The 111163-nt window shown below is 63.2% G+C and carries 102 protein-coding genes, 2 tRNA genes and 2 pseudogenes; 40 read left to right on the top strand and 66 right to left on the bottom strand.

Going from position 1 to position 111163, the window contains the following annotated elements:
- Positions 1 to 11 precede the first annotated feature (11 nt).
- Positions 12 to 1295: a tRNA epoxyqueuosine(34) reductase QueG gene (queG, locus tag IVA95_RS31660; RefSeq protein WP_247514060.1), complete on the bottom strand. Its 1284-nt coding sequence runs from the start codon at positions 1293 to 1295 to the stop codon at positions 12 to 14.
- Entirely contained in the window at positions 1244 to 1936 is a 693-nt protein-coding gene (locus IVA95_RS31655; RefSeq protein WP_213252530.1) for a glutathione S-transferase family protein, read from the bottom strand. Before IVA95_RS31655 ends, queG begins: the two co-directional genes overlap by 52 nt.
- Before the next feature lie 289 nt (positions 1937 to 2225).
- On the opposite strand from IVA95_RS31655, the gene IVA95_RS31650 reads away from it, so the two are divergent.
- A complete protein-coding gene (locus IVA95_RS31650) occupies positions 2226 to 3032 on the top strand; it encodes an undecaprenyl-diphosphate phosphatase (RefSeq protein ID WP_247514059.1) in 807 nt (268 codons plus the stop codon).
- 143 nt (positions 3033 to 3175) lie between these two features.
- Here the strand turns inward: IVA95_RS31650 and IVA95_RS31645 are convergent, their stop codons facing one another.
- Positions 3176 to 4153 carry a complex I NDUFA9 subunit family protein gene (locus IVA95_RS31645; protein WP_247514058.1) on the bottom strand — a complete coding sequence of 326 codons (978 nt, stop codon included), beginning with the start codon at positions 4151 to 4153 and terminating at the stop codon, positions 3176 to 3178.
- A gap of 148 nt (positions 4154 to 4301) precedes the next feature.
- Between IVA95_RS31645 and IVA95_RS31640 the strand changes: the two genes are divergently transcribed.
- From IVA95_RS31640 to IVA95_RS31630, 3 genes are all read left to right on the top strand, one after another.
- Positions 4302 to 4388, top strand: a tRNA-Leu gene (locus IVA95_RS31640).
- Between the two features lie 177 nt (positions 4389 to 4565).
- Entirely contained in the window at positions 4566 to 5066 is a 501-nt protein-coding gene (locus IVA95_RS31635; protein WP_247514057.1) for a type II toxin-antitoxin system antitoxin SocA domain-containing protein, read from the top strand.
- Positions 5067 to 5078: 12 nt separating this feature from the next.
- Positions 5079 to 5840: a hypothetical protein gene (locus tag IVA95_RS31630; protein ID WP_247514056.1), complete on the top strand. Its 762-nt coding sequence runs from the start codon at positions 5079 to 5081 to the stop codon at positions 5838 to 5840.
- A gap of 118 nt (positions 5841 to 5958) precedes the next feature.
- Here IVA95_RS31630 and dgt read toward each other — a convergent pair whose 3' ends face one another.
- The 3 genes from dgt to IVA95_RS31615 form a co-directional block, all read right to left on the bottom strand.
- Entirely contained in the window at positions 5959 to 7254 is a 1296-nt protein-coding gene (gene dgt, locus IVA95_RS31625) for a dGTP triphosphohydrolase (RefSeq protein WP_247514055.1), read from the bottom strand.
- Between the two features lie 13 nt (positions 7255 to 7267).
- Complete coding sequence (locus IVA95_RS31620; RefSeq protein WP_247514054.1) at positions 7268 to 7495, bottom strand: hypothetical protein; 228 nt, start codon at positions 7493 to 7495, stop codon at positions 7268 to 7270.
- A gap of 348 nt (positions 7496 to 7843) precedes the next feature.
- Positions 7844 to 8110 carry a hypothetical protein gene (locus tag IVA95_RS31615; protein WP_247514053.1) on the bottom strand — a complete coding sequence of 89 codons (267 nt, stop codon included), beginning with the start codon at positions 8108 to 8110 and terminating at the stop codon, positions 7844 to 7846.
- Positions 8111 to 8301: 191 nt separating this feature from the next.
- Here IVA95_RS31615 and IVA95_RS31610 point away from each other — a divergent pair, with 191 nt between their 5' ends.
- The 9 genes from IVA95_RS31610 (at position 8302) to IVA95_RS31570 (ending at position 17113) form a co-directional block, all read left to right on the top strand.
- Positions 8302 to 8460 (top strand): hypothetical protein, encoded by a 159-nt coding sequence (locus IVA95_RS31610; RefSeq protein WP_247514052.1) that lies wholly within the window; start codon positions 8302 to 8304, stop codon positions 8458 to 8460.
- Between the two features lie 199 nt (positions 8461 to 8659).
- Complete coding sequence (locus tag IVA95_RS31605) at positions 8660 to 9274, top strand: ribonuclease D (RefSeq protein WP_247514051.1); 615 nt, start codon at positions 8660 to 8662, stop codon at positions 9272 to 9274.
- A gap of 166 nt (positions 9275 to 9440) precedes the next feature.
- Positions 9441 to 10136, top strand: coding sequence for an LPS export ABC transporter periplasmic protein LptC (lptC, locus tag IVA95_RS31600; RefSeq protein WP_247514064.1), 696 nt, complete (start codon positions 9441 to 9443; stop codon positions 10134 to 10136).
- Positions 10137 to 10141: 5 nt separating this feature from the next.
- The gene (locus IVA95_RS31595) at positions 10142 to 10819 is read left to right on the top strand and encodes an LptA/OstA family protein (protein WP_247514050.1); all 678 of its coding nucleotides are present in this window, start codon (positions 10142 to 10144) and stop codon (positions 10817 to 10819) included.
- A gap of 195 nt (positions 10820 to 11014) precedes the next feature.
- Positions 11015 to 12025: an LPS export ABC transporter ATP-binding protein gene (gene lptB / locus IVA95_RS31590; RefSeq protein WP_247514049.1), complete on the top strand. Its 1011-nt coding sequence runs from the start codon at positions 11015 to 11017 to the stop codon at positions 12023 to 12025.
- Positions 12026 to 12232: 207 nt separating this feature from the next.
- Positions 12233 to 13882 carry an RNA polymerase factor sigma-54 gene (gene rpoN, locus IVA95_RS31585; protein ID WP_247514048.1) on the top strand — a complete coding sequence of 550 codons (1650 nt, stop codon included), beginning with the start codon at positions 12233 to 12235 and terminating at the stop codon, positions 13880 to 13882.
- Positions 13883 to 14011: 129 nt separating this feature from the next.
- Positions 14012 to 14614, top strand: a complete 603-nt coding sequence (gene raiA / locus IVA95_RS31580; protein WP_247514047.1) for a ribosome-associated translation inhibitor RaiA — start codon at positions 14012 to 14014, stop codon at positions 14612 to 14614.
- 232 nt (positions 14615 to 14846) lie between these two features.
- The gene (gene ptsN, locus IVA95_RS31575) at positions 14847 to 15308 is read left to right on the top strand and encodes a PTS IIA-like nitrogen regulatory protein PtsN (RefSeq protein WP_028347914.1); all 462 of its coding nucleotides are present in this window, start codon (positions 14847 to 14849) and stop codon (positions 15306 to 15308) included.
- A 116-nt stretch (positions 15309 to 15424) separates the two neighbouring features.
- On the top strand, positions 15425 to 17113 hold the full coding sequence (locus IVA95_RS31570; RefSeq protein WP_247514046.1) for a HAMP domain-containing methyl-accepting chemotaxis protein: 1689 nt from the start codon (positions 15425 to 15427) through the stop codon (positions 17111 to 17113).
- A gap of 128 nt (positions 17114 to 17241) precedes the next feature.
- Here the strand turns inward: IVA95_RS31570 and IVA95_RS31565 are convergent, their stop codons facing one another.
- From IVA95_RS31565 to IVA95_RS31530, 8 genes are all read right to left on the bottom strand, one after another.
- Positions 17242 to 17508 carry a DUF1150 domain-containing protein gene (locus IVA95_RS31565; RefSeq protein ID WP_057850486.1) on the bottom strand — a complete coding sequence of 89 codons (267 nt, stop codon included), beginning with the start codon at positions 17506 to 17508 and terminating at the stop codon, positions 17242 to 17244.
- Positions 17509 to 17560: 52 nt separating this feature from the next.
- Positions 17561 to 17986, bottom strand: coding sequence for an Hsp20 family protein (locus tag IVA95_RS31560; protein WP_028347911.1), 426 nt, complete (start codon positions 17984 to 17986; stop codon positions 17561 to 17563).
- Positions 17987 to 18225: 239 nt separating this feature from the next.
- Positions 18226 to 19314 carry a sn-glycerol-3-phosphate import ATP-binding protein UgpC gene (locus IVA95_RS31555; RefSeq protein WP_247514045.1) on the bottom strand — a complete coding sequence of 363 codons (1089 nt, stop codon included), beginning with the start codon at positions 19312 to 19314 and terminating at the stop codon, positions 18226 to 18228.
- A 111-nt stretch (positions 19315 to 19425) separates the two neighbouring features.
- The gene (ugpE, locus tag IVA95_RS31550) at positions 19426 to 20274 is read right to left on the bottom strand and encodes a sn-glycerol-3-phosphate ABC transporter permease UgpE (RefSeq protein ID WP_247514044.1); all 849 of its coding nucleotides are present in this window, start codon (positions 20272 to 20274) and stop codon (positions 19426 to 19428) included.
- Positions 20274 to 21155 (bottom strand): sn-glycerol-3-phosphate ABC transporter permease UgpA, encoded by an 882-nt coding sequence (ugpA, locus tag IVA95_RS31545; RefSeq protein WP_247514043.1) that lies wholly within the window; start codon positions 21153 to 21155, stop codon positions 20274 to 20276. The genes ugpE and ugpA overlap by 1 nt, the downstream gene beginning before the upstream one ends.
- Positions 21156 to 21265: 110 nt before the next feature.
- Positions 21266 to 22579: a sn-glycerol-3-phosphate ABC transporter substrate-binding protein UgpB gene (gene ugpB, locus IVA95_RS31540; RefSeq protein ID WP_213252516.1), complete on the bottom strand. Its 1314-nt coding sequence runs from the start codon at positions 22577 to 22579 to the stop codon at positions 21266 to 21268.
- Positions 22580 to 22868: 289 nt separating this feature from the next.
- Positions 22869 to 24065 (bottom strand): CaiB/BaiF CoA-transferase family protein, encoded by a 1197-nt coding sequence (locus tag IVA95_RS31535; protein ID WP_247514042.1) that lies wholly within the window; start codon positions 24063 to 24065, stop codon positions 22869 to 22871.
- Between the two features lie 174 nt (positions 24066 to 24239).
- Entirely contained in the window at positions 24240 to 24665 is a 426-nt protein-coding gene (locus tag IVA95_RS31530) for an organic hydroperoxide resistance protein (protein WP_247514041.1), read from the bottom strand.
- Between the two features lie 166 nt (positions 24666 to 24831).
- On the opposite strand from IVA95_RS31530, the gene IVA95_RS31525 reads away from it, so the two are divergent.
- The gene (locus IVA95_RS31525) at positions 24832 to 25290 is read left to right on the top strand and encodes a MarR family transcriptional regulator (protein WP_247514040.1); all 459 of its coding nucleotides are present in this window, start codon (positions 24832 to 24834) and stop codon (positions 25288 to 25290) included.
- Between the two features lie 11 nt (positions 25291 to 25301).
- Here IVA95_RS31525 and IVA95_RS31520 read toward each other — a convergent pair whose 3' ends face one another.
- From IVA95_RS31520 to IVA95_RS31510, 3 genes are all read right to left on the bottom strand, one after another.
- Complete coding sequence (locus IVA95_RS31520; RefSeq protein ID WP_247514039.1) at positions 25302 to 25541, bottom strand: GIY-YIG nuclease family protein; 240 nt, start codon at positions 25539 to 25541, stop codon at positions 25302 to 25304.
- A gap of 140 nt (positions 25542 to 25681) precedes the next feature.
- A tRNA-Ala gene (locus tag IVA95_RS31515) sits at positions 25682 to 25757 on the bottom strand.
- 90 nt (positions 25758 to 25847) lie between these two features.
- Positions 25848 to 26273 carry a TIGR02300 family protein gene (locus IVA95_RS31510; RefSeq protein ID WP_065726216.1) on the bottom strand — a complete coding sequence of 142 codons (426 nt, stop codon included), beginning with the start codon at positions 26271 to 26273 and terminating at the stop codon, positions 25848 to 25850.
- 143 nt (positions 26274 to 26416) lie between these two features.
- On the opposite strand from IVA95_RS31510, the gene aroA reads away from it, so the two are divergent.
- From aroA to IVA95_RS31445, 13 genes are all read left to right on the top strand, one after another.
- Positions 26417 to 27754 (top strand): 3-phosphoshikimate 1-carboxyvinyltransferase, encoded by a 1338-nt coding sequence (gene aroA / locus IVA95_RS31505; protein ID WP_247514038.1) that lies wholly within the window; start codon positions 26417 to 26419, stop codon positions 27752 to 27754.
- Positions 27751 to 28383 (top strand): (d)CMP kinase, encoded by a 633-nt coding sequence (gene cmk / locus IVA95_RS31500; protein ID WP_247514037.1) that lies wholly within the window; start codon positions 27751 to 27753, stop codon positions 28381 to 28383. Before aroA ends, cmk begins: the two co-directional genes overlap by 4 nt.
- A gap of 373 nt (positions 28384 to 28756) precedes the next feature.
- Complete coding sequence (gene rpsA / locus IVA95_RS31495; RefSeq protein ID WP_028347899.1) at positions 28757 to 30460, top strand: 30S ribosomal protein S1; 1704 nt, start codon at positions 28757 to 28759, stop codon at positions 30458 to 30460.
- Positions 30461 to 30760: 300 nt separating this feature from the next.
- Entirely contained in the window at positions 30761 to 31741 is a 981-nt protein-coding gene (gene sppA, locus IVA95_RS31490) for a signal peptide peptidase SppA (protein ID WP_247514036.1), read from the top strand.
- A 171-nt stretch (positions 31742 to 31912) separates the two neighbouring features.
- Positions 31913 to 32218, top strand: a complete 306-nt coding sequence (locus tag IVA95_RS31485) for an integration host factor subunit beta (protein WP_057844774.1) — start codon at positions 31913 to 31915, stop codon at positions 32216 to 32218.
- A gap of 81 nt (positions 32219 to 32299) precedes the next feature.
- A complete protein-coding gene (locus IVA95_RS31480; RefSeq protein ID WP_247514035.1) occupies positions 32300 to 32692 on the top strand; it encodes a DUF1049 domain-containing protein in 393 nt (130 codons plus the stop codon).
- 63 nt (positions 32693 to 32755) lie between these two features.
- A complete protein-coding gene (locus IVA95_RS31475; protein ID WP_247514034.1) occupies positions 32756 to 33415 on the top strand; it encodes a phosphoribosylanthranilate isomerase in 660 nt (219 codons plus the stop codon).
- Complete coding sequence (gene trpB / locus IVA95_RS31470; RefSeq protein ID WP_247514033.1) at positions 33412 to 34629, top strand: tryptophan synthase subunit beta; 1218 nt, start codon at positions 33412 to 33414, stop codon at positions 34627 to 34629. Before IVA95_RS31475 ends, trpB begins: the two co-directional genes overlap by 4 nt.
- The gene (gene trpA / locus IVA95_RS31465) at positions 34626 to 35462 is read left to right on the top strand and encodes a tryptophan synthase subunit alpha (protein ID WP_247514032.1); all 837 of its coding nucleotides are present in this window, start codon (positions 34626 to 34628) and stop codon (positions 35460 to 35462) included. The genes trpB and trpA overlap by 4 nt, the downstream gene beginning before the upstream one ends.
- A gap of 157 nt (positions 35463 to 35619) precedes the next feature.
- Positions 35620 to 36561 (top strand): acetyl-CoA carboxylase, carboxyltransferase subunit beta, encoded by a 942-nt coding sequence (gene accD, locus IVA95_RS31460; protein ID WP_247514031.1) that lies wholly within the window; start codon positions 35620 to 35622, stop codon positions 36559 to 36561.
- Positions 36558 to 37898, top strand: a complete 1341-nt coding sequence (locus tag IVA95_RS31455) for a folylpolyglutamate synthase/dihydrofolate synthase family protein (protein ID WP_247514030.1) — start codon at positions 36558 to 36560, stop codon at positions 37896 to 37898. The genes accD and IVA95_RS31455 overlap by 4 nt, the downstream gene beginning before the upstream one ends.
- 251 nt (positions 37899 to 38149) lie before the next feature.
- Positions 38150 to 38923, top strand: coding sequence for a metallophosphoesterase family protein (locus IVA95_RS31450; protein WP_247514029.1), 774 nt, complete (start codon positions 38150 to 38152; stop codon positions 38921 to 38923).
- Positions 38924 to 39005: 82 nt separating this feature from the next.
- Positions 39006 to 39464, top strand: coding sequence for a class I SAM-dependent methyltransferase (locus IVA95_RS31445; protein ID WP_247514028.1), 459 nt, complete (start codon positions 39006 to 39008; stop codon positions 39462 to 39464).
- A gap of 209 nt (positions 39465 to 39673) precedes the next feature.
- Here IVA95_RS31445 and IVA95_RS31440 read toward each other — a convergent pair whose 3' ends face one another.
- The 13 genes and pseudogenes from IVA95_RS31440 to ubiE all read right to left on the bottom strand — a co-directional run bounded on the left by IVA95_RS31440 (position 39674) and on the right by ubiE (position 58645).
- Entirely contained in the window at positions 39674 to 40135 is a 462-nt protein-coding gene (locus tag IVA95_RS31440; RefSeq protein ID WP_247514027.1) for a DUF2231 domain-containing protein, read from the bottom strand.
- 210 nt (positions 40136 to 40345) lie between these two features.
- Positions 40346 to 41428: an ATP-dependent DNA ligase gene (locus IVA95_RS31435; protein WP_256470324.1), complete on the bottom strand. Its 1083-nt coding sequence runs from the start codon at positions 41426 to 41428 to the stop codon at positions 40346 to 40348.
- Between the two features lie 64 nt (positions 41429 to 41492).
- On the bottom strand, positions 41493 to 41813 hold the full coding sequence (gene trxA / locus IVA95_RS31430; RefSeq protein ID WP_016847387.1) for a thioredoxin: 321 nt from the start codon (positions 41811 to 41813) through the stop codon (positions 41493 to 41495).
- A gap of 72 nt (positions 41814 to 41885) precedes the next feature.
- Positions 41886 to 45412 (bottom strand): annotated as a pseudogene (gene addA, locus IVA95_RS31425) (double-strand break repair helicase AddA).
- Positions 45406 to 48552 carry a double-strand break repair protein AddB gene (gene addB, locus IVA95_RS31420; protein ID WP_247514026.1) on the bottom strand — a complete coding sequence of 1049 codons (3147 nt, stop codon included), beginning with the start codon at positions 48550 to 48552 and terminating at the stop codon, positions 45406 to 45408. Before addB ends, addA begins: the two are co-directional and overlap by 7 nt.
- Positions 48553 to 48786: 234 nt before the next feature.
- Positions 48787 to 49509, bottom strand: coding sequence for a nucleotidyltransferase family protein (locus tag IVA95_RS31415; protein ID WP_247514025.1), 723 nt, complete (start codon positions 49507 to 49509; stop codon positions 48787 to 48789).
- A gap of 129 nt (positions 49510 to 49638) precedes the next feature.
- A complete protein-coding gene (locus IVA95_RS31410; protein WP_247514024.1) occupies positions 49639 to 49959 on the bottom strand; it encodes a PilZ domain-containing protein in 321 nt (106 codons plus the stop codon).
- Between the two features lie 88 nt (positions 49960 to 50047).
- A complete protein-coding gene (tsaE, locus tag IVA95_RS31405; protein ID WP_247514023.1) occupies positions 50048 to 51568 on the bottom strand; it encodes a tRNA (adenosine(37)-N6)-threonylcarbamoyltransferase complex ATPase subunit type 1 TsaE in 1521 nt (506 codons plus the stop codon).
- Positions 51565 to 54084: a PAS domain-containing sensor histidine kinase gene (locus tag IVA95_RS31400; protein ID WP_247514022.1), complete on the bottom strand. Its 2520-nt coding sequence runs from the start codon at positions 54082 to 54084 to the stop codon at positions 51565 to 51567. The genes tsaE and IVA95_RS31400 overlap by 4 nt, the downstream gene beginning before the upstream one ends.
- 272 nt (positions 54085 to 54356) lie before the next feature.
- Positions 54357 to 54815, bottom strand: coding sequence for a dUTP diphosphatase (dut, locus tag IVA95_RS31395; protein WP_247514021.1), 459 nt, complete (start codon positions 54813 to 54815; stop codon positions 54357 to 54359).
- A complete protein-coding gene (gene coaBC, locus IVA95_RS31390; RefSeq protein WP_247514020.1) occupies positions 54812 to 56254 on the bottom strand; it encodes a bifunctional phosphopantothenoylcysteine decarboxylase/phosphopantothenate--cysteine ligase CoaBC in 1443 nt (480 codons plus the stop codon). The genes dut and coaBC overlap by 4 nt, the downstream gene beginning before the upstream one ends.
- A 58-nt stretch (positions 56255 to 56312) precedes the next feature.
- Entirely contained in the window at positions 56313 to 57887 is a 1575-nt protein-coding gene (gene ubiB / locus IVA95_RS31385) for a 2-polyprenylphenol 6-hydroxylase (protein WP_247514062.1), read from the bottom strand.
- Positions 57884 to 58645 carry a bifunctional demethylmenaquinone methyltransferase/2-methoxy-6-polyprenyl-1,4-benzoquinol methylase UbiE gene (ubiE, locus tag IVA95_RS31380; RefSeq protein ID WP_247514019.1) on the bottom strand — a complete coding sequence of 254 codons (762 nt, stop codon included), beginning with the start codon at positions 58643 to 58645 and terminating at the stop codon, positions 57884 to 57886. Before ubiE ends, ubiB begins: the two co-directional genes overlap by 4 nt.
- A 78-nt stretch (positions 58646 to 58723) precedes the next feature.
- Between ubiE and mutM the strand changes: the two genes are divergently transcribed.
- Both mutM and IVA95_RS31370 read left to right on the top strand, forming a co-directional pair.
- Entirely contained in the window at positions 58724 to 59605 is an 882-nt protein-coding gene (gene mutM, locus IVA95_RS31375) for a bifunctional DNA-formamidopyrimidine glycosylase/DNA-(apurinic or apyrimidinic site) lyase (protein WP_247514018.1), read from the top strand.
- 35 nt (positions 59606 to 59640) lie between these two features.
- Positions 59641 to 60159, top strand: coding sequence for a GNAT family N-acetyltransferase (locus tag IVA95_RS31370; RefSeq protein WP_247514017.1), 519 nt, complete (start codon positions 59641 to 59643; stop codon positions 60157 to 60159).
- Between the two features lie 144 nt (positions 60160 to 60303).
- On the opposite strand, the gene IVA95_RS31365 is transcribed toward IVA95_RS31370, so the two are convergent.
- Both IVA95_RS31365 and IVA95_RS31360 read right to left on the bottom strand, forming a co-directional pair.
- Positions 60304 to 61068, bottom strand: coding sequence for a ParA family protein (locus IVA95_RS31365; RefSeq protein ID WP_247514016.1), 765 nt, complete (start codon positions 61066 to 61068; stop codon positions 60304 to 60306).
- 428 nt (positions 61069 to 61496) lie between these two features.
- Positions 61497 to 62798: a serine protease gene (locus IVA95_RS31360; RefSeq protein ID WP_247514015.1), complete on the bottom strand. Its 1302-nt coding sequence runs from the start codon at positions 62796 to 62798 to the stop codon at positions 61497 to 61499.
- 331 nt (positions 62799 to 63129) lie between these two features.
- On the opposite strand from IVA95_RS31360, the gene moeB reads away from it, so the two are divergent.
- Positions 63130 to 63933 (top strand): molybdopterin-synthase adenylyltransferase MoeB, encoded by an 804-nt coding sequence (gene moeB, locus IVA95_RS31355; protein WP_247514014.1) that lies wholly within the window; start codon positions 63130 to 63132, stop codon positions 63931 to 63933.
- A gap of 273 nt (positions 63934 to 64206) precedes the next feature.
- Here the strand turns inward: moeB and IVA95_RS31350 are convergent, their stop codons facing one another.
- Positions 64207 to 65208, bottom strand: coding sequence for an aldo/keto reductase (locus IVA95_RS31350; protein ID WP_247514013.1), 1002 nt, complete (start codon positions 65206 to 65208; stop codon positions 64207 to 64209).
- A 107-nt stretch (positions 65209 to 65315) separates the two neighbouring features.
- Here IVA95_RS31350 and IVA95_RS31345 point away from each other — a divergent pair.
- A pseudogene (locus IVA95_RS31345) lies at positions 65316 to 66229 on the top strand (LysR family transcriptional regulator).
- A 142-nt stretch (positions 66230 to 66371) separates the two neighbouring features.
- Here the strand turns inward: IVA95_RS31345 and IVA95_RS31340 are convergent.
- Positions 66372 to 67373, bottom strand: a complete 1002-nt coding sequence (locus tag IVA95_RS31340; protein ID WP_247514012.1) for a D-glycerate dehydrogenase — start codon at positions 67371 to 67373, stop codon at positions 66372 to 66374.
- A 341-nt stretch (positions 67374 to 67714) separates the two neighbouring features.
- Between IVA95_RS31340 and IVA95_RS31335 the strand changes: the two genes are divergently transcribed.
- Positions 67715 to 68242, top strand: a complete 528-nt coding sequence (locus IVA95_RS31335; protein ID WP_213252756.1) for an SH3 domain-containing protein — start codon at positions 67715 to 67717, stop codon at positions 68240 to 68242.
- A 127-nt stretch (positions 68243 to 68369) separates the two neighbouring features.
- On the opposite strand, the gene irrA is transcribed toward IVA95_RS31335, so the two are convergent.
- Positions 68370 to 68861 (bottom strand): iron response transcriptional regulator IrrA, encoded by a 492-nt coding sequence (gene irrA / locus IVA95_RS31330; RefSeq protein WP_057844747.1) that lies wholly within the window; start codon positions 68859 to 68861, stop codon positions 68370 to 68372.
- Between the two features lie 336 nt (positions 68862 to 69197).
- On the opposite strand from irrA, the gene fabA reads away from it, so the two are divergent.
- From fabA to fabI, 3 genes are all read left to right on the top strand, one after another.
- On the top strand, positions 69198 to 69722 hold the full coding sequence (fabA, locus tag IVA95_RS31325; protein ID WP_171578877.1) for a 3-hydroxyacyl-[acyl-carrier-protein] dehydratase FabA: 525 nt from the start codon (positions 69198 to 69200) through the stop codon (positions 69720 to 69722).
- A gap of 61 nt (positions 69723 to 69783) precedes the next feature.
- The gene (fabB, locus tag IVA95_RS31320) at positions 69784 to 71007 is read left to right on the top strand and encodes a beta-ketoacyl-ACP synthase I (protein WP_247514011.1); all 1224 of its coding nucleotides are present in this window, start codon (positions 69784 to 69786) and stop codon (positions 71005 to 71007) included.
- Positions 71008 to 71219: 212 nt separating this feature from the next.
- Positions 71220 to 72020, top strand: coding sequence for an enoyl-ACP reductase FabI (fabI, locus tag IVA95_RS31315; RefSeq protein ID WP_247514010.1), 801 nt, complete (start codon positions 71220 to 71222; stop codon positions 72018 to 72020).
- A 143-nt stretch (positions 72021 to 72163) separates the two neighbouring features.
- On the opposite strand, the gene IVA95_RS31310 is transcribed toward fabI, so the two are convergent.
- From IVA95_RS31310 to IVA95_RS31300, 3 genes are all read right to left on the bottom strand, one after another.
- On the bottom strand, positions 72164 to 72760 hold the full coding sequence (locus IVA95_RS31310) for a glutathione S-transferase family protein (protein WP_247514009.1): 597 nt from the start codon (positions 72758 to 72760) through the stop codon (positions 72164 to 72166).
- Positions 72761 to 72948: 188 nt separating this feature from the next.
- Entirely contained in the window at positions 72949 to 73785 is an 837-nt protein-coding gene (locus tag IVA95_RS31305; RefSeq protein WP_247514008.1) for a hypothetical protein, read from the bottom strand.
- 111 nt (positions 73786 to 73896) lie between these two features.
- Complete coding sequence (locus IVA95_RS31300) at positions 73897 to 74835, bottom strand: LysR substrate-binding domain-containing protein (protein ID WP_247514007.1); 939 nt, start codon at positions 74833 to 74835, stop codon at positions 73897 to 73899.
- Between the two features lie 104 nt (positions 74836 to 74939).
- Between IVA95_RS31300 and katG the strand changes: the two genes are divergently transcribed.
- Positions 74940 to 77093, top strand: a complete 2154-nt coding sequence (katG, locus tag IVA95_RS31295; protein ID WP_247514006.1) for a catalase/peroxidase HPI — start codon at positions 74940 to 74942, stop codon at positions 77091 to 77093.
- A gap of 69 nt (positions 77094 to 77162) precedes the next feature.
- Here katG and IVA95_RS31290 read toward each other — a convergent pair whose 3' ends face one another.
- The 9 genes from IVA95_RS31290 to rimP form a co-directional block, all read right to left on the bottom strand.
- Positions 77163 to 77909: a superoxide dismutase gene (locus tag IVA95_RS31290; RefSeq protein WP_247514005.1), complete on the bottom strand. Its 747-nt coding sequence runs from the start codon at positions 77907 to 77909 to the stop codon at positions 77163 to 77165.
- A 219-nt stretch (positions 77910 to 78128) separates the two neighbouring features.
- Positions 78129 to 80285: a polyribonucleotide nucleotidyltransferase gene (gene pnp / locus IVA95_RS31285; protein WP_213252765.1), complete on the bottom strand. Its 2157-nt coding sequence runs from the start codon at positions 80283 to 80285 to the stop codon at positions 78129 to 78131.
- A 320-nt stretch (positions 80286 to 80605) separates the two neighbouring features.
- Complete coding sequence (gene rpsO, locus IVA95_RS31280) at positions 80606 to 80875, bottom strand: 30S ribosomal protein S15 (RefSeq protein WP_028347859.1); 270 nt, start codon at positions 80873 to 80875, stop codon at positions 80606 to 80608.
- A 2-nt stretch (positions 80876 to 80877) separates the two neighbouring features.
- Positions 80878 to 82011, bottom strand: a complete 1134-nt coding sequence (gene truB / locus IVA95_RS31275) for a tRNA pseudouridine(55) synthase TruB (protein ID WP_247514004.1) — start codon at positions 82009 to 82011, stop codon at positions 80878 to 80880.
- Positions 82011 to 82424, bottom strand: a complete 414-nt coding sequence (gene rbfA, locus IVA95_RS31270; protein WP_028347857.1) for a 30S ribosome-binding factor RbfA — start codon at positions 82422 to 82424, stop codon at positions 82011 to 82013. Before rbfA ends, truB begins: the two co-directional genes overlap by 1 nt.
- Before the next feature lie 182 nt (positions 82425 to 82606).
- Positions 82607 to 85258 (bottom strand): translation initiation factor IF-2, encoded by a 2652-nt coding sequence (gene infB / locus IVA95_RS31265; protein WP_247514003.1) that lies wholly within the window; start codon positions 85256 to 85258, stop codon positions 82607 to 82609.
- A gap of 75 nt (positions 85259 to 85333) precedes the next feature.
- Positions 85334 to 86017 carry an RNA-binding protein gene (locus tag IVA95_RS31260; RefSeq protein WP_247514002.1) on the bottom strand — a complete coding sequence of 228 codons (684 nt, stop codon included), beginning with the start codon at positions 86015 to 86017 and terminating at the stop codon, positions 85334 to 85336.
- A 75-nt stretch (positions 86018 to 86092) separates the two neighbouring features.
- Positions 86093 to 87703, bottom strand: coding sequence for a transcription termination factor NusA (nusA, locus tag IVA95_RS31255; protein WP_247514001.1), 1611 nt, complete (start codon positions 87701 to 87703; stop codon positions 86093 to 86095).
- Positions 87704 to 87706: 3 nt separating this feature from the next.
- The gene (gene rimP / locus IVA95_RS31250; protein WP_247514000.1) at positions 87707 to 88480 is read right to left on the bottom strand and encodes a ribosome maturation factor RimP; all 774 of its coding nucleotides are present in this window, start codon (positions 88478 to 88480) and stop codon (positions 87707 to 87709) included.
- A gap of 338 nt (positions 88481 to 88818) precedes the next feature.
- Here rimP and IVA95_RS31245 point away from each other — a divergent pair, with 338 nt between their 5' ends.
- The gene (locus IVA95_RS31245) at positions 88819 to 89889 is read left to right on the top strand and encodes a DUF2336 domain-containing protein (RefSeq protein ID WP_247513999.1); all 1071 of its coding nucleotides are present in this window, start codon (positions 88819 to 88821) and stop codon (positions 89887 to 89889) included.
- Between the two features lie 250 nt (positions 89890 to 90139).
- On the opposite strand, the gene trmB is transcribed toward IVA95_RS31245, so the two are convergent.
- From trmB to murJ, 19 genes are all read right to left on the bottom strand, one after another.
- Complete coding sequence (gene trmB / locus IVA95_RS31240) at positions 90140 to 90883, bottom strand: tRNA (guanosine(46)-N7)-methyltransferase TrmB (RefSeq protein ID WP_247513998.1); 744 nt, start codon at positions 90881 to 90883, stop codon at positions 90140 to 90142.
- The gene (locus IVA95_RS31235) at positions 90880 to 92007 is read right to left on the bottom strand and encodes a M20 family metallopeptidase (RefSeq protein ID WP_247513997.1); all 1128 of its coding nucleotides are present in this window, start codon (positions 92005 to 92007) and stop codon (positions 90880 to 90882) included. Before IVA95_RS31235 ends, trmB begins: the two co-directional genes overlap by 4 nt.
- 125 nt (positions 92008 to 92132) lie before the next feature.
- Positions 92133 to 92549: a helix-turn-helix domain-containing protein gene (locus IVA95_RS31230; protein WP_213252774.1), complete on the bottom strand. Its 417-nt coding sequence runs from the start codon at positions 92547 to 92549 to the stop codon at positions 92133 to 92135.
- 246 nt (positions 92550 to 92795) lie between these two features.
- Positions 92796 to 94406: an apolipoprotein N-acyltransferase gene (gene lnt, locus IVA95_RS31225; RefSeq protein ID WP_247513996.1), complete on the bottom strand. Its 1611-nt coding sequence runs from the start codon at positions 94404 to 94406 to the stop codon at positions 92796 to 92798.
- The gene (locus IVA95_RS31220) at positions 94403 to 95551 is read right to left on the bottom strand and encodes a hemolysin family protein (RefSeq protein ID WP_247513995.1); all 1149 of its coding nucleotides are present in this window, start codon (positions 95549 to 95551) and stop codon (positions 94403 to 94405) included. The genes lnt and IVA95_RS31220 overlap by 4 nt, the downstream gene beginning before the upstream one ends.
- Complete coding sequence (gene ybeY, locus IVA95_RS31215) at positions 95526 to 96047, bottom strand: rRNA maturation RNase YbeY (RefSeq protein ID WP_247514061.1); 522 nt, start codon at positions 96045 to 96047, stop codon at positions 95526 to 95528. The genes IVA95_RS31220 and ybeY overlap by 26 nt, the downstream gene beginning before the upstream one ends.
- Before the next feature lie 62 nt (positions 96048 to 96109).
- Positions 96110 to 97165 (bottom strand): PhoH family protein, encoded by a 1056-nt coding sequence (locus IVA95_RS31210; RefSeq protein WP_247513994.1) that lies wholly within the window; start codon positions 97163 to 97165, stop codon positions 96110 to 96112.
- Positions 97166 to 97169: 4 nt separating this feature from the next.
- A complete protein-coding gene (miaB, locus tag IVA95_RS31205) occupies positions 97170 to 98606 on the bottom strand; it encodes a tRNA (N6-isopentenyl adenosine(37)-C2)-methylthiotransferase MiaB (protein WP_247513993.1) in 1437 nt (478 codons plus the stop codon).
- Between the two features lie 184 nt (positions 98607 to 98790).
- Positions 98791 to 100713 carry a glycosyltransferase family 39 protein gene (locus IVA95_RS31200; RefSeq protein ID WP_247513992.1) on the bottom strand — a complete coding sequence of 641 codons (1923 nt, stop codon included), beginning with the start codon at positions 100711 to 100713 and terminating at the stop codon, positions 98791 to 98793.
- A 266-nt stretch (positions 100714 to 100979) separates the two neighbouring features.
- Positions 100980 to 101174, bottom strand: a complete 195-nt coding sequence (locus tag IVA95_RS31195; protein ID WP_247513991.1) for a hypothetical protein — start codon at positions 101172 to 101174, stop codon at positions 100980 to 100982.
- Complete coding sequence (locus tag IVA95_RS31190) at positions 101171 to 101569, bottom strand: hypothetical protein (protein ID WP_247513990.1); 399 nt, start codon at positions 101567 to 101569, stop codon at positions 101171 to 101173. Before IVA95_RS31190 ends, IVA95_RS31195 begins: the two co-directional genes overlap by 4 nt.
- 204 nt (positions 101570 to 101773) lie before the next feature.
- Complete coding sequence (locus IVA95_RS31185) at positions 101774 to 102472, bottom strand: HAD family hydrolase (RefSeq protein WP_247513989.1); 699 nt, start codon at positions 102470 to 102472, stop codon at positions 101774 to 101776.
- A gap of 12 nt (positions 102473 to 102484) precedes the next feature.
- Positions 102485 to 102934 carry a Fur family transcriptional regulator gene (locus IVA95_RS31180; protein WP_028347833.1) on the bottom strand — a complete coding sequence of 150 codons (450 nt, stop codon included), beginning with the start codon at positions 102932 to 102934 and terminating at the stop codon, positions 102485 to 102487.
- A 52-nt stretch (positions 102935 to 102986) separates the two neighbouring features.
- Positions 102987 to 103472: a ribosomal protein S18-alanine N-acetyltransferase gene (gene rimI, locus IVA95_RS31175; protein ID WP_247513988.1), complete on the bottom strand. Its 486-nt coding sequence runs from the start codon at positions 103470 to 103472 to the stop codon at positions 102987 to 102989.
- A complete protein-coding gene (gene tsaB / locus IVA95_RS31170; protein WP_247513987.1) occupies positions 103469 to 104167 on the bottom strand; it encodes a tRNA (adenosine(37)-N6)-threonylcarbamoyltransferase complex dimerization subunit type 1 TsaB in 699 nt (232 codons plus the stop codon). The genes rimI and tsaB overlap by 4 nt, the downstream gene beginning before the upstream one ends.
- 142 nt (positions 104168 to 104309) lie before the next feature.
- Positions 104310 to 104879, bottom strand: a complete 570-nt coding sequence (locus IVA95_RS31165; protein WP_247513986.1) for a NifU family protein — start codon at positions 104877 to 104879, stop codon at positions 104310 to 104312.
- A 115-nt stretch (positions 104880 to 104994) separates the two neighbouring features.
- Entirely contained in the window at positions 104995 to 105489 is a 495-nt protein-coding gene (locus IVA95_RS31160) for a universal stress protein (protein ID WP_247513985.1), read from the bottom strand.
- A 92-nt stretch (positions 105490 to 105581) separates the two neighbouring features.
- Positions 105582 to 106634: a tryptophan--tRNA ligase gene (gene trpS, locus IVA95_RS31155; protein WP_247513984.1), complete on the bottom strand. Its 1053-nt coding sequence runs from the start codon at positions 106632 to 106634 to the stop codon at positions 105582 to 105584.
- A gap of 216 nt (positions 106635 to 106850) precedes the next feature.
- On the bottom strand, positions 106851 to 108395 hold the full coding sequence (gene murJ, locus IVA95_RS31150; RefSeq protein WP_247513983.1) for a murein biosynthesis integral membrane protein MurJ: 1545 nt from the start codon (positions 108393 to 108395) through the stop codon (positions 106851 to 106853).
- A 263-nt stretch (positions 108396 to 108658) separates the two neighbouring features.
- Here murJ and IVA95_RS31145 point away from each other — a divergent pair, with 263 nt between their 5' ends.
- The 3 genes from IVA95_RS31145 (at position 108659) to IVA95_RS31135 (ending at position 110448) form a co-directional block, all read left to right on the top strand.
- The gene (locus tag IVA95_RS31145) at positions 108659 to 109660 is read left to right on the top strand and encodes an adenosine kinase (RefSeq protein ID WP_247513982.1); all 1002 of its coding nucleotides are present in this window, start codon (positions 108659 to 108661) and stop codon (positions 109658 to 109660) included.
- 241 nt (positions 109661 to 109901) lie between these two features.
- Complete coding sequence (locus IVA95_RS31140; RefSeq protein ID WP_247513981.1) at positions 109902 to 110186, top strand: hypothetical protein; 285 nt, start codon at positions 109902 to 109904, stop codon at positions 110184 to 110186.
- A gap of 31 nt (positions 110187 to 110217) precedes the next feature.
- Positions 110218 to 110448 (top strand): AbrB/MazE/SpoVT family DNA-binding domain-containing protein, encoded by a 231-nt coding sequence (locus IVA95_RS31135; RefSeq protein WP_247513980.1) that lies wholly within the window; start codon positions 110218 to 110220, stop codon positions 110446 to 110448.
- The last annotated feature ends 715 nt before the right edge of the window (positions 110449 to 111163 follow it).

The following is a 111163-nucleotide window of genomic DNA, read 5'->3' as shown; positions in this document are numbered from 1 at the left end:
CCCTTGCACGATCATTCCACCGACACCTCTCCTGCAATTCCTGGAGACAGCCCTTCATCATGTCCCGCCTCTTGACACGGGACATAAGAGGATGAGGGTCTGGCAGCGGTGCTGCTGAGTCTCCACTCCTTGAGCACTTCTTCATCCGTCTCGGCGTCGATCACCTTGGCAGCCAGCGCATCAAACCTCTTCCGATCCACCAACTGCGCCAGCGCCCATACCGCCGCACCGCGAACCAGCGGGCTTGCATCATCGAGCAAGCGTTCGGCCTCTGCTGCCAGCGACGAATCCTCCGCGTTGCCGATCGCGATCAGCACGTTGCGGACAAAGCGGTCGCGGCCGATGCGCTTGACCGGCGATTTCGAAAACAGGGCGCGAAATGCGGCGTCGTCGAGCCGCGCCAACTCTCCCAGCGACGGCGCGCGCAATTCCGCGCGCGCGGCGAGTTTGGTTTCTCGACTTTTTTGCGCGAATTTGTTCCACGGGCACACGGCGAGGCAATCGTCGCATCCATAGATGCGGTTGCCGATGCTTTTGCGAAATTCACGCGGAATCGGACCCTTGTTCTCGATCGTCAGGTAGGAAATGCAGCGTCTTGCATCGAGCTTGTAGGGCGCGGGGAACGCCGCAGTCGGGCAGATCTCCTGGCAGGCGTTGCAGGAGCCGCAATGGTCGGTGTCGGCGGTGTCGCGCGGCAGCTCGGCGGCGGTGAAGATCGCGCCGAGAAACAGCCATGAGCCGAACTCGCGCGAGACCAGATTGGTGTGCTTGCCTTGCCAGCCTAGTCCTGCCGCCTGCGCCAGCGGCTTTTCCATCACCGCTGCAGTATCGATGAACACTTTTACTTCCTCGCCCGATGCCGCGACCAGCCATCGCGCCAGCGTCTTCAGGCGCTTCTTGATCACGTCGTGATAGTCGTCGCCCTGGGCATAGGCCGAGATTGCGCCGCGTGTACGCTTTTCGAGAAGCGCGAGCGGATTATCATCGGGGCCGTAATTGAAGCCGAGCATAATGATCGATCGCACGCCCGGCCACAGCACGCGCGGATCCATCCGCCGCTCGGGCTGAGCGGCGAGCCAGTCCATGTCGCCATGCGCACCGGCATCGAGGAACTCGCGAAAATATTTTCCGGCATTGCCGAGCTCGCCGGGATCGGTGACGCCGATGCAATCGAAACCGAGCGTCGCGGCTTCGCGCACGAGCGCGGACTTCAGATCGCTGGCGGAGAGCTTGACGCCCTGGCTCAGAAGTCGAGGTCCACGTAGGTCCGCGACGCCGGCACGCCCGCCAGCCATTCGCTCAAGAGCGGGCGGAACGACGGGCGGGATTTCACCCGCGCGTACCACATCTTTGCTGCTTCGTCCTCGCTCCATGGCACATCGCCCAGATAATCGATCGCCGAAAGGTGCGCCGCGGCGGCGAGATCCGCGTAGGTCAGCCGGTCGCCGGCGAGGAAGTTCCGCGTTTGCGCCAGCCAGCCAATATAGGCCAGATGATAGCGCACGTTGGCCTTGGCTGCGCGGATTACGTCGGCCGCCGGCGCGCCGCCGCCATTCTCCTCGCTCATGAAACGCTTATAGATGCGCTCGGTCACCAGCGGGTTCGATGCCTCCTCGAAGAATTTTTCGTTGAACCAGGCCATCAGCCGGCGCACCTCCACACGCTCGGCCATCGAGGCCGGTAACAGCCGCCGCTCGCCCGCTTCCAGGCCGTGCGTCTCATCGAGATATTCGGCGATGACGCCCGCGCCGGGGATCGGCGGAAAGCCGTCGGCCATCAACACCGGCGTGGTGCCTGCGGGATTGAGCACAAGAAACCCTTCACGCCGCTCCCAGGCTCGCTCTTCCACCAGGCGCAGGTCGAGGCCGTGTTCGCCCAGCACCAGGCGAATGAAGCGCGAATGCGGACAGAACGGATGATGATAGAGCGTGTACATGAAATCCTTGAACAATTCGCGGCGACGCTCAAGGAACCCGAGCGGCCAAGCCGCGTCATGCGAATCGCGACACTGCAGCCTATTCGGTTCTGCCTTAAATCAGTACCGCATAGGCTCTAGCCTTCGTTTTGACGTGTTTTGTTCGCGCGAACCGGGATTCAGTTCGCTCGAAAACGCTATAGCCAAGCCGGCGCAAGAGGCAACCTGTCTTTGGCGTTTTTTTGCGATTGCGGCATCGGGATGAATAAGCGAGAAGGGCGCGATTTTCCAGCCAAAACGGACCCACATCATGATGTCGGATGTAGTGAAGGCGGTGATTCTCGGCATCATCGAGGGCGTCACGGAATTCCTGCCGGTTTCGTCGACCGGCCATATGCTGGTCGCGCAACGATTCTTCGGCCTTGGCGAGGGCGCATTCTGGCAGAGCTTTGTCGTGCTGATTCAGCTCGGCGCGATCCTCGCCATCGTCATGCTCTATTTCGTCAAGTTGTGGCGCGTCGCGCTCGGCATGTTCACCAACCCCGATGACCAGCGTTTCGTGATCGGCGTATTGCTGGCGTTTCTGCCTGCGGTGGTCATCGGCCTGGTTGCCGGCAAGTACATCAAGGAGTTTCTCTTCAATCCCTGGGTGGTGTGCTTCACCTTGATCGTCGGCGGCGCAATTCTGTTGTGGGTCGATCAGCTCTATCTCAAGCCGACACAGCATGACGCCACGCGCTATCCGCTAATGATGTATCTGTGGATCGGCATCGCGCAATGCGTGGCGATGATCCCGGGCGTGTCGCGCTCTGGCGCCAGCATCGTGGCGGCAATGCTGCTCGGCGGTGACAAGCGATCGGCCGCGGAGTTTTCGTTCTTTCTCGCGATCCCGACCATGGTCGGCGCGTTCGGCTATGATTTCTACAAGAACCGCGCCGAGATGACGACCGATCATATCGGCATCATCGCGATCGGCTTCGTGGTCTCGTTCATCACCGCGGCGATCGTGGTGAAGACGTTCCTCACCTATGTCACGCGTCACGGATTCACGTTCTTTGCGTGGTGGCGCGTCGCTATCGGCACGCTCGGCCTGATCGCGCTGGCGCTGGGGAAGTAGTCCCCGCAATTTTGTAGGGTGGGCAAAGCCACCGGGTCGCGCGAACGCGCACCCGATGACAGGCTCCGCGTGCCCACCATCACGAGCGCGGTGCTGGATGGTGGGCACGGCGCAAGTGCGCCTTTGCCCACCCTACGAAACCTCTAAGCGTTCTTGCGCTGAAACTGCCCGGCGGCGCGGAAGCGCCAGAGATATTGCGGGGCGATCGCTTCCATCGCTTCCGGCGTAATGCCGAGGCCTTGCAGCGTCAGACCGGCTGCCTTCGCTTCGTCCGACACGACATTGTCGACTTGCAGCATCGCCACCTGGTCCGGCGTCAGCTTGAACGGACCCGGCGCGAATTGCAGGAAGTGCGCCTTTAGCTTCGCCAATCCCCACGGCAGCGACACCAGCATGCGCTTGCGCTCGGTGATCTTGAGAATGATTTCCATGATCTCGCGCATGGTCAGCACATCAGGCCCGCCGAGCTCATACGTCGCGCCCGGCTTGGTCTTGTCATCGACGGCGTCGGCGACCGCGGTGGCGACGTCGGCGACATAGGCCGGCTGCACCCGCGTCACGCCGCCGATCAGCGGCAGGAAGGGCGATATCCGGGCGAGTGCGGCAAAGCGGTTGGTGAATTGATCCTCGGGCCCGAACAGCAGCGACGGCCGCAGGATCGTGGCCGATGGCGCTGCCGCCAGCACGGCCTTCTCGCCAGCCGCCTTGGAGCGGAAGTAGGCCGACGGCGAATTCTCGTCGGCGCCGATCGCCGATACATGCACCATCTGCGCGCCGATGGCGGCGGCGGCTTTGGCGATGGTTTCGGCGCCTTTGGTCTGCACCGCGTCGAACGTCTGCGCGCCGCTCTCGGCCAGGGTTCCGACCAGGTTGACCACGGTTTCGGAACCGCGCATCACCGCCTCGACCGAGGCCGGGTAGCGCAGATTGGCCTGCACGGGGTGGATCTGGCCAACGCGGCCGAGCGGTTGCAGGTGCCCCGCCAGTTCGGGCCGCCGCACCGCCACCCGAATCCGATAGCCGCGCTTGGCCAGCGCCCGGACCACGTTTCGCCCCAGAAAGCCCGATCCGCCAAACACCGTGATGAGCGTTTCCAGATTCGATGCCGCGTGCAATGCCATCGGGGTCAATTCCTGCCGGTCAAATTCGAAGATATCGGTGGGATTTAGCGGATTCGCGATACGCCAACACGCCACCGCTGTACAGCGTATTTGGTTGGCATTGAAGCGATTTGACAAGCGCGTGACCGTTCCTTACTAACCCGCCCGGGCCCAGGTGGCGGAATTGGTAGACGCGCTGGCTTCAGGTGCCAGTGGCTTCACGGCCGTGAAGGTTCGAGTCCTTTCCTGGGCACCATTGCCCTTGCCCAACCAATCGAGATGTCGGCGTGGTGCGCAAGGCGGCGCAGCCGGCGCGCGGCAGGCGAAATTTTCTCAAGTTTCGGGCAAGGCTTACTTGTCGGGGCGAATTGAGCCGCCTTGTCGGATCCATCTAGGTAGAATAGAACGAAATAGGAACGGCGGGAAGGTTTGGATGCCTTACGATGGCCGAGCGGTAGCAAATTTCGTGCTCGACAAGTGTGCCGAGCGCGGAGTGGAGGTCTCGAACCTGTCGCTGCAGAAGATCGTATACTTCTGTCACGTGTGGTCATTGATTGAGCTGAAATCGCCACTCGTCGGCCAGCGATTTGAGGCTTGGGAATACGGACCTGTTCTTCCGTATCTGTATCGCGAATTTAAGAGCTTTGATCGGTCTCCCATCCGTGGGCGCGCAACGCGAATCGATCCTCTGACTGGTCGCAGCGAAGTTGTGCAATACAATTTTGATGGTGCCACAGCAGATATGCTCACAAAAATAGTAGCATTCTATTCCCGTCTTCGGCCGGGGGATCTAGTTGAACTTACACATGCTGCAGGGGGTCCGTGGTACACTGTGTGGAATCACCCAGGGGCGATAAACCCCGGCATGAAGATCGAAGATGAGCAAATAGTAAGTTTCTATTCCAAGCGCGTACCACCATTCATGTTGCAATGAAGCGAGGCCGGCGTGTCGAAACTCAAAGTGCCATCAGTACAGCATCTGGCTCGCAATTGGCGCAACACGCCCGAGCGAACTTGCCGGAAGCTCGTCTCGCTAGTCGAAAACCCTCCGATCTTTAACTACAATCCATTGTTTGCCGCGGTTCGGGACATGCTGGTCTTCAATCAGCCCTATGATGAAATCGTGGAAGGTATTCGCCGCGGCATTAAGCGGGCCAACGTGCGTGAAAATCTGCTAGGCGTTCTTCCGCTCATCCGGGACCACTTTGCCAGTGTGGCCCCCGACTTCGTGCAGGCTATCGACCGGCGTTACTATTCGATCGGCCGTGGGTTGATGGTGCCCTTTGATCCCCCGCTGTTGTACGGGACGGGCGGTAAGCTGACCTTTCCGTGGTTTAGTTTCTGGCGATCCAATCCATTGGCCGACGCGCGACTGTCGCTCTTCGTAACGCTGGTAGACGAATTGCTGGCAGACGACCCTGATCTGGCTGCGGCAGATTTCCAAATTCTGGATTTCAGCGTGCCGAAGGTGAAGAAGGCGGGCCGGTCGAAACCGCCGCGCCAACTTCGTATCATTGACGCGCGTGATATTCCTCGTGTCAGTGAGTCAACAAAGCTGGAGATGCTGACCGTCTTTGCGGAGGGCTATTTCATGGCAATTGCAGAACTGTCCACTAGTGCAAAAGCGCGGCCATCCGATGGCCAGACCCAAGCGCGCGATCCGAGGCAGGCGGATTTCTTTGAAGATGACCCCGTGGTCCCGTCCTAACCAAAGACACTTGTTCAGCTCTTTTGGCGGCTTCGATGCGCTATGGATTCGACCGCTCTATCTCGGCAATAGAGGCAGCGAAGACTGCTTGAATTACTGTGCAAGATATTGGCTGGGTTTAACGAACGATTGGATCCAACACCGAGCCACTTGCATATCCATGCAGACGTCCGTGTAGGCCTAGGGCTTCGGCTTCGGTCAGGCTCGCGATACAGTCTGCAACGAAGCGAGCGGGACTCTCGGCACCGTCCAGCCAAAGGTAGCGCAAGCGCATTGGAAGATATTTCGGAATGCCCTTTTTCGAATCTTCGAAAAGATAGTCGAAGAGCGTCCGCAGGACCCGTTCTTGACCTTTCTGTTGGGCCGCGAGCGATGGGTTGTTAATGACGTAGTCGCGTGTGATTTGTTTTAGGATGAGAACTTCGTCGGCCTCCCCGCTATCAATAGCCACTGTTTTCCCAGAAGCGTCAGGTTCATGCAAACGGGCAGCTCGAATGTACCGGCCAATCAGCTTTGAGGTCATGGTGCGGAGCTGTTGCCTTTGGTGGCGAACTCCTTCGTAGGGCTCATTAATCAATTCCGCGAAGGACCCAGCCAAAAACGAATGCAAGTCGCGAAGAGCTTCGCGGAGCCGCCCTTCGGCATTCAATGGTGCGTTGTACCAATTCGCAACGGCGCGAGAAACGATCTGCTCGCTCTGATCGCCATTCAAAATCCGGTGCCATGGCAATACGCCACAGCGGTGGAAATCCTCGAGATCGTGAACGGAATATGCTATGTCGTCCGCCCAATCCATCAAATCGGCCTCGGCAGTCTTGGCGTCGTTGGAGAAAAACTCGCGAGCAAAACCAAAGTCGTCAGCCTCGGTCTTGTACGCTCCCCATTTCTTCGCGCGTCCTGCAACCCGGGAATCCCGAAGCCAAGGGTATTTGAGGCAGGCTGCGAGTGTTGCTCTCGTCAGATCAAGACCTGGACATTCGTCAAACCGAACAGCCAGCTTCGTGAGAATGCGAAAGGATTGCGCGTTCCCTTCAAATCCGTCGTTGTCATAGCGTTCGACAAGCTCATGCAGGACATGTTCCCCCACGTGACCGAATGGAGGATGACCTAAGTCGTGCGCCAAGCACGCGGCCTCGACCACTTCGGGGTGAACGCCGAGTTCGGTGGCGAGCTTCGGCGATTGTTTGACGCAGTTTTCAGCGAGGCGGCGCCCCACCTGGGCTACCTTGATCGTATGCTGCTGGCGCGTGTGGAAGACGTCGGACTCACCGGCGCGTACGATCTGAGTAACGCCTGAAAGTCGGCGGAACGCTGACGAGTACAGGATACGGTCTCGGTCTCGTTCGAACCGGCTCCTCTGATCCTCCTGGATGGCACTGTGACGCCGCTGAACGCGGTTTGCTTCGCTCCACATAGAAGCTGCTTAGCTAGGCAGCCTCGCGGATAACACACAGCCGCAGTTTTGGTCCGAGGACCAGAACGCCCTTGTCCAGAGCGCGCTGCATAGTCCGCTGTATGTCGTATGGCAGGTAGCCTTTTTGGGAGAAAAGCTGGACCAGACTCAGAGCGTCGATCCCGGCTTCGTGACGAGCTACCTCATCAAGAAGTTCCCGCTCGTCCGGACGTCCTTTGCTGGCCTTAGTGTCGGACGTCATAGCAAACCCTCCAAGGTCATCATCAGCGCTTCATTTATCGCTTATTCGTCGATCTCTGGCAATTGCCCAACTTGCCTCATAGAGCCGAAAAGCTACAGCATTAAGGTCGTCAGCCGGTTAATAATTCCAGCTTGGTCGGCGCTTGCTCCGGATACAAAGCCGGCACAGTCGCTTGTCGGCAGCATCGAAAGCCCAGCAAAATCAGGCGTTCGGGAATGCAATGGTCCAGTCCTTTCCTGGGCACCATTGCCCATGCCCGAACACGTAACGACAGAGCTTAGGCGATGCGCCGAGTGTCGTCGTGGCGCTAAGCTTTCCGGCCATCATGCGCCGTCACGCCACGGGCCACTAGCCCGCGCCGTCCGGATCAACATTGCTGCGGGATTGTCCGTTGTGGCCGGACGTGTGCCCGTCCGGGCCGCGGCGGAACACGCCATAATTGCTGGACTTCATCCCGCCGCCGTCAGCCGTCGCAACCGTCAACCCGAGCTTCAACAGCTCGCGCACGGCCGCGGCCCGGGTCGGCATCCGGTGCTTGAAGCGGAAATCGTCGATTGCCGTCAGCTCCTCGGGCGACAGCATCACCTGTAGTCGTTCATCGCGCATCTCGGACATCGGAATGATCCAGATTGTCGGAACAACCCGAACTGAGGTGGTTGAGCAATTTACTCAACATTCGTTCTTGGTGCTGGTTCCCTCAAACGCGACTCTGACGCCAAGTTAGCTAAATACATCAGTAAAAACAGCGTGTTAACGGTTGATTTAGGATGTGCGCGAGCGCATAATCTTGGACATGGAGTACAGCCATGACCGAGAACATCAAGCTGCCACGCAAGCTGTCCGAAGAGCGCGAACAGCCACCGCCGCGCCGGCCGAGCCATGCGGACGTCATTGAAAATCTCGACCGCTGGGCCAACAGCCCGGAGCTTCAGCCGCCGAAATCACCCGACGAGAAGACGGCCTGATCGGGGCCCCGCCTTCCGGCAGCAACTGCAGGGACGGCAAGACTTCGCCTCGTGCGAAGCGGGCGATGGCGTGATTAGCGGACAAAATCAGGGCGAACTCCGCAATTCCCGCCCTAAAGCCATGGTCGGCCGCTCGCCTCCGGCGGCTCCGGGCGCTAGTGTTTCGGTCGAATCGACCTGAGACACGAGGCTTTCCTTCATGACCATCCGCCTGCATCGCGGCGACCTGCCCGATCTGTCCCGCTACAAGGATTCGGTGGCGATCGATACTGAGACCATGGGGCTCAATCCGCATCGCGACCGGCTCTGCGTAGTGCAGATGTCGAATGGCGACGGCACGGCCGATGTCATCCAGATCCCGAAGGGCCACACCGACGCGCCGAACCTGAAGGCGCTGCTCGCCAATCCGGCCATCACGAAGATCTTCCACTTCGCCCGCTTCGATGTCGCCGTGCTCTACAACACGTTCGGCGTGATGCCGCAGCCGGTCTATTGCACCAAGATCGCCTCGCGGCTGAGTCGCACCTATACCGACCGCCACGGCCTGAAGGACCTGGTGCGCGAGGTGCTCAACATCGATCTGTCGAAGCAGCAGCAGTCGAGCGACTGGGGATCAGAGAGTCTGAGCGAGGCGCAGCTCGCCTATGCCGCCTCCGACGTGCTGCATCTGCATGGTCTTCGCGAGCGGCTCGATGCCATGCTGGCGCGCGAGGGGCGGATGGCGATGGCGCAGGCCTGTTTCGAATTCCTGCCGACCCGGGCCAAGCTCGATCTTGGCGGCTGGGAGGCCGAGGATATCTTCGCGCATTCGTGACCGGGACTAATTGAAGCGCCGGGTTGCCGGCTTCCGCCCCGTTTCGGTCACACTCATCGCGAGTGTCCGGGCTGCATAATCCCGCGATTGCGGGTAGGATGACGCTCTCTTTGGCGTCTTTGGAGCCGCGGTGAACTCGATACAGAACCCAGCCTTTGCCACCGGCATGGAGGCCCGCTTCGCTGCGGCCGCCCGTCACAGCCGGATGGTGCGGGTGCTGCGGGTCGCGGTCCCGGCGGCGGTGCTGCTGGCCATGGCCGGTATCGTCGCGATCTCGATCTTCAACCCGTTCCGCATCACAGGGCTCTCAAAGCTGCCGGTCGACATCGGCAATCTCGTAGTGTCAGGCACCAAGATCACCATGGAAACGCCGCACCTTGCCGGCTTCTCCACCGACCAGCGCCCATACGATTTGTGGGCCAAGGCGGCGATCCAGGATCTGACCAATCCCGATCACGTCGAACTGCAGACGCTGCGGGCCAAGGTCGTGATGGAGGACAAGAGCACCGTGACAATGGATGCCCGCACGGGGTTTTTCGACAGCAAGCAGCAGATGCTCGACCTGCGCAAGGATATCTTCCTGCAATCCTCCACCGGCTATGAGGCGAAACTGTCGCAGGCCTATGTCGACATCAACAAGGGAACAGTGACGTCGGACGAGCATGTCGACGTCAAATTGCTGAACGGTACACTCACCGCCGACCGGCTCAGGATCATCAACAGCGGCGAGATCGTGCGCTTCGAAGGCAATGTCGTGATGAACCTGGTCATGGAAAGCCCTCCGGCGCCTGCTCCTGAGCCTGAGCCGCAGCCAGCGCCGAAGACGCGGTCCATCAGCGGCAAGTCCGCCAACACGAAATGATCGCTATGATGCAGTTGTTCTCGCGCAGGTTTGCGGCCGCAGCGCTTGTCCTCGCGTTGAGCGCCGCCTCCGATGGTGCCTTCGCGCAAGGCGCCATGTCGGGCGTGCCGAATGCGATGCAGGGCTTTTCGCAAAACCGCGATCAGCCGATTCAAATCGAGGCGGCGTCGCTCGAAATGCGCGACAAGAAGAAGGAAGCGACCTTCGCCGGAAACGTGAAGGTCGTGCAGGGCGACACCACCATGACCTCGAAGTCGCTGGTGGTGTTTTACGACTCCGGTCCGGCATCGGACGCGCCGCCCGCCGCACCCAAGGGATCGAAATCCGGATCGATGCAGTCCGCGACCCCCGGGCCCGGCGGCAGCTCGTCGATCCGACGGCTGGAAGCCAAGGGCTCCGTCGTTGTCACGCAAAAGGACCAGGTCGTGACCGGCGAGACCGCGATTTTCGACACGCGGGCCAACCTCATCACCATGGTGGGCGGGGTCGTGCTGACCCAGTGCAAGAACGTGCTCAAGGGCGATCGCCTCAAGGTCGACATGACGACCGGCGTGTCCCGTGTCGAATCCGACAGCGGCAAGGTGCAGGGCATGTTCATCCAGGGAGAGAATTGCGGGTCGGGATCGGGCGGGGCGAAGCCCGCTCCGGTCCAGATACCCTCGCTAATCCCCGGAAAAAAATAAGCCAGATCAGCGCCTTAAAGATTATTTGGGGCGGTCACGGTTGAAGCCGGTAGCGCTAGCCTGTATCTACTGGGCAGGTCGCACGGCGGGTGTTTCGCTGGGCAGGGGACATCCATTCATTCATGGTTCGCCAGCGAAGCGATTCGCCGGCGGGCGCATCGCGGAAATCACCGTGAAAGGCTTAAGCGAAGCGGGATGGTGGATTTACTCGGCATGTTCCGTCGACGCCCCGCGAAACGCGGCCCTGTGGGCTTTGCGCGTTCGCGCGAGGACATCACCGCGCTCGGCGATTCCTTCGGCGACATGCTGGCGAGCCCGGTGCGCGATGCGCCGCCAATGGCGCGTTCGGCTTCGCTGCCCGGGCTGGAATTGCCGCAGCCCGAGCCCCACGTCGAACCGCCGCGCCAGGACAGAGCGCGTTCACGGGCCCAGGCGCCTCGCGCCAAGTCCAATGGCGGCGAAGCGCCGCGCCTGATCAAGCGGCCCGGCTTTCTCGCTGTGCACAGCGTGGAAAAAAGTTTTGGCACGCGGCAAGTGGTGCGCGGCGTCAGCATCTATGTTCGCCGCGGCGAGGCGGTCGGCCTGCTCGGTCCGAACGGCGCCGGCAAGACCACCGTGTTCTACATGATCACCGGGCTGATCAAGGCGGATCGCGGCGCCATCGAACTCGACGGTCACGACGTGACGAAACTGCCGATGTATCAGCGCGCGCGGCTCGGTATCGGTTATCTGCCGCAGGAAGCCTCGATCTTTCGTGGCCTCACTGTCGAGCAGAACATTCGCGCCGTGCTTGAGGTCGTCGAGCCCAACCGCAAGAAGCGCGAAGCCGAGCTCAATTCGCTGCTCGATGAATTCAACATCACGCGCTTGCGCAAATCGCCTTCGATCGCGCTCTCCGGCGGCGAGCGCCGCCGCGTCGAAATTGCGCGCGCGCTGGCGACGCGTCCGAACTACATGCTGCTCGACGAGCCCTTTGCCGGCATCGATCCGATCGCGGTTGGCGACATTCAGGACCTGGTCCGCCATCTCACCAATCGCGGTATCGGCGTCCTGATCACCGACCACAATGTGCGGGAAACGCTCGGCCTCACCGACCGCGCCTACATCGTCTATGCCGGGCAGATCCTGACTGAGGGCAGTCCGGAAGAGATCGTCAACGATCCGGATGTACGCCGTCTTTACCTTGGCGAGGAATTCCGATTGTAGCGCGCGAGGCGCCCAAAGTGCGGGCGGTTTGGCGATAAGATCTTGCGCTCATTTAAGAATTTATGGCGCGCCCGGACGCAAAACCGGCTCCCAGTTTTGCGGATCGCGCTATAGCCCAATTTTTGCATACGTCAAGCCGTGTACAAGGGCTTTGGACTAATATAAGCAAGAATCGGACCAACTTTTAGTGGATCGGTTCTTGGCCTCATGGCGCTGACGCAGAGATTAGAGTTCCGGCAGTCGCAGTCGCTGGTGATGACGCCGCAATTGATGCAGGCGATCAAGCTGCTGCAATTGTCGAATCTCGACCTGTCGGCCTTCGTCGAGGAGGAATTAGAGCGCAATCCGCTGTTGGAGCGGGCCAGCGACGGCCCCGAACCCCCGGTTGCAGGCGAACCGGTATCCGAGCGCGCCGAATTCTCCGATTCCGGCAGCTATGGCGAGGATGGCGGCGGCGATGCCTTCGATATGAGCACCGGCCCCGGGAGCGAGACCTTCGAGCCCGGCCAGGAGGACTGGCTGAACCGCGACCTCGGTAGCCGGACCGAGATCGAGCAGACGCTCGACACCCCGCTCGACAATGTCTTTTCCGAAGAGCCCGCCGAAGCCGCCGCGCGCGCCGCACAGGACGCGGCGCCGACCGCCTACACCGAGTGGGGCGGGGGCGCCTCCAATGACGACGAATATAATCTGGAAGCCTTCGTCGCCGCCGAGGTGACGCTATCCAGCCACCTCGCCGAACAGCTCGCGGTCGCCCTCAGCGCGCCGGCGCAGCGCATGATCGGGCAGTACCTGATCGATCTGGTCGACGATGCCGGCTATCTGCCGCCGGATCTGGGACAGGCTGCCGAGCGCCTGGGCGCCTCGCAGGCAGACGTCGATGCCGTGCTCGCGGTGCTGCAGACGTTCGATCCGCCCGGCATCTGCGCGCGGAACCTGAGCGAATGCCTCGCGATCCAGCTCCGCGAACTGAACCGCTACGACCCCGCCATGCAGGCGCTGGTGGAAAATCTCGATCTGCTGGCGCGGCGCGACATTGCGTCTTTACGCAAGCTGTGTAGCGTGGACGACGAAGACATCACCGACATGATCGGCGAGATCCGGCGTCTCGACCCGAAGCCCGGCCTCAAGTTCGGCTCGGCGCGTACGCAGACCATGGTACCTGACGTCTATGTACGGCCCGGCCCGGACGGCGGATGGCATGTCGAACTCAACAGCGACACCTTGCCGCGCGTGCTGGTCAATCAGGTCTATTACACCGAGCTGTCGAAGACGATCCGCAAGGACGGCGACAAATCCTATTTCAGCGACTGCCTGCAGAACGCGACCTGGCTGGTGCGCGCACTCGATCAGCGCGCCCGCACCATCCTGAAGGTCGCCACCGAAATCGTCCGCCAGCAGGACGGATTCTTCACCCATGGCGTCGCGCATCTGCGACCCCTGAATTTGAAGGCGGTGGCGGACGCGATCCAGATGCACGAATCCACGGTGTCGCGGGTCACCGCAAACAAATACATGGCGACCAATCGCGGCAGTTTCGAGCTGAAATATTTCTTTACCGCATCGATTGCTTCGGCCGACGGCGGCGAGGCGCATTCGGCGGAAGCGGTCCGCCACCACATCAAGCAATTGATCGATGCGGAAGCGCCGAGTGCAATCCTCTCCGACGATACCATCGTGGAACGATTGCGCGAATCGGGCATTGATATTGCCCGCCGCACGGTCGCGAAGTACCGCGAAGCCATGCGCATTCCTTCCTCGGTCCAGCGCCGCCGCGATAAACAGAGCATGCTCGGTAACGCCCTTTCCGCTCCCGCCACTTCCTCCGACCGGTCCCGCGATACGGCGCCCGCCTGATTGCGTTCGCGTCAGATCGCGATAGTGTCAGGTCCCCGACAGAGCGCGGCCCGGAAAGCGACACCGGCATTCCGAATGGGCCTTGCTCCGGCACCACCAGAGTAGTCGAGGCATCAAGCGAGGCATCCAATGACCCTTCGAATCTCCGGGAAGAGCATCAGTGTCGGTGAGGCGCTTCGTTCGCGGGTCAGCGAGCGCACCGATGAGGTCTTGAGAAAATATTTCGATGGCAATTATTCCGGTCACATCACGCTGAGCAAGGACGGCTTCGGCTTCCGCACCGATTGCGCGCTGCATCTGGACTCCGGAATTACGCTGGAGGCCGATTCCAACGCTCCCGACGCCTATGCCAGCGCCGACCAGGCGCTATTGATGATCGAGAAGCGCTTGCGGCGCTACAAGAGCCGGCTGAAGGATCGCTCGGCCCGCAAGGCCTATGCGGCCTCCGCGGCGCTGGCCGAGATCGATGCTCCGGTGCTCGACGCGCCGAGCTATGTGATCGAGGCCCCGGCGGGAGGTGACGAGGAGGTCTCGTCTTATAGCCCTGTCATCATCGCGGAGGCGACCACGTCGCTGAAGCGGCTTTCGGTCAGCGAGGCGGTCATGGAACTCGATCTGACCGGGGCCGCCTGCATCGTGTTTCAGCACGGGTCCAGCGGCCGGGTGAACATCATTTACCGCCGGGCGGACGGCAATGTCGGCTGGATCGATCCTCCCTCGGTTACCCCCTGAGATCTATGCCCAATGGCATTGACGCCCCCATTGGCCCTCCCTATGGTCCGCCGCTCCTTAAGCATAGGGTGCAGGAACTGGCTCTTCGGGAGTTGGCACCGCGCGTGCGTTGGAGTAGAAGCCGTGCAAATCGGGACCCGGGCTTAACCCCGCCTCCCGTCTCATCTTCTTGACGCCCCGGTTCTAGAACCTATCTCGCAACCTCACGGTTTAATTCACCTCGGAACGCCCCATGACGATTACCGATCTGGTCGCACCCGAGGCGATTCTCCCCGCTTTGAAGGTCATCAGCAAGAAGCAGGCGCTGCAGGAGCTGGCGGCGCGCGCCTCCGCCCTGACCGGCCAGAACGAACGCTCGGTATTCGAGGTGCTGTTGCAGCGGGAGAAACTGGGCACCACCGCCGTGGGCTATGGCGTCGCCATTCCGCATGGCAAACTGCCGAAGCTGGAAAAGCTGTTCGGGCTGTTCGCCCGGCTGGAACGCCCGATCGATTTCGAGGCGATGGACGGCCAGCCGGTCGATCTGATCTTCCTGCTGCTGGCCCCCGAAGGCGCCGGCGCCGACCATCTGAAGGCACTGGCGCGGATCGCGCGCCTGTTGCGCGACCAGGATGTCGCCAAGAAGCTCCGCGCCTCCCGCGACGCCCAGGCGATCTATTCGGTGCTGGCGCTGCCGCCGGCCAGCGCCGCCTAGTTCCTCGCGAGGAACGGCCATTTCTCGCCCAGTGGTAGAGCGGCTAAACGCAATTTTAAGCTAAATGGCCGTTATTTGGTTCGCTGGGATTTTTCCTCTGCCCGGAGAACATTGCCATGACGCTGCGGCTGACGATTTCGCGCGCGATATTGATTTTTGGATTGGTCACTGCATTGGGCCTCGGTGCCGTGATTGCCACCAGTGTTTACGGGCTGTCGCAGCTCAAGGTCGGCGGCCCGCTCTATAACCAGATCAAGCTCGGCAACGACCTCATTGCCGACATCCTGCCTCCGCCCGAATATGTCATCGAGGCCTATCTCGAGGCCACCCTCGTGCTGCACGATCCGGCGCAGCTTTCGTCGCATCGCGACCGGATTGCACAGCTCAAGAAGGAATATGACGAGCGGCACGATTTCTGGACCAAATCCGATCTCGATCCGGTGCTGAAGACGAAGCTGGTCGAGAAGTCCGATAGCGAGGTGCGCCGCTTCTGGACCGCGATCCAGGGCGGCCTGTTGCCTGCGCTCGCCAAGGGTGACAGCGCGGCTGCGGCGAAATCCTATACCGAGATCACCGCACGCTATACCGCGCACCGCGCCATCATCGACGACATTGTCAAGCAGACCAACGACCGGAACGCGGCGACGGAAGTCGCGGCAACGGGCCGCGTCAGCATGTTCACATGGGTGCTGTGGGGCGTTTCGGCCGCGGTGTTTCTGGTCATCGGCGCCGGCATTTTCGGCGTGGCATTCGGTGTCATACGCCCCATCGCCGAAATGACCGACGTGATGAAGGGCCTTGCCGGCGGCGATCTCTCTGTCTCGGTCCCGGCCCTCAGCCGCGGCGATGAAGTCGGCGCTATGGCGCGCGCGGTTCAGGTGTTCAAGGACAATGCGCTGCGCGTGCAATCGATGGAGTCGGAGCAGGCCAGCCTTAAGCTGAAAGCGGAAGGCGACCGCAAGGCCGCGATGCAGCAGATGGCCGACGGGTTCGATGCCGCGATTGGAAAGATCATTCAGACCGTGTCGACCGCCTCATCCGAACTCGAATCATCGGCCGGGAAGCTGACCAAGACCGCCGAAGTGACCCAGATGCTCTCGGCAACCGTTGCCTCCGCATCGGAGCAATCCTCGGCCAACGCGCAGTCCGCTGCGGCGGCCGCGGAAGAGATGGCCTCGTCGGTGTCTGAGATCAGCCGGCAGGTCCAGGATTCGCACAAGATATCGCGCGAGGCGGTGAGCCAGGTCGAGCAGACCAATGCGCGAATCGCCGATCTCGCGCAGTCCGCCAGCCGGATCGGCGAAGTCGTCAAGATGATCAGCGCGGTCGCCGAGCAGACCAATTTGCTGGCGCTGAACGCCACGATCGAAGCGGCGCGCGCCGGCGAGGCGGGACGCGGATTTGCGGTCGTCGCCTCCGAGGTCAAAGCGCTCGCCGCGCAGACCGCGAAAGCGACCGAGGAGATCAGTGAGCAGATCGGCCAGATGCAATCGGCGACCAATCAGTCGGTGTCGGCGATCCAGGAAATCGGCGGCACGATCGGCCGCATCGCGGAAATCTCGCAGGCAATCGCGGCGGCCGTGGAAGAGCAGGGCGCCACAACTCAGGAGATTTCGCGGAACGTGCAGCAGGCGGCGCAGGGCGCCACGCAGGTCGCGGGCAGCATCACCGACGTCAACCGCGGCGCGACCGACACCGGCGCGGCATCGACGCACGTGCACGGTCTGGCGCGCTCGCTATTGGGACAGAGCAATCATCTCAAAGGCGAGGTGGAGAAATTCCTCTCGACCGTGCGCGCTGCTTAGGCGGATTGGATTTGCATTAACGAAGATACGCGGGCAATGCCCGCGTATCCGAAACCCTCTTCTCGCACCTCGGCATCAGATCAGCCGATGCCGGCGAAGCTTCGTCAGTGACAGCAGCAAGCGCTGCGTCAGTGCACGCTGACGGCCTGAAGCTCGTTGCTCCATGCGTTGGCGATCGCCGCTTCGCGGCTATCGGTCAGCATGATCGGGGTGCCGTCGGCGGCATGCAGCGCGAACAGTTTCAGCCCCGGCGCGATTTTCGGCGCCTGCGGAAACAGTCCCGGCACGTCCTCGGAACGGACTTGTTTCACGTAGGCGATGTGGCCTTCACCAAGATGGGCCAGTGCCTCAACGGAAACTTTTTCGGGTTCGAAGGTCACACTCACGTCACTCATGGTCTCGACTCCTCTGGAGACTAAGCGGTCGAGTCCGCTCCTTGTTCCACTATTATTCGTGCTCATTGATAGCGATTGTCTTAACGACCCTTTCAGGTTCCGGCCTGGCAAGGTCGATCGACAACAGCCCGTTTTTCAAATCCGCGCCCAGCACCTGCATCCCCTCCGCCAGCACGAAGGTGCGCTGGAAGTGGCGGGCGGCGATGCCGCGATGGATGTATTGCCGGGCCTTGTCGTCCTGCTGGCGGCCCCGGATCACGAGCTGGTTTTCCTCAATGGTCACATCGAGTTGGTCACGGGTAAAACCCGCCACCGCCAGCGTGATGCGCAACCGTTCGGGTTGGCCGTTGGCGCGGTCACACCGCTCGATGTTGTAGGGAGGATAGCCGTCGGCGCCTTTGACGACGCGATCGAGCGCACGCTCGATTTCGTCGAACCCAAGCAGGAACGGACTTGATAACGAAGGAACACGAGACATCACAAAGTCCTCTCGAAGCGACTTTGAGGGGCCCTTGCGGCGCCCCATTCAACCGGCCGGCCGACTTGCCGTCCGGTCAGGGGAGAATATGGGGGTGATTTGGGGAGGGTTCAAGCACCTCTGAAACCTGTGTAAATCGCTGCGGCAGTGGTTTATCGCCTGTCATTCCGGGGCGCGAAGCGAACCCGGAATCTCGAGATTCCGGGTTCGATGCTCCGCATCGCCCCAGAATGACACGGCTATGCTTCGATGCGCTTCTTTCCATCGGCGGTAAACAGATGCAGCTTGTCGGGCGCGGCGACGGCCCTGATTCGCTCGCCGATGGCGGGGCCGACAGCGCCGGGAATGCGCACGATGATTTCCCCCGGCGGCAGTTCGCCCGGGGTGGCGGCGACCCCCTGCATCTCCTGCTGCCGCGTCCCGTAGACGAAGGTCTCGGCGCCAACGCGCTCGATCGCTTCCACGGTGAGGCCGAGCGCCACGCCGCCGGACACCGTTTGGTTCGAGATGACAAAATCCTCAGGCCGGATGCCGATGATGCCGGCTTCGGCGGCGCGGGCATCGTCGGCCAGTTGCGATTTCAATTCGGAGCGCAGCGGCATCAGATTCATCGGCGGAGCGCCAATGAAGGAGGCGACGAAGGTGGTGGCGGGCTTCTGGTAAATTTCCAGCGGGTTGCCGATCTGCTCAACCTGGCCGCCGTTCATCACGACGAGAATGTCGGCGAGCGTCATCGCCTCGAGCTGGTCATGAGTGACGTAGATCGATGTCGTGGACAGCCGGCGCTGCAATTTGCGGATTTCGACGCGCATGGCGATGCGCAGCTTGGCGTCTAGGTTCGACAGTGGTTCGTCGAACAGAAAGACTTTTGGCTGCCGCACGATGGCGCGGCCCATCGCCACGCGCTGGCGCTGGCCGCCCGACAATTGCCGCGGCTTGCGGTCGAGCATTGCGCCGAGCTCGAGAATGCGCGCGGCTTCCTCGACGCGCGTCTTGATCTCGCCCTCGGCCATGCGGCGATTGCGCAGACCGTAGGCCATGTTGTTGTAGACGCTCATGTGCGGGTAGAGCGCGTAATTCTGGAACACCATCGCAATGTCGCGCTCGGCCGGCTCGATCTGGTTGACGACGCGCCCGCCGATATCGATCTCGCCGCCGGTGATGGTCTCCAGCCCCGCGACCATGCGCAGCAGGGTGGACTTGCCGCAGCCGGACGGGCCGACCAGCACGCAGAACTGGCCGTCGCTGACCTCAAAGTCGATGCCCTTGATGGCCTCGAAGCCGCCAAGATACGTTTTGCGAACGTTGCGGAGGGTTACATTAGCCATGGAGTTTTCCCAGCGAACGGCGAATGGGGAGTAGTAGCGAATAGGGAAGCGCACGCGAGCGAGAAGGCGCAAACACTCTATTCGCCACTCGCCATTGGCTATTCGCCATACTCACTTTTCCGTCTGGACCAGGCCGCGCACGAACAGCCGCTGCATGAATATGACGACGGCGACCGGCGGCAGCATGGCGAGGACCGCGGTCGCCATCGCGAGCTGCCATTCGGCGAGCTCGTCTGTCGTCACTAGCATCTTCTTGATGCCAATCACGATGGTCTGCATCGAATCCTGTGTCGTGATCAAAAGCGGCCAGAGATATTGATTCCAGCCATAGATGAACTGGATCACGAATAGCGCCGCCATGGTCGTCACCGACAGTGGCAAGAGCGTATCCCAAAAAAAGCGGAAAGGTCCGGCGCCGTCTATGCGCGAGGCTTCCAGCAGTTCATCCGGCACCGTCATGAAGAATTGGCGGAAAAGGAGCGTACCGGTGGCGGATGCAATCAGCGGCAGGATAAGCCCGGCATAGGTGTCGAGCATGCGCAGGTCGGCAACGACCTTGTAGGTCGGATAGATGCGCACTTCGACCGGCAGCATCAGCGTGATGAAGATGATCCAGAACGCGGTCTTGCGGAAGGGAAAGCGGAAATAGACCACCGCATAGGCCGACAGGATCGAGATGAAGATCTTGCCCACTGCAATGCCTATCGCCGAGACGAAGGAGTTGATCAGCATGTTGGCCACAGGCTCGCGGCTGGTGCGCGTGCCGCCGACGAAGATGGCGCGATAATAATTCTCCAGCGTGCGGCTGCCGGGTGTCGCCGGCATATGGCCGCCGACCACGGTCGCCGCGTCATGCGTCGAGGCGATCAGCGCAAGATAAACCGGGAAAGCGACAATGAACACGCCAAGCGTCAGGATGGCGTAGGCAATGAAATCGGTGAGCGGGCGGTGCTCGACCATCAGTACTGCACCTTGCGTTCGACATAGCGGAACTGGATCGCGGTCAGCGCGATCACGATAACCATCAGCACTACCGACTGCGCAGCCGAGCCGCCGAGATCGCCGCCGAGACGGCCGTCGGCATAGACCTTGTAGACCATGGTGGTGGTGGCGCCGGCGGGTCCGCCGCCGGTAACGGCGTCGATAATGCCAAACGTGTCGAAGAAGACGTAGACGACGTTGACCACCAGCAGGAAGAACGTCGTCGGCGATAGCAGCGGAAAGATGATGGTCCAGAAGCGGCGCATCGGCCCGGCGCCGTCGATGGCGCCGGCCTCGATCACGCTCCTCGGGATCGATTGCAAGCCGGCGAGAAAGAACAGGAAATTGTAGGAAATCTGCTTCCAGACGGATGCCATCACCACCAGCATCATGGCGTGGTTCTCGTTAAGCAGCGGATTCCAGTCGAGACCCATGCCGCGCAGCGGACGCGCCAGCATGCCGAGCGAAGGCTGGAACATGAAGAACCAGAGCACGCCGGCCACCGCGGGCGCCACCGCATAGGGCCAGATCATCAGCGTCTTGTAAGCGGGCGCGGCCTTCAGGTTCTTGTCGGCCTGGGTTGCGAACAACAGCGCGATCGAGAGCGACAGCGCCGCAACCAGCGTCGAGAAGACCACCGTCGTCAGCATCGAGCGGTAATATTCCGGCTGAGCGAACAGCGCCTGATAATTTTCCAGCCCGACATATTCGGAGACGAGACCGAACGCGTCCTCGCGCAGGAAGGACTGCCAGATCGCCTGGCTTGCCGGCCAATAGAAGAAGACAACCGTGATGACGAGCTGCGGCAGCAGCAGTAGATAAGGCAGCAGTCGGTTGTTGAAGACAGTGGACTTTTCCATTCAGCACTTTCGTCATTGCGAGGAGCGTAAGCGACGAAGCAATCCATTAGTCCGTTATGCGGTACTATGGATTGCTTCGCTTCGCTCGCAATGACGCCCCCTCGGCCGTCTTACTTTGCAGTCTTCTCGAAGGCGCGCAACATCGCATTGCCGCGGGCGACGGCGGCATCGAGGGCTTCCTTCGCGGACTTCTTGCCGGCCAGCGCCGCCTCGATCTCCTCAGACCAGAGGTCGCGCATCTGCACCATGTTGCCGAAGCGGAGGCCGCGCGAATTCTCGGTAGGCTCCTTGTTGGTGAGTTCCTTCAAGGGAGTCTGCAAGGTCGGGTTCTTCTCGTAGAAGCCGTCCTTGATCGACTTCTCGTAGGCCGCCTTGGTGATCGGCAGATAGCCGGACTCCTGGTGCAGCTTGGCCTGGCGGTTGGTATCCGACAGGAAGGTGAAGAACTTTGCGACACCCTTGTATTCTTCCGGCTTCTTGCCGCCCATCACCCAGAGCGACGCGCCGCCGATGATTGAGTTCTGCGGGGCGCCGGGCACATCAGGGTAGTAGGGCATCGGCGCCGAGGTGAAGTCGAACTTGGCCGTGCCCTTGGCGGTGGCGTAATAGCCCGATGAGGTCAGGAAGATCGCGCATTCGCCGGAGCCGAAGCGGGCTTCGTTGGTGCTGGTGCGCCCGCCATAGTCGTAGGTCTTGTCCTTCTGCAGATCGACCAGGTTCTGCAGATGTCTTACGTGCAGCGGCGAGTTGAACTTCAGCTCGGTATCAAAGCCGTCGAGGCCGTTGGCCTTGGTGCCGATTGGCACGTTGTGCCAGGCTGAAAACTGCTCGATATGCGCCCAGCTTGCCCAGGCGTTGGAGAAGCCGCAGGTCGCATGCCCCGCCGCCTTCAGCTTCTTGGCAGCGTCGAACACTTCCGGCCAGGTCTTCGGGATTTCGGTGACGCCGGCCTTCTTCAATTCGTCCTTGTTGATCCACATCACCATGGAGGACGAGTTGAAGGGGAACGACAGCATCTCGCCCTTCGAGGTCGAGTAGTAGCCGGTGATGGTCGGCAGATACGCCTTGGGGTCGAACGGCTCGCCGGCATCCTTCATCAGCTGGTAGACCGGTTTGATGGCGCCGGTGGCGCTCATCATGGTCGCGGTGCCGACCTCGAACACCTGCATGATGTGCGGCGCGTTGCCGGCGCGGAAGGCGGCGATGCCGGCGTTCATGGTGTCGGGATAGCTGCCCTTGTAGGACGGCACGACCTTGTAGTCGGACTGGCTGGCGTTGAATTCCTCGGCAAGCTTGTTGACGATGTCGTTGTTGCCGCCGGTCATGGCGTGCCACCACTGGATCTCCGTCACAGCGTGGGCAGGTGTTGCGAACGCCAGCGCGACAGTAACTGCCGCGGCTGGGCCAAATTGTCGAAATGCCATGTAATTCCTCCAGGTTGGGGTCGTCACCTTCGTTTCGCGCGATAGCAGCGCCGGATGACGTGCAAATGACCCTATAAGCGAAAGGATGCTAGTGGGAAAGCTCACGGCTGGGGAAGCCGGAAAATAGGCGAAGGCATGCGGTGACGGCGTGCCCCGGACGCGGCGCAGCACGAAGTGATGCGCCGCAGAGCCGGGGCCCAGCGAGCGCCATTCAGATTACATATCGGCGGTAGGTCCCGGCGCTGCGGAGCAGCGTTGCACGCTGCACCGCGTCCGCGACACGAGAGCCTCAGCGCTTGCGTTCGGAGCCGCAGACCGCGCCCTTGGCGACCAGCGCCTCGATCTCGCCCGTCGAGTAGCCGAACTCGCCCAGCACCTCCGATGTGTGCTGGCTGAATTTCGGCGGCGTGCGACGCAGGCTGGGCTTGGTCCGCTCCAGCCGGATCGGAGAGGCGACGCCCTTGTACCAGTCCTTTTCGATGATATCGCCACGATGCAGCGTATGCGGATTGGTCAGCGCCTGGTCGATCTTCTGCACCGGACCCGCCGGCAGGCCGGCCGCCAGCAGCCGATTGCACAGCGGTTCGGCCTCATGCTGGCTGAACACGGCGGCAAGCTCGACGCGCAGCGCGTCGCGGTTGGTGATACGGTCCTTGTTGCGGGCAAAGCGCGGATCGGTGCCGAGTTCGGGCTTGCCGATTTCCTTGGCGAGCTTGCGGAAGGTGCCGTCGTTGCCGACACCGATGAAGATGTTGTCGGTCTTGGTCGGAAAGATCGCGTAAGGAACGAGGTTCGGGTGCTCGTTTCCGGTGAGCGACGGCGGCTTGCCATGCATGAAATAGTTCGCGGTGTGCGGATGCATGATCGCAAGCCCGGTTTCATACAGCGTGGTTTCAAGAAACTGGCCGAGACCCGAACGCTGCCGCTCCGACAGCGCCATCAGGATACCGATCGCCGCGTAAAGCCCGGTGGTGATGTCGACCAGGGGAACGCCGATCCGCATCGGGCCGCTTTCGGGCGAGCCGGTCGCCGCGATCATGCCGGTCATGGCCTGGATGATCGCGTCATAGCCGGGATTGCCGCCGCGCGGGCCATCGGCGCCGAAGCCGGAAATCCGGCAGTGCACCAGCTTTGGAAACTTCGCGCGCAAGACGTCGTTGCCGATGCCCCATTTGTCGAGCGTGCCCGGCTTGAAATTCTCGATCAGGACGTCGGCCGTCTCCAATAGCTTCATCAGCACCGCGCGCCCGTCTTCGGACGCGAGGTCGAGGCCGATCGAGCGCTTGTTGCGGTTGATCCCGACGAAATAGGCCGCGTCCTCTTCGTGGAACGGAGGGCCCCAGTCGCGCACTTCATCGCCGGCCGGCGGCTCGACCTTGATCACGTCGGCGCCGTGGTCGGCGAGGATTTGCGTGCAATAGGGGCCGCCGAGCACGCGCGTCAGATCGATCACGCGCAGGCCGGTCATTGCGCCGGGAGAACTCATGGAGAAGACCTTCGCTCAGGATAAGAAATGGAGGCTTTGAGCTAGCGGTCTTCGGGCGCGGCGGCAATGACGTCTCGCGCACAGGCGCATGACGCGACCGCCGTAGCACGAGGTGAAAATTCCGCGGGACGAATGGCCCGCCTATATCGGCGGCGGGCCAATCGTGCATCGTCGTCAGACGACGGTCAGGCGCACGTCGACATTGCCGCGGGTGGCGTTGGAATACGGGCACACCTGGTGGGCCTTCGCGACCAGGGCTTCCGCTTCCGCTTTGGGAACGCCGGGCAGGGAGACGGCGAGTTCGACGTCGAGGCCAAAGCCGCCGGCCGAGCGCGGGCCGATCCCGACGGTGGAGGTCACCGAGGCGTCCGCCGGCACCTTCGGGCCGCCCTGGGAAGCTACGAATTTCATCGCGCCGATGAAGCAGGCGGCATAGCCGGCCGCGAACAACTGTTCGGGATTGTTGCCGGCGCCACCGCCGCCGCCGAGCTCTTTCGGGGTGGCGAGCTTGACGTCGAGTGCGCCGTCGAGGGTGGCGGCGTGGCCATCGCGGCCGCCGGTGGCCTTGGCGCTGGTCTTGTAGAGCACGTTCACGGACATGTCGGTCTCCCCTTGGGTTTGCCGTTTCGATGAACGGTGTATTGCACACAATTAGATCGTGCGCAATATAAATTATTGCAGAGGTCGCAATTTAATTGTATGCAATTGAAATCAAGCGCTTGCGGCTCCGAATCGGGGAAGGGCGCCACCCATTGACGAGGTTGTGATGGCCAGAAAACACGCGGCCGACCTGCCGCTGAAACTCGACAATCAGCTCTGCTTTGCGGTGTATTCCACCGCGCACGCGTTCAACCGCGTCTACAAGCCGCTGCTCGACCGGCTCGGCCTGACCTACCCGCAATACCTGGTCATGCTGGTGCTGTGGGAGCGCGACGGCGTACCGGTGAAAGACGTCGGCGAGCGGCTGCACCTGGATTCCGGCACGCTGACGCCGCTGCTCAAGCGGTTGGAGGCGGCCGAACTGATCAAGCGGACACGCAGCACCGAGGACGAGCGGCAGGTGCTGATCGCCTTGGCGCCAAAGGGCGAAGCGCTGCGGGAGAAAGCGAGAGCTGTGCCGCAGGCGATCCTGGCGGCATCAGCCTGCTCGGTCGGCGAATTGGTGGCGATGAAGAACGAGATCGTTGCGCTACGCGATCGATTGAATGCGGTGGTGGGGGAGTGAGGGACGTGCGGCTAGAGGCGCTTCTTGGCGAAGGCGCGGCCGGAGTGGGATTTGAGATACTTCTCAAACTCGAGAGCTTTGTACTTGTCGGGAAAGGCGCAGTACCAGACCAATTCCCAAGGCTTGAACTTCGCAGTATGCGTGGACCTGCCGGCATTATGCTCGGGCAATCGTCGCCTCAGATCTGCAGTAGCACCGATGTATTCCTGTTCAGGGAAGCTGAGGCTGCGGATGATGTAGACGTACCACATGATAATCCGCGAGATCGCGATCTAAAGGCTATCACGCAACGTCTACCAGCCCGTCTTCGCCCTTTGGGCTACGCCGGGCACCACGCTTCGCCCTTCGGCCATCACGTGGCTGCGCCACGCGAAGCCCGAAGGGCGAAGCGTGGTGGAGCCAGGCGGGATCGAACCGCCGACCTCTTGCATGCCATGCAAGCGCTCTCCCAGCTGAGCTATGGCCCCGTCACAGTCAAGGCACGGTCTTTCCGACCATGCTCCCGCGAGCCTTGGGCGACTCGCGGGGGAGACCCAGAACATAGTTCTGGGCCGATCTCAAGTCTCTTCGTCGCCTCCGACGTCACCGATGATGTCGGTGACGTCCTCATCGCCTTCTTCCTCGTCCGGAATGAAGGTGGAATCGTCGTCGTCATCGTCCTCGATGGTCTCGTCGATCTCGATATCGTCTTCCGATTCGGGAACCACCGCCTTCACCTTGCCGGTGTTCTCCTCGGCGTCAGCCTCCTCGAGCGAGACCAATTCTTCGGCCTCGGCGGCCTCCGGCATGTCGGCAGCGGCAGTGGCCGAAGCGGCAGCAGCAGCGCGCGCGGCATCGCCACGGGCAGCCCGCGGCGGCGCGATCGGGGCAATCGGAACGACCTCGCCGGTGTAGGGCGAAATCACCGGGCTCTTGTTCAGGTCATAGAACTTCTTACCCGTCGTCGGGCAAATACGCTTGGTTCCGAGATCGGATTTGGCCACGTGTAGATCCTGGGAAATTCTGAAAAACGGTGCTTCACTTGGCTAGTTGAGGGGCCGGTGTCAATAGCGCTTTGAAGCTTTTGAGGGCCGCGTGACGCCGTGTGGTCCATGTGATACTGCCGCCCCCGCAGAGGACCACCATCTTGACCCATTCAACCACCCAGACCCCGCTGGAATCCCGCGCCAGCGGTCCCTTGGCCGGGAAAGTCCGCGTTCCCGGCGACAAGTCGATTTCGCACCGCGCACTCATCCTGGGGGCACTTTCGGTCGGCGAAACCAGGATCTCGGGCCTGCTCGAGGGCGAGGACGTCCTCAACACCGCCAAATCGATGCAGGCGCTGGGCGCCCAGGTCGAGCGAACCGGGCCGTTTGCCTGGCAGGTCAGGGGCGTGGGCGTGGCAGGCTTCGCCCAGCCGGCTTCTCCGCTCGATTTCGGCAATTCCGGTACCGGGTGCCGGCTGGTGATGGGGGCTGTGGCCGGCTGCCCGATCACGGCCGTGTTCGACGGCGATGCCTCGCTGCGCTCTCGCCCGATGCGCCGGATCCTCGATCCCCTGGAACTGATGGGAGCCAAAGCCGGGGAGATCAAGGAAGGCGGCCGCCTCCCGCTGACGCTGCATGGCGCCCGCGATCCCGTGCCGATCGTGTATCGCACACCGGTGGCCTCGGCTCAGATCAAATCGGCGGTGCTGCTGGCGGGACTTGCCGCGCCCGGCGTTACGACCGTCATCGAGCAGGAAGCCAGCCGCGATCACACCGAGCTGATGCTGAAACATTTCGGCGCAGATATCGTCTCAGTCACGGAAGGAAGCCACGGCCGCAAGATCGCGCTCACCGGCCAGCCCGAACTGCACGGCGCTGACGTGGTGGTGCCTGCCGATCCATCCTCGGCGGCATTCCCGATCGTCGCGGCGCTGATTGTCGACGGCTCCGACGTGACCTTCTCCGACGTGATGACCAACCCGTTGCGCACCGGCTTGCTCACGACGCTGCGCGAGATGGGCGCCGCCATCGAGGAAAGCGAGGTCCGCGGCGACGCTGGCGAGCCGATGGCCCGCTTGCGCGTGCGCGCCTCAAAACTGCGCGGCGTCGAGGTGCCGCCGGAGCGCGCGCCGTCGATGATCGACGAATATCTGGTGCTCGCGGTCGCAGCCTCGTTCGCCGAAGGCACCACCATCATGCGCGGCCTGCAGGAGCTACGCGTCAAGGAGTCCGACCGGCTGGAGGCGACCGCCGACATGCTGCGCGTCAACGGCGTCAGGGTCGAGATCGCGGGCGATGATTTGATCGTCGAGGGCCGCGGCCACGTGCCCGGCGGCGGTCTCGTCGCCACCCACATGGACCACCGGATCGCCATGTCGGCGCTGGTGATGGGGCTTGCCGCCGACAAGCCGGTCAAGGTCGACGACACCGCCTTCATCGCCACCAGCTTTCCGGATTTCATTCCGATGATGCGATCGCTGGGAGCTGAGTTTTCATGATCATCGCCATCGACGGACCGGCGGCATCCGGCAAGGGTACGCTCGGCAAACGCCTCGCGCATCATTACGGCTATCGCCACCTTGACACCGGCGTGATCTATCGCGCGGTGGCGAAGGCGTTGCTGGACGAGGGTTTCGATCTGACGGACGAGGCGCGGGCCGTCGCCCTCGCGATGGAGCTTGATCCCGAGAAGTTCGGACATCCCGAGCTCAAGACGCAACGGATCGGCGACGCCGCCTCGGTGGTGTCGGCTATCCCCAGTGTGCGCGAGGCGCTGGTCAATTTTCAGCGCCAGTTCGCGGCCGGTCCGCCGGGCGCCGTACTCGACGGCCGCGACATTGGAACCGTGATCTGCCCGAATGCCGACGTGAAGATTTTCGTGGTCGCCGATCCGCAGGTGCGGGCCCGCCGACGGACGCTCGAAGCCCGCGCGCGGGGCGAGGAGGCCGATGAGGCGCTGGTGTTGGCCGATATCCTCAAGCGCGACGAGCGGGACCGCAATCGGGCTGCCGCCCCGCTCAAAGCGGCCGACGACGCCCACGTCCTGGATAATTCCAATCTCGACATCGAGGCCGGCGTTCGCGCCGCAATTGCCATCGTCGAGGCCGTCCGCGCCAAACGGAAATAGCCAGGATTTGACCCGTCGCGGCGACCCGAACCGCCTGTAAATCGGGCATTTCCGGCTTGCCGAAAATGGCCCGTGGGGCTATATCCACGCCCATCCGGGCCGCCATCGATGAGATCAGGGCTGTCCGAGCGGGCCGGCCGGAGGTTTGAACCTCCCGCCGTCATTGGAGGAAAGCCCGCTCCAGGCTCCTGAGGTCGATACGCTCGTTTCAGGCTCCGGATAGACAATCAACGTATCGAACGTGCAGGCATGCTGCCGGCCCGCTTTTGCGCCCTCCGCAAATGCGGTCGTCAGGGTTTGCGGACCCCTGACACTTCACGCGCGATGCGCCCTTTAACCCGAACGGCCGGCAATATCCCGCATTGGAGAAAAAATGGCTTCGACTACTGCTGCTTCTTATAATCCGACCCGCGACGATTTCGCTGCGATGCTGGACGAGTCCTTTGCCGGCGGCAATCTGCAGGAAAGCTCCGTCATCAAGGGCAAGGTGGTTGCAATTGAAAAGGATATGGCCGTCATCGACGTCGGCCTGAAGACCGAGGGCCGCGTGGCGCTGCGCGAATTCGCCGGCCCCGGCCGTGAAAGCGATCTCAAGGTCGGCGACGAGGTCGAGGTCTTCCTCGACAGAATCGAGAATGCGCTCGGCGAAGCCGTGCTGTCGCGCGACAAGGCGCGCCGCGAGGAAAGCTGGGGCAAGCTCGAGAAGGCCTTCAACAACAACGAGAAGGTTCACGGCGTCATCTTCAACCAGGTCAAGGGCGGCTTCACCGTCGACCTCGACGGCGCTGTCGCCTTCCTGCCGCGCTCGCAGGTCGATATTCGCCCGATCCGCGACGTCGCTCCCTTGATGAACAACTCGCAGCCGTTCCAGATCCTCAAGATGGATCGCCGCCGCGGCAACATCGTGGTGTCGCGCCGCACGGTTCTCGAAGAGACCCGCGCCGAGCAGCGCCAGGAACTGGTGCAGAACCTCGAAGAAGGTCAGGTGATCGATGGCGTGGTCAAGAACATCACCGATTACGGTGCTTTCGTTGATCTCGGCGGCATCGACGGCCTGCTCCACGTCACCGATATCGCCTGGCGCCGGGTCAATCACCCGACGGAAGTGCTGACCATCGGCCAGACCGTGAAGGTCAAGATCATCAAGATCAACCACGAGACCCACCGCATTTCGCTCGGCATGAAGCAGTTGCTGGACGATCCGTGGCAGGGCATCGAGGCGAAGTACCCGCTGAACGCGCGCTTCACCGGCCGCGTCACCAACATCACCGACTACGGCGCGTTCGTCGAACTGGAGCCGGGCATCGAAGGCCTGATCCACGTCTCGGAAATGTCGTGGACCAAGAAGAACATGCACCCCGGCAAGATCGTTTCGACCTCGCAGGAAGTCGAAGTGCAGGTGCTTGAAGTCGATTCCGTCAAGCGCCGCATCTCGCTCGGCCTCAAGCAGACCATGCGCAACCCCTGGGAAGTCTTCGTCGAGAAGTTCCCGGTCGGTTCGGTGGTCGAAGGCGAGGTCAAGAACAAGACCGAGTTCGGTCTGTTCCTCGGCCTCGACGGCGACGTCGACGGCATGGTCCATCTGTCGGACCTCGACTGGAAGCTGCCGGGCGAGCAGGTCATCGACAACTTCAAGAAGGGCGACATGGTCAAGGCCGTGGTGCTCGACGTCGATGTCGAGAAGGAACGCATCTCGCTGGGCGTGAAGCAGCTCGAAGGCGACCCCTTCGCAGAACCCGGCGACGTCAAGAAGGGCGCGGTCGTGACCTGCGAAGTGCTCGAAGTGAAGGAAGCCGGCATCGAGGTGAAGATCTCGGGCACCGACTTCACCACCTTCATCAAGCGCTCCGAACTGGCCCGCGACCGCAACGATCAGCGCGCCGAACGCTTTGCCGTTGGCGAGAAGGTCGATGCCCGCGTGATCCAGTTCGACAAGAAGGCCCGCAAGGTGCAGGTCTCGATCAAGGCGCTGGAAGTCGCCGAGGAGAAGGAAGCCATCGCGCAGTACGGCTCCTCCGATTCGGGAGCGACGCTGGGCGATATTCTCGGCACCGCGCTTAAGAACCGCGAGAAGTAAGCGTTCGCTCGTTGTCTGCGACATCAGGCCCCGGTTTCGACCGGGGCCTTTTCGTTCTTCCTTCTCCCCTTGTGGAGAAGGTGCTTTGCCGAAGGCAAGGCGGATGAGGGGTCCTCTCCGCGGAGGCAGACCCCTCATCCGTCGCGGACTTCGTCCGCGCCACCTTCTCCCACAAGGGGAGAAGGGAAACAGGAAACGGGGTCCTTGCTTTCTTCATATTGCATCGCAATTGATGTAATCAGGTAAAGCTTAGCTCACGCTGCGAGTGCAAAACGCGCTGATTGTTTCAGGAGAGTTTCGATGTCGCTCGATTCGGACGTGATCGTCGATCGCCGCAGGATCCGCCGGAAGCTGACGTTCTGGCGTATCATGGCTGGCCTTGTCACGATCGCGGCGATCGTCACCTTTGGCGCAATCGCGACAACGCGCGGGCCGGCCGCCCTGACGCCATCGGGATCGATCGCGCGCGTCAATATCGAAGGGCTGATCCGCAGCGACCAACAGCGCGTCGAGGCGCTGGAGCGGCTGGAGAAATCGAGCCATGCTGCGGTTATCGTGCACATCAACTCGCCGGGCGGCACCACGGCCGGCTCCGAGCAACTGCATGAGGCGCTGGTTCGGCTTAAGGCCAAAAAGCCGCTGGTGGTGGTGGTCGAGGGGCTGGCTGCTTCAGGCGGTTACATCGCGGCGATGGCCGCCGATCACATCGTCGCCCGGCAGAGCTCGCTGGTCGGTTCCATCGGCGTGCTGTTTCAATTTCCGAATTTCACCGAGCTGATGAAGACCGTGGGCGTCAAGGTCGAGGAGGTGAAATCCTCGCCGTTGAAGGCTGCGCCCAATGGCTTCGAGCCGACCAGCCCGGAAGCGCGCGCTGCGCTGGATGCGCTGGTGAAGGATTCCTATGCCTGGTTCCGCGGCTTGGTGAAGGAGCGGCGCGGCATGGATGACGCGCTACTCGAAAAAGTTGCGGATGGTCGCGTCTTCACCGGCCGTCAGGCGGTCGAACTGAAACTGGTCGATCAGCTCGGCGATGAAAAAGCAGCCGTCGCGTGGCTGGTCGCCGAGAAGAAGATCAAGAGCGACCTGCCGGTGCGCGATTACAAGCTGAATCCGCAGTTTGGTGACCTGACATTTCTGCGCACGGCGGCTTCCATCGCGTTCGATGCGCTCGGGTTGAGTTCCATCGCGCGTCAGATCGAGCAGGCCGGGGTCGCACAGGCGATCGATCAGCTCTCGCTCGACGGCATGCTGGCATTGTGGCGCCCCGCAGCCTCCAATTGAGCCGCTGCGGCTGCCCTTCGCTGCGTTCTCCCGCATTGCGGGTATTGTCACAAACCGCTTCCGGGCGGTTTGTCGCGCCATTTCTCGCTGCCCAAAAGTGATTTAGCGTCTTGACAGTGCAAGGCATTTTCACGGAAATGGATATCCGCACGATCCCGGATCCCAACTTCGATGATCAAATCCGAACTTGTTCAGCGCATCGCCGAGCACAACCCGCACCTCTATCAGCGGGATGTGGAGAACATTGTGAACGCGATCCTCGATGAAATTGTCGCAGCGCTAGCGCGCGGCGACCGTGTCGAGCTGCGCGGCTTTGGCGCCTTCTCGGTCAAGCATCGCCCGGCGCGGGCGGGGCGCAATCCGCGCACTGGCGCCCATGTGCCGGTCGACCAGAAGAGCGTCCCGTTCTTCAAGACGGGCAAGGAAATGCGTGAGCGGCTGAACCGCGACAACGGCTCCCCCGAGGCCGGCGCATAAGCATTTTTTCGGGCTTTTGATTAGATGTAGCCGTGTTGCGGGGCTCGTGCCCGCCTTTCTCCATCACGACGAGAGATGGTCATGCGAAAGTTCTTCACGGCGCTGGTCGTCATTCCCTTAGGGCTGATCTTCATCGTCTTTGCAGTCGCCAACCGTCATTTCGTGACGGTGTCGTTCGATCCCTTCAATTCGACCGATCCGGCGATTGCGGTCAGCATGCCGCTGTTCGCCGTGATCATCACGGTGGCGATTCTGGGGGTGGCGGCAGGCGGCATGGCGACCTGGTTCCGCCAGCGCCACTGGCGCCGGGCGGCGCGCCACCACGAGGCCGATGCTCGCCGGGCCAGGGCGGAAGCTTCCGATTTACGGGCCGCGGCGGCGGTTTCCCGGGCCGATCAGCAGCGGCTTCCGGCGCCGTCCCAGTACGGCTTCTACGGGGCCGCCGGGCGAGACAAGCAGGGCGCGACGTTGTAGAACCCGCCCCGTCAACTTGTTCCAATCGGCCATGGCGGCCGTAGACCCGCCTCCTGAGAGACCATGTCCCTGCTCGTCAAAATTTGCGGCCTGTCCACGCGCGAGACGCTCGATGTAGCGCTCGAGGCGGGTGCCGACATGGTGGGGTTCGTATTCTTTCCGCCGTCGCCGCGTCATCTCAGCCTCGAGACCGCGCGCGAGCTCGGCCGGGAGGTCAAGGGCCGCGCCGCCAAGGTGGCATTGACTGTCGATGCCGACGACGCGACGCTTGAAAATATCGTCGAGACACTGCGGCCGGACCTGCTGCAGTTGCACGGCAAGGAAACCATCGCGCGCGTGCGCGACATCAAGGCGAAGTTCGCGCTACCAGTCATGAAGGTGATCGCGGTCGAGACCTCAGCCGATCTCGTCGCGCTGCCGGGCTATGCGAGCGTAGCTGACCGCATGCTGTTCGACGCCCGTGCGCCCAAGGGCGCCACTCGTCCCGGCGGATTAGGAGCCGTGTTCGACTGGCACGTTCTGGAAAAGCTCGATCTCAAGCTGCCCTTCATGGTCTCGGGCGGGCTCAGCGCCGGCAATGTTGCTGAGGCGATCCGTGTCAGCCGTGCCGGCGGCGTCGATGTGTCTTCCGGCCTCGAGAGTTCGCCCGGCATCAAAGATCCCGAGCTGATCCGCAATTTCATTCGCGCCGCGCGCGCCACCGAAGAATTGATGGTCCGATGAATTCAAGCCTTCCGAACTCTTACCGTACCGGTCCCGACGAGCGCGGGCATTTTGGCAATTTCGGCGGCCGCTTCGTCGCGGAAACGCTGATGCCGCTGATCCTCGACCTGGAAAAAGCCTATGCGGCGGCCAAGGCCGATCCGTTGTTCCAGGCCGAGATGACCGGCTATCTCAAGGATTATGTCGGCCGGCCATCACCGCTCTATTTCGCCGAGCGGCTCACCGAGCATCTCGGCGGCGCCAAGATTTATCTGAAGCGCGAGGAGCTGAACCATACCGGCTCGCACAAGGTGAACAACGTGCTCGGCCAGATCATGGTCGCGCGGCGCATGGGCAAGAAGCGTATCATCGCGGAGACCGGTGCCGGCCAGCACGGCGTCGCCACCGCGACGCTGTGCGCGCGTTTTGGTCTCGAATGCGTGGTCTATATGGGCGCGGTGGACGTCGCCCGCCAGGCGCCGAACGTGTTCCGCATGGAGATGTTGGGTGCCAAGGTCGTGCCGGTGCAGTCGGGCACGCGCACGCTGAAGGACGCGATGAACGAGGCGCTGCGCGACTGGGTCACCAACGTGCACAACACCTTCTACTGCATCGGCACGGTGGCGGGGCCGCATCCCTATCCGATGATGGTGCGCGACTTCCAGTCGGTGATCGGCGAGGAAACGCGCAAGCAGATGCAGGAGGCCGAAGGCCGGCTGCCGGACTCACTGATCGCCTGCATCGGCGGCGGCTCCAACGCGATGGGCCTGTTTCATCCCTTCCTCGACGACCGCTCGGTCGAAATTTTCGGTGTCGAAGCGGCCGGCCATGGACTGACGCAACTGCATGCCGCCTCGATCGCCGGCGGCCGGCCCGGCGTTCTCCATGGCAACCGCACCTATCTCTTGATGGACGATGACGGCCAGATCCAGGATGCGCATTCGATCTCGGCGGGTCTCGACTATCCCGGTATCGGCCCGGAGCATTCCTGGCTGCATGAGACCGGCCGCGTCACTTACCTTTCCGCGACCGACGACGAAGCGCTCGCCGCCTTCATGCTGCTGTCGCGACTGGAAGGCATTCCACCCGCGCTGGAATCTGCGCACGCGATCGCCAAGGTCACGGAGCTCGCGCCGAAGCGGCCGAAGGAGCATCTGATGGTGGTCAATCTTTCCGGCCGTGGCGACAAGGACATTCCGCAGATCACGGAGATCTTGAAAGGCAGGAAGCAGTGACCACCCGCATCGACGCACGCTTTGCCGAACTCGCAAAAGAAGGCCGCTCGGCGCTGGTGACCTTCCTGATGGCCGGCGATCCCGATCCCTTAACTTCGCTCAACATCATCAGGGCGCTGCCCACGGCGGGCGCCGATATTATCGAGATCGGCATGCCCTTTACCGATCCGATGGCGGACGGGCCGTCGATCCAGGCCGCGGGTCTGCGCGCGCTCAAGGGCGGCATGACGCTGAGGAAGACGCTCGAGATGGTGCGCGGCTTCCGCAAGGAGGACGACACCACGCCGCTGGTGCTGATGGGCTATTACAATCCGATCTATATTTACGGGGTCGACAAGTTCCTCGCCGACGCCAGGACCGCCGGCGTCGATGGCCTGATCATCGTCGACCTGCCGCCGGAGGAGGACGAGGAGCTCTGCATTCCCGCCCTGAAGGCCGGGCTCAACTTCATCCGCCTGGCGACACCTACGACCGACGACAAACGCCTGCCCGCGGTGCTCGCGAACACCTCCGGCTTCGTCTACTACGTCTCGATCACCGGCATCACCGGTGCTGCGGCGGCCGATTCGAAAGTCGTCGGCGATGCGGTGGCCCGTATCAAGCGCCACACCAAGCTTCCGGTGTGCGTCGGCTTCGGCATCCGCACCCCGCAGGCGGCGCGCGCAATTGCCGAGAAGGCCAATGGCGCCGTGGTCGGCACCGTCTTAGTCGATGTGCTGCGCGACAGCCTCGACGCCCAGGGGCAGGCGACCACCAAGACGGTGGCCGCGGTGGCCGATGTCGTGGCGTCGCTGGCGCAGGGCGTCCGGGGCGCGAAGCAGGCCGCGGAATAAGCCACAATTTGCGTGGAAATAGGCGTGGCATGATCCGGAAAAGTGGAGAGCGGTTTTCCGAAAAGATCATGCCTATTAAGAGGTGGCGGCTTGCCGCTCCCGGGGCGGGCGGCCATATATCTCATCTGATGCGTTCAACCGCATTTCGGAGCAAACCATGAATTGGCTCACCAATGTCGTCCGGCCGAAAATCCGCAACATCCTGCGCCGCGAGACGCCGGAGAATTTGTGGATCAAGTGCCCGGATTCCGGGCAGCTCGTGTTTTACAAGGACGTCGAGGCCAACCAGTTCGTCATTCCCGGCTCGAACTACCACATGCGCATGGGCGCGGTGGCGCGGCTGAAATCGATCTTCGACAACGAGACCTGGTACGACATCGCGCTACCCGAAGTGACGGCCGATCCGCTGAAATTCCGCGACGAGCGCAAATACGCCGACCGCATCAAGGACGCGCGTGCCAAGACCGGGCTGAATGACGCCATCAAGGTCGGCTACGGCAAGCTGGAGGGCGCCGGCGTTGTCATCGCAGTGCAGGATTTCGATTTCATGGGCGGCTCGCTCGGCATGGCCGCGGGTGAGGCGATCGTGCGCGGGCTCGAGCTTGCGGTTGAAAAGAAGTCGCCCTTCATCGTGTTCGCGGCCTCCGGCGGCGCGCGGATGCAGGAGGGCATCCTGTCGCTGATGCAGATGCCGCGCACCACCGTCGGTGTGCAGATGCTGCGGGAGGCGAAGCTGCCCTACATCGTGGTGCTGACCAATCCGACCACCGGCGGCGTCACCGCGTCCTACGCCATGCTGGGCGACGTGCAGATCGCCGAGCCCGGCGCGCTGATCGGCTTTGCCGGCGCGCGTGTGATCGAGCAGACTATCCGCGAGAAATTGCCGGAAGGATTCCAGCGCGCCGAATATCTGCTCGACCACGGCATGATCGACATGGTGGTGCATCGCCACGAGATGCGTTCGACGCTGGCGCGGCTGTGCCGGCTCTTAACCAAATCGCCGCCGCTCGACGTCGCCTCAAAGCCTTTGCCGCAGGTCACAGACCCGGCCCAGATCGTCTCGGCCCCGGAAGTGGTGCCGGCCGCGCCGCACGCGTGAGCCTGCCTGCCGCCAGATCCCAGCCGCTCGGTGAGTTGATCGCGCGGCTGGCTGCCTTGCATCCGAAGCGCATCGATCTTAGCCTCGATCGAATGCACCGCCTGCTGGCGCGGCTCGATCATCCGGAGCGGCTGTTGCCGCCGGTGATCCACGTCGCCGGCACCAATGGCAAGGGCTCCACCATCGCTTACCTGCGCGCGATCCTGGAGGCCGCAGGCCTGCGCGTGCACGTCTACACCTCGCCCTATCTGGTCAGGATCAATGAATGCTTCCGCCTGGGCGAGAAGGGCGGCGGACGGCTGGCTGATGATGCCGAGTTGCGGCGGGTGCTGGAGCATTGCGAGCAGGTCAACGCGGGCGATCCGATCACGATTTTCGAGATGGAGACCGCGGCGGCGTTTTGCCTGTTCGCGGAGCATGACGCCGATGTGGTGCTGCTGGAAACCGGCCTCGGCGGGCGATTAGATGCCACCAACGTCATCGATCGGCCGATCGCGACCGTGCTCACGCCGGTCAGCATGGACCACACTGAGTTTCTCGGCAGCTCGCTCACCGCGATCGCAGGCGAGAAGGCCGCCATCATCAAGCGCGGTGCGCCGGTGATCTGCGCGGAGCAGGCACCGGAGGCGATGTCGGTTATCGAGGCGCAGGCCAACCGCATGCGCGCGGCGTTGCATGCGGCCGGACAACAGTGGCATGTCGGCGTCGAGCGCGGCCGGCTGGTCTATCAGGACGAGCGCGGCCTGATGGATCTTGCAGCGCCAAAGCTGTTCGGCCGGCATCAATTTGATAATTCCGGCCTTGCCATCGCGACGCTGCGCGCGATCGAGGCGTTCAGGATCGGAATGCCGGCGTTCGAGGCCGGCATCATTGGCGCCGAATGGCCGGCTCGGATGCAGCGGCTGGTTGCGGGGGTTTTGGTCGATCAGGGGCCGAAGGGGTGCGAGATCTGGCTCGATGGCGGACACAATGCGGAAGGCGGGCGTGTTGCGGCGGCCGCGCTTGGCGATCTCGAAGAGCGAGTGTCGCGGCCCTTGGTGGTGATCGCGGGCATGATGGCGAACAAGGACGCGGACGCGTTTCTCGCCAATTTCGCAGGACTGACGCGGCACATCGTGGCGGTGCCGATTCCCGGGCGCAACAATACGATGCCGCCGGATCGGCTGGCAGATGCGGCGCGCGCGCTCGGCATGCGCGTGGAAAATGCTGCAAGCGTCGAAGCCGCGCTCCACGCGCTCTCGCGCCTCGCCTACGAAGTGCCGCCGCGGATTCTGGTCACCGGCTCGCTCTATCTCGCCGGCCATGTGCTTGATATCAACGGCACGCCGCCGGCATAGTATTCCCTAAAATTAAATGACCGCTGGAATCGCTTCCAGCGGCCGCCCGGGAAAAAATATCGATTGCTTATGAATTCGCCAGCCCCGGTATTTGTAAACTCTAGCCAAGACGCCTCAAAGCTGCGAGTCGGAACCTTCGTTCCGCAATAGGAAGTAAGGATAATGTTGCAGGCTGGCTTCACCCAAATGAGGTAGATGGCGCAGCATCGTTCTTGCAGGGCCGTACCACAATCATCAAAGCTGGAACCTCCATGCGTTTTGCCGCCATTGCCGACGTGCACGGAAATTATCTCGCGCTGGAAGCCGTGCTGGCCGACATCCGCGCGCGTGGCATTGGCGAAATCGTCAACCTCGGCGACATGGCGAGCGGCCCGCTCGACGCGCGACGCACGATGGATGCGCTGATGGCGCTCAACGCCGTTCACATCCTCGGCAATCACGATCGCTATCTGATCGACCGGCCGCCGGAGCAGATGGGATCGTGGGATCGGCCGGCGCACGCGCAGCTCGAAAAGCATCATCTCGATTGGCTGCGCGCGGTGCCGAAGACGGCGGTGTTTCGCGATCAGGTCTTTCTGTGTCACGCCACGCCTGAATACGACGAACTCTATTGGCTGGAGACGGTGTTGCCCGACGGCACCGTGCGAATGTCATCGCTCGATGCGATCGAGGAGCACGCGCGAGGCATCGCGCAATCCCTGATCCTCTGCGCCCACACCCATCTCGCCCGCGCGGTAAGGCTTCGCGATGGCCGCCTGATCGTCAATCCCGGCAGCGTCGGCTCGCCCGGCTATCGCGACGTGCATCCCTTTCCGCATGTCGTCGAAGCCGGCACGCCGGATGCGCGTTACGCGATCCTCGAACTTGCTGATGGCGCCTGGCGCGTCACGTTTCGGCATGTGCCGTATGATCACGGCGCGATGGCCGCGCTCGCGCGACAGAACGGTCAGGCAGAACTGGCGAGCGCGCTGGCGACAGGATGGATCGGTAGCTCCGAAACCGGCATCGGTGCAGCGGATGTATGACTACGACGCGGAATACCGCCGCCTGAAGATAACCGGTCATCGGGGCTGGTCAGGAAGTTCGCAGGAGCGGAATCTTGCGCGCATGACCGATACGCTCGATCGGCTCGAGCGGGAATTCCTGCCCTCGCCGCCGGCGAGAATTCTTGAGCTCGGCTGCGGCAACGGCATGTCGTGGTCACTGCTGATGGCCGGAAAGGGCTACGAGGTGCACGGCGTCGATATTTCGGAAGCCGCGATCGTCTGGGCAAAAGAGCAATTCGCCGAACGCGGACTTTCCGGCGCTTTCCGGGAAGGAAATGTTTGCGAGATGCCGTTCATTCCCGACGCGTCGTTCGACATTGTGATGGACGGCAGTTGCCTGCATTGTCTGATCGGCGGCGATCGAACCCAGTGCCTTCAGGAAGTCTATCGAATCCTTCGACCCGATGGCGTCTTCGTCGTCAGCACCATGTGCGGCTTGCCGAAATCCGACGAGGCCAAGGCGCGCTTGACCCGATCAACGAGCAGCTATTGCAGAACGGCTGTCCGTACCGCACGCTGAAGCCGTTGACGGATATTGTCCGCGAGCTGATGGACGCGGGCTTTGAGGTGCGCGACAGCGCGGTCAGTGTCATGCGACGATGGTGTGTCGCATCGCGGAGACCAAGAGGGCGCGCCTGTAGCCCGGATGGAGCGAAGCGAAATCCGGGTTCGCGCCGCAAACACAGACCCGGGTTACGCTTCGCTCCACCCGGGCTACGATCGTGTTACTCAGCGCGCCTGATCGGCGACGTCGGATACGCCAACGTGGTCGCGATAAACCATCTCCCAGCCCTTCCAGCCAGTGAAGAGCAGGATCAGCACGACGATGAGCGACAGGACCAGTCCGGTCGGGACAATGGCCGACGTTCCGTCGGTATAGCGCGAGTACCAGTTGTAGAGCTCGATCAAGACCGCAACGACATTGCCGCCGGCATGCAGCCAAGCGTCATTGAGATTGCGGATGCGATCGTCTCCCATCAGGTCGATCACGCCCGCGACCGCCGCGAGTGCGGCCATGATCAGGCCTATTCCCAGCAGCCAGAGCGACGCGCTGGCCCAGAAATCGTTCGAGGTTCTCCAGAACGCCACGTCTGAGGCGAATGCGAGGACGAAGCAGGCGACCGGAAATGGAATGAGCATGGGATGGATCGGGTGTCCGGCAATTTGCGCGGTCGATCTGGGGTTTGTCATGCGTCCCTCCTCAAGTGGCAGTTTCGCGGTCAACTGCCTGTTGCCGGGCCAGTTCCTGGCAATTTGCGGATTAGATGCTCGTTTGCGCCGCAATAATTTCGGTAATTTAGGTGTAGCCCGGATGGAGCGCAGCGCAATCCGGGATAAGTTTGAATAATTGTACGAGCGCTCCCGGGTTACGCTTTCGCTTCACCCGGGCTACGGCCACCCCTACTTCAGCAGCTTCATCGGGTCGGCGGCTTTCTGCTTGAGTTGATCGAAGGTGCACTGCCGCGGCGCCTTGTCGGGCCGCCAGCGCAGGATGGAGGTGCCGTGGCGGAAGCGCTCGCCGCTGAAATGATCGTAGCAAACCTCGATCACGAGCTTTGGCTTCAGCGGACACCACTTTGCCGATCGCTCGGTCGACCACCGGCTTGGCCCGCCCGGCGCGTTGCCGGTGAAGCCGGGCGGCGCGATCAGCGGCTCGAGCCGATAAGTCAGCGCCGGCTTATCCGCCTGCTTGATCGCGGAGGTGAAGCCGACATGATGCAGGAGACCTTTATCGTCATAGAGGCCGAGCAGCAGCGAGCCGACGACGTTCCGGTTTGCAATTTTGTTCGTCGCATAACGGAAGCCGCCGACGACGCAATCGGCGCTGCGGAATTTTTTGATCTTCTGCATGCCGTCGCGGTTGCCGGCCTGATAGGGCAGGTCGACGCGCTTGGCGATCACGCCATCCGAACCGCCGCCGGCCTGCTTCAGCCATTTCTGGGCGGTGGTGTAGCTCGTGGTGACCGGAGACAAGCGAAACGTCGGATTGGATTTGAACTGCGCTTTCGCAAAGGCTTCAAGCGCGGGGCGGCGCTCGCGCAGGGGCGATGCGGCGAGCTTCTTGTCCGCGGCGGTCTTCAGCAGGTCGAACGCGAGAAACAGCGCCGGCGTCTCCTGCGACAGCTTCTTGACCCGGCTTGCGGCGGGATGAATCCGCTGCAGCAGATCGTCGAACGAAAACGCTTTGCCATGCGGCACGACGATTTCGCCGTCGAGCACGAATTCGCTTGCTTTCAAAGCCAGCGCGGCGCGGACCAGTTCGGGAAAATAGCGGGCGAGATCCTCGCCGGACTTGGAGCGGAGATCGACGGTCTCGCCGTGGCGGGACAGCAGGCAGCGGAAGCCGTCCCATTTGGGCTCGTACTGCCATTCCGCACCGCGCGGGATGACGTCGACCGAGCGCGCCTCCATGGCCGCAAGCGGGGCAGGGCGACGCCGCGCCTTTCCAGATGGCAAGCCGAGGTGCTCTTCAACGCGAGACATACCGTCTCAACGCAAACGGCCGGCTATTCGCCGGCCGTTGTTGAAAATTTATTGCCTCAAGCGATCAGACCGCAGCGGTGATCCACTGCTGCAGCTTCGCCTTCGGCGCGGCGCCGACCTGACGGGAGGCCATCTCGCCGCCCTTGAAGATCATCAGGGTCGGGATCGACATCACGCCGTATTTTGAGGCCGTCTTCGGGCTCTCGTCGACGTTCAGCTTCACGATCTTGACCTTGTCGCCCATGGCGCCGGAAATCTCGTCGAGCGCAGGCGCGATCATGCGGCAGGGCCCGCACCATTCGGCCCAGAAATCGACGACCACCGGCCCGGTCGCCTTGAGCACTTCGGCTTCGAAATCGGCGTCAGAAACCTTGCCAACGGCCATCGGAATTACCTCGTTCGGTTAGAAATTATGGGGCGCGGTCAAGAATCGCGCCCAACGATGATAGTGGCAAACCTATGAACGCGATCCTGCCGGGTCAAGCGCGGTCACGCCGAGATGATGGATGCCAGCTCGGCCTCCAGCGCGGGGGCGGAAATCTCCATTAATTCAGCGGATTCGGTCCAAAGCAGCGCGGCCCGGACGAGGAGCTGGGGATAAAGCTTGCCGAGCACCGCCCGGTACAGCGCAAGCTGGCGGACATAGCCTCTCGGCGCCTCCTCGGGCCGGCCCGGCGGGGCGTGGTTGGTCTTGAAATCGACGATCAGGACTTCGCGCTCGGTCACCACGAGGCGGTCGATCTGCCCGGATACCAGCGCCGGCCGGCCGCCCGGCCGCTCCAGCCGTCCGACGATCGGGACTTCGGCGCGGCTGCCGGGGGCGAAAGCGTGCGCGAACCGCGCATCGGCGATCAAGGCGAGCGTGCTTTCGGCCAGCACTTTCCGGTCCTCCTCGCTCCAGCCGTCGGCGTTGCGGGCCAGATAGGCCAGCGCGGCCTCGCGGCGGCGCTCGGCGGCGACATCGGGCAGCGACTGCAGAAGCCGGTGCACCAGCGTGCCGCGCTGCAGGGCGCGGGCACGCCGCACGAGGGATTCGGCCGTCCGTACCGGGTGCTCGCTGTCTGCCGGGTCCGAGGGCCGCAACAGACTCTCCGGGGAAATCTCGGGCTGTGCTGGCGTCAGCAGCCAGGTGGGCAGCACGATCGGCGCCGCCGGGAATGACGCAGCAGGCGGAGCGGCCGAGGGCGCTGCCTCCTCAGGCCGCGTATAGCGCTTTACCCGACCTATGGCGGTCTCGATCTCCTGAAGCTGCAAGGCGGAGCCGGCGAGCCCCTTGATGATCAGGTCGTACCAGGATAGCGGCCGGACGCTCTTCATGTTGCCGGGCATGCAGCCGCCCACGATCAGGCGGTCGGCGGCGCGCGTCATCGCGACATAGAGCAGGCGGCGGTATTCATCCTCGGTATCGTCGATCATCGCGGCGCGGGCGGTCGCGACAGCCGGAGGGTCCTCCGCCTTGCGGCCGGCCCACACCACCACACCCGGCGCATGCGGATCGGCATTGCCCAGCGGCAGGTTGATGAGCTTCAGCCGCTGCGTATCCGAAGGCGAGGTCGTGGTGTCCACCAGGAACACGACGGAAGCCTCCAGGCCCTTGGCGCCATGCACCGTCATGACGCGGACTTCGTCGCGCGATATCTCCATGTCGCGCTTCACTTCGAGGTCGGCCGTGCGCAGCCACGCCATAAAGCCCTGCAGCGAGGCCGGCGCCTTGCGTTCGTAGCTCAGCGCCAGCTCCAGAAACTCGTCGAGCGCATCGTTCGCCTCGTGCCCGAGCCGATGCAGGATACGCGCGCGGCCGCCGTCGCCGCCGAGTAGCCAGGCATAGAACGCAAAGGGCGTTTCGCTAATAAAGCGGCGCTCGCACCGCTCGAGCCGCCACAGCGCATCGCGCAACCGCCCGTCGGTTGAGGCGCGCGCGGTCAGTGCGGCGCGCAACGATCCCTTGCGCTGCCAGGCGATCTTGAACAGATCGTCGTCATCGAGCCCGAACAGCGGGCTCTTGAGCGCCACCGCCAGCGCCAGATCGTCCTGCGGCAGCAGCAGCGCGTCGGCGAGGTTCATCAGGTCGATGATCGCGATGTGCTCGGTCAGCTTGAGGCGGTCGGCGCCGGCGACTGGGATGCCGGCATGCTTCAGCGCCTGGATCACGGCGTCAAAGGCGTTGCCGCGCCGGCGCACCAAGACCAGCATGTCGCCATAGCGCAGCGGCCGGCGGTCGTTCTTGCTGCCGGTCATCGCACCACTGCCGACCAGCGCCTTGATCTCGGCCTGGATGCGCCGAGCCAGCTTCACTTCGGGGCTGGTCGCGGAGACGCCGTCGAACGGCGCGCGCCAGCCTTCGATATCTTGCCGGTCATCGGCTTCCGCCAGCTCCCAGAGGTCGATCTGGCTAGGCCCAGCATCGGCCAGCGCGTGATGGATCGGATTTCCGATATCGACCGCATGAATGCTGCGAAAAATATCCTGCTCGCGAAACACTTGATCGACCGCGTGCAGGATCGCCGGACCCGAGCGGAACGAATAGGTGAAGGACACCGGATCGAATTTTAGTCCGGCGCCCTCGAACTTCCGCTGCAATGCGCGTCGGCGCAGGTCGAATTCGCGCGGTGCCGCGCCCTGAAACGAAAAGATCGACTGCTTCTCGTCGCCGACCGCGAATACCGTACGCACCAGGCCGTCGCGCGCACCGGCGCCTGAAGTGAATTCGGAGATGATGTGCGCGACGATGTCCCATTGCCGGGGGCTGGTATCCTGCGCCTCGTCAATCAGCACATGGTCGACGCCGCGGTCGAGCTTATAATGCACCCAGCCGGAGGAGACGCGGTTGAGCATTTCCAGCGTCTTGTCGATCAGATCGTCATAGTCGAGCAGGCCGCGCTGCTGCTTCTCGCGGCGGTAGTTCACTGCCGCAGCGGTTGCGATATACAGCAGCGCCTCGGTGCGGTCGCGCGCCACCAATGCGCGCCGGCGTTCGATCAGTGGAAGGATGCGGCGGGCTTCCGATTCCATCAGCCGGCCAATGGCCGGATTGCCGTCACAAAATTTCTTCGTTACCACCGATTTGCGCGGCGTACGCTCGGTGTCGGTGAGGAACAGGGTGAGATACTGGTCGACCTGCGCAGCGTCGCTGAACACCAACGCATCGCGCAGTCGCGCCGCCTGATCCTGATCGGCTTTGCTGCCGGTTTCCAGGACCAGGGCAATCTCCAGCCATCGCGAGCGCGGCAGATTCGGCCCGTCGATGATGTCGCGCTCGACATCTTCAATGCGATCATTGGGATCAACGCCGAGGGCCGCCGAAATCTGCGCTGCGGCCGCCTGCGCGCTTCCAGCGGCGTCCGTCCAGGCCATGAAATGATCGCGGCTGAGACAGGCCTCGCGCACCACGTCCTTGAAGGTGACGTCGGCGGCGCTGGCCATCGCCGTCATCAGCGCGCGCCCGGTTGCGCTGTCAGGGTTGCGCGACGCCTCGAGGAAAACCGCGAGATTGGCCCGCTCCATCATCTCGTTCTGGTCGCGCTCGTCGAGCACGGCGAACCGCGCCGGCACATTGGCTTCGAACGGGAACTGCTGCAGCAGCCGTGTGCATAGTGCGTGGATGGTCTGCACCTTCAGCCCGCCCGGCGTCTCCAGCGCGCAGGCGAACAGTTTGCGCGCCGACTTGCGCAGGCGTGCGTTGGGATACGGAATGCCGGCCTCGCGGATCGCCGCATCCAGAGCGTCGTCGTCGAGCGTCACCCAATGGCCCAGCGTGGTGAACACCCGTTCCGCCATGTTGGCGGCGGCGGCCTTGGTGAAGGTGATGCAGAGAATCTTCTCCGGCGCCACGCCGTCGAGCAAGAGCCGGATCACCCGCTGCACCAGCACATGCGTCTTGCCCGAGCCGGCATTCGCCGAAACGAAGGCGGACGCGGCCGGATCGGACGCGCGCGCCTGCGTGGCGCGGACGGCGTCGGGGATGATGCGTCGCGCCTTCACCATTCCTCGATTCCCAGGCCACCGGCTGCCGACCATTCCTTGATCCGGGCGAGATCGTCATAGGCGCCGTAGCGGTTCGACCACATCGATAGGTTCAGGGAGGTGTAGGCCGTCTCCTCGTTCTCAAATTTGCGGATCAGCGCTTCGAGCTGTTCGCGGGCGTAGTCGGCGGCCTCGTCCGGCGGCTGCGGCGTATCATTGTTCCTGATTTTCAGTTCCAACGAGCGCTGTTCGCCGGGCGGATTGTTGCCGCTGAGCCTGACATAGATGAGCTCGCCGACGGATGAACCGGCGTGAATGTTATCAAACCCGCCCTCGCGCAGGATCGCAGCCTCCAGCGTCAGTTGCGGCGACAGGCCCATCCGCACCTGCTTGCCGGTCGGCGGCTGTCCGGTCTTGTAATCGAGAATCGCAAAGCTGCCGTCATGGCGTTGCTCGATCCGGTCGGCGCGCGCGGACAGCGTGAAGATGCGCTCGTTGCCGAGCGGAATCTTGATTTCGCCCCTGATCTCGGCAGCAATTTTTTCGATATGGTCGCGCCGCGTCTTTTCCCAATCCGCAAACCAGGCGGCGATGCGCTGAAACCGCGGCCACCACAGGGCGCGTGCCTCCGGCCGCTCCATCAGCGGAGCGAAATATTTCTCGCCGATGCCGCGCAGCGCCAGCGTGGGCTCTGGCGGAAGCGCGTCGGCGAATTTCTGCGTGAACTCGCCGAGCGCGTCATGGATCGCCGAGCCGCGGTCGGCGGCCGACAGCGGCATGTCGACGGGATCGAGCGGATCGAGCCGCAGGATATATTTCGCGTAGATCGTATAGGGATCGCGCAGCCAGTCCTCGATCGCGGTGACCGACAGTTTAAGCGGCCGCGTCGCGACGGGCGGCCTCGGCGCGGGCTGCTCGATCGGCTTGACCTCGTCGGGCTGATCCAGTTCGGCGGCGAAGCGGACGTAATTTTCTCCGGCACGTTTGGCCTCCTCCCAGCGCGCTTCGCCGGCCACCGCCTCCAAGCGGTGCAGGAAGCGCGAGGCGACCGCCGGCGCGCCGCCGACTTTTGCCGAATGGGTGAGAATCACATCCGGCGTGCCCAGCAATTGCGCGAAGTCGTGCGCGGAGAGGCCGATGCGCCGCTCCGGCAGATCGACGCCGAGCTCATGGCGCATCGGCCGGCTCAGCCACGGATCGACGCGCGGCGCCGGCGGCCACACGCCTTCAACCAGCCCGCCGAGAATGACGCGGTCGGATTCGGTCAGCCGCGCTTCGAGCTGGCCGTAGATCTGGAGCTGCGCGTTGGCGGATTCCGGCCGCCGCACCATACGATCGGCATAGGCGGTCTGGAACACATCGGGGTAATCGCCGAGCTGGACCATCAGGCCGCTGGGCCTTTGCTCGGCAAGCAGGTCGTCGAACGCTGCGGATAGTGCCGAGCCTTGCGCCTCCTCGAAGACGACCGCAACGCCGTCTTGATTCGAGGACAGCGCGATCAGCATTTCGCGATGGCGCAGCGCCAGTTCGGCGAAATCGTACGGCTTTGACGAGCCGATAATTTCCAGCGGCGACAGCGCCTTCTGCAACGCTGCGATCAGCGCCTGGGCCTCGTCGAGCTCGTGATCCCGCAATTTCGCGCGTGGCTCCGAGGCGTGGAGCGAGGAGGGTTCATTGCGCCAGAGCTTTGCGAGTTCGACGCGGAAGCGATCGAAATCGCGCGCCAAGCCGGCCGTTCCCGCCTGCGGCCGGGTGCCACGCAGCAACGCCAGTTCGAGAGTCTCGATGGCATGCTTGAACGCGCCGGACGCGCCGCCGAGCCGAAACAGCGGATGCTTCAGTAGCGCCAGCAGCGTTGGTGGCTCCAGCCCCTGGGCGGCGGCTTCTGCGGCGAGGCGGGCAAAAATGCCGTTTGGCGTGTCCATCAGCGCGTCGCCACCGGAATCGTCGAATTCGAGATTCCAGCGCCTCAGCGCCGCCATCACGCGCCGTGCCAGCGCGCGATCCGGCGTCACCAGCGCGGCTGATTTGTTCAGATGCCGCGCCTCGCGCATCGCGACCGCAATCGCCAGCGCCTCCATCTCCGAGTTGGGTGCTTCGACGACGGCGAGATTTGCCATGCCGGCAGCAATCCTTGCAGATACTTGCGGCTGCGCCAGCCGGTCGTGCCATTGCTCTGTCGCCGTGGAGGGCCGCATCGTCTCCGATACCAGCACTTCTCGGCCCAGCGGCGCCGGCGTGCCGAGAATTTCGACGTCGCTTCGCTTGATGCCAAAGCGATCCAGCAATCCCTGCATCGCAAATTGCGGGTGGTTGGAGGAGGGCTGCGTAGTGAATTTGCCCTGCGCGTCCCTGACGCCGCCAATCGTCTGCCAGGCTTCCTCGTCGAGATCGGTGTCGAGCCCCGGCAGCACCACCGCGCCCTGCTTCAGGTGGGCGACGGCATTGAGGAATTTCGCGGTCGCCGGCATCGAGCCGGTCGAACCTGCCGCGACCACCGGCCCCTCATGATGTGCGGTGAGCCGCGCGGCTTCCGCCTCGATCAGGCGGTCGCGCCGTTCGGCGGGCTCGATCCTTCCGATTTCCTTTAAGTGCTCCGGCCACGCCTTGCGCGCGATGCGCAGGAACTCCAGCGAGTGCTGCCAATATTTGTCGAACTGGTCGGGCACCAATTTGTCGAGCACTTCCCAGGCGACGCCGCGCGTCACCATGTCGTCCATCAGCCGAGCCAGGTCGCCGGCCAGCGCCAGCGTCGAGGCCGGGCCGCCGACCACGAGCGGCGCCGACACCGGGCTTTTTGCCCATGCCGCAACCAGATGCGCCAGCGTCAGGCGGCGCTCCAGTTCACCAAGTTTTGGCGGAATGTCGAGCGGCGCGATGCCGCTGAATTGTTCGGAGGCTTCCGCAAACGCCAGCTCGTCCTCGTCAATGTCGCCAAGGGCCACGATGCGCGGCAAGATCGCGGCATCGGTCTTCAGCTCATCGAGAAAGATTTCCCGCGCCAGCCGCCCGGCGCGCCGGGTCGGCAGGTAGAGCGTTGCCGTTGCGAGATTCAGCGGATCCTTGCGCGCGTCGAATCCCTCGACCAGCCGGCCGTCGACCAGCGCCGCGATGACGGTGCGCAGGAATGGTGCGGAGACGGGAACGCTGAAAACGCGCATGGGCTTCCTGATTCGAGATCAGGGGCAATATAGAGAGGTAAGGGGGGAAGGTCATGGGTCGGCGCGCGTAACTCCCGCTACTCACTGTCGTCATCCGCGAAAGCGGGTGACCCAGTATTCCAGAGACAGTCGGAATAGAAACGATGGCCGCGGCGTACTGGATGCCCCGCCGGAGCCTGTCATCGGGCGCGCATTCGCGCGACCCGTTGGCGGGGCATGACGGCTGTGGCCGGGCTACGCTACGCTTTCCAGAAACGCCTCTTCCGCGGCCTGTACCGCATCGGGGGTTCCGACATGCATCCAGATGCCGTCGAGCCTGAGGCCAAACAATCGTTCCTGCTCGTTGGCGCGGTCGAACATTTTGGTCAGCGAAAACTCGCCCTTGGGGGCGTCGGCGAAGAGCGACGGCGACATGATTGCGGCCCCGGCATAGACGAACGGCACCACCTGGTGTTCACGCCGCTTGCGCAGCGCGCCGTCCGGCAGCATGGCGTAGTCGCCGCGGCCGGCATAGCCGATGCTGTTCGTGGTCGGCGCCATCAAGAGCAGGATGTCCATGCGATTCGGATCGAAGGTTTCGGCGAGCCGCGCCAGATTGGGTTGCACGCCGTCGATCCACATCGTGTCGGCGTTGACGTGGAAGAACGGCTCCTTGCCGAGCAGCGGCAGCGCCTTCACCACCGCGCCGCCGGTGCCGAGCACCTGGTGGCGTTCGTCGGAAATGATGATGCGGGGCTGGGTACGGTTCGCGGTGTGCCGGATGATCTGGTCAGGCAGGTAATGCACGTTGACCACGGCCTCGCTGACGCCGGCGTCGGCGAGTTTGTCCAGCACGTGATCGAGCAGCGGTTGGCCGGCCACGCTCACCAGCGGCTTCGGCATGTGGTCGGTCAACGGGCGCATGCGCAAACCGAGACCGGCGGCAAGGACCATGGCTTTGGTGGGCGTAACGGACATTTTTGGAGTTTCTCGAACCATCAAATCGCGCCGCGGATCATACCACGGCGATTCGCTTGAACCCAGCAGCCATGAGGCCTTAGTGGCCGCACATGACGGCCGTACGACGGCCGCTGGCGCAACCAAACTTCAGGTGTCGGCGTCCTCGCCGCGCTTGGCCGCTTTTTTCTTCTTGTCGCCCTGTTTTAAGAAGTTGACGCCGATCTGATCGCCATTGACCCAGGCCAGCTCGCAGCGTCGATAGGCCAGTCCCGTCGACGACAGCAGCAGGAAGAATTCCTTGAGATGCAGGCCCTCGACTGAGCCTTCGACCGTTAGCTTGGCGCCGGTCTCGGAGACGTCTTCCATTACGCAATCGCGCCGCCAGGTGCCGTCGATCCCCATCATGTGCGCCGCAAAGCCGCGCTCGAATACGACTCGATCTCCCTTGCGCCGTTCCGCCGCCGCCATGGCCGTGTTTCCGTTTCAAAAATGCTGGTCCACGCCTGCGCAGCGTGCCGGTTCCAGATTAAATGCGGGGTGGCTAACAGGAGGTAAATCAGGGCAGCGGCGGCGGCACGTTGGCGGCATACCATTCGCGAAACGCTGCCAATGCCGGATGCGCCAGCGAGCGGTTCAGGTAGGTCCAGATCCGGGGCTGGTGGCGCAGATATTGCGGCTTGCCGTCGCGTCCGTTGAGCCGGGCGAAGGTACCGAGCAGGCGCGTATTACGCTGCGCCGACATGATGGCGTAGAGCTCGGCAAAGCTGGCCGGATCGAACTGGCCATCTGCCGCGCGGCGCGCCTTGATGTAGCGGGTCAAGAGCGACAACTCGAGTGGTTCGGGGACGTCGATCCGAGCGTCCTGCAGCAGCGAAACCAGATCGTAGACGGCAGGGCCCAACGCGGCGTCCTGGAAGTCGATGATGCCGACACGTAAAATCCCGGTGCGGTCGTCGAGCCAGATGATGTTGGGCGAATGAAAATCACGCAGCACCCAGGTTCGCGGCGCAGCCGCCGGCTTTTCCAGCAGGGTTCGCCACATCGCGACGAATTCGTCGCGTTGTTGCGGACTGACTTCAGCGCCGCGAACCGGCAGATACCATTCGAGCATCAGCCCGATCTCGACCAGCCATGCATCGATATCGTAGAGCGGAATTTGGTAGGAGCCCTGCGGCCCCAGCGGCACCGTTTCGGGCAAGATTTCGCGGTGTAACGCCGCGAGCATGTCGGTTGCCGCCTCATAGCGCTCGGCGATCGGCCGCGGCGGGTCGCCTTCGACGATGCCGACACTGCCGAAATCCTCGGTGATCAGGAAACCGGAATCGAGATCGGCGTGGCGGATCGCGGGCGCCGAGAAGCCGTGTGCGCGCAGGCCATTGTCGATGGCGACGAACGGTTTGACGTCCTCGGCAAGATGAACGGCTGCGCTATAGGATTTTCCGTCATAGATCGCCGGTCCATCCGGACGGCGCGGTGAATTCATCAGGATGGATGTGCCATCGTCGCCGATCAGGCGCGCATAGGAGCGCGTCGACGCGTCGCCGGGCATGCGCTCGCGCGCTGCATCCAGAAAGCCGGCCTCAGTGAGAAATTTGCGTAAGCTGCTTAGTCGCGCCACCTGTGCCGCCGCCTTGCCATAGCCGGTGATCTCGGCGGCCCGCGCGCTCGATCCGAGCGCGGGACGATGGCTGAAGGCGATATCGATGCGATCTTCGGGTAGTGCGTCGGGTGCGCGCTCCGGCCATTCGATCAGCGCCAGCGTGCCCTCGGGCAGTGGCGACAGGCCGATTTCCTCCAGCTCGCTCGAATCGTTGATGCGGTAGAGATCGGCGTGGACAATCGGAAACGGCAACTCGTAGCTCTGCGCCAGCGTGAATGTCGGGCTCGGCACTTCGAGCGTGGGATCGTCGGCGAGGTAGCGGATCATGGCGCGCGCCGCCGCGGTCTTTCCCGCGCCGAGATCGCCCGACAGCGTAATGACGTCGCCGGGGCGGACCAGCAGCGCGAGGTCGGCCATCAGATGCGCCGTTGCCGCCTCGTTCGCCAACGCCACTGTAAATGTCGCAGGCGCGGTCATTCGGCGGCGTTACGGTGGGCGTTCTGGTCGATCGGGAAATCGCAGGTGACGGTCGTGCCTCTGCCGACGACCGAGTCGACGCGCACCTTGCCGCCATGCAGTTCGACGAACGAGCGTACCAGCGACAGGCCAAGGCCGGCGCCGCGGTGGCGCGAGCCGTGGGAGTGGCTCTCAAACCAGTCGAATACCTTGTCTTTTACCTCGGCGGGAATGCCGGGGCCGGAATCGGAGACGGTGAAGATCACGCGATGCTTGGTTCGCCGCGCGCTGATCGTGACCGCGGCATCGTGCGGCGAGAACCCGACGGCGTTGGCAAGCAGGTTATAGAGCACCTGCACCACGCGCCGCTCGTCGCCGATGAAGTTGCCGATGTCAGGATCGATATCGACCTTGAGCTCGATGCGATCGGTTGCCAGCCGGTCCTGGATGCCTTCGGCGGCGGCCTGAATGGCTTTTTCAATATTGACTGAGCCGAGCTCGAGCTTCATCGCGCCGGCATCGATGGTGGCGAGATCGAGGATGTTGTTGGTAAGCGCGAGCAGCGCGTTGGTCGATTTGGTAACGTAGTCGAGATACTCGGCCTGCTTTGGCGTCAGCGGGCCGGTCGAGGGATCGCTGAGGAAATGTGCGAAGCCGATGATGGTGGTCAGCGGCGCGCGCAGCTCGTACGACACGTGGTGGACGAAATCCACCTTCATCTGGTCGGCGGCTTCCAGCGCCTCGTTGCGCTCGCGCAACGCGCGCTCGACGTTTTCGGTATCGGTGATGTCCTGGAATGTCAAAAGGGTTGCGCCGTCGGGCAGCGGCATGGTCATGCAATCCAGCACGCTGCCATCCTTGCGTTCGAGCTTCAGCGCTACCTGCGCCCGGTTCTCGATCGCGGTGATGGCCTCGCGCAGCGCCCGCCAGGTCAACGCGTCGTCGAACAGCGGCTTGCACCACGCTTCCACGGTCTCGATGTGGGGCTGTTCTTTGAGCGATTCCGCCGACAGCTTCCACATTTTCAGGAAAGCGGGATTGAACAGTTCGACGCGGCCATTGCTGCCGAACACCGCGACCGCTTCGGCCAGATTGTCGAGCGTTTCATGCTGGACCCGGGTCAGCCGGTCATAGCGGCGTGCGAGATCGAGGCTCTCGGTGACATTGTCGAACAGATAGGTGACGCCGCCTTCGAGGTTCGGCGTGGTGACGACGCTGACGGCGCGGCCGTCGGGCAGAAACCAGGTGTAGTTCTCCGGCTCGACGGCGCGGTAGGCTTCGTGGAGCTTGGCCTTCCAGGCGCGGAAATCGGGCTGTTCGGGCAGTTTGCGCGCGGCGCGCAGCCGGTCGAGCACGCTTGAATCGTCGGGGTTGGAATCGAGGAAGACTTGATCGAGGCCCCACAGCCGCCGGTAGGATTCGTTGTAGAAGGCAAGCCGCCGCTGGCCATCGAATACGGCAACCCCCGAGGATAGCTGGTCGAGAGTGCGGCGATGGGCTTCCGCCATCCGCTCCATGGCGTCGCGCAACTGGGTCGCCTCGCTGGCGTCGATAGCGATGCCGGCGCTGCCGCCGCCGAGCTTGAGCGCCTGAACATCATAGATGCGCCGCTCGCCGCCGACCACGATCGGCAGCCGCGCGGTGTAGGTGGAATTATCGTTTAGCACCCGGCCCATCTCGGAACGCTGCTCGTTCTCCAGAAGCTCGAGGTTGCGGTGGATCGTGTCCGCGAGGCTTGCGCCTTCGGTGGCCCGCACATACGCCGTGTTCGCGTAACGCAGATTACCCTCGGCGCTCTTGGCCCAGATCGGCCAGGGCGCCGCGGCGGCGAAGTCGCGCAACAACTCGGTCTCTTCCAAAAGCGTCCTGTAGCGGAGATTGGATTCGGCAAGTTCACGGCGCAAGCCGCCAAGTTCGCGAATCCGCACAATGGCTTGCCCCCCAATGGCGCGGCCCATCGCTTCGATGGCGCGGCCGTTCGAGGTGGAGAGGTTGAGCAGAAAGCCTTCGCCGGCCTCGCGCAACGCGTCGACCGCATGGTCCATCTGCAGGGCAGGCTCCGGCGGCAGCCAGGTTCCAAAGGCGAGGATGCGTTGCGGTGAATTCGACAGTGCGTCCTGCGAGATCAGAAGCGAGGTGTCGCCGCTGATCTGGGGCCGGTTATCCCCCGCGGCCCAAGCGATCAGGATCTGGGGCTCGGCGAACAACAGCGCGCGCAGCCGATCGGCTTGTACCTGCAGGTCGGCTATATCGGAGCGGAGGTCGAGTTCCAGCCGGGTGGCCCTAATCCGCGTGCGCATCAGCAGGATCGCCGCCACTACGGTAAACCCGAGCAGCGATAGCGCCGTCGTGAGCGCCGCGAATTCCTGGTGATTGAGGTCGAACAAGGCGGAAATCGCCTGCGTGATGGTCAAATCGTCGGCCAACGCGGGCTCCGGCAGCGCGGAGAGGGCGGTGGCAAGCGCAATCACGCCGTGGCGCGCCAGTGAGGTGCACGACAGCAGGGTTCGACGCATCGCAGCGGCTACGCCCGACATTATTTGCCCCAAGAACGCATGACTGCAGGCACCACCCCCAGCGCATAATCCGCCAAAATGTGGGCGGTTTGCGTTGAGATTATGCGCCGACTAAGGATTGAGCGCGCCCGGACACAAAACCGGACCCCACTTTTGCTGGTCGCGCTCTACACGAATCGGGTCGAGAGTATCCCCTTCGGAAGTCGACCGGTAAGAGTCCAGACCGTGAACGCAAAACTGCCTGTGAAAAAATCAAGGCGGCGTCGTTCCGAACCGTTCAAATTGAAAACGATTCAGCGGCCGGTCGAGCCAAAGCCCCCACTGCCACGGCCGGTTGCCGTCAACGAGTCGACGGGAACCAGTTCCGCTTGCACTACGGGCGCGATCACCATCTGCGCGATGCGCTCGCCGCGCTTGATGGGAAAGGGCGTATCGCCGTGGTTGATCAGGAGCACGTTGATCTCGCCGCGGTAATCCGCATCCACCGTGCCGGGCGAGTTCAGCACCGTGACGCCGTGTTTGGCGGCAAGCCCGGAGCGCGGCCGCACCTGCGCCTCATATCCGGAAGGCAGCGCGATCGTAAGCGCGGTCGGCACCATCGCGAATTTTCCGGGCGGGAGGATTAGCGGCGTATCCGCCGGCACCGCCGCGAGCAGGTCGAGCCCGGCGGCATCGACGCTCTGATAGGCCGGCAGGGCGAGGCCTTCGCCATGTGGTAATTGGCAGACGTCGACCTTCACAGTCATGCTCACGAATTCTTCTCCACGGCCTTCGCAATCTTCGCCACCAGTTCGGCTGCGACCTGCTCCTTGGTCATCACCGGCCAAGGCTCCACCTTAATGCTATTGACGTTGATCTCCTCGCCATCGCGCGTCAGCAGGTGAACGGTGTTGCGGTCGCCGCCCATTACGCCGGTGGCAGGCGAAACGTCATTAGCGACGATCCAGTCGCAGCCCTTGCGCGCGATCTTGGCTTTTGCGTTGTCGATCAGATGTTCGGTCTCGGCAGCAAAGCCGATCACCAGCGGCGGACGCTTCTCCTTCAGTTTCGAGATCGTCGCCAGAATGTCGGGATTTTCCACCAGTTGGAGCGGCGGCATGCCGTCGGACGTCTTTTTCAGTTTCTGCTCGCCTTCATTGGCAACGCGCCAGTCGGCGACCGCGGCGGCGAAGATCGCAATATCGGCCGGCAAGGCTGCTTCCACCCGATGCAGCATGTCACGCGCCGATTCGACCCGGATCACCGTGACCCCGGGGGGATCGCGCAATTCGACCGGGCCGGACACCAGCGTGACGTCCGCGCCTGCGGCCTGGGCGGCGGCGGCGATGGCAAAACCCTGCTTGCCGGAGGAACGGTTGGCGATATAGCGCACGGGATCGATCGCCTCATGCGTCGGGCCGGCCGTGATCAGCACGCGCTTGCCCGCGAGCGGGCGCGGTTGCGGCGGACGCAGGATATCTACGGCGGCGGCGGCGATTTCGACGGCCTCCGACATCCGCCCGATGCCGGCCTCATTGGCCTCAGCCATCTCGCCGGCGCTGGGGCCGATCATGTGAACGCCGTCGCGGCGAAGCTGCATCACGTTGCGGCGGGTGGCGGCGTTGTTCCACATCAGGGGGTTCATGGCGGGCGCCAGCAGGATCGGGCGGTTGGCCGCGAGCAGGATCGCGCTGGCGAGATCGTCGGCATGGCCATGCGCCATCTTCGCCATCAGATCGGCAGTCGCCGGCGCCACAATGATCAGGTCGCATTCGCGCGCCAGCCGGATATGGCCGGCGTCGAATTCGCTCTCGGCATCGAACAGGTCGGTATAGACGCGCTCATGCGACAGCGCGCTGGCCGAAAGCGGCGTGACGAATTGCTGGGCGGCCTTGGTCAGCACGCAGCGGACGTGAATGTGTCGCTCCTTCAGCCGCCGGATCAGCTCCAGCGACTTGAAAGCGGCAATGCCGCCGCCGATGATCAGCGTGACACTCCGTTCGCTGGAAGCGCTGACCGATGGCGCTGCCTGTGCGCCGGCCTCTGCGGAGGGTAGTGACGTGGTGGCGCTTGATAGTTCGGGGCGCCCTTGGATGAGTTCTCCCAGAATGACCCGGACTTCCTCTTCGACGGAGCGGCCGTTTCCGGCCGACCGGAGCCGCAGATAGGCTTTGACGGTTTCGTCGAGTTTTCGGATGGTCAGGCTGGCCATAGGCGGCCTCCGAGCAAGGGTACGCAATCAATGCTAGCACATGTTGCTAGCATTGCAATCACAACTGCCGGATGGCGACCAGAATTCCGATAAAGGTCGCCGCAATGATCCAGAGCGCCACCGTGCGCCAGCGGCTCTTGCGGCCTTCGGCCCGGCCGAGCGCCGCAATGGTCTCTGGCGACAGCGTCAGGCCCTCCCGCGTCATCTTTTCCATGTTCTCGATCACGGCAACCGCCCGCGAAGCGATCGCCGGCAGACCCGTCATTACGCGCCCGAGTTCGCCAGCGCCAGTCATGGCCCCCTGAACCCGCCCGAGCGGACCGAGATTGCGCTCGATCCATTCGCGCACCACGGGATCGGCCACCTTCCAGATATCGAGCTTGGGATCGAAGCCGCGCGCGACGCCTTCGACGACGACCATGGTCTTTTGCAGGAGGATCAGTTCAGGCCGGGTCTGCATGTCGAACAGGCCGGTGACCTCGAGCAGCAGGGTCAACAGCTTCGCCATCGAGATTTCTTCGGCGGTGCGATTGTGGATCGGCTCGCCGATGGCGCGGATGGCCTGCGCGAAATTTTCCACCGAATGATGCCCCGGCACGTAGCCGGCCTCGAAATGCACCTCGGCGACGCGCCGGTAGTCGCGCGTGATGAAGCCCAAAAGAATTTCAGCGAGGAAGCGCCGCTCCTTCACACCGAGCCGGCCCATGATGCCGAAATCGACCGCCACCAGCCGGCCGGCCTCGTCGAGAAACAGATTGCCGGGATGCATGTCGGCATGAAAGAAGCCGTCGCGCAGCGCGTGGCGCAGAAAGCTCTGAATCACCTTGCGGCCGAGGTCGGGCAAATCGACCTGCGATGCTTCGAGGCGCGCATGGTCGTTCAGTGCGATGCCGTCGATCCACTCCATCGTCAGCACGTTATGCGTGGTGCGGTCCCAGTCGACGGCCGGCACGCGGAAATCCGGATCGTCGCGGGTGTTCTCCGCCATCTCGGACAAGGCGGCAGCCTCAAGCCGCAGGTCCATCTCCATCGCGACCGAGCGCGACATCGTGTTAATGACCTCGATCAGCCGCAGCCGCCGCGCTTCGGCCGAATGCGCTTCCGCGTTGTGCGCGACAAAGAAGAAGTCGGAGAGGTCGCGGCGAAAGCGCGAGGCGACGTTGGGCCGGAGCACCTTTACGGCGACCGGCTGGCGCACGCCATCGCGCTCGATCTCGCCGCGATGCACCTGCGCGATGGACGCGGCGGCGACCGCCGGGCCGAGGCTGACAAAGGCCTTAGCCACAGAGCGTTCCAGCGACAGTGCGATCACCGCTTCCGCTTCACTTTGCGGAAACGGCGGCAGCCGGTCCTGCAGACTTTCCAGGTCGCGCGCCATCGCAACCCCGACCACATCGGGGCGGGTCGCCAGAAACTGACCGAGCTTGAGGTAGGCGGGTCCCAGCCGCGTCAGCGCGCGGGATAGCTGCGGGCCGGATTTGGCACCGGGCCGCTCGATCAATCGCGCCAGCCGCAGCGCGAGCTGCCCGGGCGCCGGCACCAGGCTCGGATCGACGACGCCGAACACGCCCTCGCGCGCGAACACGTAAGCGGCGCGGACAAGCCGCGCGATGTGGGTCGCCGCAGAAATCACAAGCGCCAGCCCGAATGCAGCGCCACGATCCCGCCGGAAAGGCTTTCCCACCTCACCCGCGAAAAGCCGGCGGCGCGAATCATCTCGGCAAACACATTGGGTCGGGGGAATTTCCGGATCGATTCGACCAGATACTGATAGGACTCTGCATCGCCGGTCACGGCGCGGCCGAGCGGCGGGATCAGCTTGAACGAGAACTGGTCGTACAGCCAGTCCAGTCCGGGAACGTCGACGGTGGAGAATTCCAGACACAGGAATCGGCTGCCCGGCCGCAGCACGCGATAGGCCTCGCGCAGCGCGACATCGATCCGCGGCACGTTGCGAATGCCGAAGGCGATGGTGTAGGCATCAAAGGAACGATCCGGGAAAGTCAACGCCTCGGCATTGCCTTCGACAAACAACACCTGCTGATCGAGATGGCGCGCCATGGCGCGATTGCGGCCCACCTCGAGCATGTCGGTATTAATGTCGCAGACGGTGGCGTGGAAGCCCGCGCCTGCAGTCTTGGCCGCACGGAAGGCGATATCGCCGGTGCCGCCGGCGACGTCGAGCAGCGCGAACGGCGCATCACTTTTCGGCGGGTTGAGCGCTGTGATCATGATGTCTTTCCAGACCCGGTGCAGGCCCGCTGACATCAGGTCGTTCATCAGATCGTAGCGGGAGGCCACGCTGTGAAACACGTCGTTCACCAGCGTCTGCTTGTCCCCCAGGGGCACGTCCCTGAAGCCAAAATGAGTGGTTTGATCCGGCCGATCCATTAGCTTACTCCATTACCGGACCATAGCGCGCCCGCCGCAATGGCGCTATCACGTCGCCTTCACAAGGTGAATGCCTGCATGCCTGAATTGCCTGAAGTTGAGACCGTCCGCCGCGGCCTGCAGCCCGCCATGGAGGGGTCAAAGATCCTCAAAGCGGAAGCCCGGCGCAAGGATTTGCGGTTTCCCTTTCAAAAAGACTTTATCGCCCGGCTGGAGGGTCAGACCGTGACTGGCCTCGGCCGCCGCGCCAAATACCTGATGGCGGATCTAACCTCCGGCGACGTGCTGCTGATGCATCTGGGCATGTCCGGCTCGTTCCGGGTGCTCGATGGCGGCACTAGCAATACGCCCGGGCAATTCCATCATCCGCGCAGCGAGGACCGCGCTCATGATCACGTGGTGTTTCACATGTCATCGGGCAGATCTGTCGTGTTCAATGATCCGCGCCGTTTCGGTTACATGAAGATTATTGCCCGCAACGTGCTGGAGCACGAACCGCTATTGAAGGACCTCGGGCCCGAGCCGCTCGGCAACGAATTCGACGCTGCGATGCTGGCGCGCTCCTGCTTCAACAAGAAGACCAGCCTGAAGGCAGCGCTGCTCGACCAGCGCGTAGTCGCCGGCCTCGGCAATATCTATGTCTGTGAGGCGCTGTACCGGTCGCATCTCTCGCCGCGGCGGCTGGCGGCGACACTGGCAACGAAGAAGGGTGAGCCGACCGACCATGCCGGGCGGCTGGTGGACGCAATTCACACAGTGCTCAATCAGGCCATCAAAGCCGGCGGTTCCTCGATCAGCGATCATCGGCTGACCTCGGGCGAGCTCGGCTATTTCCAGCACTCGTTCCAGGTCTATGATCGAGAGGGCGAGAAGTGCCAAACCAAAGGCTGCGGAGGTATCGTGCGGCGCTTCGTTCAGAACGGCCGTTCGACCTTCTGGTGTCCGAAATGTCAGAAATGACCATCACGCCGACGCTCGAAACGAAGCGACTGATCTTGCGGCCGCTCGCGCTATCCGACGCGCCGGCGATCCAACGCCATTTCAACAACTGGAATATCATCCAGCATCTCGCATCGGTTGTCCCCTGGCCATATCCGGAGGACGGCGCGACGACTTTCATCACGAGGGAGCTGGAGAGGGTCGCCGCGGGGGAAGAGATCTATAACTGGATGCTGGTGCTGCGCGGCGGTGATGGCGAGGCGATCGGGAATATTCGCTTCCGCCCGAGATCGGACAATGCGAAGGGCAACCGGGGCTTCTGGCTCGCGGAACGCTATTGGAATCAAGGCCTGATGAGCGAAGCCGTCGCGGAGGTGAACAGTTTCGTCTTCGGCGTACTGGGTCTCGAGGTCTTCTACGCTTGTAACGCGGTTACCAATGAGGCATCGCGCCGGGTCAAGCAAAAGACCGGCGCCGAATTGGTCGGCTACGTCGAGCTTGCCCATCACAACGGTCAGACGCTAGCCGAACGATGGCGTGTGACGCGGGAACAATGGCTGCGCCGGAACAGATAGCGGAGCGAAGCAATCCGGCGGGGCTGGTGGGCCGGATTGCTTCCGTCTTCGCCGGCCGAGCTTTGGCGGACAAGTCGTCGCGATGCTCCCTTGCGCAAACGCTTCGCGTTTGTCGCAGGCAACGGCGTTGCGGGGAGCGGGGTGTCAGCTTCGAGCCGGCGCTCTCAGGAAGAGAGCGCTGTCGTTTTCGATTGGCGCGAGCGCAGCCATTGCCGGAAGGATCTCCGGCGCTCCCACGAATGCCTCCGCGATCCGTTCGTCGGCGGCCGCCGTATCGTCCAGCCGGGCTTCGATCCATTGCCAGAGGCCGCGGATTTCCTCGGCGGATTTGCCGCTTGGTGCATATTCGCTGACCGCAAGGCCCGAGCTCAGCGCGTCCTGGTGATCGTTGCGCATCACGATGAAGGGCCTTGCGACGATGTCGGCGATATCGCGTGCGGCCTCCTCGCTGAGCGCAGCCTCGGCGTTGCTAAGGCGCGCGCCGCGGATCGGGGTCTGGTTCAGGACGTAGGCGAACGGCTTGTGCCAGGCCCTGATGACGCTCAGCGTCGCGGCAGTCGCTTCGATGTCGGCGACGCTCGGGCGCGTCGGAATCAGGCACAGATCGGCATAACGAATGGCTGAATTGGTCGATGCACTGACGCCACCGGCGGTATCGATGATCGTCATCGTCACGCCGTCACGATCGAGCGATTTTAGTCGTTGTTCGACGTCGCTGGCCGCGTAGACCGGCTCGACGATGGGCTCGGCAAAGGGGCGCCGGCGCTGCCAGTTCGAAAGGGTGCCCTGCGGGTCCGTCTCGATCAGGCGGACGGTGTGTCCGGCCTTGATGGCTGCAAGCGCGAGGCCGATGGCCAGCGTGCTTTTGCCGGAGCCGCCCTTTTGGGTGGCCAATACGATCGTCTGCATTCTAGATCCTTTGGATGGCTTCAGAGGGATTACGCCACACGAGGAGCACCGCATTCTGCGGTGCCGAGCTTTCGCTCCTCAGACGTACCCAGCCCGATCCAAAGGTCTTCTCGAATCGCGGTTGTCCGAATCAGTCAGCTTGCAATGATGCCGAATTATGGAATTGTGGCAATAACGGGTGAATACGGCTGTGCCTGCTGCAGCGGGCCGATTTGCCTCGATGAATGACGACAAGAAGCGCGTGATCGCATCGCGCGCCCCCGCTCCGCGCGCGTCTGCATAATCCACGGAGCAGGTCATCTCGTGCCCCGGACGCAGCGCAGCGCGTTAGCGTTGCGCTGCTGAGCCCATCGCTCCGCGGCACAGATAAGTCCCGGCTCTGCGGAGCAGCGTTACACGCTGCACCGCGTCCGGGACACGAGCGAGCGCTATTTCCGCACGCAGATCACGCGGACGACCGACGCCTTCGCATCGCTCGATCCGCCGGCCGCGTTGACGCCGTTGGCCTTGAGGAAACCGCGCACGGTATCGGCTGCCACCAGCACAGCCTGCGCCGCCGGTACGCCATTGGTAGGTCCCGCCACCTGAACCGGCTTCAACAGCGCGATGCCGGCGAACCTGCCGTCGCCGTCCTGCGCGGGCGCGCCGGAAAAGCCGAGTACCGGCGCGGGCGTCAGCGCGATGTCGCTGCCGCCGCCGAGCTGGGCCACCGTTGCCTTGGCGCTTGTCACCGCCGCGCCGCCGCCCTGGTTCTGCGGATCCGCAATGCCGGTGAGGTCGAGCGCCGGTTTGGTGGCAGCATTGGCGAGATTGAGCGCCTTCAGCCCGCGCGCGCCATAGATGCGCAAGAGCGCCAGGTCGTGCTCCTTGTCCTCGGCGACGCGATCGGCATTGCCGAAGCCTGCGATCGCGACCGTGAGGCAACCATCGGTGATCTGGCGGTCGGCCAGAATCCCGCCGTCGTCGCCGACGACGAGACCGGTGCCATATTCCACGCTCTTGCGCGGGGGAGGCCCTGCCGTTTGCGCCGCAGCCGGAAACGCATTGAACGCGCTCGACATTGCGATCACGACCGGCTCGACGGTGTTCTCGGTTGCCTGGTCGTACATGATGGTGAGGATGCGAACCTCGTCGCCGTTGAAGGTGCCGCGCATATAAAACTTCTTCAGGCCCTGCAGGCCGGACAGCACGAAGAAATCCGGCTTGACCACGGTGTAATCGATGGTGCGGCCCGGCTCTTTCTTCTCGCGTTCGGCGAGTTTTGCCGTGGTCGGATTGGCTTCCTTGCGCCGCGAAAGCTGGATCTGGATCGTGCCGGTCGGCGAGGTCCATTTAGTGCCGGTGGCATCGCTGGCCTGCTGCGGCACCAGCTTGGTGGGAATACCAAGCCGCACGCCGGTGCCGGGATCGGTAGCGACCTTCCAGCCGACGTTCTCCTGCTTCTTTCTGGCAGTATCGGCGAGCGCGCCGCGCTCCTGCGGATTGAGCACGCCGGTTGGCTTAGCCCCGCGCGACTTCTGGAATTCCTTGATCGCATTGACCATGCGCTCGGTGACGTCACCGGTGATGGCGCCGTTATATTGCCCGACCCAGGCGAGGTCCGACTGCAGCGCCAGCCGCTCGGCTTGGCCTAAGGCCTTCGCCGTGTCCTCCGGCTTCTGCAGCGCGGGACGGATCGGCACCGTCGTGACTTGTTTCGGCTTGGCGCCCGCCGTCGAAGGTGGCGTCATTTGCGCCTGCGCAGCGGCCCCGGAGATCACAAAAACCGACGCTGCGATCATCAATGTTGCTGAAGCACCAATCTCATGACAAATCCCGGCAGAATAAGGAGAGTGCAATCATTGACGTCCGGCCAATTAAGCACATCTGCTTAGTCGGCAACAACCGCACCCCGGTTCAGTTTTCCCCTCATCCTGAGGAGCCGCGAAGCGACGTCTCGAAGGACGAGGCCACCAGCCGGGCCTCATGGTGTCCAGGCGATGCGAAGCATCGTCCGGTGAACGCGCGTTCCGCGCTCCTCACCATGAGGGTTTGCCAGCGAAGGAAGGACAGCACACGACCATGCTGAGCGCCGACGAACTCGAACGCTACGCCCGCCATATCGTGCTGCGCGAAGTCGGCGGTCCCGGGCAGGCCGCCTTGAAAGCGGCATCCGCGCTGGTGATCGGCGCCGGCGGCCTAGGCGCGCCCGTCCTGATGTATCTGGCGGCGGCCGGTGTCGGCAGGCTCGGTGCTGTTGATGACGACGTTGTCTCGCTGTCCAATCTGCAGCGGCAGATCATCCACACCACGCCCGACATCGGGCGGCGCAAGGTCGACAGCGCCGCGGATACGGTTCGCGCGCTCAACCCCCATGTCCAGTTCGAGGCGCATGCGGTGCGCCTCGATGCGGGGAACGTGATGTCGCTGATCGACGGCTACGACCTCGTGCTCGACGGCTCCGACAATTTCGAAACCCGCTACCTGGTTTCCGATGCCTGCTTCTTCGCCGGCAAGCCGCTGATCACGGCGGCGCTGGGGATGTTCGACGGATCGCTGACCACGATCCGGGCGCATGAACGGGACGGTGACGGCCACTTCAATCCGACCTATCGCTGCCTGTTTCCCGAACCGCCGCCGCCTGGCACCATACCGGCCTGCGCCGAGGCCGGGGTCATGGGCGCGCTGGCGGGCATGCTGGGCTCGATGATGGCGCTGGAGGCGATCCGCGAGATCGTCGGCTTCGGCGAGAGCCTGGTAGGGCGGCTGGTGATGGTGGACGCGCGGGCGATGCGGTTCGAAACCCTGCGCTACACGCGCGACCCGGCCAACCCGCTCAATGGCGATACGCCCACGATCACTGATTTGAGCGGCTACGCGGCCTAGAATCCCCGAGTGGCTGCCCCCACCCCGGCCCTCCCCCGCAAGAGCGGGAGAGGGCGACGAGCGCGCCGCTTCGTGAGATGCGCGCTCAACAAACCCCATCTGTATGATCAAGAACTGGCGGCCCCACGACGTCCGCTATCCGCTCCCTCTCCCGCTTGCGGGGGAGGCATAGGCGGCCTCCGGCCGCCGTCCTTAACAAACACGCCGATGCGGAGCATCGGCTATGGGCGGGGGTGCCGCCGCATACACCGGCGCCGATGACGCTTGGCGTTCTCACCGCTTCGCGGCCCTCTCGCTGTCCATATGCGCGAGCTGCGACTCCGGATACCGCGCGCCGGCCGCAGCGCCTGGCGGAAACGCCTTGGCGAGCGCGGCGAGATGCTTCTCGGTCAGCTTCACGTCGAGCGCGCCGAGCGCTTCGGAGAGACGGTCACGGCGGCGGGCGCCGACCAGCGGCACGATGTCGTTGCCCTGCGCCGCGACCCACGCAATCGCGACCTGTGCGGGGGAGGCGCCGAGCTCGCTTGCAATCGCACGCAATGAGTCCACCAGCGCCAGATTGGCGTCGAGATTGCTTCCCTGGAAACGCGGGCTCATGGCGCGAAAATCCTTGGTCCCGCGATCGGCCGTCCAGTGCCCGCTGATCAGCCCGCGTGACAGCACGCCATAGGCCGTGATGCCGATGCCGAGTTCGCGGCAGGTCGGCAGGATGTTGTCCTCGATGCCGCGCGAGATCAATGAGTATTCGATCTGCAGGTCGCTGATCGGGTGCACCGCATGGGCGCGGCGGATGGTCTCCGCGCCGACTTCCGACAAGCCGATATGCCTGATCCAGCCGGCCTTCACCATGTCAGTCATCGCACCGACCGTCTCCTCGATCGGCACGTCGGGGTCGAGCCGTGCCGGCCGGTAGATATCGATTGTATCGACGCGCAGTCGCTGCAGCGAATAAGCGAGGAAATTCTTGATCGCCGCCGGGCGGCTGTCATAGCCGGACCAGTTCTTTGCAGGGTCGCGCAGCGCGCCGAACTTGACGCTGATCTGGACATTGTCGCGACCGCGCGCGGCAAGCGCTTCGCCGATCACCATTTCATTGTGACCCATGCCATAGAAATCGCCGGTATCGAGCAGGGTGATGCCCGCGTCGAGCGCGGCGTGGATGGTGGCAATGCTCTCGCTGCGGTCGGCCGGCCCGTAGAAGTCTGACATGCCCATGCAGCCGAGGCCGATGGCGGAGACGGTTGGGCCCGTCGTGCCGAGTTTGCGCTTTTCCATGATGGTCCTCCTCAAAAGATCAGTGGCGATGACGAAACCGATATGGACCGTCTCGACTGAATCGATAAGCTGGACAATTCGAAATATCTTGTTCAGTATATCGAACAATGAAGGATTTCGACCTCCGCGACCTCGATGCGTTCGTCGCCGTGGCGCGCACCCGGAATTTCCGCCGTGCCGCGACAGAGCAGGGCGTCTCCGTCTCAAGCCTCAGCCAGCGCCTGCGCGACATGGAGGAGCGGCTCGGCGTCCGCCTGATGAATCGCACCACGCGCAGCGTAGCCCTCACCGAAGCCGGCGAGTTGTTGCTGGGGCGCGTCGGCCCGGCGCTATCGGATGTCGGTGCGGCGCTCGATCAGGTGCGCGGTCTGCGGGCCGTGCCGTCGGGGCGTCTACGCATCAATGCGCCGCCGCCGGCAATCGACCTCGTGTGGCGCCGATGGTCGCGCCGTTTCTTGAGAAGCATCCCAAAATCGAGTTGGAGATCGTCGGCGAGAGTTCGTTTATCGATATCGTTGCCGGCGGATTCGACGCCGGCGTGCGCTATGGCGAACATCTGGCGCAGGACATGATCGCGGTCTCGCTCGGAGCGCCGCAGCGTTACGCCGTGGTGGCGTCCAAGGAGTATGTTGCTCGACATGGTCGACCGGAAGCGCCGAAGGATCTGCTCGACCATGCCTGTATCCGCACCCGCTTCGGCAGCGGCGCGATGCTGGATTGGGAGTTCGAGAAAGCGGGCCGTGTCGTAAAGGTTTCCCCGCCGGCCAAGCTGGTCGCGACCTATCTGGGGCTGGCATTGCGCGCCGTCCATGACGGGGTGGGCTTCTGGCTGACATTCGAAGGTTATGTACGCTACGGCATCAAGTCTGGCGCGCTGGTCAGCGTGCTCGATGACTGGTGCCCGCCGTTTCCGGGACCGTTTTTGTACTATCCGAGCCGTCGGCAGCCGCCGCCGGCGCTTGCCGCGTTCGTCTCGTTTGTCGCGGAGTGGCGGAAACGAGAGCGGCGGAAGAGCAAATGATGTGGTAGCCCGGATGGAGCCAACGGGTCGCGCGAATGCGCGCCCGATGACAGGCTCCGCGCAATCCGGGGTAGTCGGACTCGCGGATTCAGTTATCCCGGATTTCGCTTCGCTCCATCCGGGCTACACGCGGCTAATAGACTCATAGCATGCTGGGCAGCACGCGGTCCGGCGGCTTGTGGTTGTCGAGGAAGGTCCGGATATTGATAATCACCTTCTCGCCCATCTCGACGCGGCCTTCGATGGTAGCCGAGCCCATATGCGGCAGTAGCGTCACCTTGCCGGCTTTCGCCAGCCGCACCAGTTTCGGATTGACCGCGGGCTCATGCTCGTAGACGTCGAGGCCGGCGCCGCCGATGTCACCGGCTTCGAGCAGCTTGACCAGCGTGTCCTCGTCGATCACCCCGCCGCGCGCGGTGTTGACGATGTAGGCGTCTTTGCGGATCAGCTTCAGCCGCCTGGCCGACAAGAGGTGATAGGTCGCAGGCGTATGCGGACAGTTCACCGAGATGATGTCCATCCGCGCCAGCATCTGGTCGAGGCTTTCCCAATAGGTCGCGCCGAGTTCATCGGCGATAACAGGCGCCACTGGGCGGCGGTTGTGATAGTGGATCTGCAGGCCAAAGGCGCGCGCGCGGCGGGCCACCGCCTGGCCGATGCGGCCCATGCCGATGATGCCGAGGCGCTTGCCGCCAATGCGATGGCCAAGCATCCAGGTCGGCGACCAGCCAGCCCAGTTCTTGCCGTCGGTGAGAATCGAGGCACCCTCGATCAGCCGCCGTGGCACGGCGAGAATCAGCGCCATCGTCATGTCGGCGGTGTCTTCGGTCAGTACTTTCGGCGTATTGGTCACCGTGATGCCGCGCGCATGCGCCGCCGCGACGTCGATATTGTCGACGCCGTTGCCGAAATTGGCGATCATGCGCAGCTTGCAGTCGGGATCCTTGATGATTTCCTCGCGGATCATGTCGGTGACAGTCGGCACCAGCACGTCGGCGGTGCGGACCGCATCCGCGATCTGCTCCGGCGTCATCGGCGTATCGTCGAGATTCAACCTTGCGTCGAACAGCTCGCGCATCCGGGTCTCGATCGAGTCCGGCAATTTGCGAGTGACGACGACGAGAGGTTTTTTCTTAACCGACATGTCCTGCTCTCATGAGGGAGTGTGCGCTCGAGCGCGCCGTTCAGACCTCATTAACCCGGTTGTTCGACACTGCGATGGCCACGCGGTCTCGGTATCCGGCTGTGAGGTAAGTCCCTTGGGTTCCCAATACTTGCCTCGGATTCTCGACGGAAAATCCGGGCGTTCTGGTTCTAGGCGTTCCGTCCTCTCTATCAGAAGGCCGGGCCAAGACAAGAACCCCTCGGACGTTGCAAGTCGGGTGCGGCCAAAGCGGGGCACGGGGATTTGGATTTTTCGGGCGTTAGCGGGCGGTCTCAACTCGGAGAATTCGAGTTGGGGGTAGCTCGGCAGGAGACGGGTTGATGGCGTTGGGGCGTTTCTGTTCGGTGGCGGTGCTGGCGGCGTGCTGGCTTGTCGCATCGGTCAGTGCAGGGTTTTCGGCCAAGGATTCGGCCACCACCACGAGCGGCCTGCCGGTGCCACGATATGTCAGCCTCAAATCCGATCATGTGAATGTGCGGGCCGGTCCGACCAAGGACAACGACGTCGCCTGGATCTATACCCGTTCGGGCCTGCCGGTCGAAATCACCGCCGAGTTCGAGAACTGGCGGCGCGTGCGCGATTCCGAAGGCGCCGAGGGCTGGGTCTATCATTCGCTGTTGTCCGGCCGCCGCACTGCGGTCGTTACCATGAAGAGCAAGGATGAGCTTGCATCGCTCTATGATCGTCCCGATCCGACCAGTGCGGTTGCGGCCCGCCTGCAGGCCGGGGTCGTCGCGCAAGTCAAGAAATGCGCCAATGGCTGGTGCCGCGTCGTCGGCAACGGCTTTGACGGCTGGATCGAGCAGCAGCGCCTGTGGGGCGTGTATGCGGACGAAAGGGTGGATTGAGGCTCGGCGTCATTCCGGGGCGATGCATTGGCATCGAACCGGAATCTCGAGATTCTCAGGTGCGCAATTGCGCACCATAGTTCACGCTTCGCGTGCCCCGGAATGACAATCAATAGTTCGGAGAAGATCAGCGCTTCTTGCGCAGCCGCACGACCATGTCGACGCGGGCGATCTCGTAGCCCTCGGGCACGTCGGGCATCTTCGACAACACCAGGTGCGGATCGGGGATGTCGACCAGCTCGTGGTTGTTCTCGAGATAGAAGTGGTGATGCGCGGTGACGTTGGTATCGAAATAGGTCTTGGTGCCGTCGACCGAGACCTGGCGCAACAGACCGGCGTCCGTGAGCTGATTGAGCGTGTTGTAGACGGTGGCCAGCGACACCGGAACCTTGGCGAGCGTCGCCTCCTCATACAGCATTTCCGCGGTCAGATGGCGGGCGCCCTTGCCGAACAGCAGCCAGCCCAGCGCCATGCGCTGCCGGGTGGGCCTGAGGCCAGCGGCCTGCAGCATTTCATTGACGTCGTGCCACGGACAGCCAGTCAACGCCGGCTGGTGTCCAGCGGCGCGGGCAGCCGGATCGATACCGTCGTCGTTCAGGGGCGAGGCTTGGTCGTTCATGTCCACTTCGGGTACCACACGCGCTAACTTGGGCAATATTCTTGCCCAATATAAAAGGAAATCAGGTAGATGCAAGTTTTTCGCAACTAGAACTGGCCCAAGGTTAAGAGGAACAAGCGTAACGACGGGGGCGTTTTAGCACGTTCTAGTGCTTTGCCGCGCCCTAATGCCTATGTTACAGAGCGCGCGGACCACATATGCGATTTCGGCAGAGGCTAGTGCCGATAGCACCCTAAGTAGCGCCAGATTGCGGGGAAACAAGTGTTCTCCCGTGGGGAAACGGGTCCGGTTCGCTCAAAGCGCTCCATCGGGACATCTAAGGTGAGGCTGAATACGATGCTGGATCGGCGCAGCGGTTATGAATACGAGGATTTGCTCGCCTGCGGCCGCGGTGAGATGTTCGGCCCCGGAAATGCGCAGCTACCGCTGCCGCCGATGCTGATGTTCGACCGCATCACCGAGATCACCGAAAAGGGCGGTGAATTCGGCAAGGGCCTGATCCGCGCCGAACTCGATGTGAAGCCGGACCTGTGGTTTTTCGGCTGTCACTTCAAGAATGACCCGGTCATGCCGGGGTGCCTTGGCCTGGACGCGATGTGGCAGATGGTCGGATTCTACCTCGGCTGGATCGGCGGCGAGGGACGCGGCCGGGCGCTGGGGCTCGGGGAATTGAAGTTCTCCGGCCAGGTGCTGCCGAACGCCCGCAAGGTTGTGTACAACATCGACATGAAACGCGTGATGCGTTCAAAGCTGGTGCTCGGCGTTGGCGACGGCTGGCTTTCCATGGATGGCGAGATTATCTATCGCGCCAAGGATCTGAAGGTCGGGCTGTTCAAGCAGGGCTCCGCGCCGGGCGGCTGAGCAACGCGATCAGCAGCAACACACCTTCACAGAACAACGTAAACGGCGAGGCGAGGCGATCATGAGGCGGGTTGTCATCACGGGGATGGGTATCGTCTCATCCATCGGAAACAACACCCAGGAAGTGCTTGCGAGCCTTCGCGAGGCAAAATCCGGCATCACGCGCGCGGAAAAGTACGCCGAGCTCGGTTTTCGCTCGCAGGTGCAGGGCGCGCCAACGCTCAATCCCGCTGACGTCATCGATCGTCGCGCCATGCGATTCCTCGCCGAAGGCGCGGCTTGGAATCACGTCGCGATGGAACAGGCGATCCGCGATTCCGGTCTTGAAGCCAACGAAGTCTCCAATGAGCGTACCGGCATCATCATGGGGTCGGGCGGACCGTCGACGCGGACGCTGGTGGAAGCGGCAGACATCGCGCGCACCAAGGGTCCGAAGCGGGTCGGCCCGTTCGCGGTGCCGAAAGGCATGTCATCAACGGCCTCGGCGACGTTGGCGACCTGGTTCAAGATCAAGGGCGTGAACTATTCGATTTCTTCGGCCTGCGCGACCTCCAACCATTGCATCGGCAACGCCTATGAGACGATCCAGATCGGCAAGCAGGACGTGATCTTCGCCGGCGGTTGCGAGGAGCTCGACTGGACCCTGTCGGTGCTGTTCGACGCCATGGGCGCAATGTCGTCCAAATACAACGACACGCCGGCGACGGCCTCGCGTCCCTACGACATCAGCCGCGATGGTTTTGTCATTGCTGGTGGCGCCGGCGTGGTGGTGCTGGAAGAGCTCGAACGTGCCAAGGCGCGGGGCGCGCGCATTTACGGCGAACTGGTCGGCTATGGCGCGACGTCGGACGGTTACGACATGGTGGCGCCGTCGGGCGAAGGCGCCGAGCGCTGCATGCGCATGGCGATTTCGACGGTAAAGACGCCGATCGACTACATCAATCCGCACGCCACCTCGACGCCGGCCGGCGATCCGCCGGAAATCGAGGCGATCCGAAAGGTGTTCGGCACCGGCGACAAGTGCCCGCCGATCTCGGCGACCAAGGCGCTGACCGGCCATTCGCTCGGCGCTACCGGCGTGCAGGAGGCGATCTATTCGCTTCTGATGCTGAACAACGACTTCGTCTGCGAGAGCGCCCATATCACCGAGCTCGATCCGGTGTTTGCCGACATGCCGATCGTGCGCAAGCGCATCGATAACGCCAAGCTCGGCACCGTGCTGTCGAACTCCTTCGGCTTCGGCGGCACCAACGCCACGCTGGTGTTCAAGCGGCTGGATGCGTAGTTTTCAATCGGCTGTCATGCCCCGCCACCGGGTCTCGCCTTCGGCGAGCCCGATGACAGGCTCCGGCGGGGCGGGAAGTCAGCCGCGACCTCGCGGCTTATCACAAACGTCTCTGGAATACTGTATCACCCCCGGAGCCTGTCATCCGGCCGGCCGAAGGCCGGACCGGGTGGCGGGTGATGACATCAACGAAATAAGTGGAGCGTAGGCGAATGCAGGACCTGATGAAAGGCAAGCGCGGCTTGATCATGGGTGTCGCCAATGATCATTCGATCGCCTGGGGCATCGCCAAGACGCTTCACGCGCAGGGCGCCGAGCTCGCTTTCACCTATCAGGGCGACGCGCTCGGCAAGCGCGTCAAGCCCTTAGCGCAATCGCTCGGAGCCGATACGGTGCTGTCGTGCGACGTCGAAGACCTTGCCAGCGTCGATTCCGTTTTCGCGACACTGAAGGCTAAATGGGGCGGGCTCGACTTTCTCGTCCACGCGATTGCGTTCTCCGACAAGAACGAGTTGAAGGGGCGCTATGCCGATACCACGCGCGAGAACTTTTCGCGCACCATGCTGATCTCCTGCTTCTCGTTCACCGAAATCGCCAAGCGTGCCGCCGAGCTGATGCCCGAGACCGGTGGCTCCATGATCACGCTGACCTTCGGCGGATCGATGCGCGTGATGCCGAATTACAATGTAATGGGTGTGGCGAAGGCGGCGCTGGAAGCGTCGGTACGCTATCTCGCCGCCGACTTCGGGCCGCGCAAGATACGCATCAATTCGATCTCGGCGGGCCCGGTGCGCACGCTGGCAGGCTCAGGCATCGGCGATGCGCGCGCGATGTTCGCCTTCCAGCAGAAACATTCGCCGCTCGGCCGCGGCGTGACGCTGGAAGAACTCGGCGGCTCCGCGCTCTATCTGCTGTCGGACCTGTCGGGCGGCGTCACGGGAGAAATCCACTACGTCGATTCCGGCTACAACGTGATCGCGATGCCGCGGCCTGAAGAGCTGAAGGCGGAGTAAGCTTTCGTAGCCCGGATGGAGCGAAGCGAAATCGGGGGACTCTCGCAGGCGGCGCATTGCTCCCGGATTGCGCGGAGCCTGTCATCGGGCGCGCATTCGCGCGACCCGTTGGCTCCATCCGGGCTACGCTTACTACGTCTACTTCACCCCGCCGCGATCTTCTCCGCGCGCTGAAAGGCCGGACGCGCCGCGCAGCGGTCGATATAGGCGTCGAACGACGGCCGCGGCGGCACCATCTTGAACAGCCGCACCGCAAAATTCAGCCCCGAGCCGAGCATGATGTCGGCGGCCGAAAACTTCTCGCCGAGAATCCATGGACCCTTTTGCAGGGCGGCGTCGAGCACGTCGAACGTCTGGGTGGCACTGCCCCACGCCGCCGTGCTCGCCGGCACCTCCAGTTTCGTGAAGAGCTGGATCAGCGCCGGCTCGATGCAGCTCGGTGAAAAGAACAGCCACTGCAGGTATCTTGCCCGCAGCGGATCGGTGACGGCCGGCGCAAGGTTGGTTTCGGGATATCGGTCGGCGATGTAAGCGCAGATCGCCGCCGCTTCTCCGAGCGCCGCGTCGCCGTCCTTCAGCCCTGGCACCTTGCCCATCGGATTGATCGCGAGATATTCCGGCGCCTTCTGCGCGCCAGTCGTGATGTCGGTGAGCACGCGCTCATAAGGCAGCCCGGCTTCTTCCAGCAGCCAGATCGCGGAGAAGGAGCGGGACCGCGGCGACCAGTAGAGTTGGATCATGGGACGAACCTTTCTTCGGCTTGGACGAACAGCGCTTGTTCATCGCGCGTCTACCGCGAATTGGCAATGCACTACGCCTGGAACCAACAAGCCGTGCTCCAACGACATGTTGGTCAACTTCATTTCGTGCAGCAGGTCGGTTGGCGATTCCAGACTCGAACCACTGTGGCCCCGCTATACAGGAGTGCCTAATCGTTCTTGAGATAGTCAGGCAGCGTTTGATCAAGCCTTGCCGCAACCAGCGCACGGGTTCTTTCGCGAAGCATCGCACTACCCGGAACGGCTGTTGCCGGTTCGGGAAACAGCGAGTTGTCGAGTTTGGTGAGCGGATCTTCGGTCAGTCGCAAGCCGTCGGCCAGTCGCGTACCTAGACCAGCGAACGGACGGCTAATAGTCTCGTAGTTGCCGCCGTCGAGCAGAGTCACCCCAACATTAGCGAACAGGTGCGAGTGCCTGATGACTGATCCTAGTCCGCGACTGTATGCACCGATGCCGTCAAGCATCAGATTGGTGCCAGGCACCTGCCCTTTGAATCGGGTTACAACAAGGTAGCGTTCGCAGTTCGCAGCCGGCGTGATACTCCTGACGATCGCCGGCAGGCCCTCGCGGGGGTCGGGCAAGAACCGTGACGTCGGATTATAGAAGGGCTCAAACGCGCCCTTCGGATAGGTGATCCTCCGCACTGTCGGATCAGTGCCGGTCGCCGCGCGTACCCGCGCGACTACGAGATCATCGAGTCCCCATCCCTCGACCGCGACCGCGCTCTCCTCGGTCTCAAATATCGTGAGGCCAAATTTTTGTACGGCAAAGCGGTCCCCGAGCGCCGAAATGATGCCAAGTCGGCAAGGACCCGTTTCCGCAGCAACCGGTTGCTTCGCGGCCGCCTTGGCTTTGGGCGCCGCTTTCTTTGTGACGGCTTTTGCGGGCGTCTTTGCCGCCGGAGTGTTCGTTGTTGGAGGAGATTGGGCCCATCCATCTACCGCGAAGCATGACATGAGGATGGCGGCAGCGAAGCTACGGAACATGGCCTGAAGACGAGAGTTGATGACACGGAGCAGGCAAACTAGAGGGTGCAGGCGCCGTCCGCAAGCCGAGCGACGGCTTTCACGCCGATATCTCCCCGAGGTGCCGACCCGTCAGGTCCGCGATTTCCGTGATGACGATCCTATCTTGCGCTGTTCGCGCAATGCGTCGGCCGCGAGGCAAACCACTTCGGAGATCTGCTGGAGCTGTCCGGCAAGCGGGCTTGTCTTGCGCCAGACCATGCCAATGGTTCGCGACGGCTGCGGATTCCTGAAGCGGGCGACGGAGACCGGCGCCGAGCGGGTTTCCACCGCCACCGCCATTTCCGGAATCAGGGTGACGCCGATACCGGCGCCGACCATTTGCACGAGCGTCGACAGCGAGCTCGCGTCCAGGACTTCCCGCGGCGGCGAGGACTGCATGTTGCAGAACGACAGCGCTTGCTCGCGAAAACAGTGTCCCTCCTCGAGCAGCAAGAGCCGCATTTCACGCAGCGTTTCATGACTCGGCACGGGCGTGCCCTCATCCTCGCCCGGCCGCACCAGCAGGAAGTTCTCAGAAAAGCACGCGACCTCTGTCAGCGAAGGCTCCGAGACCGGCAGCGCAACGATCGCGGTATCGAGCCGGCCTTCCGTGACCTCCTTGATCAGCTTTGGCGTCAGCGTCTCGCGTATGTGAATGTCGAGCTCGGGATGCAAGCGCGCGAGCTGTTCGATCACCTTGGGCAGCAGGTAGGGCGCGATCGTCGGAATCATGCCGATGCGTAAGCGCCCCGCGAGCCGGTCGCGTGAGGCGCGCGCGAAGTCGCCGAGTTCGTCGACCGATCGCAGGATATCGCGGACGCGCTGGACGATCTCTTCGCCGAATTTCGTCAGCGTCACCTGCCGCGCGCTGCGCTCCAGCAGCACGCCGCCCAAAACTTCCTCCATTTCCTTGATCTGCATCGAGAGCGCCGGCTGCGAGATCGAACATGCCTCTGCCGCGCGTCCGAAATGGCCGTGACGTGCCAGCGCGTCGAAATAGCGAAGCTGTCGGAGCGTCATCTGGATCATCAGAATATCTTATCAGACCGATCATTAAAATCAACTTCACCTGATGGAAGGCTCTGCTTAGAGTGCTTCCAATCCGAACAGGAAGCGACCCTCAGGAGACAATCATGGACGACAAAACCAAATGCCCATTCTCGGGCGGCAATCGCGTACGCACGAACCGCGACTGGTGGCCGGACGCACTTGATGTCTCGGTCCTCCACCGCAATTCCCCGTTGTCCGACCCGATGGGCGAGGCGTTCGACTACGCCAAGGAATTCAAGACGCTCGATCTCGACGCCGTGATCAAGGACCTGCATGCCTTGATGACGGATTCGCAGGAATGGTGGCCGGCCGATTTCGGTCACTATGGCGGCCTGATGATCCGCATGGCGTGGCACAGTGCAGGCACCTACCGCATCACGGACGGCCGCGGCGGCGCCGGCGCGGGCCAGCAGCGTTTCGCGCCGCTGAATAGCTGGCCTGACAACGCCAACCTCGACAAGGCGCGCCGGCTGTTGTGGCCGATCAAGCAGAAATACGGCCAGAAACTTTCCTGGGCCGACCTGATGATTCTCGCCGGCAACGTCGCGCTGGAATCGATGGGCTTCAAGACGTTCGGCTTTGCCGGCGGCCGCGCCGACGTCTGGGAGCCCGAGGAGCTGTTCTGGGGGCCTGAGGGCACCTGGCTCGGCGACGAACGCTACAGCGGCGAACGCCAGCTCGCGGAGCCGCTCGGCGCCGTGCAGATGGGCCTCATCTACGTCAATCCGGAAGGGCCGAACGGCAATCCGGACCCGATCGCCGCGGCCAAGGACATCCGCGAAACGTTCTTCCGCATGGCGATGAACGACGAAGAAACCGTCGCGTTGATTGCCGGCGGCCACTCCTTTGGCAAGACCCACGGCGCCGGCGATCCGTCGCTGGTGGGACCGGACCCGGAGAGCGGAGCGCTCGAGGATCAGGGACTCGGCTGGAAGAGCAAGCATGGCACGGGCATCGGAGCCGACGCCATCACCGGCGGGCCGGAAGTCACCTGGGTGCAGACGCCAACGAAGTGGAGCAATCTGTTCTTCAAGAACCTGTTCGAAAACGAATGGGAGCTGACCCAGAGCCCGGCGGGGGCAAAGCAGTGGAAGGCAAAAGGGGCGGAAGCCACCATCCCGGACGCCTACGACAAGTCGAAGAAGCATGTGCCGACCATGCTGACCACCGACCTGTCGCTGCGCCTCGACCCGGCCTACGAGAAGATCTCGCGGCGCTTCTACGAGCATCCGGACCAGTTCGCCGATGCGTTCGCGCGTGCCTGGTTCAAGCTCACGCACCGCGACATGGGCCCGATCGCGCGTTACCTCGGCCCGCTGGTGCCGAAGGAAACGCTGATCTGGCAGGACCCGATTCCGGCGGTCGATCATCCGCTGATCGGCGAGCAGGACATCGCCGCGCTGAAGGCGAAGATTCTCGCCTCCGGCCTGTCGGTGTCCCAGCTTGTCTCGACCGCATGGGCCTCGGCCTCGACGTTCCGCGGCTCCGACAAGCGCGGTGGCGCGAATGGCGCGCGTATTCGTCTCAGCCCGCAGAAGGACTGGGAGGTCAACCAGCCGGCCGAGCTGAAGACCGTGCTGCAGAAGCTCGAAGCGATCCAGAAGGATTTCGGCAAGAAGGTTTCGCTTGCCGACCTGATCGTTCTCGGCGGCTGCGCGGCGGTCGAAAAAGCCGCAAAGGACGCCGGACTAGACGTCAAGGTGCCGTTCACGCCGGGCCGGATGGATGCCTCGCAGGACCAGACCGACGTCGAATCCTTCGCTCCGCTCGAACCGCGTGCCGACGGCTTCCGCAACTATATCAACAGCAAGAGGCACCAGTTCATGAAGCCTGAAGAGGCATTGGTGGACCGGGCACAATTGCTGCGGCTGACGGGGCCCGAGATGACGGTTCTGCTCGGCGGCCTGCGTGTCCTTGGCGCCAATTTCGGCGGGTCGAAGCACGGCGTGTTCACGCAGAAGCCCGGCACGCTGACCAACGACTTTTTCGTCAACCTGCTCGACATGGGCACGCAGTGGCAGCCCGCCGGCTCCGACGGCGTATACGAGAGCCGAGACCGGAAGACGAATGCCGTCAAGTGGACCGGCACCCGCGTCGACCTGATCTTCGGTTCGCACTCGCAGCTCCGCGCCTTCGCGGAAGTCTATGCGTGCACCGACTCGAAGGAGAAGTTTGCGAAGGATTTCGTGGCGGCGTGGGACAAGGTGATGAACCTCGATCGATTCGACATTGCCTGATCCTGGCAAGGGCCAACTGCAAAGGCAAAAAGGGCGGCCGAGAGGCCGCCCTTTTCACATTGAATGCGCTCAAACGCCGAGCGTGCCGGCCTTCGCCGCCGCATAACGCTCGGCGATCTTGGCCCAGTTCACCGTATTCCACCACGCCTTCAGATAATCCGCGCGGCGGTTCTGGTAGTTGAGATAATAGGCGTGCTCCCAGACGTCGTTGCCCATCAGGGCGCGCTTGCCGTCCATCATCGGGGTATCCTGGTTCGGACGGGTCTCGATCGCAAGCTTGCCGTCCTTGCTCACCGTCACGAACACCCAGCCCGAGCCGAACTGGCGTCCGCCGGCGGCATTAAAATCGTTCTGGAATTTTTCCATGCCGCCGAGATCGCGATCGATCGCAGCCAGCACCTCGCCCTCGGGCTTGCCGCCGTTCGGGCCCATGATCTCCCAGAACATGGTGTGGTTGGCATGACCGCCGAGATTGTTGCGCACCGTGAACTTGATGCTGTCGTCGAGCGCATTCAGGTTGCCGAGCACGTTCTCGATCTTCGCCGTGCCCAATTGCGGATTGGTCTTGGCGACGTTGTTGAGGTTGGCGACATAGGCGGCGTGATGCTTGCCATGATGGATTTCCATCGTCCTCGCGTCGATATGCGGCTCGAACGCATTGGTCGGATAGGTCAGCGGCGGCAGCGTGAACGGCCCGGTTGGGTCGGCGGCCGGGGCGGGAGCCGCGGCCTGCGCGAAAACGAGACGTGGGGCTGCAGCCACGGCCGCGATACCGGTTGCAGCAAACATCAGTTGGCGCCGGGATATGGATGACATCGACTTCTCCTTAACTGTAGGTGAGCTTGGTGACTGTGTGCGCCGTAGGCCGCTGCGCGCGGCAAGTTACGGGCGAGGAGCGGGATCGGGTTTCGTTTTCTTTCCTCATAACCCTGCGACGGAATCGCACAGGTGCCGCGGTCCTGGCAATGTAACTCGGCCGGCCCACAAAAAAGGGCGGCCGTTCGGCCGCCCTCTTGTTCACATTTTAGCGATGCCTTACTCGCCGGCGGCTTCACGCGGCGCTTGGCCTTCCGCCTTCTGTTTGGCCTCGAGGTCCTCGCCGGTGACCTGATCAACCACCTTCATCGACAGCCGGGTCTTGCCGCGGTCGTCGAAGCCGAGCAGCTTGACCTTGACCTTGTCGCCTTCCTTGACGACATCGGAGGTCTTCTGCACGCGGTTGGCGGCGAGCTGGCTGATGTGGACCAGGCCGTCCTTGGCGCCGAAGAAGTTCACGAAGGCGCCGAACTCCATCACCTTGACCACGGTGCCCTCATAGATCTGGCCGATCTCCGGATCGGAGGCGATCGACTTGATCCACTTGATCGCGGCCTTCATCGCCTCGCCGTCGTTGGAGGCGACCTTGACGGTGCCGTCATCCTCGATGTTGACCTTGGCGCCGGTCTTTTCGACGATCTCGCGGATCACCTTGCCGCCGGTGCCGATCACTTCACGGATCTTGTCGGTCGCGATCTTGAAGGTCTCGATGCGCGGGGCGTATTCGCCGAGCTCGGCGCGGGCGTTGGTCAGCGCCTTGGCCATTTCGCCGAGGATGTGGACACGTCCTTCCCTGGCCTGGCCGAGTGCCACCTTCATGATCTCCTCGGTGATGCCCTCGATCTTGATGTCCATCTGCAGCGAGGTGATGCCCTGGTCGGTGCCGGCCACCTTGAAGTCCATGTCGCCGAGATGATCCTCGTCGCCGAGAATGTCGGACAGGACCGCAAAGCGGGAGCCTTCCAGGATCAGGCCCATCGCGATGCCAGCGGTCGGCCGCTTCAAGGGAACGCCCGCATCCATCAGCGCCAGCGAGGCGCCGCATACCGAGGCCATCGACGAGGAGCCGTTGGATTCGGTAATCTCGGAGACCACGCGCACCGTGTAGGGGAATTCGTGGTGCGGCGGCAGTACCGGATGGATCGCGCGCCAGGCGAGCTTGCCGTGGCCGATCTCGCGGCGCTTGGTGCCGCCGAGGCGTCCGGTTTCACCGACCGAGTAGGGCGGGAAGTTGTAATGCAGCAGGAACGTCTCTTTATACGTTCCCGACAGCGCGTCGATATACTGCTCGTCCTCGCCGGTGCCCAGCGTGGTCACGACCATCGCCTGGGTCTCGCCGCGGGTGAACAGCGCCGAACCATGGGCGCGCGGCAGCACGCCGACTTCGGCGATGATGTTGCGCACGGTCTTGCTGTCGCGGCCGTCGATGCGCTTGCCGGTATCGAGGATGTTCCAGCGAACGATCTTGGCCTCGAGCTCCTTGAACACGCCGGCGATGCGCAGCTTGTCGTATTTCGGCTCCTGGCCTTCCGGGAAGTAGTGCGCGATCACCTTTTCCTTGGCCTTGCCGACCGCCGCATAGCGCTCCTGCTTGATCGGAATTGCGTAAGCCGAGCGCAGGTCCTGCTCGACTAGGCCGAGCATTTCCTTCTCGATCTCGCTGTTGTCGATGGTGGTGACTTCGCGCGGGTCCTTGGCGGCCTTCTCGGCCAGCTCGATGATCGCCTTGATCACCGGCTGGAAGTGGCGATGACCGAACATGACGGCGCCGAGCATGATCTCTTCCGAGAGCTCCTTGGCTTCGGATTCGACCATCAGCACCGCGTCCGACGTGCCGGCGACGACGAGGTCGAGCTGCGTGTCGGTCATTTCATCGAGCGTCGGGTTGAGGATGTATTCGTCATTGCTGAAGGCAACGCGCGCGGCGCCGATCGGTCCCTTGAACGGCACGCCCGACAGCGTCAGCGCTGCGGAGGCGGCGACCATCGCCACCACGTCGGGATCGTTCTCCATGTCGTGTGAGAGCACGGTGACGATGACCTGCGTCTCGTTGCGCCAGCCGTCGGCGAACAGCGGACGGATCGGGCGGTCGATCAGGCGGGAGACCAGCGTCTCCTTTTCGGTCGGGCGGCCCTCGCGCTTGAAATAGCCGCCGGGAATGCGGCCCGCGGCGTAGGTCTTTTCCTGGTAGTCGACGGTCAGCGGCAGGAAGTCGACGCCCTCGCGCGGCGCTTTCGCAGCGACGACGGTGGCGAGCACGACGGTCTCGCCATAGGTGGCGAGCACGGCGCCGTCGGCCTGACGGGCGATCTTGCCGGTTTCCAGCTTGAGGGGACGTCCACCCCAGTCGATCTCGACGGAATGCTTATTAAACATAGTGGTCTTCTTTCATTGGGTTCACGAGAGCGCGGAGCCCAAAAACACAAAGACCATGCGCAAGATGGCGGGACGCTGATCGCAACATGAGATCAGCATCCGGCGATCCTGCCATGGTCTTCATCTTTCGGATGGCGTCCATCCCCTCGGCAGTCATGGGCACCTTGCCCTGTCCAGCGGCCGGATTGCTGCTGGACGTTTGTCGAGCACGATCCTTGTCGGATGATGCTCCTTGCGCATGATCGTCTCCAAAAACTGGAGTCCGTTTCTTCGGAAAATCATGCGAAAACGCGCGCAAAGTGCGCGCGCGTACACTCAAATCAACGACGAATGTTATGCTTTTCGAGCAACGCCTTGTAACGCGCCTCGTCCTTCTTCTTGATGTAGTCGAGAAGCGAGCGGCGCGTCGACACGAGCTTCAGGAGGCCGCGGCGTGAATGATTGTCCTTCACGTGGGTCTTGAAGTGGCCCGTGAGATTGTTGATGCGTTCCGACAGGATCGCGACCTGGACCTCGGGCGAGCCGGTGTCGCCGGCTTTGGTGGCATTCGTCTTGATGACTTCCGCTTTGCGTTCGGCGGTAATCGACATCGTCAAACTCTCTCATTGCTGCGACCGGGACTGGCAGTCAGCCCGGTCAGGTTGAACACGCGCTTGGGGATGAGTTCGCCATTGCCAATTTCAGCAAGCGCCAACAGGCGGCCTGCCACCGTGACATAGACTGTGCCGCTACTATTGGGCGCATCCCGTCCGCGCAACAAAACGGCCTGGCCCCGGTGGAGCCTTGCCGCATCCGCCCGTGTGACGGCCAGTGCCGGGATGTCGTCCAGCGCGGTCTCAACGGGCAAAAGCGCGTCGGCGAGGCTTCCCTCGCCAGACGCGGCTCTATTGCATAAAGCCTCCAACTCTTCCAGCGGAATCATGTCCGTCTCGCGGAATGGGCCCACCAAAGTCCGCCGCAACGCGCAGATATGGCCGAAACAGCCCAGAATCCGGCCGATATCGCGGGCCAGCGCCCGGACATAGGTGCCCTTGCCGCACTCCGCCTCGAACACGGACTGGCCGTTATCTCCATGTTCTACAAGGGTTAATTCGTGAATCTCGACCGGCCGGGGCTTCAATTCGACGGTTTCGCCGTCCCGAGCCAAGTCGTAGGCGCGCTCGCCCTGGACCTTGATTGCTGAATATTGCGGCGGGATCTGCTCGATCAGCCCGGTGAACTGGGGCAGCAGGGCCCGGATCGCGTCCGCTGACGGGCGGAGTTCGCTGCTCCGGGTCACCCGACCCTCGGTATCGTCGGTGTCGCGTTCCTCGCCCCAGGCGACCGTGAAGCGGTAACGTTTGCGGCCGTCCATCACGAACGGAACCGTCTTGGTGGCTTCGCCGAGCGCGATCGGCAGGCCGCCGGACGCCAGCGGATCGAGCGTGCCGGCGTGGCCCGCGCGCTTGGCCTGGAACAGGCGCTTGAGAATGGCAACCGCGTGCGTCGAGGTCATGCCGATCGGCTTGTCCAGCACTACCCAGCCATGAACGTCGCGCTTGTCACGTCGCGGCTGGTTGTTCTGGCGCGGCTGTTTGGTGTGACGCGGATCGTTGTTGGTGCGGCGATCGCCGTTGTCGACGCGGCGTTCACCATCGTTGCGCGAATCGAGAAAATTATTTTTTTCAGCGTCGCGCGAATCGGCAGTTTGGTGCGCGATCACGCGGTCGGCGGTGGGCATCGTCATCACTTGTCGTCCGAATCGGGTGCGAGGTCTCTTTGCACCGCAGGTGTTCGCAGTAATTTCTCGATCCGTTCTGCTTCATCGAATCGTTCGTCGACGCGAAAGCGAAGGTCGGGAGCAAATTTTAAGTTAACGCGATGCGCGATCTCGCCGCGCAGGAACTTCTTGTTGCGTTCGAGCGCCGCAATCACGACGTCGGTGTCACGTCCACCGAGCGGCATCACGTAAATCGTCGCGAGTTTCAGGTCCGGCGACATTCGCACCTCGGGAACGGTGATGATGTGGCCTTCGAGGTCGGGGTCGTGCACGTTACCGTGCGATAGAATATCGGCGACCGCATGGCGCACGGTCTCGCCGACGCGCAATTGGCGTTGCGAGCCGCCGGGTGCGGAACCCTTGCTGTGGTGGCGGGGCATTCGTCGTCCTCGAAAACAAATCGTCATGGCCGGGCTTGTCCCGGCCATCTACGTCTTCTTTGCTGCTGAATCCTGGGACGTGGATGCCCGGCACATCGATGCGAAGACGCGCTTCGCGCTTTTGGCCGGGCATGACGCCGAACTAGTTAAATATCCTTCTAACGAAGCCGTAAGGTTCAGACTTACAGGCTGCGCTGGATCGTCTCCACGCGATAACACTCGATCACGTCGCCGACGCGCATGTCGCCGTAATTCTCGAACGCCATGCCGCATTCCTGGCCGGACTGCACTTCCTTCACTTCATCCTTGAAGCGCTTCAGCGTCGAAAGCTTGCCCTCATGCACGACGACGTTGTCGCGGATCAGGCGAACATTGGCGCCGCGCTCCACGGTGCCGTCGGTGACGCGGCAGCCGGCGACCTTGCCGACCTTGGAAATGTTGAACACTTCCAGGATCTGCGCATTGCCCAGCATGGTTTCGCGCAGCGTCGGCGCGAGCAGGCCGGACATCGCCTTTTTGATGTCGTCGACGAGATCGTAGATGATGTTGTAGTAGCGGATCTCGATGCCGTTGCGCTTGGCCGCGGCCGCGGCCTCCTTGTTGGCGCGCACCGAGAAGCCGATGATCGCGGCATTGAAGCCTTCCGCCAGCGTGACGTCGGATTCCGAGATACCGCCGACGCCAGCATGCAGGATGCGCGCGGCAACTTCCTCCGTGCCGAGTTTTTCCAGCGAACCCAAAATGGCTTCGAGCGAACCCTGAACGTCGGCTTTCACGATCAGCGGGAATTCCTTGCGGCCCGCGGTCTTGAGCTGCGACATCATCTGCTCGAGCGAGCCGCGCATGCCGGAAATCGAGGCAGCCGCGTTCTCGCGCTTCTGGTGGGCGCGATAGCTCGTCACCTGGCGGGCGCGGGCTTCGTTCTCCACCACCGCGAGGCGGTCGCCGGCTTCCGGCGGGCCGTTGAAGCCGAGCACCTCGACCGGCACCGACGGTCCGGCCTCGTCGAGGTTTTCGCCCTGATCGGAGATCAGCGCGCGGACGCGGCCCATTTCTGCGCCGGCCACGATGATGTCACCGACCCTGAGCGTGCCGCGCTGCACCAGCACGGTCGCGACTGGACCGCGGCCGCGATCGAGCTTGGCTTCGATCACGGTGCCTTCGGCAGGCCGTTCCGAATTGGTCTTGAGGTCGAGAAGCTCGGCCTGCAGCGCGATCATCTCGAGCAGCTTGTCGAGATTGGTCTTGTTCTTGGCGGAGACCTCGACGTCGACGACTTCACCGCCGAACGATTCGACCTGAACCTCGTGCTGCAGGAGTTCGGTGCGCACGCGTTCCGGCTTGGCGTCGGGCTTGTCGATCTTGTTGATCGCAACGATCATCGGCACCTTCGCCGCCTTGGCGTGGTTGATCGCCTCCACCGTCTGCGGCATGACGCCGTCATCGGCCGCCACCACTAGGATCACGATATCGGTGACCTTGGCGCCGCGCGCACGCATCGCGGTGAACGCGGCGTGGCCGGGCGTATCGATGAAGGTGATCTTCTTGCCGCTTTCCGGCGAGGTCACCTGATAGGCGCCAATATGCTGGGTGATGCCGCCGGCTTCGCCGGACACCACGTTGGCGTGGCGCAGCGCGTCGAGCAGCGAGGTCTTGCCGTGGTCGACATGGCCCATCACGGTGACCACCGGCGAGCGCGGCTCGGTATCGGTGGAATCGTCGACGACGTCGAACAGCCCTTCTTCAACGTCGGACGCGGCGACGCGCTTGACGGTGTGGCCCATTTCCTCGGTGATCAGTTGCGCGGTATCGGCATCGATCACGTCGGTGATCTTGTGCATCGCGCCCTGCTTCATCAGCAGGCGGATGACGTCGACCGCGCGCTCCGACATGCGGTTGGCGAGTTCCTGGATGGTGATCGCTTCCGGGATCGTGACCTCGCGGACCAGCTTTTCCTTCGGTTCGTTGGAGGCATGGCCCTTCAAGCGCTGGGTGCGGCGGCGGAATGAGGCAATCGAACGCTCGCGCACGTCATCATTGAGCGCGGTGACCACCGTCAGGCGGCCGCGCTCCTTTTGTGGGCCGGGCTTGTGGGTGGTCTTGGGAGCGGCCACGGGGCGAATGGCGCCGCCGGGGCCGCGCCGAACCTGACGCGGACCTTCGTCTTCGTCGGAACCGTCGGCGGCAACGCCCGGGGCGCGCGCGGGCGGCACTACCGCCGGACGGGCGCCGGCCGGGCGGGCTGCGGCGGGTCGCGCTGCGGCCGGTGCCGGCGTCGCCGCGGGCTTGGCCTCGGTCTCGCCAAATCGCTTCTTGGCCTCGACTTCGGCCTTGCGCTTGGCTTCCTCTTCCAGGCGGTGCCGTTCTTCCTCGGCCTTGCGGCGGGCTTCGGCGGCCTCGCGTTCGGCCTGTTCGATGCCTTCACGGCTGGCGCGGCGCTTGGCCTCTTCCTCGGCCAAACGGCGTTCTTCGATTTCGCGCATCTTGGCGTCGGCCAGCGCGCTGGCGCGGGCCGAACGCTCGTCTTCCGTCAGCGTTCGCAGCACCACGCCCGAACCGCTGCGCGGCGCGCCACCCGGCGTTGCCGCAGGGCGGGAGAGGGGAGCCTTTGCAGCGGGCGCCGCCTTGGTGGCGGCCGGCTCGGGCGCATGCGTCTCAGTGGCGGGCGCGTCGCCGCCGACGCGGCGCTTGCCACGCTTTTCGACCACGACCTGCTTGGTCCGGCCATGGCTGAAGCTCTGGCGTACGGTGCCCGTCTCGACCCGCGGCTTCAGCGTCAAGGTCTTGGTCGGAACACTCAAAGTCTTGTCGCCAGGCGTTTTGGTATCAACCATTCAGCAGTCCTAATCTCGTTAGCGTTGTGCGTTTTCCGCACCATCATTGAAGCAGGTCTTCGGAACCAATCTTCGTCAGTCAGAATTTCTGGCCGCCATCCCGGTCTTGTCGTCGTCGTCCGTCCGGTATCGAACCAGGATCTGGCAGCGCGACAGGAACGTTTTGCTCGCCGGGCCCGCGAGCAGCGCAGCATGTATCACATTTGACCGGCCCAGTGCCAAATCCAATTGTGCCGAGGTTAAAGCGGTAACGATCGGTAAATCCCGGGATTCACCAATATTTCGGCCCCTTTGCCCGGCGATCGCGTCCAATTTCCGGATTCCGTCGGCCGCGCCGTCGGAAGCGTGGATCAGGACTTCGGCCCTGCCCTGTTCGAGCAGGCCCTCGACCTTGGCAAAGCCGGAAATCACCTGACCGGCCTTGGCCGCCATGGCCAGTGCCTCGGTGCAGCTTCGCTCCAGCAGGGCCTCGGTATCGGCGGGAAGGGTCGCCGCGACCCGGACGTCGCGCTTGAACCCTCTGCTAAATTGGTGACGCCGCACCGCTTCCGCAACCATCCGGCGCGAGGCAGATATCCAAAGGCCGCGGCCGGGCAGCTTGCGTTTCACATCGGGGATTACCTCGCCCGAGGGGGCGACAACGAACCGGATCAGCTCGTCGATCGGACGCACTTCGCGACTGACCGCGCACATCCGCATGGTCGCGGACTTGTCGGTCCGCGGCCCATGGTCGAGATCGGGGTCAGCCAAAGCAAGCATGCCTGTTTGATCGTTCCAGTCATCTGCGCACGGTTTGCGCGCAGAAACGATATTCGGTTTTGCGGAACACCCGCATTACGCCGTCTGGTCTTCGGTGGCTTCAACCGCCTCGGATTGCTTGGCGAGTTCGGCCTCGGTGATCCAGCCGGCAATGACGCGCGCCTGCATGATCATGCGCTCGGCCTCGTCGCGCGAGATCTCGTTGGCGTCGAGAATGCCGGGATGCTTGGTCGGCTCGCTGCCTTCCTTGCGCTCGGTCCAGCCGACCAGATCGTCGGTGGCGCAGCCCGCCAGATCCTCGACGGTCTTGATGTCGTTTTCGCCGAACTTCACCAGCATTTTTGAGGTCACGCCGGGGACCTTCTTCATTGCATCTTCCACGCCGAGTTCCTTGCGCTTGTTTTCCAGCTCGGTTTCGAGCTGCTCCAGATATTCTTTCGCCCGGCTCTGCAGCTCGTTGGCGGTTTCCTCGTCGAAACCCTCGATGCCGGCCAATTCCTTGGCATCGACCAGCGCCAGTTCCTCGACCGACGTGAAGCCTTCGGATGCCAGCAACTGGCCCACCACTTCGTCGACGTTGAGCGCTTCCATGAAAACGCGGGTCGAGTTCTCGAAATCGGCCTGACGGCGCTCGGATTCTTCCTGCTCGGTGAGGATGTCGATATCCCAGCCGGTGAGCTGCGAAGCGAGGCGCACGTTCTGGCCGCGCCGGCCGATCGCCAGCGAGAGCTGGTTGTTGGTATCGGGAACCACGACCTCGATCCGCTCGCGGTCCTCGTCGATCACGACCTTGGCAACCTCGGCAGGCGCCAGCGCGTTGACGACGAAGGTCGCGATGTCGGGCGACCACGGAATGATATCGATCTTTTCGCCCTGCAGTTCGTTCACCACCGCCTGCACGCGCGAGCCGCGCATGCCGACGCAGGCTCCGACCGGATCCACCGAGGAATCCCTGGAAATCACGCCGATTTTCGCGCGCGAGCCGGGATCGCGGGCCACCGCCTTGATCTCGACGATGCCGTCGTAGATCTCAGGCACTTCCTGCGCGAACAGTTTGGCCATGAACTGCGGATGGGTGCGGGAGAGGAAAATCTGCGGTCCGCGGGTTTCGCGGCGGACATCGAAGATATAGGCGCGGACGCGGTCGCCGTTGCGGAACACCTCGCGCGGCAGCATTTCGTCGCGGCGGATGATGGCTTCACCGCGGCCGAGATCGACGATCACGCTGCCATATTCGACGCGCTTGACGACGCCGTTGACGATGTCGCCGATGCGGTCCTTGAACTCCTGGTATTGCCGGTCGCGTTCGGCCTCGCGCACCTTCTGCACGATCACCTGCTTGGCGGATTGCGCGGCGATGCGGCCGTATTCCAGCGGCGGCAGGGTGTCGGCGATGGTGTCGCCGACCTGGGCGCCCGGATTGGCGCGTTGCGCGTCCGCCAGCGAAATCTGGTTCGCCGAGTTCTCGACGTGATCGACCACCAGCATGTGGCGGGACAGCCGCAGTTCGCCCTTCTTGGCGTCGATCTCGGCGTGAACGTCGGTCTCGCTGCCGTAACGGGCGCGGGCGGCCTTGGCGATGGCATCTTCCATCGCGGCGATCACGATGCCGCGGTCGATCGACTTTTCGCGGGCGACCGCGTCTGCGATCTGCAGCAGCTCGAGTTTGTTGGCACTGACTGCCATGGTCTAGTCTCCTTCGGTAGGATCGATCTCGCCCCTGCGGAGTTTTTCTGCAGCGAGGCGGTGTTTCTTTGTATTGGTTGGCTCAGGTTTTTTGGGCTCCGGCTTTTTGCCGGTCATCGGTTTCTTGCTCTTCGCCGGATCGCTCTTTTTCGCGTGCGGCGGAGGCGGCGGCGCCAACCCGAGATTCTGCTTCAACTCGCGCTCGGCTTGCTTGCCGCGCCGCATCGATTCAGCAATCAACTCGTCGGTCAGAACCAACCGCGCATCGGAAATGTCTTCCATCACCAAGAGTACGTCGGCATCTTCGTCCGCGCGTGTGTCATCCCGATGTAGCCGCACGGTATCGCCTTCGACGCCGGCGAGCGTACCACGGAAACGCTTGCGGCCCTGATGAGCGACCGCCATTTCGATCTTCACGAGATGACCGGCGTAGCGCTCGAAATCGGAGCGGCGCACCAGCGGTCGATCGATGCCCGGCGATGATATCTCCAGCCGATAGGCGCGGTCGATCGGATCGGCGACGTCAAGCACTGGCGACAGCGCCCGCGAGATCGCCTCGCAATCCTCGATCTGCATCGAGCCGTCGGGCCGCTCGGCCATGATCTGGACGGTGCAGCCGGCCTCGCCAGATATCTTGATCCGGACCAGCCGGTAGCCCATCCCCTGCAAGACCGGCCCCGCAACGGCCGATACCCGCGCCGCCACGCCCGGCTCGACGACGAGACGGGGCTCGGCCAAGAGGTCGGCATCCTCGGGAACAGCAGTTGGATCGGTCATGTCCAGGGTCAAAAGCGTCTTACTTGCATGGGTTTAGGCCGGGCCTAACCGGAGGTCCGGCCGGTTCCCCGAACCGCCCTTGAGGCCCCGTTCTGGGCAAGGCAGGTTCAGGTAATAAAAAAGAGCGGGTCCCGGGGGGCCCACTCTCAATACGCGATCGTATGAGAACCATAAGTTGCCGCGGATATAGCGGTTTTTCCGCAATCCGACAAGGCCCGCAATCCCGTTAAGTCCGATTTTGCCAAGCTTTGAGAGCGGGGTAAAGTCTAACCCTTCATTCATGAACGCTGCCTAGATTTCCCGAAAACCAGCCAATTTCGGCCGGTTTGGGTGGGTTTATGATTGCTTCACCATCGCTGATCCCGGAACTCGACGACATCGTCAGTCGTGGCGACCCCAAGCGCCGCGCCGATGCCGCGCGCCGTATTAGCGAGCTTTTCCTGCAGGGGGCGGCGAGCTTCCGCCCCGATCACGTCGATCTGTTCGATGGTGTTCTGACCAGCCTTGTCCCGCATGCCGAGATCGAGGCGCGCGCCGAGTTGGCCGAGCGCTTGTCGACGCTGGCGAATGCGCCGCGCGGTCTGGTCGGCCAACTCGCCCATGAGGATGAGATCGCCATCGCGGGTCCGTTGCTGCGCCGCTCGCCGGTTATCGACGAAAAAATGCTGCTCGAAATTGCGTCCTTGAAGGGTCAGGGTCATCTGCTGGCGATGGCGGAGCGGCCTACGCTTTCGGCCGATCTCACCGACGTCATGATCGCCCGCGGCGACCGCGCGGTGGTCAGGCGCGCCGCCGGCAATGCGGGCGCGGCCTTTTCGTCGAACGGCTATTCGACGCTGATCAAGCGTGCCGGCCAGGACGGCGTGCTGACGATCAGGCTCGGCCAGCGCGACGATCTGTCTTCTGAGCAATTGAAGGAGTTGCTCTCCGGCTCCATCGACATTATCCGTCGCCGCCTGTTCCAGGTCGTCAAGCCCGAGCGGCAGGCTGACATCAAGCAGGCGATGAGCGCCATCACCGGCCTGTCCGAACGCGAGGAGCGACGCGACTTCGTGCCGGCGCAGCGCACGGTGCTGAAACTCCATCGCGAAGGCGCGCTGGGCGAAGGCGCATTGCTCAACTTTGCCAGGGCCTTCAAATACGAGGAGTCGATCGCCGCGCTGTCGGCGATGACCGACGTCAAGATTGAAACCCTCGACCGCCTGATCAGCGGCGAACGCTACGATCCGATCCTGATCGCCGGCAAAGCCATCGATCTCGAATGGGCGACGGTGCGCGCGCTGATCATCCTTAGGCTCGGTCCGAACCGAACGGCATCGCCTGCCGACATCGAAAGCGCGCGTGTGAACTACGTGCGCCTGATGCCCATGACCGCCCAGCGCGTCGTCGAGTTCTGGAAGACGCGGTGATTTCGGCCTCAGGCCTTTCCCCGTCATTGCGAGCGCAGCGAAGCAATCCATTTCTCCGTTTGCCGAGAGATGGATTGCTTCGTCGCTATCGCTCCTCGCAATGACTGCGTGAGCCGAAAGCATCTCCTCAACACCGAACTCGCGCAGGCGGCGAACCAGTAGCGTTCCGTCATTCCAGGGCGATGCGAAGCATCGAACCCGGAACCTCGAGATTCCGGGTTCGTGCTTCGCACGCCCCGGAACGACATATCTAGCTCACCCGCCGAAACCGCAGATACGCCGCCACTCTTCCCTCACGCTCGGCTTTGCGGCCGTAGCGCGTCATGGTGTAGCCCTCCCACGGCTTTTGCCAGTCGGCGGCGCGCTCGGCGGTCCACACAAAATCCGGCGAACGCATCAGATGCGCCAGCGTCCAGGCGCAGTAATCGTCGATGTCGCTGACGAAACGGAATTCGCCGCCGTCCTTCAGGATGCGCGCCATCGCCTTCACCGTTGCGTCCTGCACGAAGCGGCGCTTCCAATGCCGCCGCTTCGGCCAGGGATCGGGATGGATCAGGTCGATCCGCGTCAGCGAACGCGGCGGCAGCCAGGCCAGCAATTCCGCGGCGTCGCCGGCATAGAGCCTGATATTGCGGAGATTATGCGCCTCGATCTGCGTCAGGATCTTGGCCATGCCGTTTACATACGGCTCGCAGCCGATGAAACCGATGTTCGGATAGGCCTGCGCTTCCGCGATCAGATGTTCGCCGCCGCCGAACCCGATCTCCAGCCTGACATCTGTAGGTCGGCCATCGAACAGATCGGTAAGCCGCTCCGGCGCCGGCATCGCAATGTCGAGCGCGAGATGCGGCAGCAGTTTGTCGATCAGGTCGGCCTGGTGGATGCGGAGCTTGTGGCCCTTGCGGCGCCCGAAGAACGAGCCGCGCGCATGCGTAGCCACGCCGTCATCGGGCGCGGTGCCGCGGTCTTCCGTATCGTTCGGGGCGGATATCATCGCAGCGTCTGGTAGAGCCGGAACAGCAGCCGCGCTCTCGGCTCGATCGAGGAGACATACATCTGCTCGTAATGGGTATGCGCACCCCGGCCGTCAACGCCAAGGCCGTCGAGGGTCGCGGTATGCGGCGCCGTGAAATTGCCGTCGGAGCCGCCGCCGGTCGAGGTGTCGACCAGGTCGAAGCCGATCTCGGCCGCCAGCGTTTTGGCATGCTCGTAGAGTGCGGCGCCGGCATTGCTCTTTTCGTAAGGAGGGCGGTTCAACTCGCCGAGCACCTTGACCGTGACGCCTTCGGTGCGCGATTCCAGATTGAGGATTTTGGCAACGAGCTCGTCGGAATCGGCCATCGTCGGCACGCGCAAATCGACCTCGGCATAGGCCTCTTCCGCGATCACGTTCGGCTTGGTGCCGCCGCGGACGACGCCGACATTGACGGTGATGCCGCGTGCCAGGTCGTTCATCGCCTCCAACGTTTGAATGACATTGCCGAGTTCGCGGATGGCGCTGCGGCCGTCCTCAGGCCGCGTGCCGGCATGCGAGGGCACGCCCTTGATGAACACCTCAAAGCGACCGACGCCCTTGCGTCCGGTGACGATCTTGCCGCCGTCGCGCGCCGGTTCGGTGACCAGCACATATTTCGCCTTGCGGCCCTCGGCCTCGATCAGCGCGCGCGAGGTCGGACTGCCGATCTCTTCATCGGAGACATAGAGCTGGGTGATGCCGAGCGGCGGCCGCGTAGTATCGGCGCAGACTTGCCGAAACGCATGATAGGCGAGATAGGCGCCGCCCTTCATGTCGTAGATGCCCGGGCCGAATGCGCTGTCGCCTTCGATCCGGAATGGCAGCCGCTCGATGAATCCAAGCGGATGCACGGTATCGAGATGGCTCAGCACCAGGATGCCCGGTTCGCCCTGCCCCCATGCCGAGCGCGCCACCAGGTGATCGCCGCAGCCGGAGCGGCCGGCGATCCGCTCCACCGTTGCGGGCAGACCGCGATAGCCTTCAGCGACGAGATCGGCGAGCTTGTTGACCTGCTCGGGCGCTTCGGTCGGGCTCTCGATTTCGACCCAGCGGCGAATGCCCTCGAGGATCGGCGCGGAATCGAAGGGATTGGTTGTCGTCATGTCGTATCCGATACGGCGTCATGCCCCGATGCGCAATCGCACATCGTGGGGCCCGCGCCGATGCGGGCGCGAAATGACGGCATATTCCAGAATACGAAATTCTCAAAACCAGTGCGGGATGACAGTCAGCGCGGGTCCGGGCCGTCGCGCGACGCGATCTGCTCGACCAATTCGACGATGGAGCGGCGCATTTTGGAATCGGTGATGCGCGTGAACGCGCGTGTCAGCGCCAGACCCTCTGACGTCGCGAGGAAATCGGACACGTAGGCCGGAGAGCCACCGTCGCCAAACCCGTCCGCATTCGCTATGCCGCTCGGCCCGCCATCGAACAGAAACGATACCGGCACCTGCAAAATCTCGGAGATCTGCTGCAGGCGGCTGGCGCCGACCCGGTTGGTGCCTTTTTCGTATTTCTGAACCTGCTGAAACGTGAGGCCGAGCGCTTCGCCGAGCTTTTCCTGACTCATGCCCAGCATGATGCGGCGCATCCGGACGCGGCTGCCGACATATTTGTCGACCGGATTGGGCGCTTTGGTGGACATCTGCATCACTCCTAGGATTGCGCGCCGGGAATGAGGCAGTGGAAATGCTATGCCTCAGGCGCGCCGGTACCGTCATATCCTGCTCGGAGGATCGGGTAGAATTGCGGACGATCTGAGCAACGGAGGTGACTGGTTGTTGTTTTTGGCTTGCAACCGCAGAAAGCGAATCGCAGGCCGTCTGTCAACTGGTGGAACCGCGCGCGCCGCGTTTTTAGTAAACCAGTGACAGCCGGTCATGTGCAAATCTCAGGCAGCGTGCTTCGCAACACGGCGCCGGACGACGACCAGCAAGGCTGCGGCCACCATCACGGCCGCCGGGATATCTCCAATGCGAGCATAAACCGTCGGCGACAGCGCTGTCGGCAGGCTGGCATCCAGCACGCCTTCGATGCCGAGGCCGAGCTGTGCCACAATTCGTCCTGAGGGATCGATCACCGCCGAGATGCCGGTGTTGGCGGCGCGGACCATTGGCAGACCTTCCTCGATCGCTCGCAGCCGCGCCTGCTGCAGGTGCTGGTACGGACCTGTCGAATTTCCAAACCAGCCGTCATTGGTCAGGTTGACGATCCAGCCGGGGCGATCGTCACGCGCTGCAACAGCTCCGGGAAAAATCGCCTCGTAACAAATCAACGGTAGCGCGCGCGGCGCATTCGGGATCTCCATCGCGCGCTGCCGCGTGCCCGGAATGAAGCCGCCGTGAACTTTTGTAAGCTGCACGAATCCGAGCTTTTCCATCCATTCCTGAAATGGCAGGTACTCGCCGAACGGCACCAGATGCAGCTTGTCGTAAACCGACAGCACGCCGCCGTCATGGTCGATCACATAGATCGAATTGTAGGCGCGGGAGACGCGGGCGCCGGGCGGGCTGTCGGGGGCGCGCACCGAGCCGGTCATCAGCACCGTGCCCTTGGGCAGGAGCTCGGCGATCTGTGCCATCGCGTCGGCTTCGCGCGTCAGGAAAAACGGGAAAGCCGATTCCGGCCAGATCAGGATTTGCACGTCGCGCACGCCGGTGGACTGCGGGCCTGAAGCGCGGTCGGACAGAGCAAGGTATTTCTGCATCACCTCCGCTTTGGCGCCGTAGTTGAATTTGACGTCCTGCTGCAGGTTCGGCTGCATGATACGTAATTTGATTTTGGTCAGGGCTGTCGGCTGCAGCGACAGCCGCACGGCGCCGTAAATTCCCATCGCCGCGAGCAGCAAGAGCGCCGCCACCGGCGCGATCCAGGGCTTGCGGCCGCGCGATGAACCGTCGATCAGCGCCGCCGGGCTGGCAAAGATCGCAACGCTGAGGAAGGTCATGCCCCACAGCCCGATCAGCGACGCCGCCTGCGCCAGTGCCAAGGGCTCCGACAGCGCGTAGCCGAAGGCATTCCAGGGAAATCCCGACAGCATATAGCCGCGCAGCCATTCGCTGACCGTAAGTCCGATCGCGAGTGCGAGAACCCGCGACGCATCCCGCGTCCAGATCAGCCGCGCCAGTGCGAAGCCGAGCGCCGGAAACAAGGCGAGATAGGCCGGCAGGCCGAGCACCGCGAACGGCATCAGCCAGGCAAAGGTCGGCGCGTCGACCAGGAAGGCGTTGCCGATCCAATAGAGCCCGGGCACGAAATAGCCGAGCCCGAACCAGAAGCCCGCCATCGCCGCCGCCGGCACCCCGCGCCATTTTCCGGCCGCCGCGCCGTCGATCAGCCAAACCGCGATCGGAAACGTCACAAACAGCACCGGCCAGGCGTTGAACGGAGCCATCGAAAGTGCCGACATGGCGCCGGCAACGAGCGCGATCGCTGCGCGCTTCCAGCCCCAGGCCAGGATGATCGAAAGTCCCGCGGCGCGGAATTTGCTGGTTGAGATCACTGCGAGCCGGCTCCATCGCCGGAGGCCGGCGGCGTATTGTCGTTAGTCGGCGGCGCACTGGTGTCGGGCGTGGCCTCGCGGCGGCTTCGCTCGCGCGTCGCGCGCGCCGCGGGGCGTTCTTTCCGAATCCCGATCCGCAGCCGCTTGACCCGCCGCGGATCGGCATCGAGCACCTCGATCTCGAAATTGCCCGGACCGGCAATGACCTCGCCGCGCACCGGCAGCCGGCCGACCTGGGACACCAGATAGCCGCCAAGAGTGGCGACTTCCTCGCTCGCCTCGCCGGTCACGAATTCCTCGCCGATCATCTTGCGCGCATCCTCGAGGCTGGCGCGGGCATCCGCGATGAAGGCGTTATCTCCCTGACGGACGATCGACGGCGGCTCGTCGCTGTCGTGCTCGTCGTCGATTTCGCCGACGATCTGCTCGACGATGTCCTCGATCGAGACCAGCCCGTCGGTGCCGCCATATTCGTCCACCACCAGCGCCAGGTGGATGCGCGAGGCCTGCATCTGCGCCAGCAAATCGATCGCCCGCATCGACGGCGGCACGTACAGGAGCTTGCGGATGATGTTGGCCTCCGCCAGCGGCATTGCGAGGTCGACCGCGCGCAGGTCGAGCCCCGCCGGGAACGGCTTCTTGCGCTTGGGCCTGGTGGTATCGCCGACGCGCGCCTTCGCGGTCATGAACGCCAGCAGGTCACGGATGTGAACGATGCCTTCGGGGTCGTCGAGGGTTTCGTTGTAGACCACGAGCCGCGAATGCGCCGCGCTCTCGAACAGGCTCATCAGTTCGCCGAGCGGAATATCTCGCTTGACCGCGACGATGTCGGCGCGATGCACCATCACGTCGGCGATCCGCCGCTCGTTGAGACCGAGGATGTTGCGCAGCATGGTGCGCTCGATGGCGGAAAAGCCGACATCATCGGGCGTCGAAGCATCGAGCACGACCTGAAGATCAGCGCGCACCGATCCAGCCCTCCAGCCGAACAGGGTGCGGATCGCCCGCATCAGCCAGTTGTCAGCGGCGGCCGGACGCAGCACCTCGCCTTCCTGTACCACCACGGGCAAGTTGCGCGTGTCGCGCGGGTTGTCCTGTATTGGGTCGGAGTCCGGCATTTTAGTCCGTCCGCTCCCGGTCCGCATACGGATCGGGAATGCCGAGCTGCGCGAGAATCTCCCGTTCGAGACCTTCCATGGCTTCGGCATCGTCGTCATTCTCGTGGTCGTACCCGATCAAATGCAGGAACCCGTGGACCGCAAGATGGCTGAGGTGATGATCGAACGGTTTTTCTTCCTCATCGGCCTCTTGCCGGGTGGTCTCATAGGCGATGGCGATATCGCCGAGCATACGCGGCGCGTCCGCAGGCGCGCCCGCGGCCGGCTGCAGCGCCGGAAACGACAGCACGTTGGTGGCCTTGTCGATGCCGCGCCAGTTGCTGTTCAGCGTGCGGATTCCGGCATCGTCGGTCAGCATGACCGCAAGTTCCGTGTCGCCGACGTCGGCATCGGCGATTTCGGCCGCCGCATTGATGGCGCGATGGATCACCGCCTCGGCCTCCGGCTCGGTCTGCCAGCAAGCGGCGACGACGAGAACTTCGGTGAGGGGAAGGACGGACACAAGCGTTCCAGCGGTTTGCATTGCAATGTTGGGGTTGCGGCCCCGGCCTGCCGGCGGCAGGTCCGGGCGCGAAGAGTTTGCGGTCAAGATTTTCCGGTTGCCGGTTTCTGCGGCAATCCCTCATAGGCGGCGACGATCCGCGCCACCAGTTCATGGCGGATAACGTCTTCCGCGGTGAATTTCACCTGCGCAATGCCGTCGACGTTGTCGAGCAGCTTGCAGGCCTCGGCAAGTCCCGAAGTCTGTCCGTGCGGCAGGTCGACCTGCGACGGATCGCCGGTGACGATCATGCGGCTGTTCTCGCCGAGCCGGGTCAAGAACATCTTCATCTGCATCGACGTGGTGTTCTGCGCTTCGTCGAGGATGATCACGGCATTGGTCAGAGTGCGGCCGCGCATGAAGGCCAGCGGCGCGATCTCGATTTCTCCGCCCTGCAATGCACGTTCCACCACTCGCGCGTCCATCAGGTCGTACAGCGCGTCGTAGATCGGCCTCAAGTAAGGATCGACTTTTTCGCGCAAGTCGCCCGGCAGGAAGCCGAGCCGCTCGCCGGCCTCGACCGCGGGCCGCGACAGGATGATGCGATCGACTTCCTTGCGTTCGAACAATTGCGCGGCATGCGCCACCGCAAGCCAGGTCTTGCCGGTGCCTGCCGGGCCGACGCCGAACACCAGCTCGTGGCGTTTCAGCGCGCGGATGTAGGAATCCTGCGCCGCGGTGCGAGCGCGCACCGGACGCTTGCGCAGGTTGATGGTCTCGAACGAGGGTTTTGCGGTCTTGGTGTCGAACTCGAACAGCGAGCCCTGCGCGAGGACGGCGCGGATCGCGCCTTCGACCTCGCCCTGCGAGAGGTCGTGGCCTTGCACGGCCTGTGCATAGAGCGTCTCCAGCACGCGCCGCGCGGCGTCGCAGCCGTCACGCGAGCCGGCGATGGTGATGTGGTTGCCGCGGGAATCGACCACAACGCTGAGCCGCCGTTCGATCAGCGCCAGGTTCTGGCCGTAAGGGCCGACGAGGGCGGAAGCGGCGCGGTTGTCGTCGAAATCGATGACGACCTGGGTCTCCGGCGGAAGTTGCATGTCGCGGTCAAATTTGCGGCTGGGAGCAAGCGAAGATGAATCCGATGCGCTTTTTGGCAAGGGTTCAGGCTCCCATGATTTTTTGAGAAGAATTGGTCAATTGAGAAGAATCGGTCATGTGTGAAACAGGTGATCGGATGGCGCGCGCAGAGGTATCAGCGAGTTCGCCGAGCAGGCTGTAACGCTCAAGGCTCTCGATCCTGACCGGCAGCACCTGTCCGATAATATCTGGCGAGGCGAACACATGCGCAGGCTGAAGATAAGCGGTGCGGCCGACGATCTGGCCGGGATTGCGGGCCGCGCGTTCGAACAGCACATCGACGGTGTTGCCAATCATGGCCCTGTTGAAGGCCGATTGCTGACTGTCGATCAATTCCTGGAGCCGCACCAATCGCTCGTCCATTTCCGCCGCTGACACCGTCTCCTGCATGTCCGCCGCCGGCGTGCCGGGCCGCGGCGAATATTTGAACGAATAAGCCGCAGCGTATCCGATTTGCATGACAAGCGCGAGGGTGGCTTCAAATTCTCCCTCGGTTTCGCCCGGAAAACCGACGATAAGATCCGATGAAAACGCAATATCTTGGCGGGCGGTGCGGAAACGGTCGATGACGCGGCGATAATCATCGGCGGTATGCTTGCGGTTCATGGCCGCCAGAATCCGGTCTGAGCCGGACTGCACCGGAAGATGGACGAACGGCATCAGGCCTGCGAGGTCGCGATGCGCTGCAATCAGCGAGTCCTCGACGTCGCGAGGATGGCTGGTCGAATAGCGCAGCCGCGCGATGCCCTCGATTTCGGCGAGCCGGTGCAACAGCTTGCCAAGTGGCCAGATCCGTCCGTCGGGGCCCTCGCCGTGATAGGCGTTGACGTTCTGCCCGATCAGGGTGATCTCGCGCACGCCATTGTCGGCGAGCCGCTTCACGTCGTCGACGATCTTTGCGACCGGGCGCGAGACTTCCGCGCCGCGCGTATAGGGCACCACGCAGAAGGTGCAGAACTTGTCGCAGCCTTCCTGCACAGTGACGAAAGCGGAGATGCCGCGCGCTCGGATTGCATCCGGCTTGGGAGCGGGGAGGAAGCCGAACTTGTCCTCGACCGGGAATTCGGTTTCCAGCGCGCGGCCTTCGCTCTTCGCACGCGCGAGGAGTTGCGGCAGATGATGATAGCTCTGCGGCCCGACCACGACGTCAACCGTCGGCGCGCGGCGGATGATCTCTTCGCCCTCGGCCTGTGCGACGCAGCCGGCAACCGCAATGCGCATCTCGCGCCCGTTGCGTGCCGCCTCGTCCTTGGCGACGCGCAGCCGGCCGAGTTCGGAATAGACCTTTTCGGACGCCTTTTCCCGGATATGGCAGGTATTGAGGATCACCAGATCCGCATCGTCCGCGCTTTCGGTCTCGACAAAGCCCTCGCCCGCCAGCGTATCCACCATGCGTTGCGCATCGTAGACATTCATCTGGCAGCCATAGGACTTGATGTGCAGCTTGCGCGGCGGCTTCATGGAACCTTGAGTGCTGGTGGAAATGGCGCCCTGGCGGCGGCTGGGGCTCAGATATAGCCTAAATGGCCAAAAAGCCAGTGTTTGGCCCCGTCATTCTGGGGCGCGTAAGCGAACTATGATGCGCAGTTGCGCATCTGAGAATCTCGAGATTCCGGGTTCGAGGCTGATACATGATGGGGTAGGCTCAGTTCGCAGCACCCCAGAGATCGAACAGTTCGGGCGGCGGAACCTCTACCCACTCGTTGCCGAGATTGATGCGGTAGGGCGCGCTGCTCGAAGGCCCCGACAGGCGCCACAACTTTGGATCGACGGGGCGACCGTTGGCACGCACCCATCGAGCGATCGGCTCGAGCGCCGCCGCCTGCTTCGCGGGCGCCAGGGTAAATCCGCCAAGCATCACGAAGCGCAGTTTCCTGTCCGAGGCCAGCCGTTCGATATCGGAAGGTTTCAGGATCGGATCGTCGCCGAGATATCCGCCCATTGCCATGACAGGCAGGCCGGTCGAGATAATGAGCGGCGCGGCGACGTTCGCGTTGGGAACCGCGACCAGAAAGTTTGCGGCCTCGCGATTGGCGATCAGGTAGCCGGTGAGTTTCTGGCGGAAGGCTTCCAGCCGCGATGTCCGCAATGCCCCACGTTCAGTATCTGGCGGTGCGAGCAGCGCGCTCATGTTGGCAACCGGCGCCGCTATGTTCGGGCGCCGCAGAACCACGCTCGCGGCGGTCAATGCGGGCGGAACGAGCAGCGCGCCGATTGCTGTGACCGCGAAGAGTTTCGATAATGTGTTCTGCAGCGGAAATACATAGAGAACGGCCGCGCAAATCGTGGCGATCCCGATCGATGTCAGCCATGTCAGGCTGAGCCAGTCAGATCCGATTGTCTCTGACTGCGTGATGCAGAGATAAACTTGCCACGCCGCCGTGACTACGATGATCAGCGGCAGGTACATCTGCCCTGACTTGCCCGTCCGCCACCTCGACCAAAGCCCGGCGACCGCGATGCCGGAAAACACGGCGAGCGGTGGACCGAGGACGGCTACGTAGTAGGTGTGGATCAGTCCGCCCGCAAAGCTGAGCACGATCCAGTACATCACGAGCCAGCCGGTCCAGACGGCGGCGGCGATGCGGCGTGACGCCGACGTGGCCGGAGCCGATGCATCCGACCAGGCGAAAACGAGGCCTGCGAGCGCAAGCGGAAGCAGCCAGGCGAATTGTGTTGCGGCCCTCGGCCGGAACAGGCGGAGTGGACCGGTTGGCGAGTCATCCGTCATAACGGGTTGCGAGCGGACTTCCGCGCCTGCAGGTGCCGTCTCGCCCGAGACGGCGGTGGAGGGGTTTGCCGAACTCGTGGCTAGGAAGCGGGCCGCGCCATTATGCACCAACGCAAGCTCCAGCATCGAATTGTGCTTGGTGCTGCCCGCATAGGGCCGGTCCGGGGCCGGCACGAGATCAAAGAAGATCGCCCAAGACAGCGAGACGGCAACAAGGACGACGCCCGCGATGGCCTGTCGCCCGATATGCCAGGTGATAGGCGCGGCCGGCCGGGCGAGGCTGAACGTCAGGGCCACGACTGGCGCCAGCACCAGCGCCGCGCCCATCTTCACGTTGAAGCCTATGCCGATCGCGGCCATTGCGGCGCAGAGCATCGCGAGCCGGCCGGTTTCGGCGGCCCGTATTGCAAGCCATGCACTGGCCAGCAGCACCAGGATGAGACAGCTCTCGGTATTGTTGGAGCGGTCGACGGCAACATTGACCGGGCTGAGCGCGAGCGCCAGCGCGGCCACAGCTCCGGCCATCCTGCCCCAATATTTCTGCACCAGAACGTAAACGAAAAGGATCGCGGCCAAGCCCGCCATCACTTGCGCGAGCAGAATCGGAAGCGCACCAAAGCCAAACAGTTTGGCGCTAGCGACCTGCAGCCAGATCGCCACGGGCGGCTTGTCGATAGAGACAAAGCCGGCAGGGTCGAACGCGTTGAAGATGAAATTGTGCCAGCTATCCAGCATGCTGCGCACGCTTGCGGCGTAATATTGTCTTCCAAAATCGTTCTGCGAAAGCTGCCAGGTTCTCGCAAGCGCGGCCAGCGCTACGATGAGCGATAGCGGCAACGCTGCCTGCAATATCCGGCTATCGGGTAATTTCAGAATGCGCCGCTCCCCTCGCGCGAGCTGCTTCTGAGTCTATCATCCGCGGCATCGGCGCCCAGTTAACTCGCGGCAAGGTATTCTGTCCCGGACGTGGTGCGGCGCGAAGCGACGCACCGCAGAGCCGGGACCCATCGTCGCAACATGTGGACCCCGGATCAGCTGCGCACCACGCCGCAAGCGCGGCCTGGTGCGCAGCATCCGGGGAACGCTGATCGAGAGCGTTGCTTCTAGCCGACCTCTCGACCAACGCGCGCGATCAGATCGGGCAGTCTTCGCAAATCGTCAAAGATTACGGCGGCACCGGTGTCGTGCAGTTGCCTGCCATAGCCTGCCCGGCAATGGCTGCCGCCGTGAAAGCCGACGAATCGAGGGCGATAATCCAGGACATTGCCAGTTTTGCGCACCCGCAAACTGACGCTCACTTGATTCCCAGGGCGTCCTTGAGTTCTGCCGCTTTCTTCATGCACCCTTGTTCGTCGCCAGCCGCAGACATCTTGCGGGCGTCGGCCATCAATTGGTTGGCATGTTCCGCGCTCTGGGTGCTGCGTTTGCTAACGACTTGTTCCTGATGCGGTGAAGTGGGCTCCACGGCCGCTGCCGTTGATCCGGTGGTCTGAGGCTCAGCGCTTTTTTGCTTACTGGCCAGAATCTCCTCTTGGTGCTTGGTCGCCGGCATTCCCGATTCGCTGGTGGTCGCGCCCGTCCCCGCGGCAACGACATTCGGTTCGAGCGCCTTCAGTTCCTGGTTACAATCAGCAAACGCTGGCGAGGCGAGGATAAGGGCGAATGCTGCTGCGGTCACTATGCGTGTAGACATCTGAACCTCCTGCTTGAGGTTGTTTCTCGCTCGAGATCAAGGATACAGGAAAACGTCCACCGATATTCAGTGGTTCCTTCCAATCTGGCGACGATCTGATCTGCAACCCTCTATCCAACGGGTGCTGCTAATCTCCTCAGCGGACATACCGAAAGCGTCGGTGAAGATTCTGCTTTATGAAACAAAGCGGACGTTGACCGATCCTCAATACGCACTCTGGTTCGGTGCCGCCTCAACCCCCATCTTCCTGATGAGCGCGGGCAATTGCCGCATATCGTCGAAAACAGCGACGGCTCCGGCATCGTGCAGCCTGTCCCCATAGCCGGGGCGGCAATGGCTGCCGCCTTGAAAGCCAAGCACCGTCATCCCGGCGGCGCGGCCGCCGGTGACGCCGGGAACGCTATCCTCGATCACGATGCAGCGTTCCGGTGAGGTATTCATCTGCTTGGCAGCAAACAGAAATAGGTCGGGCGCAGGCTTGCCGCGGCTGACCTGCGTAGCGGAGAAAACATGCGGAGCGAGCTGGTCATAGAGGCCGGCGCAGGTGAGGCCGTGGCGAATCTTTTCCGGCGTTCCGCTCGAAGCCACGCATTTGGGCAGGGCGATCGCGCCAATCGCCTCGCCAACATGCGCGATCGCCTGCAAATCGCCCGCGTAGAATCTCAGCGTCGCCGCCTTCACCTGTTGTTCGAAATCATCGGGCAGTCTTCGGTCGATCTCGCGTTCGATGGTTTGGCGCGCCTCGCGGTCCGACACGCCGAGAAACCGTTCGAGCACCTGTTCTGCCGTGATCGGATAGCCGTGGCGCGTCAGTGTTTCCGCATGCGCGCGGCACGAAATGACCTCGCTGTCGACCAGCACGCCGTCGCAGTCGAAGATGACCAGATCGAAGTTCGGGTTCAAGTTGGCACGCGATCAGGATTTGTCGTCATCGAGCGGAACGCAATAAAGCTCCAGCCGGTGATCGACCAGTTTGTAGCCGAGCTTGCGGGCGATCTCGGCCTGCAATTTCTCGATCTCCTCGGAGGTGAACTCGATCACCTTGCCGTCGCGCAGATTGATCAGATGGTCGTGGTGACTGTCGGGCATCTGCTCGTAGCGCGCGCGGCCCTCGCGGAAATCGTGCCGCTCGATGATGCCGGCATCCTCGAACAGCTTGACGGTGCGATATACCGTCGAGATCGAGATCTTGTCGTCGACCGCGACACAGCGCCGGTAAAGCTCCTCGACATCCGGATGATCGGCCGATTCCGCCAGCACGCGCGCAATCACCCGGCGCTGCTCGGTCATGCGCATGCCGGTGGCGGCGCAGCGAGCCTCGATGCCGGTATTTTTTTGCGCAGACGGGGATTTCAGTACGGGCATGACCTTGGGGCCTTGAAGAACATTTCGGGGCTGTTGTGCCACCCTGCGCATATTACGACAAGTCACGCCGCATCAGAAGCGCATTCAATTGCTCCCCGCCGGGCTGCTGATAGTAGCGTTCCCGGCGGCCAACGACCTCGAAGCCGGCCCATTCGTATAGCCGCCGCGCCGGCTGATTATTTTCTTCAACCTCGAGGAACACCTTGCGCACGCCGCGGCCGGCGAGATGGCCGAGATGCGTCAGCAAAAGGTTGCGCGACAGGCCGCGGCCGCGCTGCGTCGCGTCGATGGCAATCGACAATAGCTCCGCTTCATCGGCCGCCATGCGCGACACCGCAAAGCCGATGATCTTGCGCCCGAGCCTGAGACGATGCACGAGCGTGTTGCGCTCGCTCAGCATCACCTCGAATTCGCCTTCGCCCCAGCCGCGATGAAACGATGCGCCGTGCAGTTGCGCCAAACGTGACGCATCGCGCGGAATGGCCGGTTCGATCGCCGAAGTGCCGCCGCCCCACCATTCGGAGAGCCATGTCATCATGATGCCGGCGGCTGCGGTGTGTCGGATAACGGACTCTTCGCCGGTTTGGCGTCGGGGGCGCGCAGATAATAGGGCCGTGCCGGTGAGCTCTCGGGATTGACCGCGGCGCCCAGCCACGCCACCCAGGCGATGTCGGGTGCGGCCTGCTGATCGATTTTGAACGGCGGCGGCGCATCGGCCGGCCAGCGCTCGGCCATCATTTTCGCCGCATTGCCGACCAGATGCGGCGCGCCGAAACGCGCCGCGTCGAGCGCTTCCGCGATCGGCGCCACCTTCGGCTTGACCAGCGAACTGCCGTCGCCGCCCAGCACCTGGAAATAGACGTGATCATGCCGCGCATCGATCGCGGCGATGACGGGATGTTCGCTGCTCTCGCTGACGATGGGGGCGGCAAACACGGTCAGTGTCGTCACGCCCACCACAGGCTTGTCGGCGGCGAGCGCAATGCCGCGGGCGGCGGAAAGGCCGACGCGCAATCCGGTAAAGCTGCCGGGGCCGGTCGTCGCAGCAACGCGATCGAGCGCGGCAAAGGCAACGCCGGACGCCTTCATGACGCGCGCGATCAGCGGCATCAGGGCCTCGGCATGACCGCGCTTCATCGCCTGCGACTCCCGGGCAATCACACCGCCCGCGCTGGTGTCGAGCACGGCCGCGGCGCAGGCATCGAGCGCGGTATCGATGGCGAGGATCAGCATGGACTATATTCTCGTCATGCCCGGGCTTGTCCCGGGCATCCACGTCTTTTGCTTATCACAAGACAAGACGTGGATGGCCGGGACAAGCCCGGCCATGACGAAATCCTTAATTTCATTACGTAGGATGCGGCCGATCAGCCGATCACACCGGCCGGACTTCGACCACGTCGGGCACGAAATGCCTCAACAGATTCTGGATGCCGTGCTGCAGCGTCGCCGTCGATGACGGGCAGCCGGCGCAAGAGCCCTTCATGTTGAGATAGACGACGCCATCCTTGAAGCCGCGGAAGGTGATGTCGCCGCCGTCATTGGCGACCGCGGGGCGTACCCGGGTCTCGATCAGGTCCTTGATGGTGGCGACCGTGTCCGCGTCGGCCTCGTTGAAGAACTCACCTTCCTCGTCCGCCGCCTCGTCATTGCCGACGGTGCCGTCCGCCAAGAGCGGTGCGCCGGACATGTAATGCTCCATGATGGCGCCGAGGATCGCGGGCTTCAGATGCTGCCAGTCGCCGTCCGCCTTGGTCACGGTGACGAAATCGTAGCCGTAGAACACGCTGGAGACGCCGGGCACGGCGAACAGTCGCTCGGCGAGCGGAGATCGGGCGGCGGCTTCGCGATTGGCGAATTCCATCGTGCCGGTGTCGAGCACGGTGCGGCCAGGTATGAATTTCAGGGTGGCGGGATTGGGCGTGGCTTCAGTCTGAATGAACATTGGTTTTCTCCGGCGTCGCCGGTTCAAGGCCGGCGCGTGGGGTGTCCCATAGCAGATGGCGACCGCCGGCGCACGGTCAAGGGGGAAATCAGAAATTCTCTAACCAGATCAAGCCCTAAGACAGCCCGTCGATCTCGGCATCGCTGAGATCGCCGGGGACGATGACGACGGGAATCGGGAACGAGCCGGCAGCCTGGGCCATTATGCTGATCAGCGGCCCCGGCCCCTCGGGACCCGGATTGGCGGCCAGCACCAGCATCGAAATGTCGACGTCCTGGTCGATCACGTCGAGAATCTGGGTGGTCGGATCGCCCTCGCGAATCACCCGCTCCGGCGTGATCGCCGCGATGCCGTTGGCGCGGCCAGAGGCGCGGTCGAGCGCCTCATTGGCGGCGTCCTCGGCCTCGGCGCGCATCAGGTCGGCGACGCCGAGCCATTGCTGGTTCTGGTCCTCGATCGCGATGATTCGCAGCATCACCACGCCGCCGCCGACGCGTACCGCCCATCGGCTGGCGTAATACACCGCGCGGTCCCATTCCGCGGTGTCGTCAACGATGACAAGGCATTTTGGCTTGTGACCCGTCTCGTAGCTTCGTCGCTGGGTGGTCATGCATGTCCCGGTGCTGCGCCAAACCGCCGCATGCTGCCACGGCGCAGCCGCTTTCGACAAGCGGCGACGCTGTTGCAACGCAGTGGCGAGAGCTAGCTCTTGCGGATGAAACCGACGATGTCCCGTGTCGCCCGCATGGTTTCATCCGCGAGGGCGCGCGCGCGGTCGGCGCCGTCGACCAGGATTTTGTCGACATGGCCGGGATCGGCCACCAGCCGCTTCATCTCGGAGGCGATCGGCGCGAGTTTCGCCACGCAAAGTTCCACCAGCGCATTTTTGAAGCTGGAGAACTGCCCGCCGCCGAATTCGCGGAGCACGTCTGATTTGCTGCGGTCGGCCAGCGCCGCATAGATGCCGACGAGGTTGTCGGCCTCGGGCCGGTTCTCCAGCCCCTTTTCCTCCGACGGCAACGGTTCCGGATCGGTCTTCGCTTTCCGGATCTTTTGCGCGATCAGATCCGCATCGTCGGTCAGGTTGATGCGCGAATTGTCCGAGGCGTCCGATTTCGACATCTTCTTGGTGCCGTCGCGAAGCGACATCACCCGCGTCGCCGGGCCGGTGATGAACGGCTCCGGCAGCGGAAAGAACTGGCCGTCGTTGAAACCATGGCCGCGAATCGAATCGCCGAAGTCGTTGTTGAACTTCTGCGCGATGTCCCGCGAGAGCTCCAGATGCTGCTTCTGGTCCTCGCCAACGGGCACATGCGTGGCGCGATAGAGCAAAATATCCGCCGCCATCAGCACCGGATAATCGTAGAGCCCGACGGACGCGTTCTCGCGATCCTTGCCGGCCTTCTCCTTGAACTGCGTCATGCGGCTGAGCCAGCCGATGCGCGCCACGCAATTGAAGATCCAGGTCAGCTCGGCGTGGCCGGCGACCTGGCTCTGGTTGAACACGATGTGCTTGTTCGGATCGATGCCGGCAGCGATGAAGGCCGCGGTGACTTCGCGGGTGTTGCGCGCCAGCTCCGCCGGGCCGCCCCAGACGTCCATGCCCATCGTGATCGCGTGCATGTCGACGACGCAATAGATGCAGTTGTGGGTTTGCTGCATCTTCACGAAGTTGACGATCGCACCGAGGTAATTGCCGAGATGCAGATTACCCGTCGGCTGGACGCCGGAAAAAACCCGTTTAACAAAAGCCATTGTCAGCTTCCCCAAGGATCCTGTTTCGGATGCCTGTTTCGCGCCGTCGTTTGCCACGCAGGGGCTGTTGGCGCAAGCCGCCAGATGCGCTCTCCGCCGTCATCCTGAGGCGCGAGCGCAGCGAGCCTCGAAGGATGGGCCACGGGCCGTACATCCTTCGAGGCGCGCAGGAGCGCGCACCTCAGGATGACGGATTTAGCCAAAAGTCGTCACGGTCTAGCGCCCGGTTTGCCTGACGGCGTTAATGGCGTCGCGCCAGCCGATGACGCCGAAAGCCCGCAGAAACAGGCCGTAAGTTGCAATTCCCGCCGCGATCACGACCAGCAGCATAACGGCCTGCACGAGGCCGTGTGCGCCAGAGGTGAGGGAAGGCAGCGACCGCGCCGCAAGCCACAGCAACGCGCCCATGGCGAGCGCGGATAGCGCGATGCGCGGCAGCCGCCGTTTTGCTTCCGTGTCGATCGAAAACCCGAAGGTTTTCGCGCCGCGGCGGATCAGGCTGAACGCTATGCCCCAGGCGCCAACGGCAATGGCCGCCGCGATGCCGTCGGCGCCGTACCAATGGCTGAGCAGGAAGGCAGAAGCGATCGCCAGCACCATGCCCTTCAGCGCGGCGGTCAGCGGCGTCATCGTATCCTCGCGTGCAAAGAACGCCGGCGACAGCGCCTTCACCAGCACATACGCCGGCAGCGCCAGCGTCAGCCACATCAGCGCGCGGGCGGTGGCTTTGGTGTCATCAGCGGTGAACGCGCCGTGCTCGAACAACAGCCGCACGATCGGCTCGCTCAGCACGATCAGGCCGAGCGTTGCGGGCAGTGCGAGGCCAACCGCGAGTTCGAGGCCGCGCGATTCCGCCTGAGCAACGGCAGCACGGTCCTCGGCCCGCACCGCGCGCGTCAGTTCCGGGATCAGCACCGTGCCCATCGCGACGCCGACAATGCCGAGCGGCAGTTCGACGAGGCGATTGGCGAAATAGAGCCACGACACCGCCGACGGCGAGGACGAGGCGATGATCGCGCCGGCCACCATCAACAGCTGCGGCGCGCTCGATGCCAACATGCCCGGCACCGCCTTGCCGAGAAAGCCGCGGATCTCCTTGTCGAACGAGACGCGTAAGGGCGTCGCGATGTTCTCGCCACGGCGCAGCACCAGCACAGAGAGTTGCAACAGCCCGGCGATGCCGACTGTTGCGGCGATAATCTGCGCTGAATGCACCGCGGATGGTTGCACCATCAACAGCACGGCCATCACCGCGATCAGCGCGATGTTGAACAGCAACGGCGAAAACGCCGTCAGCGCAAATCGCCCCTGTGCGTTCAGCAGTGCCATCATTACGGTCACCGGCCCGGCGAAAGCGAGGTACGGCAACATCAGCCTCGCATTATCGACCGCGAGCTGCAGCGTCTCGCGGCCGGCAAATCCCGGCGCCAGCACGGTGATGACAAGCGGCATGGCGAGCGCGATCAGCGCGGTGGCTACAATCAAGGCAAACGTGATCGTGCCGAGCACGCGCCCCGCAAACGCCGCCGCAGCCGCCACGCCGCCGGTCTCTCGGACGCGCAGCCATGAAGGCACCAGCGCGGCGTTCAGCCCGCCCTCGGTCAGCAGCCGTCTGACAACGTTGACGAGCTGAAATGCCGCCAGAAACGCGTCTGCCACCGCCCCCGCGCCGAGCAGCGCCGCCAGCACGGAATCCCGCGCAAAGCCCAATAGCCGCGACGCCAGCGTTCCCGAAGATACCGTGAGAAAAGAGCGGATCATGGATGGGCTGTATAGCAGCCGCTCGCATCGCCGCCAGCATCTGTCGCTCCGTTCCCCCGTCATCCTGAGGTGCGAGCGAAGCGAGCCTCGAAGGATGAGCGGCCGGGACTGTGGCCGTACATCCTTCGAGACGCGCGTTCCGCGCTCCTCAGGACGACGGGTAGGGAGCTACAGAATGATGGGGCAGATAGCAGCTTCCCTTGCTGCAAAGGGGCCGATCTGATAGGCCGCAACTCTCGCAACGCCGCTGACAGGACGGATGAATGACTGACGCAAAATACGACGTTCTCGGGATCGGCAATGCGATTTTCGACGTCTTCGCGCAAACCGATGAGAAATTCCTGATCGACCACGGCATGGCCAAGGGCGGCATGGCGCTGATCGACGAGGCCCGCGCCATTTCGATCTACCGCGACATGGGTCCGGCCACCGAAGTCTCCGGCGGCTCGGGCGCCAACACCATCGTCGGCGTTGCCGGTTTCGGCGCCCGCGCCGCCTTCATCGGCAAGGTGAAGGCCGACCAGATCGGCACGCTCTACGCCCACGATATCAGAGCTGCCGGCGTCGCCTTCGAGACCAAGGCGGCCGAAGCCGGCCCCGCCACCGGCTGCTCCTACATCCTGGTGACGCCGGACGGCGAGCGCACCATGAACACCTATCTCGGCGCCGCGCAGGACCTTAATCCGTCCGACATCGATGAAGCGCAGATCGCGGCCTCCCGCATCGTCTATCTCGAAGGCTATCTCTGGGACCCCAAAAACGCCAAGGAAGCCTTCGTCAAGGCCGCTCATATCGCGCACGCGGCCGGCCGCCAGGTGGCGCTGACGCTGTCGGATTCCTTCTGCGTCGATCGCTACCGCGACGAGTTTCTCGACTTGATGCGCAAGCGCACGGTCGATCTCGTGTTCGCCAACGAGGCCGAGTTGCACTCGCTGTACCAGACCTCGGATTTCGAGGGCGCGCTGAAGCAGCTCCGCACCGATGCGAAACTCGCCGTCGTCACCCGCAGCGAGAAGGGCTGCGTCGTGGTGTCGTCCGATGGCATTGTCGCGGCGCCGGCGTTCCCGATCGAAAAGCTCGTCGACACCACCGGCGCCGGCGACCTGTTCGCCGCCGGCTTCCTGTTCGGCCTGGTGCGTGATGCGAGCCACGAGACGTGCGGCCGGCTGGGCGCGCTGGCGGCAGCCGAGGTGATCCAGCACATCGGGGCGCGGCCGCAGGTATCGCTGAAGGAGCTGGCGGGGCAGAACGGGTTGGGGGTGTAGCCTTAGATAGAGGGCGCGACCTCTCAATTGTATCCAGCCGTCATGCCCGGGCTTGACCCGGACATCCAGGTCTTTCCTAGTGCTCCGTCGAGCGGATCTACGGGGCTTCCGATCAGGAGCAATTTCGCCTAGAAGTTGAACGAATCCTCTTTCCATCCGGAGCACAAGGCCGTCAGCAAGGTCCACAAAGTGATCCCCGAGGCGCTGAAGAAGCCGCCGTTCGCGCGTCTCGATGAACTTGGTGGACGCGATTTTCTACCGAACGGTATCCCCGACGAACCGCCGGCTGAACCGGACCCGCGCATCTTCTTCGACGAGTGATCTGATGAAGGATGAATATGACTTCTTGGCCGCCAAGCGCGGCAAGTTCTTTCGGCAGGGTGCGCGCCTGGTGCCGCCGATCCACCTCGACCCCGAGGTATTTGACTATCTCTCCGAGCGGGCCTTGGCGCAGGGAGTTTCGTTGAGTGGGCTGGTGAACACGCTGCTCAAGAAGGAAATCGAACTTATCGACGCAGGCAAATAGCATCATGCGAAGGCAACCGACGGAGGCTATCATGCGAGTCTCGAACTGGGGCGACAGCCTGGCAGTGCGGTTGCCCAAGACGCTGATCGAGAAGATGGGTCTGAAGGTCGGCGACGAACTTAATATCGTCGACTTGGTCGACCGAACCCTGTCCGTTCAAAAAGAAGATCGGCGCAAGGCCGCGTTAGAGCGCTTGGCTTCCCTCAATTGGATTCTTCCTGCCGACTACACGTTCGATCGGGGCGAGGCCAACGAGCAGTGAATGCGTTCGGGCCTGTGCGGCGGCTCGCGGCAACATCGCCTCAGCACTGATTGCCCTCTCGCGCAAATCAAAAACCGCGCTCCCGCAGAAATAATTCGCTTCACGATTGACCCAAATCACTCCTACAACTCCGCCATCCCGTCCCTCACAGAGGGGCGTTTCGCGATCGTCACTAAACGCGGGGCGGGGTGCGGTGGACGCGGCAGCGTCGGGCGCGCAAACGTCGTCGCAGGGCGGGCTCTTGTGAGTTCGTGAGCGAACGGACGGCACGCAGACGACCGATGCTAAAGCGCCTCTTGCCGGACTTCGGCGGATGGTACCAAGCCCGTCGAGGCCTCTGGCAAGAGCGTGTCGCGTACGGCCAAGTCGTGTGGTCCTGGCACCCGTGGCTGGTGTCAAGTCCGCGGAGGATGTGCCGGCCCAACCGGGCCAGTGCCATCCATCAATCCGCGGATGACGGTGGCTAAAGGAATTCGCGCACCGGGGAGAGCTCGAAGTAAGCCGTAAAGCCATTGCGCAGGGAAGGCCGGGATGCTCCCGCTGTACCTGTATGCTCGTGTGCGCGTTCTTAGTGCGCAAATTGCACACGAGACCGCGGGTGCGGCGCGCACCCGGTCTTCCCTGCGCCCTTGTGTCCAGAAAATTTGGCAGAATGTGCGAACGGGCGGTTGCGCACCAACCGCCCGTTGCTGGAACTGAGCCCGCTGCGCCCAAA

Source organism: Bradyrhizobium sp. 157 (genome assembly GCF_023073815.1).
Lineage (GTDB): Bacteria > Pseudomonadota > Alphaproteobacteria > Rhizobiales > Xanthobacteraceae > Bradyrhizobium.
This window is presented reverse-complemented; position numbering and strand designations above follow the sequence as displayed.

Bases quoted from the DNA above. Each gene is read 5' to 3' on its own strand.
- IVA95_RS31245 (WP_247513999.1), top strand. From the start codon at position 88,819: ATGATTGCTTCACCATCGCTGATCCCGGAACTCGACGACATCGTCAGT.
- IVA95_RS31400 (WP_247514022.1), bottom strand. From the start codon at position 54,084: ATGTCGGGCGTAGCCGCTGCGATGCGTCGAACCCTGCTGTCGTGCACC.
- IVA95_RS31165 (WP_247513986.1), bottom strand. From the start codon at position 104,879: ATGTTCATTCAGACTGAAGCCACGCCCAATCCCGCCACCCTGAAATTC.
- IVA95_RS31145 (WP_247513982.1), top strand. From the start codon at position 108,659: ATGACTGACGCAAAATACGACGTTCTCGGGATCGGCAATGCGATTTTC.
- truB (WP_247514004.1), bottom strand. From the start codon at position 82,011: ATGACGATGCCCACCGCCGACCGCGTGATCGCGCACCAAACTGCCGAT.
- IVA95_RS31440 (WP_247514027.1), bottom strand. From the start codon at position 40,135: ATGACAAACCCCAGATCGACCGCGCAAATTGCCGGACACCCGATCCAT.
- IVA95_RS31605 (WP_247514051.1), top strand. From the start codon at position 8,660: ATGACCATCCGCCTGCATCGCGGCGACCTGCCCGATCTGTCCCGCTAC.
- accD (WP_247514031.1), top strand. From the start codon at position 35,620: ATGAATTGGCTCACCAATGTCGTCCGGCCGAAAATCCGCAACATCCTG.
- IVA95_RS31160 (WP_247513985.1), bottom strand. From the start codon at position 105,489: ATGACCACCCAGCGACGAAGCTACGAGACGGGTCACAAGCCAAAATGC.
- IVA95_RS31535 (WP_247514042.1), bottom strand. From the start codon at position 24,065: ATGAGTTCTCCCGGCGCAATGACCGGCCTGCGCGTGATCGATCTGACG.
- IVA95_RS31350 (WP_247514013.1), bottom strand. From the start codon at position 65,208: ATGGAAAAGCGCAAACTCGGCACGACGGGCCCAACCGTCTCCGCCATC.
- ptsN (WP_028347914.1), top strand. From the start codon at position 14,847: ATGACGATTACCGATCTGGTCGCACCCGAGGCGATTCTCCCCGCTTTG.
- IVA95_RS31595 (WP_247514050.1), top strand. From the start codon at position 10,142: ATGATGCAGTTGTTCTCGCGCAGGTTTGCGGCCGCAGCGCTTGTCCTC.
- rpsA (WP_028347899.1), top strand. From the start codon at position 28,757: ATGGCTTCGACTACTGCTGCTTCTTATAATCCGACCCGCGACGATTTC.
- rpoN (WP_247514048.1), top strand. From the start codon at position 12,233: ATGGCGCTGACGCAGAGATTAGAGTTCCGGCAGTCGCAGTCGCTGGTG.
- queG (WP_247514060.1), bottom strand. From the start codon at position 1,295: ATGGCTGGCGGGCGTGCCGGCGTCGCGGACCTACGTGGACCTCGACTT.
- IVA95_RS31480 (WP_247514035.1), top strand. From the start codon at position 32,300: ATGCGAAAGTTCTTCACGGCGCTGGTCGTCATTCCCTTAGGGCTGATC.
- tsaE (WP_247514023.1), bottom strand. From the start codon at position 51,568: ATGACCGCGCCTGCGACATTTACAGTGGCGTTGGCGAACGAGGCGGCA.
- IVA95_RS31435 (WP_256470324.1), bottom strand. From the start codon at position 41,428: ATGTCTCGCGTTGAAGAGCACCTCGGCTTGCCATCTGGAAAGGCGCGG.
- dgt (WP_247514055.1), bottom strand. From the start codon at position 7,254: ATGTGGAGCGAAGCAAACCGCGTTCAGCGGCGTCACAGTGCCATCCAG.
- IVA95_RS31475 (WP_247514034.1), top strand. From the start codon at position 32,756: ATGTCCCTGCTCGTCAAAATTTGCGGCCTGTCCACGCGCGAGACGCTC.
- IVA95_RS31655 (WP_213252530.1), bottom strand. From the start codon at position 1,936: ATGTACACGCTCTATCATCATCCGTTCTGTCCGCATTCGCGCTTCATT.
- raiA (WP_247514047.1), top strand. From the start codon at position 14,012: ATGACCCTTCGAATCTCCGGGAAGAGCATCAGTGTCGGTGAGGCGCTT.
- IVA95_RS31565 (WP_057850486.1), bottom strand. From the start codon at position 17,508: ATGAGTGACGTGAGTGTGACCTTCGAACCCGAAAAAGTTTCCGTTGAG.
- IVA95_RS31615 (WP_247514053.1), bottom strand. From the start codon at position 8,110: ATGTCCGAGATGCGCGATGAACGACTACAGGTGATGCTGTCGCCCGAG.
- lptC (WP_247514064.1), top strand. From the start codon at position 9,441: ATGGAGGCCCGCTTCGCTGCGGCCGCCCGTCACAGCCGGATGGTGCGG.
- trpS (WP_247513984.1), bottom strand. From the start codon at position 106,634: ATGGCTTTTGTTAAACGGGTTTTTTCCGGCGTCCAGCCGACGGGTAAT.
- IVA95_RS31335 (WP_213252756.1), top strand. From the start codon at position 67,715: ATGGCGTTGGGGCGTTTCTGTTCGGTGGCGGTGCTGGCGGCGTGCTGG.
- IVA95_RS31620 (WP_247514054.1), bottom strand. From the start codon at position 7,495: ATGACGTCCGACACTAAGGCCAGCAAAGGACGTCCGGACGAGCGGGAA.
- fabB (WP_247514011.1), top strand. From the start codon at position 69,784: ATGAGGCGGGTTGTCATCACGGGGATGGGTATCGTCTCATCCATCGGA.
- lptB (WP_247514049.1), top strand. From the start codon at position 11,015: ATGGTGGATTTACTCGGCATGTTCCGTCGACGCCCCGCGAAACGCGGC.
- nusA (WP_247514001.1), bottom strand. From the start codon at position 87,703: ATGGCAGTCAGTGCCAACAAACTCGAGCTGCTGCAGATCGCAGACGCG.
- IVA95_RS31645 (WP_247514058.1), bottom strand. From the start codon at position 4,153: ATGGCATTGCACGCGGCATCGAATCTGGAAACGCTCATCACGGTGTTT.
- IVA95_RS31260 (WP_247514002.1), bottom strand. From the start codon at position 86,017: ATGCTTGCTTTGGCTGACCCCGATCTCGACCATGGGCCGCGGACCGAC.
- IVA95_RS31560 (WP_028347911.1), bottom strand. From the start codon at position 17,986: ATGTCTCGTGTTCCTTCGTTATCAAGTCCGTTCCTGCTTGGGTTCGAC.
- addB (WP_247514026.1), bottom strand. From the start codon at position 48,552: ATGCGCGTTTTCAGCGTTCCCGTCTCCGCACCATTCCTGCGCACCGTC.
- trpB (WP_247514033.1), top strand. From the start codon at position 33,412: ATGAATTCAAGCCTTCCGAACTCTTACCGTACCGGTCCCGACGAGCGC.
- IVA95_RS31365 (WP_247514016.1), bottom strand. From the start codon at position 61,068: ATGCAGACGATCGTATTGGCCACCCAAAAGGGCGGCTCCGGCAAAAGC.
- IVA95_RS31485 (WP_057844774.1), top strand. From the start codon at position 31,913: ATGATCAAATCCGAACTTGTTCAGCGCATCGCCGAGCACAACCCGCAC.
- IVA95_RS31555 (WP_247514045.1), bottom strand. From the start codon at position 19,314: ATGGCTAATGTAACCCTCCGCAACGTTCGCAAAACGTATCTTGGCGGC.
- ugpA (WP_247514043.1), bottom strand. From the start codon at position 21,155: ATGGAAAAGTCCACTGTCTTCAACAACCGACTGCTGCCTTATCTACTG.
- irrA (WP_057844747.1), bottom strand. From the start codon at position 68,861: ATGAACGACCAAGCCTCGCCCCTGAACGACGACGGTATCGATCCGGCT.
- ubiE (WP_247514019.1), bottom strand. From the start codon at position 58,645: ATGGATCGGCCGGATCAAACCACTCATTTTGGCTTCAGGGACGTGCCC.
- cmk (WP_247514037.1), top strand. From the start codon at position 27,751: ATGATCATCGCCATCGACGGACCGGCGGCATCCGGCAAGGGTACGCTC.
- IVA95_RS31290 (WP_247514005.1), bottom strand. From the start codon at position 77,909: ATGTCATCCATATCCCGGCGCCAACTGATGTTTGCTGCAACCGGTATC.
- IVA95_RS31445 (WP_247514028.1), top strand. From the start codon at position 39,006: ATGACCGATACGCTCGATCGGCTCGAGCGGGAATTCCTGCCCTCGCCG.
- IVA95_RS31610 (WP_247514052.1), top strand. From the start codon at position 8,302: ATGACCGAGAACATCAAGCTGCCACGCAAGCTGTCCGAAGAGCGCGAA.
- IVA95_RS31235 (WP_247513997.1), bottom strand. From the start codon at position 92,007: ATGACGACAACCAATCCCTTCGATTCCGCGCCGATCCTCGAGGGCATT.
- IVA95_RS31190 (WP_247513990.1), bottom strand. From the start codon at position 101,569: ATGTCTACACGCATAGTGACCGCAGCAGCATTCGCCCTTATCCTCGCC.
- IVA95_RS31415 (WP_247514025.1), bottom strand. From the start codon at position 49,509: ATGTCCGTTACGCCCACCAAAGCCATGGTCCTTGCCGCCGGTCTCGGT.
- IVA95_RS31520 (WP_247514039.1), bottom strand. From the start codon at position 25,541: ATGTGGTACGTCTACATCATCCGCAGCCTCAGCTTCCCTGAACAGGAA.
- sppA (WP_247514036.1), top strand. From the start codon at position 30,761: ATGTCGCTCGATTCGGACGTGATCGTCGATCGCCGCAGGATCCGCCGG.
- coaBC (WP_247514020.1), bottom strand. From the start codon at position 56,254: ATGGCCAGCCTGACCATCCGAAAACTCGACGAAACCGTCAAAGCCTAT.
- moeB (WP_247514014.1), top strand. From the start codon at position 63,130: ATGCTGAGCGCCGACGAACTCGAACGCTACGCCCGCCATATCGTGCTG.
- IVA95_RS31305 (WP_247514008.1), bottom strand. From the start codon at position 73,785: ATGTTCCGTAGCTTCGCTGCCGCCATCCTCATGTCATGCTTCGCGGTA.
- fabA (WP_171578877.1), top strand. From the start codon at position 69,198: ATGCTGGATCGGCGCAGCGGTTATGAATACGAGGATTTGCTCGCCTGC.
- IVA95_RS31180 (WP_028347833.1), bottom strand. From the start codon at position 102,934: ATGCCCGTACTGAAATCCCCGTCTGCGCAAAAAAATACCGGCATCGAG.
- rbfA (WP_028347857.1), bottom strand. From the start codon at position 82,424: ATGCCCCGCCACCACAGCAAGGGTTCCGCACCCGGCGGCTCGCAACGC.
- trmB (WP_247513998.1), bottom strand. From the start codon at position 90,883: ATGATATCCGCCCCGAACGATACGGAAGACCGCGGCACCGCGCCCGAT.
- fabI (WP_247514010.1), top strand. From the start codon at position 71,220: ATGCAGGACCTGATGAAAGGCAAGCGCGGCTTGATCATGGGTGTCGCC.
- IVA95_RS31135 (WP_247513980.1), top strand. From the start codon at position 110,218: ATGCGAGTCTCGAACTGGGGCGACAGCCTGGCAGTGCGGTTGCCCAAG.
- IVA95_RS31410 (WP_247514024.1), bottom strand. From the start codon at position 49,959: ATGGCGGCGGCGGAACGGCGCAAGGGAGATCGAGTCGTATTCGAGCGC.
- rpsO (WP_028347859.1), bottom strand. From the start codon at position 80,875: ATGTCGATTACCGCCGAACGCAAAGCGGAAGTCATCAAGACGAATGCC.
- infB (WP_247514003.1), bottom strand. From the start codon at position 85,258: ATGGTTGATACCAAAACGCCTGGCGACAAGACTTTGAGTGTTCCGACC.
- tsaB (WP_247513987.1), bottom strand. From the start codon at position 104,167: ATGCTGATCCTCGCCATCGATACCGCGCTCGATGCCTGCGCCGCGGCC.
- IVA95_RS31570 (WP_247514046.1), top strand. From the start codon at position 15,425: ATGACGCTGCGGCTGACGATTTCGCGCGCGATATTGATTTTTGGATTG.
- IVA95_RS31635 (WP_247514057.1), top strand. From the start codon at position 4,566: ATGCCTTACGATGGCCGAGCGGTAGCAAATTTCGTGCTCGACAAGTGT.
- IVA95_RS31530 (WP_247514041.1), bottom strand. From the start codon at position 24,665: ATGTCCGTGAACGTGCTCTACAAGACCAGCGCCAAGGCCACCGGCGGC.
- IVA95_RS31340 (WP_247514012.1), bottom strand. From the start codon at position 67,373: ATGTCGGTTAAGAAAAAACCTCTCGTCGTCGTCACTCGCAAATTGCCG.
- IVA95_RS31360 (WP_247514015.1), bottom strand. From the start codon at position 62,798: ATGACGCCACCTTCGACGGCGGGCGCCAAGCCGAAACAAGTCACGACG.
- pnp (WP_213252765.1), bottom strand. From the start codon at position 80,285: ATGTTTAATAAGCATTCCGTCGAGATCGACTGGGGTGGACGTCCCCTC.
- katG (WP_247514006.1), top strand. From the start codon at position 74,940: ATGGACGACAAAACCAAATGCCCATTCTCGGGCGGCAATCGCGTACGC.
- murJ (WP_247513983.1), bottom strand. From the start codon at position 108,395: ATGATCCGCTCTTTTCTCACGGTATCTTCGGGAACGCTGGCGTCGCGG.
- mutM (WP_247514018.1), top strand. From the start codon at position 58,724: ATGCCTGAATTGCCTGAAGTTGAGACCGTCCGCCGCGGCCTGCAGCCC.
- IVA95_RS31310 (WP_247514009.1), bottom strand. From the start codon at position 72,760: ATGATCCAACTCTACTGGTCGCCGCGGTCCCGCTCCTTCTCCGCGATC.
- rimI (WP_247513988.1), bottom strand. From the start codon at position 103,472: ATGATGACATGGCTCTCCGAATGGTGGGGCGGCGGCACTTCGGCGATC.
- rimP (WP_247514000.1), bottom strand. From the start codon at position 88,480: ATGACCGATCCAACTGCTGTTCCCGAGGATGCCGACCTCTTGGCCGAG.
- miaB (WP_247513993.1), bottom strand. From the start codon at position 98,606: ATGAAGCCGCCGCGCAAGCTGCACATCAAGTCCTATGGCTGCCAGATG.
- IVA95_RS31300 (WP_247514007.1), bottom strand. From the start codon at position 74,835: ATGATCCAGATGACGCTCCGACAGCTTCGCTATTTCGACGCGCTGGCA.
- ugpE (WP_247514044.1), bottom strand. From the start codon at position 20,274: ATGGTCGAGCACCGCCCGCTCACCGATTTCATTGCCTACGCCATCCTG.
- IVA95_RS31220 (WP_247513995.1), bottom strand. From the start codon at position 95,551: ATGCGGACCGGGAGCGGACGGACTAAAATGCCGGACTCCGACCCAATA.
- IVA95_RS31450 (WP_247514029.1), top strand. From the start codon at position 38,150: ATGCGTTTTGCCGCCATTGCCGACGTGCACGGAAATTATCTCGCGCTG.
- ybeY (WP_247514061.1), bottom strand. From the start codon at position 96,047: ATGCAAACCGCTGGAACGCTTGTGTCCGTCCTTCCCCTCACCGAAGTT.
- trxA (WP_016847387.1), bottom strand. From the start codon at position 41,813: ATGGCCGTTGGCAAGGTTTCTGACGCCGATTTCGAAGCCGAAGTGCTC.
- IVA95_RS31230 (WP_213252774.1), bottom strand. From the start codon at position 92,549: ATGTCCACCAAAGCGCCCAATCCGGTCGACAAATATGTCGGCAGCCGC.
- IVA95_RS31525 (WP_247514040.1), top strand. From the start codon at position 24,832: ATGGCCAGAAAACACGCGGCCGACCTGCCGCTGAAACTCGACAATCAG.
- ugpB (WP_213252516.1), bottom strand. From the start codon at position 22,579: ATGGCATTTCGACAATTTGGCCCAGCCGCGGCAGTTACTGTCGCGCTG.
- IVA95_RS31650 (WP_247514059.1), top strand. From the start codon at position 2,226: ATGATGTCGGATGTAGTGAAGGCGGTGATTCTCGGCATCATCGAGGGC.